Source organism: Sorangium sp. So ce327, assembly GCF_051530205.1.
GTDB lineage: Bacteria > Myxococcota_A > Polyangia > Polyangiales > Polyangiaceae > Sorangium > Sorangium cellulosum_B.
In genome coordinates this window covers 2,016,818-2,132,160 of record NZ_CP150330.1, presented here as the reverse complement: position 1 = coordinate 2,132,160, position 115,343 = coordinate 2,016,818, and the positions used below count along the sequence as shown (strand labels likewise).

Here is a 115,343-nt window from a genome sequence, read left to right as displayed (position 1 = left end):
TGCTGCTCCTTGGCCCTGGTCTCGTTCATCGCGGCAGGCCTCTCCTCATGGCGGCTCCTTCCAGGCCCGGCGGCGGACGCGCGGACCAGAACTCGACCCATGATAGCCACGGCGCGCGCGCGGCGAAACCGAAGACGCTGCGCCGCCTCGCTGTCGCAGCCGGCCGGCGCGGCGCCGTAGCCTGGCCTACCCGCGCAAGCGACAGCGGCGGCGCGCGTCACGCAATGCAGCCTACCGTGCTGAGCAACAGCGGGCTCAGGGGAGCAAGCTGCACTTCGACAGGGGCGTCCGGTAATCCATCGCCTGGGTGTTGCGCTCGAACTCCTCCAGGTTGTTCGGACAGACGACGTACCAGCCAGCGTCGGTGAAGGCGCTCACTTGCCGGTCGGTGGTGGCCAGATCGTACGCGAGCATGACGGTATCGTAGCCCCAGCCGAACAGCTTCTGACCGAGGAGCACGTCCACGTACCCATCGCGCATGCGATCCATGTACTCCGGCAGCGTGTCGAACGCCACCGAGTGAATGGTCTTCTCCTTCGCTCTCGCGGTGAGCAGCGGCGCGTTCGCCTCGAGGTCGGGCTCGCCGAGGAGCTTGCTGTAGGAGAAGAAGAAGCCCGTGATCTCCGGGTCGCTCTTCAGGGCCTCCTCCGCGGTCTGCGCGCAGAAAGGGTTCGCGTAGTCGCAGCACACGCAAGGGAGGCTCACGGCGTTCGTCATGTCCGGGTACTTCTTCAGCGCCTCGGAGAAGCCGGCGAGCCGGTCGATGAAGGTCCCCGCGGGGGTGGGGGTGTAGACCCCGTTACCGTCGTCATCCATCATCGTCTGGAAGGCGATCTTGCCGGTCTTCCCGTTGATGGTCGCGAGCGCATCCATGAGGAAGGCGGCGGCGGCCTTGTTGTCCATGCCGTAGTAGGTGTGGCGCTTGCTGGCCGGAGCGTCGCCGCCGTACGTGACGACCTTGATGCCGGCGTCCACCGCCTTGTTGATGAGGTCGTTCTCGCATTCCCCGCTGAAGACGTCGATGGATATCGCGTCCACCTTCATGTCGATGACCTCCTGCAGCACCTCCATCTGCGGCCGGGAGAGGTAGCAGGCGTCGTCGGGGTCCAGCGGCTTGCCGTCTTCCGTGAGCTCCGGACATTCAGGGTCCAGGATCATCACGTTGACCGGCCGCGCGCTCGTCGTCGACAGCTCGCTCTGCGCCTGCGCGGCGCCCGCGCGACCCAGATCGTGGAACCGATTGCACTTGTTGTGGGTGATGTAAGCGATGGTCAGCGGCGCTTCTGCGGTGCTCTCGCTCGAGCTGCAGGCAAGCGCGCTGGTCGCCAGAAGGATGCCCCCGATGATGGCGCGATCGACCATGAATCCCCTCCTCTTCTCGATATTGCTCGACCCGTTTCACCGTCCCCTGACGGCTCGGCGCGGCTGTGCGCGCGCCGACATCCGGGACCCCCTGCGATGGCGCGCGCTCGGCGCGCCTCGCCCTCATTCACGCCGCAAGTGGCGCGGCTCCTGTCCGCCGCGAGCTTGCCCGACCGGAACCGCATACGCGATGCCGCTCCGCAGCGTCCCCGCCGTGACAAGGCCCCGGAGGTCGACGTCGAGCTCGATGAGCGTCCGCGCGATCGCCGGCTGGATGCCGGTGAGCACCACCTGCGCACCGAGCAGCCCGACCGCGCGCGCGGCGTGCACGAGCATCTCGGCCACCTGGACGTCCACCGCCTTGACCCCGGTGATATCGATGATCGCAATGCGGGCCGCGTGCCTCTCCACCCCCTGCAGCAGCGTCTCGATGATACGGCTCGCCCGCGCGCCGTCGAAGAAGCCGATCAGCGGCATCACGAGCACCCCCTCGGCGATCGGCAGCAGCGGCGTCACGAGCTCACGTATCGTGTCCTGCTGCGCCGCGATCAGCTCGTCCCGCGCAGCCTCCCGCTCGCGCTCCGCCGCCTTGACCCGCGTGATGTCGACAGAGATACCGGCGACCGCGCCCTCCGGGACGCCCTCGCCGCGGAGGGGGAACTTGATCGTGTACAGGGTCCGATCGCCCTGGGCCTGCGGGACGATCTCCTCGGCCTCGAAGGGGGCGCCGGTCCTCCGCACCAGGTCATCGACGTCTTTGTAAATAGACGCAACTTCCGCCGGACAGAAGTCGCTATCGGTCTTTCCGAGCATGTTGCCCGGGGTCGCCCCGACGAGCTCCTCCGTCGAGCGGCTCGCCAGGAGGAAGGCGCCGTCACGGTCTTTCGCGTACATGAAGACAGGGGCGCGGTCGCAGAGCGCCGCGAGCACCGCGTCTCCCCTGCGGCCGCCCTGCTCGCGACGCTTTCGCGCGGTCACGTCCTCGGCGAAGAGGACGACCTCGCGCACGGCGCCGTCGTCCCCCCGCGTGAAGACCTCCGCGCGCACGGCGAAGACGCGCTCGTACCGCCCTCCCTCGATGCTCCGCGCCCGCAGCTCGCCTTCGACGACCCCGCCGTCGCGCGCCGCGGCGAGCTCGGCCGCGCGCGCGGCGAGGCCGGCGAGACCGTCGGGGTGAATGCGCGCCGAGAGCGCCTCGACGCCCCGCGAAAGGAGCTCTTCTTCCGTGCAGCCGAGCGCCCGGACGAGCGCGGCGTTGTGCCCCGTGAGCCGCGGTCCCGCGAGGTCCAGGACACACACGATCGCCGGCAAGGCGTCGAGTATCCGCTGGGCTCGCGAGATCGTCGCGCCCTGCATCCGGCTGGCCTCGGTCTCGTTCATCGCGGGCATCGCGGGGACTTCTCTCGAGAGCTCCCTGCCCGGTCAGGGCAGGAGATCACACTTCGTTTCTCGTGGTACATCGATGACGATGGCGCTCGCCTTCATGTCGATGGCTCCCTGACGCGCGTCGCCAGGAGGAGACCGCCAGAGAAATTACGGTCGTGCACGCTCCCCCTTCACGACAGGGACACGACGGTCCAGCCGAGTTGCATCATTACGACTATGGGAAACAGAATCGACTGTCAACGCCTTTTACGTCCTCGTTCCCTCGTTCGCAACAATGCCGACAATGCGAGTTCCAGCCGGAGAGCATGCCAATCGACAGTAGGGTGCCGTCGGAGATGACTCCACGGTGAACGATTCGGCCCCTCATGGGGCGATAGGTTGACGCAATCCACCGTAATGAGGAGATGGCCAGCGCGATCACAGCCCGGCGCCGCCCACGCCGCCCGCGCCGCCTGAGCCGCCGTGACCGCCCGCGCCGCCCGCGCCGCCTGAGCCGCCGTGACCGCCTGCGCCGCCCCCGTCATCGGCGCTCGCGCCCGCGCCGCCTCCGCCCTCGGCGCTCGCGCCGCCTCCGCCGGCCGCGCCGGCCCCGGTCGTCCCGCTCGCCTGAGAAGAGCTCGCGGAGACGCCCGTGTCGAAGCAGTTCGGGTTGTCGTCCTCGACGAAGCAGCCCACCTCGATGGGGTGGCCCACCTCGACGCAGCCCCCCGCCAGGAGGCCTGTCGTGGCCGACAAGCGGAGGAGGAGCGCGGGAAAACATGTGCTCTTCACGGTGAAGCTCCGTGGCTCGCGCGCCCGACGGTCGCGATGGAGGAGGGCCTGGCCGCCGCGGCCGGGCTGCCCGCGGCGGCGTCGTCATCGAGGTGAAGCTCGATCCCGGCGAAGAGCGTGAGGCGGTTCTTCAACGCGAAATCCGCGGTGGGGCCGCTCTCGACGAGGTAGCGCGGCTGCCCCTGGTTGGGGCCGACGACGTAGGGCTCATGGGCCGAGAACGCGTACTGCCCGCCGAGCAGGTACCCGGCGCCCTTCACCCCGGGTATCGCGCCCGTCACCGCCGCGCGGAGCTCGACCTGCGGCGGCACCTCGGGGCGAGGGGCGATGTTCGACGGATCACCGCCATAGTAGGCCTGGTCGGCGATCCGCCGGCCCATGTAGGCGGCCGCCAGGGACACGGCGCCAGAGCCGACCTCGTACGATACGCGGGCGTTGCCGTACACCTGCGGCGCGACCGTGATGGGGACGTCGTCGCCAGTGCCGAACGGCGCGTTCCGATGGATCTGCTCGGCGGACATGCGGCGTCGCGTCGCGGCGAACGTGGAGTTGACGCCGACGCGCAGCTTCCGCTCGAGGAAGCTCGTCTCGAAGCCGAGGTTCGCGCCGTAGTTCTCGATGCCTGGCACGTTGTTGTACCTCGAGACGCTGGGCGCCTTCGCCCTCAGGATCTGGAGCTCGATGACGTCCTTCCAGTCCGAGTAGAAGCCGCCGGCCGTGAAGGAGTACGCGCCGCTCCGGAACGACGAGACCGCCTCCAGGGAGGAGACCTTTTCCGGCTTGAGGCCATCCGGGTTCGGCAGGAGCCTGCCGCTCACGGTGTAGAGCTCGACGAAGCTGGGCGCGCGGAACGCGCTCGAATAGATGAGCTTGAGCGACACGCGCTCGTCCGGCGTGAGGATCAGCGCGGCGCGCGGCGAGATCGCGTTCGCCACGTACTCGAGGGGGATACGCGAGTCGAGGTCGACCCGGATCCCGGCGTTGAGCGAGAGGGGCCGGAACAGGCGGAGCGTCTGCTGCACATAGGCCCCGAGCGCGGCCTCGTCCTCGAGACGGTGTCCGCCGCCGTGCCAGCGCGTGCGCGCCGGGTCGGAGCCATAACTCTTCCCCGTGAGCTCGTCGAACGCGACGAACTCGTAGGCCGACGTGCGGAGGCGCCCATCGAGGCCCGCCATGGTCGTGAAGGCGCCGTCGCCTGTCCAGTCGTACCGCGCCTGGAGCTCCAGCCCGAACCAGCGGGAGAGGAACAGCGCCTCCTTCCGGCAAGGCCCGGACGGGCCGCGCGGGCACTGCTCCGGATCGAGCACGTCGAGCGGGACGTGCGGCACGAGCGGATCGTGGCCCACCACGTAGCGCGAGCGCTCGATCCGGCTGAACCCGAAGTACCCGCGCGCCACGCCCTCGAGCCGCTCGCTCAGGCGGTCGCGATAACGCACGCTGGTCAGGACGAGCGACTGCGTGTTGTCGTTGCGCGCGTCGTCGAAGGCCCCGACGCGGTTCTCGTGGAGATCCATGAAGGGCGCGGCCCACGACGCGCGCGTCGCCTGCGCGACGGCGCTCAGGTCGCCGACGTCGAGGCGCACGAAGGCGCCTGCCTTGCGGCGAAACCACTGCTCTTCCACCGTGCCGCCCCAGAAGCCGGGCTCGGCGTGCGAGCCGAGATCCATGACGGACACGCCGTCCGCCAGGACCGGGAGCCGCTGCTTCGGGAAGCTCACCTCGGGCCCCTCGAAGCGGTGCATGTCGACCGCCGCCACCACGCCCGCGGGCTGCCCGAGCAGCGTAAAGCGGCGCCCGAAGCCGATCGCCGCCGTGCCCTCGCCCCCGAGGCCCTCGAGGTCCGGCGCCCTGATGTCGCCCGATTCGTCGAGCGGCGGCGACGCCCCGAGCGTCAGGGAGGCGCGGATGCCCTGGTGATCGGCGGCCTTCTTCGTGACGACGTTGATGACCCCCAGCATGGCCTGCGCGCCGTAGAGCACGGAGCCAGGGCCCAGGACCACCTCGATATGGTCGACGATCTCGATCGGGATATCGTGCAGGAAGACGGCGCCGCCGCCCTGCTCGTTCACGACCATGCCGTCGAGCACGATCAGCACGTGGCTGTTCGCGTCCCGGGTCAGGGCGACCCCGCGCGCGCCGACCTCCGGGACCGACATGCGGTCGTGCGCGAAGACGCCGCTCGCGAGGAAGGTGAGCGCGTCGGCGAGGCGCCGTATGCCGAAGAGCTTGAGCTGCGCGCCCGTGATCACCGACGACATGGCGGGCGCGTCGCTCTCGCGCTCCGCGGAGCGCGAGGCGCCGGACACGACGTTCTCTTCGAGGATCTCGAGGAGCGAGCTGACGTCCTCGGCCCGCGCCTCGCGCGGGGCGGCGGTCGACAACGCGAGCGACGCGGCGCAGAGCAGTGCGATACGGGTCGAGCTCACGTCAATAGATCCTTGCCAGTTTGAGGATGGGAGCGGGGAAGTCGATGTGCTGGGCCCGGGCCTGCGCGAGGTTGATGCTCATGCGCGGCTTGCCGTCCGCGACGTCGACGCCGAGCACGGCCCCCTGCGAGACATAGGGCTCCACGGCCGCGAAGCTCAGGATGCCCGTGTCCGTGAGCGCGCCGCGTATCGCGGCGACCTCCCTGCCGAGCCCCGAGGAGATGTACACGACGTTGATGTCGCGCGCGCGGCACGTCGCGGCGAGCTCGGACGCGCTCGAGTACTCGGCGCTCTCCACGCGGATCGGCTTGTCACGCACCTTGCCGATGTCGTTCAAGGCCCTCCTCATCTGGAGCGCGGCGCTCGCCGAGTCCGCGTCGCCGGCCCGGGAGAGCAAAAGGAAAGAGACCTGTCCCTTCACCCGCTCTGGAAAGCCCCTGTCGTACGGCAGGATGCGCGTGACGATCTCCGCTTGCACGGCGAAGGGCGCCGTCGCCGGCTCCGCCATGACATGGAATGGGGCGAGGGCGGCCGCGACGAAGAGGCCGAGCACGAGGGCGCGCCGGCGAGGCGTCATGTCTTGCGTTCCTTGCCGCGCGACAGGCCGGCGAGCTTGCGTATGCGGAGCGCCGCTTGCACCTGCGGGGTGAGGGCGAGCAGATCGCCTTTCCTGCTGAAGACGCCGTCGAAGCCGAGCTCCGCGTACCGCGATCCGGCCTCGGCGTCCGTCGTGTAGAGGTAGAAGAGCGGCGGCCTCTCGCCCTCGGGCACCGCGGCCTTGAGCGAGCGGAGGACGGCGGCGCCGTCGAGGCCCGGCATGAAGAAGTCGACGATGACGAGATCGCAGCCGCGCAGGTGGCGGGCCGTGCCCACGAGCTGCGTCGTCGTGACCACCTCGTAGCCGGCGCTCGACAGCTCGACGCGGATCCGCATCAGCACGATCTCGCTGTCATCGATCACCAGGATGCGTCCGCCGTGTGACATCGAGTCATTCTCCGTTGCTGAGAGGGACAGCCTGAGGGCGGATCACGAACGCCGCGCCGGTCTGGCGCGACGCGTCCACCTCGATGAGCCAGCCGACCGAGAGGAGATCGGCGCGGACCGCGGAGAGGCCGATGCCGCGGCCCGCGAGGTCGCTCACGTCGCCCTTCGTGCTCACGCCGGGGGTGAACAGGAGCTCGCGCGTCCGGCCCAGATCCTTCGGATCGACGCCGGCGCTCGTCGCGAGGGCGTCGAAGTCGATGCCCTGACCGTCGTCCTCGACGAGGAGGGTGGGCAGCGGCCTGTCCTCGACGCAGCTGGCGCGGATCACGCCCACCTCGGGCTTGCCCACCCGGGCGCGCGCGTCGGGGGACTCGATTCCATGGGCGATCGCGTTCCGCACGAGGTGGAGGAACACGCCCGGGAGCAAGCGGGCGAGATCCGAAGGAATGGAGGCCTCGCGGCCGTCGATCTCGAGGCGGGCGCGCTTGCCCTCCCGCTCGGCCCAGCGAGGGACGCGCTCGAGGAGCGGCGCGAGCACCTCGCCGAACGGCCGGGCCGCGAGGCGGCGGACGATCTCGGCGGCCTCGCCGCCCTGCGGGCCGACGAGCTCGCCGAGCCGGGTGACGTCCGTGCGGCGGACCGTGATCTGGTCGAGGATCGCGCTGCCCACGGGCGAGGCGTCGACGAACGTCTCCTGCGCGCGCGTGAGCTCGTCCGCGACTCGGGTGAGCCGCGCGCGCCACGACGCCGCGTGCCCCTCGACCGAGGGCCTGTCCTCCGAGCGCGCGCGCCCCTGGACCCTGGAGAGCTCGTCCTCGAGCGCCATGATCTCGTCCGCGAGGCCCTCCAGGTCGAACGACCGGGCCTCGCCCTTCATGGTGTGCAGCTGCTGCAAGAGCTCGTCGATGTCCGCGGGGCAGAGCTCCCCGCCGGGCATCAGGATCTCGCTGCACCGGGCCACGCGCTCGCGCGAGATCTCGATGAAGCGGACGAAGACCTGGCCGCCGCCGGCGATGAGGCGGCGCATGGCGGCGATCTGGCGCGCGTGCTCCTCGTCCTTGGTCTTGACGCTCTCCGTGAGGCGCCTGAGCTCGGTCTGGTCGGTCGCGAGCAGCATGATGCGCGCGATCTTCTGGCCGGAGACGATGGGGCAGAGCTCGATCCGCAAGAACCTCCGGTCGCCCGGCGCGCGCTCGAACCACACCTCGCGCGGGGCGAGCTCGGCGACCTCCGGGAAGGCGTCGACCTCCGCGTCGAACGCCGCGTCGACCCATTGCCGGAGCGCCTGGCTCTCGACGCAGAGCGGCCCGCCGCGGTAGAGGAGCTCCGCGACGTGGTTGCCCTCCGCGGCGCGGTCGCCGAAGAGCTGCCTGGCTTCTTTCGAGGCCTCGCTGCCCAGCCGGCCGTCGGGGCCGAAGGCCACGATGGCCTCGCGCATGTTGTCGAAGAGCTCGCGGAGGCTCTCGGTGGCCATCTCGAGCTTGCCCTCGCGCTCGATGATGGCGGAGCTCATCGCGTTGAAGACGTCGGCGAGCCGGCCGAGCTCGTCGTTCGTGCGGACGTTCACGCGGACGGCGCGGTCCCCTTCCCCGACGCGCCGCGCGGCGTCGACGAGCCGCGAGAGCGGACGCACGATCTGCCACCTTGCGAACGCGAGGAGCAGGAAGGCCGTCATCGCGCCGACGATGCCCGCGAACTCGAGGATGTTGCGGCGGGCCGCGGCGAACGCGGCGTTCTCGGGCTCGAGGGAGAAGACGAGGACGAGCGTCCCGAGGCGCCGCCCGTCGTCGCGCACGACCGGGCGGGCGACGCGTATCTCGCGCTCCAGGACCTGGTTCTCGGCGCCGCGCGCGGTGAACACCGACAGGCCGCCTTCCGGCTGACCGATCTTGGCGACGGGCTCGGCGTCGCTGCCCCACGCGACCGCGGCGATGAGCGCGCGGTTCGACCGGAGCTGGTCGAGGTCGCCCTGCGCCGTGTCCCGATCGCCGAAATCGAGCGACGCGGTCAGGGAACCCGAGAGCAGATCCGCCATCATCGATGCGGCGTTCGCCTTCGCCGACACGAGGTCATCTCGTGTCTTCTGGATCACCTGATTGGCCACCAGCACGGTGACGCTGGTGAGGACCACCACAGTCGCTGCGGCGAGCTTGACGCCGATGCCGAGGTGAACACCGGAGCGCCGGTGAGCCGCCGGGGGCCGGGAGACAGGGGCCGAGACCAGCATCACGCGCTCGGGGCGGCAGGCCGTATCCGAGCCAAGGAATGGTCGAATCCAAGAGCGTGCGTCATCCGCGCCCCCCCTCCACGGCAGAAGCTTCGCCAGGCGCACCATCGGAAGCACCCGAGGGACGAGGACAGGCGCTTGGCGATGCCCTTCCGACCTCGACGGTACGTAGTTCATTTCATTTCTGCAACAGGATTTTCCTTACGCACCGCCGATGTGACTGTCCGCTCGTCGCGTCATCCGCAACGGCGCCATGACGTCGCGCGTCACTCCGGCGACGGCGACCCTGCGGGATCGTGTAGGCTCGCGGGCATGCCCATCACGCGACTCACGAAGCCTGATTCGAAGTTTCGCCTCGATGACGTCTCGACCGATCCGCCTCGAGACGCGACGAAGCAGGAAGCAGCGGAGCGGCTCAAGGAGCTCGGCGAAGAGCTGCTCGAGCTGCAGGAGCTGATGTGGGGAGCGAGGACACACAGCATCCTCATCGTCCTTCAGGGCCGCGACGCGGCCGGCAAGGACGGGGCGATCAAGAACGTCGTCGGCGCGCTGAACCCGCGCGGCGTCACGGTGAGCTCGTTCGGCGTGCCCACGAAGGAGGAGCGGGAGCACGACTTCTTGTGGCGTATCCACCGGCAGGCGCCGCGCGCGGGGGAGTTCGCCATCTTCAACCGCTCTCACTACGAGGATGTGCTCGTCGTGCGCGTGCACGACCTCGAGCCCAAGTCGCTTTGGGGGGAGCGCTACGGTCACATCAACGACTTCGAGGAGCTGCTCGCCGAGCACGGGACCATCGTGATCAAGTTCTTCCTGCACATCAGCAAGAAGGAGCAGGAGAAGCGGCTCTTGGAGCGCGAGGAGAACCCGTCGACCGCGTGGAAGCTCAACGTGAACGACTGGAAAGAGCGGGAGCACTGGGACGAGTACACCGAGGCTTACGACGAGGTCTTCCGGCGCTGCTCGTCCAAGCACGCGCCCTGGTGCGTCGTGCCGGCCGACGCGAAGTGGTACCGCAACCTCGTCGTCGCCGAGACCGTGGCGGAGACGATGCGGGAATACCGCGACGGCTGGCTGAAGACGCTCGAGCGGAACGGGAAGGCGGGCCGCGAGGAGCTCGACGAATACCGGAGGTCGCGGGGTGGGCGGAACAAGGGGTGAGCGCGCCCGACCGATATCCGCCCTAGCAGGCGCAGAGCGCCAATCGCGCGCCGCGACCTGCGTGGGCGCCTGATGCCATGGCACGGAGTCCACGCGAAGGACTCCGTGGTTGCATGAACCATCGATGTCCCAGCCGGCGGGGCCGAGCGACGACCTTTGTACTCGTCGGCGATCTCGACACGTGACGTCACGCCGTGCAGTCAGGAGGTCGTCCACGGCGGCCGCCGGGGGGACGGCTCTCGGCTCGCCTACGTGCTCGTCTTTCAGGGAAGGCCGTGGCCGGGCGCGCTCCGCGATCCCGCGCGCGCCGTGTGGGGCCGAGCGCCTCGGCCAATTGACGCGCTGTCGCTCGGGTGATGCAATTCCGACGAGGAGGAGGGGGCATGCAGCTCGACGATCCCAGGCACGAGTACAACCCGTACGCTGCGCCGACGACCGGCGACGCGCACTCCCATGGCGAGAACGAGCCGGACGAGCACGTCCTCGCCGAGCGCGGCACGCGGCTCGGCGCGCGGATCCTCGACAACCTGCTGCTCGTCGGCTCCATGATCCCCGCCGTGCTCCTCCTCCTCGCCACCGGGGCGCTCGATTACGCCGCGCACAGCGAGGAGAAGGCCTACCTGGTGCTCGGCGTCGGCGCGCTCCTCGGCCCGCTCCCGCTCGTCATCTACCAGTGGTACCTCATCGCCACGCGCGGGCAGACGCTCGGAAAGAAGTGGACGAAGATCAAGATCATCAAGACGGACGGCTCGCGCGTCGACTTCGCGTCCGGCGTCGTCCTCCGCAACTGGCTCATCGCGCTCCCCGGCCTCGTCCCCGGCGTCGGCCGGCTGCTCCACGCGATCTTCAACGTGATGAACGGCCTCATGATCTTCGACGACGACCGCCGCTGCCTGCACGATCGCATCGCCGGCACCAAGGTCGTCGTCGCCCCGCCCAGGGCGGGCTCCTGATCGCCCTCCTCGCCGCATGATCCACCGCGAGACGCTCCGCGAACCGCTCGACACGAGCGCCGAGATCGAGACGCCGGAGCACGTGCGGTTCCGCCACCAGATCGCGGGCCCGGCGCGGCGCGCGCTCGCGTACCTCATCGATCTGCTGGTGCGCGGCGTCATCGTCTTCGCGATCGGGATGCTCGCCGCGGTCGGCGGCGTCGCCGTGGGGCCAGCGCTGCGCGGGGCGTCGACGGGCTTCGTGCTGCTGGTCCTCTTCGCGATCGAGTGGGGGTATTATGTCTTCTTCGAGACCCTCTGGGGCGGCTGCACGCCCGGCAAGCGCGCCCTCTCGCTGCGCGTCGTCACCGACGGCGGCCAGCCGCTCCGCTTCGGGGACAGCCTGCTGCGCAACCTGCTGCGCGCCGCGGATCTCCTCCCCCCGTTCATCGATCCGCTCTCGTTCCTCGGCACGTACGCGGTCGGCCTCGCCGTCATGGGCCGTGATCCGCGCTTCCGCCGCCTCGGCGATCTCGTGGGCGGCACCCTCGTGATCGTCGAGGCGCGCCACACGGTCGCCGGCCCGCTCGTCCTCCGGCCGCCGCCGAGCCCCGCGGAGCTCTCGAGCCTGCCCGCGCGCCTCCCGCTCTCCGGCGAGGAGCTCGACGCCATCGAGCTCTTCCTCCGCCGCCTCGATCGCCTCTCGCCCGCGCGCGCGAGCGAGCTCGCGGAGATGACCGCGCCCGTGTTCGCGCGGCGCATGGGCGTCCGCTACAAGGACGCCACGCGCTTCCTCGGCGTCCTCCACCACCGCGCGCACGCGCACCGCGGCGGCCAGGAGGAGGCCGCGAGCGCCCCCAGGCCCCGCCGCAAGCGCAAGAAGGAGGTGAGCGCGTGATCGGCGCCCGCTCCCAGGACGAGTTCGTCGCGGCCCGCAGGCCGGACTGGCAGGAGCTCGATGGCCTCCTGCTCCACGACAGCGGCTCGCTCGCGAAGAAGGACGGCGCCGCCATCTCGCGCCTCGCCGCGCTCTACCGCTCGCTCTGCACCGATCTGATGCGCGCGCGCGCGGCGCGCTACACGCCCGATCTCACCGCGTACCTCGACGCGCTCGCCGCGCGCGCGCACGCGGCGCTCTACGGCGCGGAGCCCTTCCGCCTCCCCGACATCGTCTCCTTCTTCACCCGCGATTTCCCGCGCGCATTGCGCGCGAACGGCCGCTTCTTCGCGATCGCCTGCGCGCTCTTCTTCCTCCCCTCGCTCGTCGGCATCGCGGGCGCGCTCGCCTCCGACGAGTTCGCCACCCACGTGCTCCCGAGCCCGGTGCTCCAGGGCATGGCCCAGATGTACAGCGAGGGCCTCAACGGGCGCGACACGGGCACCGACACGGGCATGGCGGGGTTCTACGTCTTCAACAACGTCGGCATCGCCTTCCGCTGCTTCGCCACCGGCGTGCTCTTCGGCGCGGGCAGCATCTTCTTCCTCATCTACAACGGCCTCTTCACCGGCACCGTCGTCGGCCACGTGATGAGCGTGGGCCACGGCGGCAACATCTGGACGTTCATGTGCAGCCACGCGCCCTTCGAGCTCACCGCGATCGTGATCGCCGGCGGCGCGGGGCTCGAGATGGGCTACGCGCTCGTCGAGACGCGCGGCCGCACGCGCGTCGGCTCGCTGCGCCGCGCGGCGCCGTCGATCGTGCGCCAGATCCTCGGCGCGGCGGCGATGCTGCTGATCGCCGCGGGGATCGAGGGCTTCTGGTCCCCCTCGGGGCTCCCCCCGCCGGTGAAGTGGGCGGCCTCGGGCGTCTCCTCGCTGCTCATCGTCCTCTACCTCGCGCTCGCGGGTCGCCCCGCGAAGGAGGCCTCGCGATGAACCTCGGCGCCTCCGCGATCGTGCTGCGCCCGCGCCCGCTCTCCGAGATCCTCGATCTCGCCTGCCGCCTCTCCATGTCGCGCGCGCTCGGCCTCTACGCGCGGCTCTCGGCGATCCTCTTCCTCCCGATGCTCGCCGGCTGCCTCGCGCTGCGGTATGCGGCGGGCTGGTCGTGGCTCGCGGTGTGGGGCGTCGCGATCGCGCTCGGCGGCGTCGCGCAGGGCGTGTTCACGGTCGCGGTGGGGCGCCTGCTCTTCTCGGAGGAGCTCGGCGCGGGCCAGGTGCTCCGCCTGTTCAGGGCGCGCCTCTGGTCGTACCTGTGGATGCTCTTCTTGAGCCGCCTCCTGCTCGCCGCGGCCGCGCTCCCGATGTTCCTCGGCCTCCCCCTCGCCTGGCCGCGCCTCGTCTTCGTGCACGAGGCCAGCTTGCTCGAGGCCGCGGACGCCGGCGACGCCATCCAGCGCAGCAGCCGCTTCGTCAGCGGCCGCGTCGCCGCGGTCCTGGGCGCGCTGATCGCGCTGCTCCTCGCGCAGGCCGGCGTCGCGCTCACGGCGGAGCTGCTCGGCCAGTCGCTCGTCGACGCGATCCTCCAGCTCGGCAAGCCGTTCGGCGCGCTCGTCGACGACGGCGGCTCGCCCTTCGCGCTCGCGGGCTTCTTCGCGGGCATCCCGTACGTCGCGACCGCGCGCTTCCTCCACTACATCGACGCGCGCACGCGCGCCGACGGCTGGGACATCCAGCTCCGCTTCCTCGCGATCGCCGCGCGCGAAGGCGAGAAGAGGGCCGCCGCGTGAGCCGCCGCGCGCGCCTCTTCGCCGCCCTCGTCGCGCTCTCCGCCGGCGCGCCGCTCGCGCGGGACGCCCGGGCGGAGGACGTGGAAGAGAATGTTCACTGGGACGTGCGCGACGTCCTCGAGGACGATCGCTATCGCTTCTGCCACGAGGACGACTACCCGCTCACGCCCGAGGAGCACGCGTGGTGCCCGATCATCGCCGGATCGAGCGACGTGTGCCCGGAGCTCCCCGCCGCGTGCAAGCTGCCCCCGGTCGAGGTCTCGCGATCGGCCGGGTCCGGCCGCGGCGGCCGCGGCGGCCGGGACGCGTCCGGCAAACACCCCGCGGGCGGCGCGCCGACCGATCGCGGCCCGACCGAGGACGAGCGCCGCCGCCCCTGGCCCGACATGCGCGTCGATCTCTCGGGGATGAGCTTCTTCGCGTCGGCGCTCTTCATCGGCCTGCTCGTCGTCTTCTTCGGGGGGGTGATCCACGCGCTGCTGAAGAACCTGCTCCGCGATCGCGGGCCCGCCGACGAGGCCAAGGAGGAGAGGGCGCCCGCGCGCGGCCCCACGCCCGAGGAGACGGCGCGGCGCGAGGTCGAGACCGATGTGCAGCGCCTGCTCGCGCGCGCGCGCAGCCACGCGGCCCGCGGCGACCACGCGCGCGCGATCGACGACGCGTACGCCGCGCTCCTGCGCCGCCTCGACGGGGATGGTCTCATCGAGATCCACCCCTCTCGCACGAACGGCGACTACGTGCGCAGCCTGCGCGAGCGGCCCGATCTCAAGGGCGCGATGCGATCGATCGTGCGCGACGTGGAGGGCGTGCAGTTCGGCGTCACGCCGCCCTCCGAGCCGATCTTCCGCGCGGTGATGGACCGCGTCGTCCCGCTCGTGAGCCGCGCGCTCGCGCTCGCGCTCGCCGCCTTCGGCCTCTCCGCCGCGCTCTCCTGCACGCCGCACGGCGGCGGCGACGAGGGCGGCGGCGATCGGTCGCCCTCGGGCACCCAGGCGGTGCTCGAGGTGCTCAAGGAGCAGGGCTTCAAGGCGCGGCGCCGCGGCGAGGCGCTCACGGCGCCCGATCGCGCGCTCGCGCTGGTGGTGCTGCCGGGCGCGGCGATCGACGACGCGACGTGGAAGGACCTGTTCGCGTGGGTGAGCGGCAAGGGCGGCACGCTCTTCCTCGCCGGGCTCCCGCGCCTGCCCGACGAGGTCGAGCTCGGCCTGCGCGTGGTACAGGACGCCGAGACGTCGACGGCGCTCGCCGCGGACTGGTCGCGCGGGCTCCGCGCCTCGCTCCCGCCCGGCAAGCGCCTCGTCGAGGCGAACGGCGAGGAGCCCGAGGACCTCTACATGATCTTCCGGGGCGAATCGTCCTCGACCGCGGGCGTCGTCCGCCGCCTCGGCGAGGGCAAGGTCGTCGTCGTCGCGGACGATCGCCTCGTGTCGAACGTCTCGCTCGCGGCCCCCGACAACGCGCAGCTCTTCCTCGATCTGCTCCGGTTCGCGCCGTACGCGACCGAGGTCGAGATCGTCGACGAGTGGACCGGCGTCGGCGCCGAGACGCCCTTCGAGGCCGTGCGCGAGGCGAACCTCTGGCCCGTGATCGCGCAGCTCTTCCTGCTCCTCGCGCTGCTCTACCTCTGGAAGGGCAGCGCCTTCGCGCGCCTCCGCGATCCGCCCGCCGCGGGCCGGCGCGCCTTCGCCGATCACGCGCGCGCGCTCGGCCTCGCCTACCGGCGCGCGCGCGCCTCGCGCCACGCCGCGGGCCTCTACGCGAGCTGGGCGCTCGATCGCCTGCGCGAGCGCGTGCACAAGTCCGGCCGGCGGGGCCTCATCCCGCTCGCCGAGGCGATCGCCGCCCGCACCGGCCGCCCCGAGGCCGAGGTGATGCGCGTGCTGGTCGAGGCCTCCGGCGCCCGCGAGGACGCCGCGCCCGCCTCGTCGCTCCGCGGGCCGCAGAGCGCGCGCGGCGCGCGGCCCTCGCCTCGCGCGCGCGACGACGCCGCCGCCGATCTCGAGCTCGTGCGCGAGCTCCAGGGCTTCCTCGACGCGACCGGTCAGCGAACCTCCGATCGAAAGACGACATGAACCCGATTGAATTCCGCGATCGCTTCGATCTCCTCCGCCGCGAGGCCGGCAAGGTGCTCCTCGGCCAGGACGATCTCATCCTGCACACGCTCGTCGCCGTCCTCGCCGGCGGTCACGTGCTCATCGAGGGCGTGCCCGGCCTCGGCAAGACGCTGCTCGTGCGCACCCTCGGGCACGTGCTCGGCGCCACGTTCAAGCGCATCCAGTTCACGCCCGATCTGATGCCGAGCGACGTCACCGGCGGCAACGTCTTCAACCAGAAGGAGGACCGCTTCGTCTTCCACGAGGGGCCGATCTTCACGCAGCTCCTCCTCGCCGACGAGATCAACCGCGCGCCCGCCAAGACGCAGAGCGCGCTGCTCGAGGCGATGCAGGATCTCGCGGTCACCTCCGACGGCATCACGCGCGCGCTGCCGGATCCGTTCTTCGTCATCGCCACGCAGAACCCCATCGAGTCGCAGGGCACCTACCCGCTCCCCGAGGCCCAGCTCGATCGCTTCTTGATCCAGGTCAACGTCAAGCACCCCTCGCAGGCGGTCGAGCGGCTGATCCTCAAGAACCACGTCAACGGCTTCCACGCGGCGCGCCTCGATCGCTTCGAGATCCAGCGCATCGCCACCGCCGCCGAGCTCGTGGAGATGCGCGAGGGGCTCGCGCAGATCCGCGTGGACGACGGCATCATCGAGTACATCGCCGACATCGTCGGCCGGAGCCGCGTGCACCGCTCGGTCTACCTCGGCGCCTCGCCGCGCGCGTCGATCGGCCTGCTCGCGGTCGCGCGCGCCATGGCCGCGAGCGAGGGCCGCGAGTACGTCATCCCCGACGACGTGAAGGCGCTCGCGCCCGCGATCCTGCGCCACCGGCTCATCCTGCACCCCGACGCCGAGATCGAGGGCGTGAGCGCCGACGACTGCGTCGACGACATCCTCCGCGAGGCCAAGGTGCCGAAGACGGCGGCCTGAGCGCGATGATCCCCTCGCGCGCCCTCGTGCTGCTCGCGATCGTGCCCCTCGGGCTCGCGGTGGCGACGCTCGTCGATCGCACGCTGCTCCTGCCCATGCTCGCCGCGGACGCGGGCATCGCGCTCTGGGCCGCGATCGACGCGCTCCTCGCGCGGAGGCCGCTCGTGACGGTGAAGCGCCACGCCCCCGCGGTGCTCTCCATCGGGCGCCCGAACCTGATCACGCTCGAGATCCGCTCGCTCTCGCGCCGCAAGCTGTCGATCGAGGTCGCCGACGATCTCTTCGATCACGCCGAGAGCGACGACCTGCCCGTGAAGCTCGAGCTCCCGCCCAGGGAGCGCGCGACGGCCCGCTACCACGTGCGCCCCACCCGCCGCGGCGCGCACACGATCGGCGATCACCACGTGCGCTACCTCTCGCCGTTCGGCCTCTGGATCCGGCAGGTCACGGTGCCGGCCGAGACGCCGGTCAAGGTGTACCCCGACGTGCAGGCCGTGCGCACCTTCGAGCTCATGGCGCGCCAGGATCGCGATCCGTCGGCGCTGCGCGCCTCGCGCAAGCGCGGCGGCGAGAGCGAGTTCGAGCGCCTGCGCGAGTACCGCCGCGGCGACGAGTTCCGCTCCATCGACTGGAAGGCGACCGCGCGGCAGAAGAAGATCATCAGCCGCGAGTACCAGCTCGAGAGCAACCAGAACCTCCTCTTCCTCCTCGACGCGGGCCGCCTGATGACGGCGCAGACGCAGGGGCTCTCGCTCTTCGATCACGCGCTCAACGCGAGCTTGATGCTCTCGCACGTCGCCGCGCGCGGCGGCGACCGCGTGGGCCTGCTCGCCTTCGCCGACGGCATCAAGAGCTACGCGCCCCCGGTGAGCGGCGCGGGCGCGGCCAAGCACGTGCTCTCCGCGGGCTATGACCTCTACCCCGAGCTCGTCGAGACCAACTACGGCGCGGCGTTCCAGCACGTGGGCCTGCGCGTGCGCAAGCGGAGCCTGATCGTGCTCTTCACGCAGGTCGTCGACGACGTCGCCGCGAGCGAGCTGCTCCGCCTGATGCGCGGGGTGATGCCGCGCCACCTCCCGCTCATGGTGCTGCTGCGGGACGTGGAGATCGACGCGCTGGTCGAGGGCGGCGACGCCGACCCGTACACGCGCGGCGCCGCCGCCGAGCTCTCGAGCTTCCGCGATCGGCTCGTGCGCGACCTCAAGAACCAGGGCGCGCTGGTGCTCGACGTCGCGCCCGGGCAGCTCACCGGGCAGCTCATCAACCGGTATCTCGAGATCAAAGCGCGCCATTTGCTCTGATCTGCGGGGCGGCCCTCGCGCCGATTGCTGCTCCAGCAGCAATCGGCGCTGATCCATTGCTCCTGCACGAGCACACCGGCGCCGGCCCGAGCGACCGATCACGGTTCAGCGCGTCACGCTTCGCGGGGAGATCGCTTTAAGATGAGCACATGCCCAGCGAGCAACCCGAGCAGTCCCCTCCCCTGCCCCGCGCCGAGCTCCGCGGGGCGAGCCGCGTCCTCGACGCGCTGGAGCGCGCCGGCAACAAGCTGCCTGATCCGGCGGTGCTCTTCGTCCTGCTGGCCGCCGTGGTCGTGGTCCTCTCCGCGGCGCTCGCGACGCTCCAGTTCAGCGAGATCGACCCGCGCACGAAGCAGCCGCTCGTGGTCCACAGCCAGCTCTCGGGCAAGGCCATCACCGAGTTCCTCTCGACCATGGTGCAGACGTTCACGGGCTTCCCGCCGCTCGGCGTTGTGCTCGTGGCCCTGCTCGGGGTCGGCATCGCCGAGCGCTCGGGGTTCATCAACGCCGGCCTGAAGAAGGTCCTCGCCGTCACGCCGAGGGTGCTGCTCACGCCGATGCTGATCCTCGTGGCCATCGCGAGCCACACCGCGGCGGACGCGGGGTACGTGCTCGTCATCCCGCTCGGCGGCGTCATCTTCCAGGCCGCCGGCCGGCACCCGCTCGCGGGCATCGCCGCGGCGTTCGCGGGCGTGTCGGGCGGCTTCAGCGCGAACTTCATCCCGTCGAGCCTCGACCCGCTGCTGCAGGGCCTCACGCAGGCCGGCGCGAGCATCCTCGACCCGAAGCGCACCGTGAACCCGCTCTGCAACTGGTTCTTCTGCAGCGCCTCCTGCCTCGTGATCGTCGCGGTCGGCTGGTACATCACCGACCGCGTGATCGAGCCGCGCGTCGCCCGGACGCCCGTGGACACCGCGCCCGAGGCGGAGCAGCGCATGACGGCGGCGCTCACGCCCCGCGAGGCGCGCGCGCTCTGGCTGGCCCTCGCGTCGATGGCGGCCGGGGTCGCGCTGCTGGTCGCGGCGAGCGCGCCCGCCTCGTCGCCGCTGCGCGCGCCGAGCGGGCAGCTCACGGTCAGCGGCGCGCCGCTCATGAGCGCGATCGTGCCGCTCATCTTCCTCTTCTTCCTCGTCCCGGGGCTCGTCTACGGCTATGCGGCCGGCGCGTTCACGAGCCACCGCGACGTCATCGACGGCATGAGCAAGACGATGAGCACGATGGCCTATTACCTGGTCATGGCCTTCTTCGCCGCGCAGTTCATCTACCTCTTCAACCGCTCGAACCTCGGCGCGCTCCTCGCGCTGAAGGGCGCCGCGGGGCTGCAGGCACTGGCGCTCCCGAGCGCGGTGACCATCGTGGGCGTGATCCTGCTCACGGCGCTCACCAACATCCTCATCGGATCCGCGTCGGCGAAATGGGCGCTGCTCGCCCCGATCCTCGTGCCGATGCTCATGTCGCTCGGCATCTCGCCGGAGCTCACGCAGGCGGCGTACCGGATCGGGGACTCGACGACGAACATCATCTCGCCGCTGATGGTGTATTTCCCGCTCGTCGTTGTCTTCTGCCAGAAGTACGTGAAGGGCACGGGGATCGGCACGCTGGTTGCGCTGATGGTCCCTTACTCGGTGAGCTTCCTCGTCGCCTGGACGCTGTTCCTGCTCGCGTACTGGCAGCTCGGGCTCCCGCTCGGGCTGGACGCGCCCTATGTCTACCCCTGATGAATCCGGCGCGTTGAAGCGGCGAGGGAGCGCCCTCACGGGCAACCGCCGCCCGGACAGGTGTTGCAGGTGACGGTGATGCCGCCCGAGGAATCGTCGACGCGGCACGCGGGACAGCCCGGGTCGGCACATTCGCAGGTGACAGGGCCAGCTCCGCAGGGATTGGCGATGCACGTCCCCAAGAAGGCGCCGCCCTGGATCACCGAGCAGATCTCGCCGGGCATGCACTCCTGGCTGCCGGTACAGGCAAACGCGGCGCAGGGTCGCGTCTCGAGCGTCCACCCCGATGCCAGGCAGGTCGCGACCGTACGCTGGCCATCTTCGCAATCGCCATAGAAACAGGAGGGGCCGTTTTGCTGCCGGCACTCCGCCTCGGGCGCCGGAATGGCCTCCGGGCAAAGCGCGGTCGGGGGCGGTCCGCCGGCCCCGCTGGTGGTCGCGCCGCCGGTCGTCGAGCCTCCGGTGGTCGCGCCGCCCGAGCCGCCGCTGCCATCCAAGCTGCCGCCGGATCCGGACGTCGCTCCGGCGCCCGCGCCTCCGCTGCCCCCCGATCCGCTTTCGGCGTTGGAGCTCTCTCCGCCACAGCCATAAAGCGCGGCGAGCACCAGCAAAAAACTACCACGAACGTGAATAAAGGCGGTTCCTGACATGGGCAGAGCGATTAACAAGCCGTGTACCAGGCGGCCAGTTGCACGGGAATCCGAGCAGCTCGTGGCGCTCCTCTGCCGGCCGACCCGATCCGGGCGCCAGAGGATGCCGACGTCGTGGCACACCCGTGCGCCGCTCGTGTGAGCGAGCGCCGCGTCCGCCGGCTCGTCCTGCGCACATGGTTTGATGGAACATCGCAGCAGGGTCGTTCGCCAGGCAGGCGCAGGCTGGCTGGCTGGCTGCACTCGCGCTCCTCGCCTGAACGCTGACGCATCCGTCCCGGCCGCCGATGTGGACACCCGTTCCTATAGAGTGTACACTCGTCCATATGTCGACCCCTCACGATCCCCGGTCCATGCGCGAGCGGATGCTCGCTGGCGACCTCTACATCGCCGACGATCCCGAGATCGCCGAGCAGAGCGCGGCTGCGCTCGATCTCATGGCGGCGTACAACGCGACGTCGGTACGGCAGCGCCCGCTGCGCCGCCGCTTGCTGGAGCAGCTGCTCGGCGCGATCGGCGAGGGCACCGAGATCCGCCCGCCGTTCTACGTGGACTACGGCTCGCGCATCACCTTCGGGGCGCGCTGCTTCGCGAACTTCGGGCTGGTCGCGCTCGACGTCGCGCCGATCACGATCGGCGACGACGTGCAGATGGGCCCGAACGTGCAGCTGCTGACGCCGACGCACCCGGTGGAGCCCGAGCCCCGGCGGCAGAAATGGGAGGCGGCGAAGCCCATCACGATCGGGAACAACGTGTGGATCGGCGGCGGCGCCATCGTGCTTCCGGGGGTGACGATCGGCGACAACACCGTGGTCGGCGCGGGCTCCGTCGTGACGCGCGACCTGCCGGCCAACGTGATCGCGGTCGGGAACCCCGCCCGCGTGATCCGCGCGCTCGACGTCGCGCACGCCGCGGGGGCCGCGCAGGCGCCGGGCGGGGCGCGAGGGTGACGGAGGCCCGATGAGCGCCGCCAGGGCGAGGCGCGCCGCCCCCGCGCGGCGGGCCCGCCGCCACGACCCAGGGCGCCGGGAGCGGCTCCTGGCGACCGCGCTCGACGTGATCGCCGAGCAGGGCGTCGCCGGCGCGTCCCACCGCTCGATCGCCCGGGCCGCCGACGTGCCGCTCGGCTCGACCACGTACCACTTCGCCTCGATCGACGAGCTGCTCGCCGCGGCGTTCACCCGGCACGCGGACGACATGGCCGCCCGCTTCGAGGAGCAGATGCGCGCCGCGTGCGACCGCGGGGCCGCGGTCGAGCTCCTCGTCGAGCACCTCACCACGGCCCTGCTCGGCTCGGAGCGCGACCTGGTGCTCAGCGTCGAGCTCTATGTCGCCGCCGCCCGGAGGCCCGCGCTGCGCGCCGTCACCCAGGCCTGGATGCTGCGGAGCCGGCGCGCGCTGGAGCTCCACTTCGACCCGGTGACCGCGCGGGAGCTCGACGCGCTGATCGAGGGCCTCGTGCTCCACAGCGCCCTGTCGACGGATCCCATGGCGCCCGAGCAGATCCGGCACGCCATCCGCCGCTTCACCCGCTGAGCTCCCGCAGGAGATTGCCCGTCAGGGGCGAGCGCTCGCTCGTCACTTCAGCACGACGCGGACGAGCGCGAACTCCGACCCGAACCAGCCGGTCGTCGGCCGCGAGTAGGTGATGTACTGCACCCGGCCGCCGTCCTCCTCGTACTCCGCGTGGTGAACCGGGTCGTACGGCGCGCGCTCCTCGGGGGCCGTATAGAGGGTGGCCTCGTCCGACCATGGGCCGGTGAGGTCCGGGGCGGTGCGCGCCACGATCCGGTGCTCGAACGGGGGCGAGTAGACCGCGAGCCACGCCCCGAGGTGCTCACAGTACGAGACGGACATGATGGGCGCGCCGTCGAACAGCTCCGCGGCATCCCCGGCGTCGTCGCTCCAGCCATCGCCGTCGAAGTAGCGGAAGGCGCCTCGATCGAGGGGCGTCTCGAGCGGCACGCGCGCGAGGCGGCACGGCTTGGACAGGCTGCCGTCGCACGCGAAGGTGTACAGGTCGTCGCCGTGGGCGACCAGCGCGGCACCCCAGCCGGGCTCGCCCTCCCCGAAGAGAAGGTCGGGGTGCTCCGCGCTCGCGTCCACGATCGGCCGCACCGGCGCCTCGTCGAGGCCCTCCCAGATCGCGAACGACTGGCCCACGCCGCGGAAGTTGAAGTCGCCCGGCTCCGCGTAGATGAGGCCATAGGGGATCAAGGCGCGGTCGCGCGCCGCATCGAACACCGGCGCCCCGGGCCACACCGCCCAGCGGGCGCCGCACGGCGCCTCGGCGCAGTCGTCGCCGGCGTGAGCGTCGTTGAACGCCTGCTCGTCCGCGGTGGGCGCGATGAAATACCCCGGCGCCCCCGCGCCGTCGGCCGGGGACGAGAAGCCACCGATGCCGTCGGACGCGTCGAGATCGTCCGAGATGTCGAACGAGTTATGGTGCCAGTTGGTCCCGGCCTCGTCAGCCTGCGTGAGGACGGTATCGCCGTAGACCCAGACCGACTTGCCCCACGCGACAGCGCTGTCTCCACCGTCGCGCCCTTCGATCCATGAGCTCTTCTCGATGACGCCGATCTCCTCGGCGGACTCGACGCCTGGACCCGGCTCCCCGCCACACGCCGCGACGACCAGGTGCGCGAGGACGATGGGGACAGAACGGGAGAGCGTGAGGGATCGGCGTGTGGAGCGCATCACGCCATCCTCCCACGACAGCGGGCGGCGCATCGAGCCGATCGACCCGCCTGGCGCTCCGCTCGACATCGTCCTCGACGACCGACTTCGTCCGCTTCGGCTCGCGTCGCTCGGCCGGCGACCGCTTCAGCTCCGGCTGGGATCGCGTTGCCTTCAGCGAGCCCACACGTGCTCGATGGGCAGCTCGACGACGAAGGTCGACCCCACGCCGAGCGCGCTCTCGACCCGGATCGAGCCGCCGTGAGCCTCGACGATCTGCCTGGCGATGAAGAGGCCGATGCCCACCCCGGCGTAGTCGCGCGACGAGACAGCGCGCTCGAACCGCTCGAAGATCCGCGCCGCGTTCTCTGGAGCGATGCCGATTCCATGATCGCGCACCGCGATCACGGCCGTGTCCCCACGCCGCTGTGCGCTGAGCTCGACGGGAGCGTTCGCGCCGTACTTCAGCGCGTTGGACACGAGGTTCGTCACCACCTGCTCGATCCGCAGCGCATCCCAGCGACCGAGGATCTCGCGCTCGACGCGCAGAGACAGCGAGCAGCCCGCCTGCGCCAGCACCCCCTGGAGGGGCTCGACGGCCTGACGCACCACCTCGACGAGATTGACCCCCTCGGGCTCGAGCTTGAGACGACCCGCCTTGATGCGCGACAGATCGAGCAGCTGCTCGACGAGCCGCGTCAGCCGCGCGACCTGCCGAAGGCTCCCCTCCACCGCCCGGACGGTGCGGTCGTGCCGGAGGGTCGCTGACTCGTCGCCTCCGAGCCTGCGCTCCAGCGCCTGCAGCGTGAGCTGGAGCGCGGCGATGGGCGTTCTGAGCTCGTGGGACGCGATGGAGAGGAACTCGTCTCTCTCCCGGACGGCAGCCTGCGCGGCCTCCTCACGGAGAGCGAGTCGGCCGCGATCTTCTACGGCCCTCCCCCGATCCCGGTCGATGCATTCCAGCGCGGCAGCGCTCTTCCAGATGTGGCGCACGATGAGGACGATGCAGCCGATGACGAGGAGCGACGACTCGAACGCCGAATCGTAGAGGCCGAGCTTCCGCCCCTCCACGATCACCCAGCCGAGGACGAATGGCGCGCCGAACGCGGCGAGAATCAGGCGGCGCGCCATCGCGCCGCCGGCCCCCGCGCTCGTCAACAGCTCGACGCCGCTCAGCTCGGGCCGCGCACACAGGACGCCGGCAGACAGCACCAGAAAGAGCAGCGCCGTATGCAACGCGACCTCGGTCGTCGCCCCGACGCCATAAAGGTACCCGACCCCGAGCACATATCCGAGCACCACCAGCTGCCCGAACAGCGCGATCAGCACGACGAGCGCCGAAAAAAGCCGGCGCACGCGCCGGGCCTTCGCGTCGAGGAGCCACAGCGCCGAGCCGACGAGGACAAAGCAGATGGCCGTCGTGATAGCCATCCTCCCGAGGTGAGGGGTGCCGACGGCGCCCGGCCCCTCCCGGAAGAGAATTTGATCGATATGGAGCGGCCGGTTCAGCGCGTATTCCAGGAACGTGAGCAACCCGACGACAGCGACCCCGCCGGCGCACGCCCGCGAAAGCCGGCGCGTCCACAGGCGCGATCCCGCGCGGCAGTGGAGCCACAGCGACGCGGCGGCGGCAAGGAACGCCAGCGCCGTGTTCGCCTTCATGGTCACGAAGGTCGGATGAACACTCTTGAGAGTCTGAACATCGAGCCACCAGCCCACCAGGACGGCAGCAGCGGTCACGACGGTGATGGCGCACGCGGCTCGTGGGACGATCCCAATCCAGCCGATCAGAGCTGAAGCAGGGCCTTCGCGCGGGCAGCCAGGCCCAGCCAGTCCGGGGCTTCGCCCGCCCGCTTTCGACATCATTGATCAGGTAGATTGTCTTCGAACACCGCGATGCGCAACGTGCGCTAGAAGGCACACGCTGCTTTCTCGTCACGCCTCCCAGCACCGCGCTCCACGAGTCTTTTTGGCATCTTCGGGTCTGCGATACGTACAGGGGCAGCCCAGGCAAAACGGCGGGGGCCGTCCGGCCGCGCATGGGACGGCAGAGGTCGCGATCTGCTGTGGCGCGCCGAGCACGCAGAGGGCCGTCGCCATCCTCGGCCGAACTTCTACTCTATCCCCAGCACCCGCCGGTTCAGGCCATCCGCCGGACCATCCTCGTGTGCGGGATCCCCGCCTCGTCGAAGATCGGCCCCTCCTCGACGAAGCCGAGCTTGCGGTAGAACGCCGCTGCAGCGACCTGGGCGTTCAGGACCAGCGCGCGCGCGCCCTCGGCCCCGGCGACGCGGATCGCCTCCTCCATCAGCCGCCGCCCGAGGCCCGCGCCGCGAAGGTCTCTCCTGACGGCGACGCGGCCGACCTTGAGCGCGCCCTCGTACGGCACGATCCGCATCGTCGCGACGACCTCGCCGCCGTCGAGGACGACGAAGTGCCGCGCGACGGGGTCGAGCTCGTCCATCTCGATGTCCTCGGGCACGGACTGCTCGACGATGAAGACCTCGCGCCGGAGGCGGAGCGCGCCGGCGTAGAGCGGCGAGTCGCTGCGGATCCGGAGGACGTCGCCGGCCATGCCCGCTTCGTGCGCCGTCTCGGGCGCTGCGTCCACCCGATTCAGCGCGCGCTCTGGCGTCACCGCGCTGCTCCGCGCAGACGCCCCGGCCTCGGAGGAGCTAGCCTGATCGGACCGTGAAGATCATGACCTTCAACATCCTCTTCGGCGGCGAGGATCGGTTCGAGGCGATCCTCGCGATCGTCGCCGCCGCGCGCCCCGATCTGCTCGTCCTCCAGGAGTGCGTGGGCTGGGAGGACGGCGCCCGGCTCCGGGCCGTCGCCGAGGCGATCGGCGCGCCCGCCGGCGAGCGGCACGCCGTCCTGGGCAACGCCAACCCGCGCCCGAACGGGAGGCGCAACCACGTCGCCGTCGTCAGCCGGGCGCCGCTCGCCGGCGCGCGCGTGCACGCGCCCGAGGCGCTGGCGCACTGCCTCGTCGAGGTCGAGCTCTCGCTGGGCGGCGAGCCGCTCGTGGTGCTCGGCACCCACCTCAACGCCGGAAGCGAGGATCGCCGGCTCACCGAGGCCCACTGGCTGCTCTCTCTCGTGCCGCCCGCCCGGTTCGCCTCGGGCCTCTGGGCGCTCGCCGGCGACCTCAACGCGCTGTCGCGCCGCGACCCCTACCCCGCGGACCTCGGCGCGCGCCTCGCGGCGGCCGGCATCGAGAAGTACGGCAGCCCGCCGCGGTTCGACACGATGGATGCGATCGAGGCGTTCGGCTGGGCCGACGCCCTGCTCCTGAGGCCGCGCTCCTCGCGCTGGTTCACCGCGCTGCGCGGGCGCAACGGCGCGCAGGTGGAGACGCGGACCGACTACGTGCTGCTGTCGCCGCGGCTCGCCGGCCGGCTCGCGCTGGCCGACGTCATCGACGTCGGCGCCGCGTCCGACCACCACGCGGTCGTCGCCGAGCTCTCCTGACACCGCGCGCCGCGTGGACGATCCGTCCACGCCTCTGCAACTGCAACAGCGAGGCACCGTTCGCTCAGCAATCCTCACGGCGAGCGCGGTGGCGGCAGCGCGCGAGCCATGGACGGAGCGCCGGTGTGACCGGGTCGGACCGGGACGACGCCACTGGAACAGCACACGATGCGATGTCTTCGGCTCGCCATCGGCCGACAACATGATTGAATCGGCGGTATCGCGCGCGACCCGCGCGGGGCGCTCCGTTACGCATCCGTTACGCAAACGCTTCGGTCCGCGCCATGGATTCACCCTACGGCCTGCAAGCTGGCAGCATCATCGGCGGCGACTTCGAGGTCGTGCGCACGCTCGGCTCGGGCGGCACGGGCAGCGTCTATCTCTGCCGCCAGCACAGCACCGCGCGCCAGCGCGCCGTGAAGGTCATGCACCCGGTGCGCGCCGTCGACCCCGAGGAGCGCCGCCGCTTCGAGCGAGAGGCGCGAGCTCCTGGGCTCATCGGGTCGCCGCACATCGTCGAGGTGCTGATCGCCGGCGTCGACGGCGTGACGGGCCTGCCTTACCTCGCGATGGAGCTCCTCCAGGGCGAGACCCTCTCGGCCTGCGTCGAGCGGGCAGGCCCGCTCCCGATCGCGGAGGCGCGCCGCGTCCTCGGGCAGCTGGGACGCGCGCTCGAGGACGCGCACGGCGCGGGCATCGTTCACCGCGATCTCAAGCCCGAGAACGTCTTTCTGGAGGAAGCCGGCGACGGCGCCGCGCCGCGGGTCAAGCTCCTCGATTTCGGCATCGCCAAGATCATCGCCGACGCGCGCGCCTCGCTGACGGCCGCCGTCGGCACGCCCCTCTGGATGGCCCCCGAGCAAGCGCGCGAGAGCCAGGGGGCGCTCCCCCAGAGCGACGTCTGGGCCTATGGGCTCGTCGCGTTCTTCGCCCTCACGGGCAAGCCCTTCTGGCAGGGCCGAGACCTCCCGGCGCTGCTCCGGGAAATCCTGTTCGCGCCCATCCCCACCGCGAGCCGGCGCGCGGGAGAGCTCGGACTGCCGCCCTTCTTCGCCGGATTCGACGCCTGGTTCTCTCGCTGTGTCGAGCGCGACCCCCTCGCCCGCTTCACCAGCGCGTCCGCGATGTGCCCTGTCCTCGATCGCCTCCTCGACGGCGCCGCGCGCGTGGCGCCGACCGCGCCGGCGTCGACCGCGCCGGCGTCGCGCCGCCGCATTTCGCTCCCGCCGCCGGAGGCGTCGTCCGGCGCCGCGGCGGCGCGTCGCCGCAGCTCGCTCCCTCCGCCCGAGGCCTCCCCGGCCGGCATGGTCACGGCGAGGCCGCCCGCCCCCGTCGCCGCCTGCTTCAACAGCCCGCTCGCGGCCCCGCCGCTCCGGGATCACGACGATCCCGCGCCGCCTGCGAGCTCGCCGCCGCGAAGCGAGGGGGGAAGCAGGGCGACGAGGCCTTTCCTCCACGCGCTGGACGAAGATCACTGCGTCGCCACCTGGAAGGGCCTCCTCTTCCAGATCTGGCGCCGGCACACCACGGCGGCCGCGGTGAGCGAGGTCCGGAGCATCCTGCGCGAGCGCGGCAGCGAGCTGCAGGCGACGCTGGTCATCCTCGAGGAGAACACCGTCCCGGCGGGGCGGGAGGTCCGGAGCTCGCTCGCGGAGCTCTCCAGGGAGCTCGCGGCCCACGGGATGTGCGCCGCGCTCGTGTTCGAGGGCCACGGCTTCAAGGCGTCGCTCGTGCGCAACGTGGCCATCGAGTTCATCCTGCTGAGCCGCTCGCGGCTGCGTTACGAGGTGTTCAGCACCATGGACGACGCCGTCGCCTGGCTGATGCGCAACCGCCCGACGCGGGACTGGCACAGGGAGCTGCCGGGGGTCACGGAGGCCCTCCGCCGCGAGGTGGCGGCGCACGCGGCGCGGGCGTCGCACATGCCCTAGCGAGGAGGCCGGGCGCGAAGGCCCGGGACGAGCGCGGCAGCTCGCCGGGCGCGCTCCGCCGTGCTGCGCGCGCCGCCTTTCGGCTACGCTCGCCGCGCGACCTCCCGCGGGAGGGGGAAGCAGGAGGAGGAGCGAGCGTGGTGGATCTGCCGATCATGGACCGTGCGCCCGGGGACGACGCGGCGGCGCGACGCGACCGCCTGCTCGCCGCGCTGCTCCGCGGGCCGGACGCCCTCGTGCTGCTCCGCTGCGACCCGGTCCTGGCGTTCCTCGCGGGCAGGTCGGCGCCCCTCCAGATCGCGCTCGTCACGGCGCCGGGGGACCCCTCGGCCGACGAGCTCCACGCCCTGCTCGAGCCGCTCGTGAAGGCGGTGAAGCCCGGCGGGCCGCCGACGCACGTCGTGCTGGTGGGCGGCGGCGCTGCCCCGGGCCAGGCCGCGCTCGCCAAGGTCGCGCCGTTCGTGCAGCCCGTGCCGATGGGCTTCCACCACCTCGACGCGGCGGGCGGGCTCGCGCGCGTGAAGGGGCAGGCCCTGCCGGCCCTCGAGCGGGCCCACGAGCGCCTCGCCGAGGCGGGCCCGCTCGATCCTGACGCGCTCGCCGAGGCGCTCGCCGAGGGGCAGGCGCTGGCGCAGCAGGAGCGCGCGATCGTCGACAGGCTGAGGGGCAGCCGCCGCGTCACGGCGACGCTCATGATCGCGTGCGCCGTGCTGCTCGCCGTGAGCTACGCCTTCGGCTCGGGCACCCACGAGGCGGCGCTGTGGCGCATGGGCGCCAACAGCGGCGAGGCGGTGCGTCAAGGGCACCTCTACCGGCTCCTCGCGTCGGCGTTCCTGCACGCCGACCCGATGCACCTCTTCGTCAACATGCTGGCGCTGTGGTCCTTCGGCCCGATGCTCGAGGCGCTCTTCGGCCCGCGGCGCTTCCTCCTGCTCTACGGGGCCTCGGCGCTCGGCGGGTCGCTCGCGAGCGCGATGCTGGAGGAGCGGTGGAGCGTCGGCGCGTCGGGCGCGATCTGGGGCCTCATGACGGCCGGCATCGGCGTCGCGCTCCGGCCGCACGGGCTCCTGCCCCCCGCGATGATCGCGCAGATGCGCAGCCGCGCGTGGCTGCCGCTCGGGCTCAACCTCGTCTACAGCTTTCAGCCCGGCGTCGACCTGCTCGCGCACCTGGGCGGCGGCGTCGTCGGCTTCGCGCTCGTCGTCACCGTCCTCCCCCGGGGCCTCACGCCCGTGGACCGGCGCGAGCGCGCGGCGGACGCCGAGCCGAGGCCGCGCCCCCTCCTCACGGCGGCGGCCGCCCTGACGGCCGCTGCGATGGCGCTGTCCGTGGCGACGGCGTTCACCGCCGGCCGCCCGTGGGAGCTCCGCGCGCCGCCGGCGCTGGCGCGCACCGCGGTCGCGGACACGGGCGTCGCCCTGGACCTGCCGGAGGCGCTCGCGAGCGCCGCGTCGGTCGAGGAGCTGTCCGGCGTCCGCTTCCACACGTACGGGCAGCTGCCCCGGACGCCCGTCGTGTTCCAGGTCGCGGTCTTCCCGCTCGAGGGCGCGGTGCCGCCCGATCAGCTGGACGCCCTCCTCGAGCAGGAGCGCAAGGTGCTCGACGAGCAACGGCCGGCGAACACCGTCACGAAGGGCCCGGCGGCGCGCATCATGCTGGGCGGGCGGCCGGCGGTGAGGGTCAAGAACGGGCTCAAGAACGGCGTGCAGATGGTGAGCTACGTCGTGGTGCTCGGGGACCGCGAGGTGATGCTCCAGGCCTACTCGACGGCGGATCGGCCGGCGACGTGGGAAGGGATCGAGGACAAGGTGGCGGCGACGATCGTGGCGCAGTAACACCCGGCGGGCGGCGCCCGCGGCCGGCGCCGTGAGCAAACCACCTTGCGGAGAGAGCGATCCCGTGGAGCACATGAATTCTCTGATGCAGCCGATCGGCCACCCCCTCCCCGGCTGGACGCCGCGGCCGCTGCCGCCGCGCGAGATCCTGCTCGGGCGCACGTGCCGACTCGAGCCGATCGACCCCGAGAGGCACGCGGCGGACCTCCATGCGGCCAACCTCGCGGACGCGGAGGGGCGGGGCTGGACCTACCTGCCCTATGGGCCCTTCGCGACCCTCTCGGACTACCGCGCCTGGATGGATGCCACGTGCCTGGGCGACGATCCGCTGTTCCATGCGATCATCGACGCGGCGACCGGACGGGCGGTCGGCGTCGCGGCGTACCTGCGGATCGACCCCCAGAGCGGCGTCATCGAGGTCGGACACCTCAGGTATTCACCGCTCCTTCAGAGGACGCCTGCGGCGACGGAGGCGATGTACCTGATGATGCGACGGGCGTTCGACGAGCTCGGCTACCGGCGCTACGAGTGGAAGTGCGACGCGCTCAACGCGCCCTCGCGGGCGGCGGCGGCGAGGCTCGGGTTCCGGTTCGAAGGCGTGTTCCGGCAAGCCATGGTGATCAAGGGGCGCAACCGCGACACCGCGTGGCACGCGATCATCGACAAGGAATGGCCGGCGGCGAAGGCGGCGTTCGAGCGCTGGCTCGATCCATCGAACTTCGACGGCGCGGGCCGCCAGCGGCAGAGCCTCTCCGCGCTGATGGGCGCGGGGGAGCGGCGGTAAGCGGGGGTGACCGGGCGACGGCGAGGCGGCGCCGCGTCGCCCGGTGGTGGGGTACCGAAGGTGGAGTCTTTTGAACCGCGAGGACGCCACAAGACGCCATGAGGCGCCATAAGACGCCAAGATTATTATTTTTCTTGGCGTCTTGTGGCGTCTTGGCGGCTCCATCATTCCGGCTGGATGGGGGAATTCCCCATCACCTGCATTTCATCCCCACACCACGCGGTCGAAGTCCGGATCGATCCCTGGTCGGATCGCGTCGGCCCAGGCGCGACGTTCGTCGATCTCGTACTCGAGCGACTCATCGGCGAAGGCCTCCTGGATCTCCTCCCATCCATGACCCGGGCCCTCCGTCGTCCGCAGAACGTGGGTCTGCGTCCAGTACCTCACCGCCGCGCGCGCCTCGCCCGACCCGATCCACGAGAGCGCGGCCCGCACGGAGGCCGATTCCTCGAACGTGGCCGCGTCGTCCAGCGCGAGCAGGAGCTCTCGAAGGCACCACGCCTGACCGAGCGCCGCGAGCGCCGCGGCGACGTCCGTCCGGACCGCGGGCGTGCTCGATCGCAGCCCCCGGCGGAGCGCGGCGAGCGCGTGCGGAGGTGCGTGCTCGAGGAGCAGCAGGGCAAGCTCGCCGAGGAACGGGTTGCCCAGGTAGCCGGCGACGACCTCGACGCGCGCGAACGCCAGCACCACCTCGACCGCGCGCTCGCGCTCGATCCCGCGGCGCAGCAGGTACCGGGCCGCGGCGTGCACGGCGTAGGGGTGATGCAGCGCCGGATCCGCGCGGGTGAGCAGCCTGGCTACCGCCGGGCAAACGGGGTAGTCCGGGTGTACGTCGAGCCGCTCGATCGCGCGCCCAGAGGTCGTGTTCACCGACGCGTCGATAAGCCCCGAGCACACATCGACGAACTCCGCCGGATCGAGCGCTGCCTCGAGGGGCTCGATGAACGCGCGCGCCGTCGCCTCGCTCGCGATCCCCGCGAGCAAGTACCGCTTGTAGGCGTCGCGCTGCGCGGCGGCTCGCGCCTGGGTGGCCGCCGAGGGCCGCTCGACGGCGAGCATCTCGTGATCGCCGAGGTGCTCCGCCCAGCGAGCGCGGAGGGACGCGTCGGAGAAGTCTATCGCGGCGAACGCCCCGGCGTTCTCCTCGATCTCAGGGACGACGCGGAAGACGTGCCGATGCTCGTTGCGGACGAGCAGACCCTCCCGGGTGAGCTCGCCGATCGCGGCGGCCATGGCGTCAGCGGTCGGAAGGAATGCGAGCAGGCGCCGCTCGGGGAGCGCGGGGTCAGGGAGGCTCAGCATGCGCTGCGTGAAGAACCAAGGATCGATCGTGAGGCCGTCATCGCCGTGATCGTCGACGTCGATCGTCTCGCCGTCGGGTGCGGTCAAGCAGAGGCCGATGCCGTGAAAGTAGAACTTCCAGCCCGGCATGCCCGGTACGTCGCCACGGCGGGAGGCATGAGAGAGGCGCTCACGCTGGACACGTACCAGCCAGCGCTGCCGATCGACCTGCCGCGCGAGCGCCACGAGGAGCCACGCGTGCCACGGGTCAGGAGGCGGAGCCGCGGTGACCGGGCCCGCGCCCAGGGCGGCGCGAGCTGCGACGAGGACGGGATGCACAGGCGTCGTCGTGACGCGGCTGGGCTTGCGCGGCAAGGCTCATTCAGCGGGCGACACATCACCTCCTTTCAACGCTCGCGCGCATCGCTCAGCCAAAGCATGGTTTTCTTGAGCCGCTTGACGCACCTCGACACTGTCCAACCCCGGCTCGATCAGCTGGTTGATCCGCCTGACGATTTCGAGGTTCCCGGCTGAAAAATCGGCCGTTCCGACGCCGAGTTTTCCCGCCGCGTGAAGCTCGACGAGCTGCTCGTATGCGCCCTCGAACGAAGCGAGATCATCAAGAATCTTCTGTCGATTCCCGACCGCATGAGCCCACGCGGCGACGACATCGAGCACGTGGGCACCGTTGTAGAAATCGACCAAGAGCCTCTCAATGTCCATCACGCCTCTCCTCATCCAATTTCCCACTCCCCCCTTACGCCGGACCTCAGATGCCACCGCGGAGGTATCCGCCTCGCACTGGCGAGCAACCACGGGAGGGCTCGGCGCTCCACTCGGCTCTCCCCGGCGAGCTCGGCCCCTCCCCGACCGCCGCGCCGGCGCCCCTCCCGCCCGCGACGCACGCCGCCTGGCCGGAGGCGCCGCGCGGCCCTACCTTGACCGCCATGAAGAAGCTCCGTGTCGATGTCTGGTCCGACATCGCGTGCCCGTGGTGCTACGTCGGCAAGCGCCGGCTCGAGGCCGCGCTCGCCAGGTTCCCTCACCGGGATGCCGTCGAGGTCGTCTGGCGCGCGTTCGAGCTCGACCCCTCGGCGAAGCGCGTGCAGGGCACCGAGGTCTCCTACGCCGGGCGCCTCGCGAAGAAGTACGGCGTGCCCGTCGCCAAGGCCGAGGCGATGATCCGCCAGATGACCGAGGTGGGCGCGGCGGACGGCCTCGATCTCCGCTTCGACAAGGTCCGGCCCGGCAACACCTTCGACGCGCACCGCGTGCTCCACCTCGCGGCCGAGCGCGGCGTGCAGGACGCGGTGAAGGAGCGGCTGCTCCGCGGCTACATGACCGAGGGCGAGGCCATCGGCGAGCCGGAGGTGCTCGCGCGCCTCGCCGGCGAGGCGGGGCTCGACCCGGAGGAGGCCCGCGCGTCGCTCGCGAGCGACGCCCATGCGCGCGAGGTGCGGGCCGACGAGGACGAGGCGCGCGCGATCGGCATCACGGGCGTCCCCTTCTTCGCGTTCGGCGGGCGGTACGGCGTCTCCGGCGCGCAGCCGGCCGAGGCCCTCCTCGGCGTGCTCCAGAAGGCGTGGGACGAGGCGGCCGGCGCGCCCGAGCAGGCGCTCGCCGAGGGGGCGGCCTGCGGCCCGGACGGGTGCGCGTGACCCGCCGGGCGTGATAGAGCTCCGCGGCGGATGTCGATCCAATGGTATCCAGGCCACATGACCAAGGCTCGGCGCTCGATCGCCGAGTCGATGCCGTCGCAGGACGTCGTCATCGAGGTGCTCGACGCCCGGATGCCGCTGGCCAGCGAGAACCCCGTCCTGGCCGAGCTGCGCGGCCAGAAGCCGTGCATCAAGGTCCTGAACAAGAGCGATCTGGCGGACCCGGCCGTCACCACGGCGTGGCTCCGCTACTTCGAGGCGGAGAACGCCGCGCCGCCTGACGAGGCCGAGCGCGGCGCCTCGCCGGGGGGCCAGGTGCTCGCGATCGCGATCTCCGCGAGCCAGTCGTCCGAGGCGCGGCGCCGGATCCCGGAGCTCTGCAAGCGCCTCGCGCCCCCCAAGAACGGCCCCGGCAAGGTGGTGCGGGCCATGATCGTGGGGATCCCCAACGTCGGCAAATCGACGCTCATCAACGCGCTCATGGAGCGCAAGGTGGCCAAGGTCGGCGACGAGCCCGCGGTCACGAAGAGCCAGCAGCTCGTCACCTTGAAGACCGGCATGGCCATCTCCGACAACCCGGGGATCCTCTGGCCCAAGATCGACGACGAGGCGGCCTCGTTCCGCCTGGCCGTGGGCGGGGCGATCCCCGACACGGCCATCGATTACCAGAGCGTCGCCCTGTTCGCGGCGGGGTACTTCCTGCGGCGCTACCCCGAGCTCCTCGCCGCCCGCTACAAGCTGAAGGAGCTGCCGGAGACGGCCGCCGCGCTGATCGAGGAGATCGGCCGCCGCCGCGGCTGCCTGCGCAGCGGCGGCTCGGTGGACCTGCACAAGGCGTCGGACATCCTGGTCCACGACTTCCGCGCCGGCCGGCTCGGGCGCATCAGCCTGGAAGAGCCGCCGGGGCTGGAGTCGCCGTCGGGGATCGAAGAGAGCGCGTGAGCCGAAGCACGGCGCCGGCGGCCAGACCGGCCGATCGACGCGGGCGCCCAGGATCTTCGACCCGAAGGCCGCCGACGCCCGCTACCATGCCCACCGCGACGGCTGCGGTGCGGCGCCGCCCGTGACGTTCGCCACGCTCCCCACGCTCCACCCCCATTCACCCGACGAGGACCTCACTCCATGGCCGGAAGCAGCCTGCTCGCCCTGATCGACGACATCGCCACCGTGCTGGACGACGTTGCCGTGCTGACGAAGGTGGCCGCCAAGAAGACCGCCGGCGTGCTGGGCGACGATCTGGCGCTGAACGCGCAGCAGGTGACGGGCGTCAACGCCGACCGCGAGCTGCCTGTCGTGCTGGCCGTGGCGAAGGGCTCGATGCTCAACAAGGCCATCCTGGTGCCGGCGGCGCTGGCGATCAGCGCCTTCGCGCCCTGGGCCGTCACGCCCCTGCTGATGGTCGGCGGCGCCTTCCTCTGTTACGAGGGCTTCGAGAAGGTCGCCCACAAGGTGCTGCACAGCAAGCACGAGGACGAGGCCCACCACGCCGAGCTCGTGCAGGCGCTCTCCGATCCGAAGATCGACCTCGTCGAGTTCGAGAGGGACAAGATCAAGGGCGCGGTGCGCACCGACTTCATCCTGTCGGCCGAGATCATCGCGATCACGCTGGGCACCGTGGCGGCGTCGCCGTTCGGCACGCAGGTCGCCGTGCTGACCGGCATCGCCCTGCTCATGACCGTGGGCGTCTACGGCCTGGTCGCCGGCATCGTGAAGCTCGACGACGCCGGCCTCTACCTGAGCCGCCAGAGCGGCGGTCTCCAGCAGTCGCTCGGCAGCGGCATCCTGAAGGCGGCGCCGTGGCTGATGAAGGGCCTGTCGGTCGCCGGCACGGCGGCGATGTTCCTCGTCGGCGGCGGCATCCTGACGCACGGCGTGCCGTGGCTGCACCACCACATCGAGGACATGACCCAGGGCGCCGGCGCCGTGCTCGGCGCCGTGGTGCCGTCGCTCGCCAACATGATCGTCGGCGTCGCGGCCGGCGCGGTCGTGCTGGGCGTCGTGACCGCGGTGAAGCAGGCGATGAACCGCGAGAAGGACGGCCACTGACCTGGAGCGCGGGCTCGCGCCGCCTGGAGCGCGGGCTCGCGCCGCGCCGATCAGCCCTGTCCGGAGCGCGCTGGCCTCACCAGCGTCGCGACCAGCCGGTCGAGCGCCGCGGCCGGGTCGGCGCCGAGGCCGGCGTGGACACGCGAGGGCTGGACGACGGTGCTCGCCGGGGACACCACCCAGCCGAAGCGCTCGGCCTGGGGGAGCTCGGCGACGTACCCGCACGCCCGATCGGCGGCGCAGACGCGGCGGATGAAGTCGAGGTGACCGCGGACCGCCTCCAGGTCGAGGTCGGGCCAGAGGGCGAGCAGGCGCCGCTCGTCGGGCTCGAAGCGCGCCTCGAGGAACCCCCGGGCGCGGCAGAAGAGGACCACCCCGACGTTGACGCGCTCGCCGCGCTCCACGCGCGGGACCACGCGCAGCACGGCGTAATCGAACGGGTCGGCGGCGTCGACGTCGCGCGCGCCCGGAGGGCTACCGGCGGGCACGGGCTGCATCGAGCGCCTCCTCGACGAAGCCCCGCGGCGACGCGAGGCGGTGGGTCAGGTAGGCGGCGTACGCCGCGCGCCGCGCCGCGACCGGCGCGGCGTCGGGCTGCGGGGCATCGACCGCGTCGGGCGAGAACGCGGACCACCGCTCGCCCGAGGACCGGGCGCGGGGGTCCTGGTCGGCCAGCCACGCGTCCGGGATCGCGGCGACGATCCCCGCGATGCGCTCGGGCGTGAGCCGGGCGCTCAGCGCGGCGTCGGCCGCGGCGAGATCGCCCGCGAACGGGAGCAGGACATGGCTCTTGACGAGCGGGAAGCGGTCGTCCGCGTCGGCGCGCGGGTCGGTCGCGTCGGTCCAGGCGTGGTGGACATAGAGCGCCGCGCCGTGGTCGATCAGCCAGAGGCGGCGGTGCCAGAGGAGCAGGTTGGGGTTCTTGGGCGTCCGGTCCACGTTGCTCATGAAGGCGTCGAACCAGACGACGGAGGCCGCAAGCCCCGGGTCGATCGCCGGGCCGGCGAGCGGCTGGAAGGCGAGCGATCCGGGCAGGTAGTCGAGGGCGAGGTTCAGGCCGGCGCTCGCCGAGAGCAGGTCCGACAGCTCCGGATCCGGCTCGGCGCGCCCGAAGGCGGGGTCGAGCTCCATGAAGACGATCTCCGGCACCGGGAGCCCGAGCGCGCGCCCGATCTCCCCGGCGACGAGCTCCGCGATGAGCGCCTTCGGCCCCTGGCCGGCGCCGCGGAGCTTCAGGACATAGAGCCCGTCGTCATCGGCCTCGACGAGGGCCGGCAGCGACCCGCCCTCGCGGAGCGGGGTGACGTAGCGGGTCGTGTGGACAGTTCGGAGCATGCTTCAGCAGCGTGGCGGGTGGCGGGGGAATTCCCCGTCCCGCCGGAAGGATGGGGCCGCAAAGACGCCATGATTTTTATGTTTTTCTCGGCGTCTTTGGCGTGATTGGCGATTCAAAAGCGCCACCTTCGGCCAAAGTACGCCGGCGCGCCGCGGTTACGTGAGACGGGGAAGCTGGGTCGGGCTGGAGCGCGCAGGGGAGCGCGCCCTCGATGGTCGATGAGGCGGCCCGGGCGCTCGCTCCACGCAGCAGCGCGAGAGCGAACGCCGCAGGCGCTCGTGGATCACTCGCCGAGGGGACCGAGGTGATCCAGCCTCGAGCCTTGCACGGGCAGGTAATCGCCGAGCAGGAAGTTCTGCAGCCCGTCCGTGAACTCGAACGGACCGACCACATGAATCACCTCGCCGCTCGCGCCGCCGGCGCCGCCCTCGCCGCTCGTGCCGCCGGCGCCGCCCTCACCGGTGGCGCCCGCCGAGCCGCCCTCGCCGCTCGTGCCGCCAGCGCCGCCCGAGCCGGTGGCGCCCGCCGAGCCGCCCTCGCCGCTCGTGCCGCCAGCGCCGCCCGAGCCGCCCTCGCCGCTCGTGCCACCAGCACCGCCGGCGCCACCCGCGCCGCCGGCACCGCCCGCGCCGCCGGCACCGCCCGCGCCGCCCGAACCGCTCGAGCTGGCAGACCTCGTGACGGTGATGGAGTCGACATAGACGATGGTCGGGTTGGCCCAGGGCCCCTCGGCACCTGCGTCGACCTTGATGCCGATGCGCTTTACCGCGGTACTCGCGAATTTCCCGCCAGCAGCGGCATTGGCCGCATCAGCGGCATCGACGTCGATGGTGAGGTCGGTCCACTCTTTCAGGTCGCCGAGGCTCGTCCACGCCCAGGGGACGCCCGCCCAGCTCTCTTCATCTTCGTTGTTCCGTGCAGGTCCGTTCTGTACGTACGTCTGCACGCCACCGCCGGTGGCGGCATGAGCCTTCACACGGAACGTGACGGTAGCGCCGGTCAGGTCGACCAGCTGAGCGAAGTCGAACTGGAACAGCGTCCCCGTGGAAGCCGTGGTGAGCGGCACAGCCAGCCGGGCGCAACCGGAGCAGCTCTCCTCCGGACCGGGACCGATGTAGGGGGCGCTGCCGCCTTCGCCGCCTTCGCCGCCTTCGCCGCCCGCGCCACCGTCGCTGCCGCCCGCGCCGCCTTCGCCGCCTTCGCCGCCCGCGCCACCGTCGCTGCCGCCCGCGCCGCCTTCGCCGCCGCCCGAGCTGGTCGAGCTGCTGCTGGAGCTCGACGTCGTGCTGGAGCTGGCCCCACCGCCCGCGCCGCCCGCACCGCCGCTGCCGGTGGTGTCGTCATCACCGCAACCCGTCATGGCGAATGCGCCGACCAGCATCCCGCACATTGCCAAAGAAAGAACTGATCTCATCCTGACCCTCTCCTGATGTGCACCACGAGGCCACGCAGCCCGGGCCGCCGTTCGCCATGGCGGTTGCCACCGCCCGCTGGCTCCTCCGAGCCAGCCGCGTGGCGCAAGCTACCCTGGGCAGAAATTTTTCTCAACAGGCCGAACGTGTGAGCCTGGCAACCAGATGAGCCCCGTCGAGGCGCTGCGCTCAGCGCCCGCCCGACAAAAGCGCCGCGGCGGGCTCAACGACGGCGTCGCGACGGAATCGTGCGGCACACTCTCGCCGGGGCGGCCCCTCAGGCCGCGCCCCCGCGCTTCACGTCGTACCGGAGGAGCGAGACGCCGTTCGTGTACGACGTCGCGCCGAGCAGCGCCAGCTCGACCTTCCTGGAGCTGCCGCCGAAGAGCCGGACCCCGTGCCCGAAGACGATGGGATTCACCTTGAGGACGAGCTGATCGATGAGGTCGTGATCGAGGAGGAAGCCGGCGAAGGCGCCCCCCCGCAAAGATAGATGCCTCAGAAAAATTGGCGGCGTTGTTCAGCTGCCGCACGCGGGATCTTGGCTGGTTTGCGGAAGCGGACGGCAGGCGGCGCGGCCGGCGCGCGCTGCTAGCGCCTGCGCCGCGCCGGCCGCGTCGTCGGCGGACGGGCTTGCCCGTGGACGGGGCGCCCCAACGACGTCAGGGGGTGTAGATCTCGGCGGTCGGCAGGGGGGAGCCGTCACTGCCGCCTACGATCAGCACCTTTCCGTTCCCGAGCCGGACCGCTGCATGAGCGTACCGCACATCGTTCATCTGCCCGGTCAGGTCCATGTCACCGGTCGCGGGATCGTAGATGTAGACGTTCCGGGTCACGTTCCCTGCGCTGTCGATGCCCCCGGCGAGCAGCACCTTGCCGTTGTTGAGCAGCGTCGCGGTATGCGAGCGATAGGAGAACTGCTCAGTACCGGAGGACCAGAGATCGGACGTCGGGTTATAAACCTCGACGGTCGGAGTCAAGTTCGTGGCGCATCCTCCCACCGCCAGCACCTCGCCGGTGTTCAGCAACGTCAACGTATGATAGGCGCGGCTCTTCACCATGTGATCCACGGCCGTCCATAGATCGGGCTCGTAGAGCGCGGCAACGGCGTGCTGCGCTGCGTACTCGCTCTTACCTCCCGAGAAGAGCACCTTGCCGTTCGAAAGCAGCGTCGCGGCATGATAGGCATGGGCAATCGGCATGTCGTCGGCGGGCGACCAGGCATTGTTCGCCGGATTGAACAGCGCCGAGGAGTACATGTAATCGTCGGGGGTGGCGGAGGGATTGACCCCTCCGTATACCAACACCTTGCCGTTCGGGAGCAGCGTCGCGGTGTGCCCCATGCGGTTGAGGTCTGGGCTTGTCGACGAGCCTACGGACGACCATGTGTTGGTCGCGGGATCGAACAGCTGGGCGTTCGCGGGGGACGAGACGCTCCGAATGCCCACGACCAGCACCTTGCCGTTGCCGAGCAGCGTCGCCGTATGATACTGACGTCCCACACCCATCAATGGCCCCGCCGCCCAGGTGTCGGTCGACGGATTGTACAGCTCGGTCCTCGTTCCCAACGAGTCACCGCCCGTCACGAGCACCCTGCCATCGTTGAGCAGCGTCGCGGTCGGCGCCATGCGGGCGTGAGACATCGACGTGACCGCCCCCCACGTCGTGGCCGCCGGATCGTACAGTTCGGCGCTCGAGTGGTACGTGCTGGATGGAATGCCATAGTTGAACCCGCCCGCGAGAAGCACCTTGCCGTTGCCCAGCAGCGTCGCGGTATGAGCGATGCGGACGGCGCTCATCGACCCGACCGCTGCCCAGAAGTTGGTTCCCGGATCGTAGACCTCGGCGCTCGCACTGCCGACCATGGGGGCGCTCCACCCGCCCGTCAGGAGCACCTTGCCGTTCGGGAGCAGCGTCGCGGTATGTTTGGAGCGCTTGCTGCTCATCGGCGTCGCCGTCGTCCAGACGGGTGGCGACGAGGACGGGTCGTAGATCTCGACGCTCTGCAGCTCGCCGGAATTGTCGTAGCCACCCGCGACGAGCACCTTGCCGCTCACGAGCCGCGTCGCGGTGGCGAAGTAGCGGGGCCCGGTCATCGAGGCCGTCGGCGACCAGAAGCCGGTCGACGGATCGTACAGTTCGGCGGTCGCCAACGCCACACCGGGGCCGTACCCCCCGGCGACCAGCACCTTGCCGTTCCCGAGCAGCGTCGCGGTGTGCCCGGTGCGGCTCCCCCCCATCGTTGAAGCGGGCGACCAGACGCCGGTCGACGGATCGTACAGCTCGGCGGTCGCCAACTTCACACCGGAGCCGTTATCCCCCCCGGCGACCAGCACCTTGCCATTGCCGAGCAGCGTCGCGGTGTGGCCGCCACGGCCCGCGGCCAGCGCGCCGGTCGCCGTCCAGGTGCTGGATGCCGGATTGTACAGCTCGGCGCTCGTATGGGCCACCGAGCCGTTGGCGTACCCGCCCACGACCAGCACCTTGCCGTTGCCGAGCAGCGTCGCCGTATGACCGTAGCGGGCCGTGGCCAACGTTCCGGCCGACCACCAGGTATTGGATACCGTATCGTACAGCTCGGCGCTCCCTAGAAAAGACGCATTGCGCCCGCCCACGACGAGCACTTGGCCATTCCCGAGCGGCGTCGCCGTGTAGTTGGAGCGCGCTGTGCTCATGGATCCTGTCGGCGCCCATATCGGGTCGACCAGCACCTCCTCGCCGCCCGCGTCGACCCAGAGCGCGATCCTCGCGCCGCGCACCTCGAGCCGCGCCTCGACCGGCCGACCGCCGCTCGCATACGCCGCCGGCGCCGTCACCCGCAGCCGCGGCGCGCCCGCGTCGTCGACGACCTCGACCGCGTCGCCCTGCTGTCGCAGCGTCGCGCCGTCGACCTCCCACGCCGCCACCGGCGCGCCGCCGTTCGCCACGCCGGCATCGAGGAGCAGCCACTCCTCGTAACCAGCGTCGACCGCAGACCAGAACGACGTCCCGCCCTGGCGCCGATACGCCACGGCGCGCTCGACGACAGCGCCCTTGCCCTCGGCGCCGATCTCGCGCACGCCGATCTCGAAGCCGCCGGGCAGATGGAAGCGGACCTTCCCCTCTCCGCTCGCAGGCAGCGCGGCATGCAGCCCGCCGCGGCGCTCGAACAGAGCCTCGATCTCGCGGGTCGAGCCGCCTGTCGAGGCGAGCGCGAAGCCTTCGCCGACCGCGACGAACCCCTCGTCCCTCTCGAGCACCTGTGCCGCCTGGCGAGGGAAGCGAAAACGCAGCTCGTCACCCCCCGGCGGCCCGGCGTCGAGCGCGCATCCGAGGCCGCTCAGGAAGATCGCTCCGACGAGAAGCGCGGTGAGCCATATGGATGATGCGAAAGGTAAACCCCGAAGCACGAAACGGACACGCGTCATGGATACTCCCCTGGCAGGAAGAAAAGCCCATCAGGCCCCCATGGTATGGAGCGCGATGAGGCTTGCGATCGAGAGCGGTCGGGGATCGCACGCCGCACACGGAGACGCAGACCTCGGCTTCCCGCCAAATGCGCCATCGCGGCTCGCGTCCCCGGCGCGGATGCCCCCTTCTCGATCAGAAAAATCAGAAGTTGATGTAAATCTGAAAGGCAGCCCACATCATTTGGTCGATTCGCTTCTAGCGGTCAAGTTCAAATTTCCGCCACGTTGAGCGACGCTCCGCGCGCTTCGGGTGCGAACAGACGCAAAGGTCGCCTCTCCAGAGGCTCGCGACCCCATGCACGCCGCCACGCGCACCGCATCCAGACGCGTCCTTCACGCGCTCGACACGCGAGAGCGGCACGAAGGCCAAGCGTGCATGTACACGAGCGCCCCGCCCTTGTCGTCGAACGCGGCGTGCGGCCTGTATCAAACCTGTTGGCATTGTCCGCCCCGGCGACAGGCTCAGCCCCGTCGAGGTGCGGCGCTCAGCGCCCGCCGACCATCGCGCCGCAGTGGAATCGAGCGGCACGCGATCGCCGCGGGCGACCCCTTACGCGGCGCTCCCGCGCTTCACGTCGTACCGGAGGAGCGAGACGCCGTTCGCGTACGACGTCGCGCCGAGGAGCGCCAGCTCGACCTTCCTGGAGCTGCCGCCGAAGAGCCGGACCCCGTGCCCGAAGACGATGGGATTCACCTTGAGGACGAGCTGATCGATGAGGTCGTGATCGAAGAGGAAGCCGGCGAAGGCGCCGCCCCCGCAGAGATAGATATCGGTCCCGTCGCCCTCCTTCAGCCGCTTCAGGGCCGCGATCTCGTCACGGTCCACGACCTCCACCTCGGCGCCCTCGCCGAAGCGGAGGGTCTTCGAGAAGATGTAATGCGCCATGTGCGGGTAGGCTCGCTTCCCCGGGACGAGCCCGAAGGGATAGCCCGCCTCGTACGTCCTTCGCCCCATCACGACGGTGTCGTAGCCCTTCAGGCGCTCGACGTAATCGGCGGCGTGCTCTCCTTGCATCACCAAGCCGTCCACCGAGCCGTCCTCGTGCGAGATGAAGTTGTCGACCGTCACCGCGACGTCATAGACGATCTTTCTCATTCGAATCCTCCTTGAAACGCTGTCCTGAGCTCGCCGTGGGTCGGTCCATCGAGCGCACCAGGTCCTGGCGCGTCGAAGCCATTCTCATCGCGCAGCTCGCGCCGGCGCAACCAGAGAAAGCTCGCCGGGGGGCTGTCGAGCCCCTCTGGCTGGCGTTGTCACGAGTTCAGGCTGTTGTTGGATGCTCTGGTGCGCCTTGCGCGCTTCGCTGCGTCCGGCGCAGCGTGCTCCCCGGCTGGCCGGGGATCACTCGGCGATGTGGGTCAGCAACGAGCCGGCCACCGGCCTGTAGTTGCCGATCTCCATCGGCTCCGCGCCGGTCGTGAACTCGAACGGACCCACCACGTGGATCACCTCTCCACCGGAGCCGCCGCCTTCACCGCCCGCGCCGCCGACACCGGCCGAACCGCCTTCGCCGCCCGCGCCGCCGACGCCGGCCGTGCCGCCTTCGCCGCCCGCGCCGCCGACGCCGGCCGTGCCGCCTTCGCCGCCCGCGCCGCCGACGCCGGCCGTGCCGCCTTCGCCGCCCGCGCCGCCGACACCGGCCGTGCCGCCTTCGCCGCCCGCGCCGCCGACGCCGGCCGTGCCGCCTTCGCCGCCCGCGCCGCCGACGCCGGCCGTGCCGCCTTCGCCGCCCGCGCCGCCGGCGCCGGCCGTGCCGCCTTCGCCGCCCACGCCGCTCTCGCCGCCGGCGCCACCTTCGCCGCTCCACCCGCCTGCGCCACCCGCACCGCCGGCGCCGCCCTCGCCGCGCTCGCCGCTCGGTGCGGCGCCTCGCGCGGCGCTCGGAGTGCCGGGTTTCGTGACGGTGATGGAGTCGACGTAGACGACGGTCGGGTTGGTCCAGGGCCCGGTGCCGCCCGCCGTAAGCTGAAGTCCGATCAACTTCACCTCCTTGCGTTCGAAGGAGGGCTTCGACCCGGCCAACGCGTCGACATCGATCGTGATCTCTTGCCAGTCTGCCAGCCCGGCGATCGGATTCCACGAGTAGCCGATGTTCGCATAGGACCGGTCCACCCCGTTCTGCACGAACGGCTGCACGCCGCCGCTGGTGCCGGCGTGGGTCTTCACACGGAACGTGACCGTGCTCCCCGTCAGATCGACCACCGAGGCGAACTCGATGAAGAACTGCGTCGCGGTATTCGCGGTCGTGAACGGCACGGACAGCCGCGCGCAGCCGGAGCAACGCTCCTCCGGGACCGAGCCGCCGCCGCCTTCGCCCGAGCTGCCGCCGCCGCCAACACCCGGGCTGCTGCCGCCATCGCCCGAACCACCGCCGCCGTCGCTCGAACCGCCGCCGCCGTCGCTCGAACCGCCGCCGCCGTCGCTCGAACCGCCGCCGCCGTCGCTCGAACCGCCGCCGCCATCCGCGTTTGAACCGCCATCACCCGCGCCGCCGCCGCCGTCAGAGCCCGAGCTGGTCGAGCTCGACGACGTGCTGGAGGTGGACGAGCTCCCGCCGCCCGTCCCGCCCGCACCGCCGCTGCCGGTCGACTCGTCGTCACCGCAACCTGTCATGGCGAACGCGCCGACCAGCACCCCGTACGCCGCCAAAGAAAGAACTGATCTCATCGTGACCCCTCCTGGATAGGCCCCGGCGAGGCTGCGCGGCCGAAGCCGCCGTTCGCCGGAGCGGCTCTCACCGCACTCGATCTCTGCCGAGCCAGCCCCGCAAGGAGCGACATTATCCTGGACAGACGACTTTCTCAACAGCCCGGACGTGCGAATACGTCACCAGAACCCAACGCGCTTGGCATCGCCCGGCGCTGGCGCCGCTGCGAGCGCGGCAGCCACATGAGACCACCTGTGGAGTCGAGCAAAGCGGGGCGCGGCAGCCACACGAGACCACCTGTGGAGTCGAGCCCGAGCACAGCGCGGCATCCCGAGAGCGCCAATCAGCGCGCTCTCATGCCAATCGCTTCATCAGCGACCGTCGTCGCCGCGACGACGCCACCGAAAGCGCACCTCGTTCATTCAAGGCACCTCCGGACGCGGCAGCGCGCTCGGCTCGTCGAGCGTGCCGAGCCCCTCGCCGTCGCGCCCGGAACCGTCGTCAGATCGGTGCAGATGGATGCTTCAACACGTCTCGTGGACCTCCCTGACGGGGTACAAGGGCGCCACGGGATAGCCAGGGGTCACGGGGCGACGTGGGTCACCGTCGAGCCTTCCACGGGCTGGTAATTGTTGACCTCCATCGGCTCCTCGCTCGTCGTGAACTCGTACGGACCCATCACATGAATCACATCGACGCTGGGGCCGCCGCCTTCGCCGCCTTCGCCGCCTGCGCCGCCTGCGCCGCCTGCGCCGCCTGCGCCGCCTCCTCCGCTCGCGCTGCTGCTGCTCGCGCTGCTGCTGCTGCTCGCGCTGCTGCTGCTGCTCGCGCTGCTGCTGCTGCTCGCGCTGCTGCTGCTCGCGCTGCCGCCGCCTTCGCCGCCTTCGCCGCCCGCGCCTCCGGCCCCGGCCACCCCACCCGCGCCTCCTGCGCCGCTCATACCCCCGGCGCCGCCATCGCCGCTGGTGCCGCCCGCGCCTCCGGTGCCGCTCATCCCCCCGGCGCCGCCTTCGCCCCCGGCGCCGCCTTCGCCGCGCTCCCCGCTAGGGCCGAAGAAGAAGCGCTCGCTGCTCGGAGCCCCTTCGCCTGTGCCGGGTCTCGTGACCGTGACGTAGTCGACATCGACAACGGTCGGATTGGCCCAGGGCCCCGTGTTGCCCGCCGTGACCTGAACCCCGATCATCTCCACCACGGTGCGGTTGAAGGTGGTATTCGCCGGAGCCAGCGCATCGACATCGATCTTGAGATCCGTCCACTCTCCCAGGTCGACAAGCGCGTTCCACGAGTAGCCGATGTTCGCATAATTGAGATCGGCCCCGTTCTGCACGAACGGCTGCAGACCGCCGCTCGTGCCGGCACGGGTCCTCACGCGGAACGTGACGGTCGCGCCGGTCAGGTCGACCTGCTTGTGAAAGAAGATCATGAACTGCGTCGCCTGCATCGCCCTCGTGAGCGGCACGGAGAGCCGCGCGCAGCCAGGGCAGCCATCGCCCGGATCAACGACGCCTCCACCCGTACCGCCGCCGGCACCACCACCTGCGCCGCTATCACCGGTGGTCGCTCCGCCGCTCGTGCTGCTGTTCGCGCCCGTCAAGCCCGAGGATGTGCTCGGGGGGAAGGGGAAGCCCCCGCCCGTACCGTCCTCGATCGCGGGGTTGTCCGTGCAACCCATGAAGGCGAACGCGAAAACCAACAACCCACACCCCGCCGTAGAACGAACTGTTCTCATCCTAGCCCCTCCTAGATCCATCCCGCGAGGCCCCGCGGCCAATGCCGCCGTTCGCCTTCAGCGGCTCCGACCACGCCCGAGCTCCTCCGAGCCAAACAGCACCGGACGAGACTATCCTGGACAGAGCAACTTCTCAACAACACGGACGTGCGGATCCGTCGTTACAGTTCAGCTCATTTCGCGATCACCGACGCCGGCGCCAATGCGCGTGAAGAGGCCACATCATGCCACCTGCGAAGTCGCGTCCGGAGCGCGGGCGCCCGCCGGCGCCAGCGGCCGAGCTTCCCTGGCTGCTCGGCCGTGGTGCGGTGTCGAGGCGACCGCGGCGCGCGGCACCGAGAGAGAGAGAGCGGCCTCATCGGGGGCGCAGGGCTCAGCGCCCACCCGGCGACGGGGCGGCGGTGGGGTGGAGTAGCATCATGGCAATGGCGATCACATAAAACGAGAGGCCGACGAGCAGGAACGCGATGGCGACACGGTAGATCGTGGTCTTGCGATCGCGGTAGGCGAGCGAGGCGAAGACCCAGCCGCGCAGGTCGTCGCCCGGTTGCTCGGTGAGCCAGCGGATGTGCTGCACACCCCAGACGATCAGGGTCGCGGAGAGCAGGACGATCGCCACGCCGGCGATGATCAGCCCCTGCGCGTGGGGGCTGGTGCCGGCGATGAGGCGGCCGGAGAAGCCGGTCGTGGTGATGACGATGCCGCACAGACCGATGAGCACCTGAGCGCGGTTGTGGAGCACGGCGAACTGCCGCTCCAGGATCCCGTGGATGACGTCCCAGGACCCGGCGCCCACGCGCTCGATGAGCCGGTCCGCCTCCTCCTCTCTCTCGATCTTCTTCATGGCAGGCGCCCTAGCACCGCGGCGCCCGCGCCTCATCACGCCGCGCCGCGCGCGCGACGAACAGGCCGAACGCCGCGCCCGTCAGCGCGACGAGGAGCGCGCCCGAGGCCCACAGCACGGGGCGGTGCCCGTAGCGATCGACGCCCATCCCCACGACGGGCCCGAGCAGCACGAAGGCGAGGCGGAAGAGGAAGCTGCGGAGCGAGACGCAGCTCGCGCGATCCCCGTCGGGCGCGAGGCGCTGCTCCTCGTGGTGGAGCAGCGGCATGTGCAGCCCGCGCACGAGCGTCAGCAGGAAATAGAACGCGACCCCGAGCACGTGGCGCGAGAGCGCGAGGCCGAGGTACCCGATCGCGACCAGGACGACGCACGCGAGCAGCGTCCCCGTCATGCCGAGGCGGCGGCCGGCGCGCTCGCTCAGCATCGAGCCGAGCGCGGTGGTGAAGCTCGCGAGGGCCCACATGGGGCCAATCCACGCGACGGGGGCGCCGGCCTCGGTCGCGTACAGCGCCATGAGCCACGTCGGCAGGTACGACGCGAGCGCGAGCGCGACGCCGAGCAGCAGCACCGCGCGGAAGTCGGCGCGCTCGAACAGCGCGTCGCGCACGATCGCGCGCATGCGGCCCAGGTGGTCCTCGACCTTTGGCTCGGCGCGCCGGGTCTCGCCGAACCGGAGGGCGATCCCCGCCGCGAGCGCCCAGGCCGCGGCCTCCATCGCGAACGGCAGGCGGGACCAGCGCGCGTAAAGGAAGCCCGCGGCGAGCGCGGCGCTCCCCGAGGCGATCTGCGCGATCGACCGCATGCGTCCGTACCAGCGGGCGAACTCGTGCTCTTTGCCCTGCTCTCGCAGCGAGTCGAAGAGGAGCGCGGAGTCCGCCCCCGAGACGAGCGAGAACCCGACGCCGAGCACGAGCTCGGCGAGCAGCACCGACCAGAGCCCGCGCGAGAGCGCGTAGAGGACCCAGCCGGCGAGGATGCAAAAAGAGGCGATCACGAGCGCGCGTCGGTGACCCAGGCGATCGGCGATGTAGCCCGACGGGAACTCGAAGAGCGCGATGCTCAGGCTGAACGCGCCCTGCACGGCCATCATGGTGGCCACGCTCATGCCGATGTCCTGCGTCCAGAACAGCGGGAAGATGGCCGCCGGGAACATCAGCGATTGAACGCCGTGGTAGACGCAGATGCGCCAGGGGTTCTGCTGGACGGACGACATGGCGGGGAGTCGTTGCGCCTGCGCTGCCGCGGGCGCGCCGGACGCCTAGAACTCGGTCCCGATCATGTACCTGAGCTGCCCCGTCTTCAGCGAGAACACGTAGAGCGCCGTCCAGCTGGCGAAGAAGACGTCGTTCGCCGAGATCGAGATCCCGGACGAGACCTGCGACTTCTTGTGGACCTGCACGTCCCACAGCCGCTTGCCGGTGCCGGCCTCGAAGCAGGCGAGGCGCGTGCCGTCCTTGTGATCCTTCATGTCGTAAGGGACGACCAGGAACCCGCCTTCATAGGCCCCCGCATCCACCCCCGTCGGCCTCGTGGTCAGCGGGTCGACGCCGGGCACCACCATCTTCCAGAGGACCTTCTTCTTGTCCACCGCGGCCACCATGCCGACCTGGCTGCCCTTGCTCCGGCCGCCGAGCAGGAACCGCGGCCCGGGCCCGCTCGGGATGATCGCGCCGCTCACCGACATGCCCTCGACTTCATGTGACCCGGGCAGGCCGAGCTCGTCGAACTCGTGCCAGCGGGCGAACCGATAACCGGGCGCCTCTTCCTGGATCGAGCTCGGGACCGTCTTGCAGGCCGCGCCCTTCGCGAGCTCGCGCCGCGTCCCGCTCGCCGGATCGAGCCCGTGCTTCGCGTCGTCGACCGTCTCGACGACGATGACGCCGTCGCCCTGGCACAGCCGCCTCGCCTTCTCACCGAGCAACGCCGACCACGACGGCGTCCCGGTGCGCAGATCATAGGCCTGCGCCTTGCCGAGCGCGTCGATCGAGATCAGACGGCCGGAGACGATCGCGCGCCGCGCCTCGTGGTTGGCCGCGTCCTTGGTGAGCGCCGCCGTCTTCCAGATCGGCTTGCCGTCGCGCCCGTCGTAGGCCGCGATCCACTCCTCGCCGCCGGGGACGCTGCTCTTGCCGATCACGTCCGGCGCGCCGTCGCCGTTCACGTCGGCGAGCATGGGCCGATCGCTGAAGTACGTGTTCGGTCCCAGGCCGAGCAGCGGTGTCGACCGGCCCTTGGACGGCCCCGACGCGCTGAACATGAAGGCGCCGGCGGCCGCGCCGGCCACGACCATGGCCATGACGACCGACATCACGATGACCCCCGCCGCGTTGCTGGACGGCGGGGCGACCCGGACGACGTGCATGCCCTGCGGGATCGGCGCGGTGGTCGGCTTCCTGCCGCGATCGACGAGCGACCGCGCGCCGCAGTACTGGCAGGTGACTGCATCCATCGCCGGCTGAATCGGCAGCGGGGCGCCGCAGCGCGGACACCTGGAATCGACGATCCGAGCCATCGTCCCACTCTACACGAGCTCGCGACTGTCTATCTCTTCTTCTCGCTCTTCTTCTCGCGCTCACCCGGGGCCGCGCGCGACGCCGCGCGGCCCGAGGGCGGGGGCTCCAGCAGCGCCGCGCGGGTGAGCCCCATCCCACCGAAGCGCTCGGCCACCTCCGCCACGACGCCCTCGAGGCGCCGGCGGCGCTCGGAGGCGACAGGGAAGAGGCTCAGCGTCGGGCCGCCGGTCTCGCTCGTCAGGTCGCTCGCGGCGACGCCGACGAGCCGCACCGGCCGCGAGAGATCGAAGCGCGAGAGCAGCCCCTTCGCGCAGGTGTAGATCGAGTCCGTGTCGCTGACCGGCTCGGACAGCGTCGTCTGGCGCGTCCGCAGCGTGAAGTCCGAGTACTTGAGCTTCACCACCACCGCGCGGCAGGACAGGCCCGCCTTGAGCAGGCGCCGCGCCACGCGGCCCGACAGATCGAGCAGCCAGCGCTCGATCGGCTCCCTGCCCCGGAGGTCCTCCTCCACGGTCTCCTCCGCGCCGATCGACTCCGCCGCGCGGCCCGGGACGACCGCGCGCTCGTCGACGCCCGCGGCGAGCAGCCGCACGTGCTCTCCCCACGCGGGGCCGAGCAGCTCGTGGAGGCGCGGCGCGGGGCAACGCGCGAGATCACCGATCGTCGCGAGCCCCGCCGCGCGCAGCCGCTCGGCCGCGCGGGGGCCCACGCCCCACATGCGCTCGAGCGGCAGCGGCGCGAGGAACGCGGCGACGTCGCCGGGGACCACGACGAGGCCGTCGGGCTTCCGCAGGTCGCTCGCGATCTTCGCGGCGAACTTGCAGGGCGCGACGCCGGCGGAGGCCGTGAGCCCGGTCTCGTCGCGGATCGCGCGCTTGATCTGCGCCGCGATCGCCTCGCCGTCGCCGAAGAGCGCGCGGCTCGCGGTCACGTCGAGGAACGCCTCGTCGAGCGACAGCCCCTCCACGAGCGGCGTGAAGCGGCGGAAGATCGCGAAGACCTGCGCGCTCACCTCGGCGTAGCGGGCGTGCCGCACCGGCACGACGATCGCCTGCGGGCAGCGGCGGAGCGCCTCGACCATGGGCATCGCCGAGCGGGCGCCCGAGACGCGCGCCTCGTACGACGCGGCCGCGACGACGCCCCGCCGGGAGGCGCCGCCCACCAGGACGGGGCGGCCTCGCAGCGATGGATCGTCGAGCTGCTCGACCGACGCGAAGAACGCGTCCATGTCGATGTGGAGGATCTGTCGCATCGGTGCTGCTCTTCTGTACCGCCTCGCCGCCCGCGCGCCGCGGTGAATCGGGCCAGCCAGGCCGCGCGCGGGGCGGAATCATCCGTTGGCGCGCCCCGCGAGCCGCCCGGGTCGGGTCAGCCGCCGGGGGGGCCCAGGATCACCGGCCCTGGCGAGAGGACGTGGGTGCCGTTCATCAACCACACCGCAACCTGGCTCGTCCCCAGGCGTTGCCACACGACATCCGACATCAGATCGGCGTTGACGTCGCCGGCGGCGACCGCTGTCCAGCCGTCGCCGATCGGCCCGGGGATCACCGGCCCCGCGTCGAGGAGCTCGACGCCGTTCATCAGCCAGATCGCCACGAGGCCCCTCTCCTCGTTGGTCCAGAGCACGTCCGACATGCCGTCAGCGTTGAAGTCGGCCGCCCAGAGGACGTCCCATCCCTCGCCCATCGGCCCGGGGATCACCGGCCCCCGCCCGATGACCTCCGTGTTGCTCATCAGCCACACCGTCATCAGGTTGTGCACCTCGTCGTTCCAGATCACATCCGCGATGCGATCGAAGTTGAAGTCGGGTATGGGGCCGATCTCCCAGTCGCCGCCCGGCCCCGGGATGAACGGGCCCGGCGCGAGCAGCTGGACGCCATCCATCAGCCACACCGTCATCAGGTTCTGCTCCTCACTGTAAAAGAGCACATCCGAGGCGAGGTTGCGGTTGAAGTCGTTCGGCCGGATCACCCAGCCGTCGCCGCGCGGCCCGGGGAGCATCGGGCCCTGCGCGAACGGCCGGCCTCCGTCCGTCAGCCAGATCGTGATCAGGTCGCGCTCATCGTGACGCCAGATCACGTCCGCCAGGCCATCTTGGTTGAAGTCGTGCCCTATGGCGAACCAGCCTCCGCCGGGCGGCCCGCGAAGGGTCGGGCCCGGCGTGAGCAGCTGGACTCCGTCCATGAACCATACGGCCATGAGGCTGCGCTCGGGGTCGATCCAGAGCAAATCCTGCTTTCCGTCGAAATTATAGTCGATCACCTCGATGACCCGCCACCCGTAGGTGCTGGCCCGCTGCTCTGCGACCCCGAGGGTGGGCGTCGCAGCCGCCGCGGCTCCGCCCTCGTCGGGCAGGTCGACGCCGGCCGCGCAGCCGAGCACGGCGTGAATCGCAGCGGCGGCACACAGATACTTGCTCACGACCACAGGACTCGTCACGCTCGCCTCTCTTGCGCCGCGTGCGCGGCACGGCCGCCGATCCCGGGGGGATGCGCGACCTCGCCCGTGGGCACGCCGCTCACGCGCCTCGTGGGACGGCAAGCGGCGGTCCATCCGCGACCGGCGTTCGAGGGCGGCGCTCTCCGCCGCATTTCAATCCTATCGCAGCGAGCGCTCGGGCCCCCATGCGAGAGCGGTGGTCGCGGCCCTCGCTGGCTCCGTAGTACATTCTTTTCGAGCTCTCGAAGAATCGGAAAGAACGGTACAGAACCGGCTGCGCCTCAGAGCCGGAATTTGCGGCGTTCGCGACATAGCAAACCGTCCACGCAAGCCCGAGTGAGGATCCTGGGTGCCCCGGGGCATCCCGTCGCTCGGCAGCAGCCGTTGCAGCCTGGCGAGCCGGGCGCCCGCGCCGGAGCGGGGGGAGTGTGCCTCCAGTGCTCGAGCTCTGCCACGGGTGCAAGCAGTACGTGCTGCCAGGCACGACGAGTTGCCCTCATTGCGGCGGTGACGTCGCCGTGCTGGACTCACGCTACGCAGCCAACCTCGCCGACGCCGGAGCCGCAGCCGAGCGACTGCGACGGCTCCTCGAGTCGGCCCACCGCACGCCCGCTCCCAAGCGCGAGTAGATCATGCATTTCGTCCTCATTGGCGGGACTCGATTCCTTGGCCCAGCGGTGCTGCGGCGCGCCATGGAGCAACAGCATAGAGTGACCGTGGCGCATCGTGGGACACACGAGATCCCCGACCTGCCCCAGGTGGAGCATCTGCACGGCACGCGGGCGGAGCTGCTCGCGCCCGGAGCAGCGATCGAGCGCGCGCGCCCGGATGTCCTCGTCGATACGTTCGCCGGCGGTGCTACGGCCGAAAAGGCGACCTCACTCGCGGACTGCGCGCGACGCGCAGGAGTGCGGAAGGTCGTCGCGGTGAGCTCGATCGACGTCTACCGCTACCTCGTCCAGGCGGGCATCGGGGACGGTTCAGGACAATCCCTGCTCCCAGATACGCCGCTCCCGCTCACCGAAGACGCGCCCAAGCGAACGTCGCCGTATCCGGGAGCGCCGCCGAACCATGATAACGCGGCGATGGAGATGGCTCTCCGTGACAGCGCCGGCGATGTTACCGTGCTGCGGCCCGGGGCTATCTACGGGCCCAACGATCCTCGATCGCGGGCGTGGCCTTTGATCCGGAAGATCCGTTCGGGCACGCGCCGCCTGGAGCTGCCTGACCGCGGCGTCCAGGTAGTTCATCAGGTCGCGCTCGATCGCGTGGCCCGGTCCGTCATTGCAGCCGTCGAGCGTGCGCCGCGAGGCTTCTGGGCCTGCAATGTCGTCGACCCTTATACGTGGACATACGCTGGCCTCGCGGCCGTCATCGGACGTATGTTCGACTGGGAATGGGAGCCGGCGGTGGTTCCCTTCGCGGCGGTCGACCACCCCTACAAGGTGTCGAGCCCGGTCCTGATCAGCGATTGCCGGCTACGCGAAGTGCTCGGCGTGAATGAGCCCGATCCGCTGCAGGCGCTCGAAGAAGCGGTGCGCTGGCTGTGGGAGCACGGCCCCCCCGCAGACGCGACCTTTGCGGACGACTGACACGAGGCATCTCGAGGAACGGAACATTCCTCGACCTCCGATCCCTCCGTGCGCAGCTGCTTGCCTGGCACACGCCCGAGGAGCCGCTGGATGACCCAGCGATCGATCAGCTGCTCGATCTTCGCATAGAGAGCGTGGAAGCAGGCATTGTTCCGCTCAAACGAATCATTCAGTTCCCCGACGAATGCTCGACTTACGAGGGGGCGTCGTACGCCTCGATTCGACGCTTCTACCGGTAGGCCGCACCGCGACCAGGTGACGTCGTCTACGACCTTGGTGCGGGCTATGGCCGCGTCCTCCTTGATGGCGGATTCATCTGCCAGGCCACGCTCCGGGGCGTTGAACTCATCGCCGCGCGCGTGGAGGAGGCGAACCGCGTGTCGCCGTCCGCCTGGTCGAGGAAGCTCCTGACGCGCATGCAGTGCTCAGGCTGGGGCGAGGCGACCCGATCCAGAATTGCGCAAGCGTCGCCGCCTGGAGAGCTCCGCCCCTCCTTTGCAGCGTGATGCCGGTGCGAGCGCTATGCCTGGCAGCAGAAGGTCGACGGCTCTGCCGGCAGCAGCTCGCCGGTGGGCTCACCGCCGCTCGGGGCGCAGCCGCCGGGATCCACGGCCACGACCTCCGCCGACTTGCTGCCGAGGGCGACGCCGGGCGGCGTGACCCCGCAGAATGGCGTCGTCGAGCTCACGACGGCCGACACGAGCAACGCCCCGCATGCGCCGTCGCTGTAGGCCGACGCCATGACGGTGCACGACGCGCCCTCCAGCTCCCCGCAGCCGCACTCGGAGCAGCCGCGCGTGTCGTCGGCGCCGCCGTAGAAGACGTGCCTGTCCACGTACGGCGCCTCGCACGTCACGTCGCCCTCGTGGAAGACGCACGTCAGGAAGCCGCCGGGCGGCGGGACCCCGGGCTGGTCCGGCGAGGGCATGCAGGTGCTCCGGTCGCCCAGGCACTCCGTGTAGGCGCCGGGCACGCAGGCGAGCGCCCGGGTCTGCCACGGATCGAGGAGCGCCGGAGGCGGGGGCTCGTCGACCCTCGGCGTGCAGGCGGCGGTGACCAGCACGGCGGGCGCGTCGATCGAGATCGACTTCACACACGGCTGCCCGCCGCAGTCCTGGCCCGCGGGGATGGCGTTCTCGGCGGTGCAGGCGCCGTCCCAGCCGCCGGGCGCCGCGAAGGTGGTCTCGACGCTGCCGGGGTCGCCGGAACACGTCGTCGAGGTCGAGGTGTGCGCCGACCAGCCCAGCGGAAGCTGGCACGAGGCTGTAGCCGCCTCCGGGGGATCGCACAGGCAGGACGCGCAGGCGAGCGGCGCGGGCACCAGGTCGGCGAACCCCTCGTAGCCGACGTTCGGCGCGGCGGCGGGGCATGCGGGTACCTGGTCCCGCGGGCCGAACCAGAGGAGCGCCGGTCCGAACCAGCCGAGCGGCGCCGGTGGGACGCAATCGCCGGCGCAGGCAGTCTCGTCGCCGCCGCCTGCACCGCCGCCCCCGCCTGCGCCCCCATCCCCGCCGTCGCCTGCATCGCCCGTGCCTGCCTCGGGATAGGGGCACGCCGAATGCTGGCCCAATTCCCTTGGCTGACACGGGCCTTCGATGGTCGGAGTTTCGCCGCAGCCCGATAGCAACAGAAGACCGACCATCGAGGAGGAGCAGATGCGCATGCCGCGCAGACTACCCGAAGCCAATGCAAGCGCACAATTGGCTTCTTTCTTCGTGCTTCCACCGCGCTCGTCATTCCCATCTCCTTTTCGAGATTCTCACCCGATGTTCTCGGCCGGATGTTCTTTTTTCCGAGCGCCAGTCAGTTCGTGGCCGTAATGCCTAGCCCGAAGACGCCACCGAGCGGCGGTGACATCCAAAAGACGGCGGCTGGCGTAGCTCTGTCGTACGGTCTACGCCTGAGCCCCGCATCGTCCACAATCCAGGTCGCCTCGGCATACCCGAGCACGGACCACCTGCCGGAGAGGGGCCACTCGGCACCGAGCCGCGCCCCGAAGCCGAAGAGAACATCGCTGCGCGAGCGCATGGTCCACGGGTCCCGAGGGGTAAAGCGAACTGCACCGAGGGTGGCGAGCCCGCATCCGAACAGCAGGCGGCCGCGATGGCAGGCCACAGTAGCGGCTGTGAACGCCCTGGTGCCGACGGGCACCGCTTCCACCTCCTGCGCCAGGGCTACGAACCCCCTCCCCTCCACTGCGACCGACCACTCAGACCAGCGAGCGCCCGCGGACAGCGTCATCCCGGCCGCCACCCCCGGCGTGATCCCCAGGCCCAGCGTCGCCCCGAGCCCCGCTTCGAGCCGCAACCGCTCCGGCGGAGCCGGCGCCGCCTCCGGCCGGAAGGACCCCAGTGGCAGCTCGGCCGGCCGAGGTGGCTCCGGCGAGGCACGCTGCGCTTGCGGGGGCGATGCCGCGGGCGGCGAGGAGGGCTCCGGCGACGAGGGCTCGGGCGGCGGGGATGCCGGCTCCGGCGCGCTCAGCACGCGCGCCACGATCGCCAGGACCACGCCGGAGAGCAGCTCCTCGCAGCCGCTCCGGGTGCCGAACCCATCAGCCCACCGGGTATCGCCCGCGCCGTCGCGCAGCGCCAGCAAGGCGGTGAGCTCCGGCCCCTCCTGCGCGATGCGGACCGTGAGCACCTGCGGCGCGTCGTCCTGGAACGGGTCGGCGCCGAGCCGGCGCGCCACCTCCGCGCGCAGGAACGCGTCGCCAGGGCAGCTTTCGGTGCCCGGGCCTCGCACGACCTCGATCCGCATCGCCGCGCGCGGCGCGTCCGGCGCGGCGCGGGCATCCCCGGCGCCGAGAAGGACGGTGGCCGCCACCACGGCAGAGCGCGCCGAGCGCCCCGAGCGCCCCGAGCGCGCCGCGCTCCGGAGCGGTCCGGTGGCGCAGAGGCCGCGGGCCGTTCGCGCGCCGAGCCCCGGTCTCGCTCTCGCCCTGGACCGGCTCATCGCGCCGGCTCTCTTCCTGACGCGCCCGGCTCCGGATGGGCGAGGCGCGCCTGGGCCGCCGTGCGAAGCTGCTCTCGTACGGACTTCAGCCGGCCTGCGGGGAACCGCGCCTCGTGCGCGGCGAGCTGCCGGAGCGCCCCGGCGGGATCGCCCGTGGAGAGGCGCTCTTGCGCCGCCGCGAGCAGCCGGCGCTCCTCCACGAAGGCGTCCTCCCGCGCGCCCGCCGGCGGCGCCGCCCGCGGCGGGGCCGGGCACGGGCGCGCGGGCGCGTCGACCGCCGGCGCCGCCGGCCGCGGTTCCGGGGTTTGCTGCGATGGCTGCAGCGGGGGTGCTGCAAGGCCGGCGCCGGTCGCGGGGAGCTCATAGGCCATCGCCGCCTCGAAGCGGCGAGCCCAGAGGGGCCGCGGCGGGGCGAGGGCGAGCAGCACGGCCGCGGTCCCGGCGCCGCCCGCCGCAGCGGCGCCGAGGGTGCGGCCGAGCCGGGCGAGCCACGATCGCAGGCCCGGGCCGGCAGGCGCGTGCGGCACGCCGGCCGGCGGTGAGGCGGCGCTCGCGCCGTCGTCGCGCACAAGGAAGTCGGACGCCAGGGGAAACACGAGCCAGCAGGCGCGCAGCGCCTGTCGCCGCTCCGGGCGCAGCCGCTTGACGGCGGCACGGTAGTCCTCGCGGGCAAGGCGCAGCCGGTTGCTGGCGGTGTTGTAGTTGAGGCCGAGCTCGCGCGCGATGTCGACGAGCGGCACCTCGTAGGCCTCGTGAAGGACCAGGAGGACTCGCCGCTCGGGCGCGATCGTCAAGAGCACCTCCCTCGCGACCTCCAGCCGCTCTTGCTCCGCGATGCGCTCCTCGCTGAGCGGCGCGGGATCGATGGCCTGGTAGCGCGACCCCGGACGGAGGCCGTCCGGCACCTCGCGGCGGCGGTAGGCGCGGTCCAGGTGGTGGCTGACCTTTCGCCACGCGATCCCGAACACCCAGCGGGCCTCGGGGCTGCTGTGCTGGCGCCGGCCGTCCCGGCGCGGCGGATGGCTGGCGATCCACGCCTCGCGCTCCGGCGGGGACCAGGCGGGGTCGAACCGATCCAGGCTCTCGTACGCCGCGAGCAGGACCTCTTGCAACACGTCGTCGATGTCGGCCTCGACGACCCCCAGGAGCCGAAGCGCGCGGGGGAGAATTTCCGCCGCGGCAGCGTGAACGGAATTCCATGTGTGATCGCGGGAGGAGCCTTCAGAGGGGAAAAGAAGTGCGCTCATATTCTGAAATTGCGGGGAGGTTTCCGGGTCGTTTGTAAAATGCGCCGCCCGGTGCGCGGGGTTGGAGGCGCGCCGCCCGCGGTGGGAGGCGCCCCGGTCCGCCGCGGTCGTCCCTGGCTAGCTCCGCTGCCCTCGGCGCACCGGACACGGTCGCCCCTGCCTGGCTCGGCTGCCTCCGGCGCACGGACACGGTCGTCCCAGGCTAGCTCCGCTGCCCCCGGCGCACCGGACACGGTATTCCTGGGGCAGCCCCGCTGCCCGAGGCCGCAGACAGGCGAGCGCGCGCGTTCGCGCTGCTCGTGCGCGCCGATGACCAGACCCGGCGCGCCGTCGCCTACCTGCGGTGGGACGAGGGGGATGCCGACACGATCGCGCCGTCGCTCTACAAGGGCCGTGGCCGCGCGGCGTCGTCCAGCGACACCGCTGCTGCGCCGGACGACGCCGCGCCGCCCGGCGCTGCACCGGCGGGCACGCCGGCGCCAGCGGCGCCCAGCGCAGCGCCCAACGGCGCACCGCCGCTCAACTAACACTATTGCGGGAAGTCGCCCCGGATCAGCAGAAAAACCGCCAAGGCCGCCAAGGTCGCCAAGGGGGGAGAGGGAAGGGGCATAGGCGTTAACCAAGATCGTTCGGTCACGTTACGCCTATGCCCCTTCATGCCAGGATCGACTCAAGGGCCCTTGAGCCGGTAGCCCACGCCTGGCTCCGTGATCAGGACCGACGGGCGCGCCGGATCGCGCTCCAGCTTGTGCCGGAGCTGCGCCATGTAGACGCGCAGGTAGTGCGCCTGCCCCGCGTAGGCAGGCCCCCACACCTCGCCGAGGAGCTGGCGATGGGTGAGGACCTTGCCCGCGTGCCGTATCAGCGTCGTGAGCAGCTTGTACTCGATGGGGGTCAGGTGGATCTCCTCGCCCGCCCGCAGCACGACCCGGCGCGCGAGATCGACCTCGATGTCCTGGATCGAGAAGCAATGGCCCTCCGCCGTCGCACCGCGCGCCGCGCTGGCGGCGTGGCGCAGCGCCACGCGCAGCCGCGCCAGGAGCTCGCCGGCGCTGAAGGGCTTGGTCAGGTAATCGTCGGCGCCGCCGTCCAGCGCGTCGATCTTGTCCTGCTCCTGACCGCGGGCCGACAGCACGATGATGGGGACGGCGCTCCACTCTCGGAGTCGCCGGGTCACCTCCAGGCCGTCCATGTCCGGGAGCCCCAGATCGAGGAGCACGAGATCCGGATTGCGCGTCGTCGCCTGGGCGATCCCGTCGCTGCCCGTCTCCGCCTCCACGAGCCGGTAGCCACGGGCCGCCAGCATCGCGCGGAGGAACCGGCGCATCTGCGGCTCATCCTCGATCAGCAGCACGAGAGGAGACGCTTCCGCCATCGCCCACCCACGATATCAAGCGCCCGCGGCCGCCGGCAGCTCCGGGGCGGCGAGGTGCGGCGGGCAGCCCTCGATGGGCAGCGTCACGCGGAAGGTCGCGCCCCCGTGAGGCCGGTTCTCCGCCGCGATCCGCCCGCCGTGCGCGGTCACGATGCCACGGCAGATCGTGAGGCCGAGGCCGATGCCCCGCTGCGTGTGGCCGCGCCCCCGGTAGAACTTCTCGAAGAGGCTCTCCTCCTCGCCGGGCGGTATGCCCGGACCGCGGTCCTTGATCTCGAGCGTGGCCACGTTCCCCTCGGTGAACCCCCGGATCCCGATCGGGCTGCCGGCGGGCGAGTACTTGAGCGCATTCTCGAGCAGGTTGATGAGCACCTGCTCGATCAGCACACCATCCATCGGGACGAGCTCCGTCGCCCGGTCGAGCTCGATCGAGACCTCCCGGCCTTGAAGGTGCTCCTCGACCCGGTTCAGCGCAGCCCCGACGACCTCCTCCAGCGGCAGCCACTCCTTCCTGACCGCGAGCGCCCCGGACTCGAGCCGCGTCATGTCCAGCAGGTTGCGCACGAGGCGCTCGAGCCGCTGCGCCTCCTCCAGCACCGTCTGCGTCAGATCGCGGCGAGCGGCCGGGTCGAGCGCCGCCCCGTCGTTGCCGTCATCGAGCAGCGCCCCCGCCGCGCCGGTGATGGTGGCGAGCGGCGTGCGCAGATCGTGCGAGACGGAGCTCAGGAGGGCGTTGCGGAGCTCCTCCGCCTGCGCCTTCAGCCGGGCGCGCTGGGCCTGCCTCGCGAGCAGGGCGCGCTCCAGCGCGAGCGCCGTCTGCGTGGCGAAGGCGCCGAGCAGCTCGCGCCGGCTCAGGTCGAGGAACGGCCACGGTCGGCTCGGGCGGACGCTGAGGACGCCGATCGGCCCGGAGGAGCCCTGGAGCGGCAGGTGCATCGCGCTCGCGCTCGGGAGCGTATCGGTGCCGGCGCCCGCGGCCTTGCCGCGCGCATACGCCCACTCCGCGACCGCCCGCTCCTGCTCCCCCGGGACCAGATCCTCGGCCGTGCCCGCCCGGACGGCGAGGCGCCCGTCGGGGCCGGGCAGGAGGACGACGGCGTCAGCCTCGAAGACCTCGCGCACATGGCGCGCGGCAGCCAGGCTGAGCTTGTCGAGGCCGCGCAGGGCGGCCAGCTCCCGGCTCATCGCGTAGAGCGCCGCGGTGCGCTGCTCGCGCTCGCCGGCGCTCTCGGCCTGGCCGCGGATGCGCGCGGTGAGGCTGGCGATGACGAGGCCCACGCACAGCATGATGGCGAACGTGAGGAGGTAGCGGAGGTCGCCGACCGCGAAGGTCAGGTACGGCTTGACGAAGAAGAAATCGAAGGCGGCGACGCCGAGCACCGACGCGAGCACCGAGGGCCCGGCGCCGAAGCGGCTCGCGACGAAGACGACCCCGAGCAGGTACACCATGATCAGGTTCGCCAGGTCGGAGAACGGGTGCATGAGCCACGAGACCAGCGTGCAGATCACGGCCGCGCACGCGCCCGAGGCGTAGGCCAGCGGACGGAGCCCGCGCCGCTCCGGCGGCCCGGGCTCCGGCTTCGCCGCCTCCGCCACCCCCTGGATGACGTGGACGTCGATGTCGCCGCTCTGCCGCACGAGATCGTCGAGCAGCGAGCCGTAGACGAAGTCCTTCCAGCGGGGGTGGGTCGGCTTGCCGACGACGATCTTGCTGACGTTGTGCTGCCTGGCGTACCGCAGGACCTCCCCGGCGACCTCCCCGCCGTGGAGCTGGACCGTGGTGGCGCCGAGGCGCTCGGCGAGCGCGAGGTTCCGGTCGACCCGCGCGCGATCGGCCTCGGACAGCCGCGCCTGGGCGGGCGTCTGCACGTAGACCGCGTGCCACTCTGCCTTCAGGCCGCCGGCCATCCGCCGCGTCGCCCGGATGAGCCGCGCCGACATGGGGCTCGGGCCGACGCAGACGACGATCCGCTCGGCGACGGCCCACGTCTTCTGGATCCCGTGGGCGCGCATGTAGCCGCGCATCTGGTCGTCGACGCGCTCGGCGGTGCGCCGCAGGGCGAGCTCGCGCAGGGCGATGAGGTTGCCCTTGCGGAAAAAGTTGCTCGCCGCGCGCTCGATCTGCTCCGAGAGGTAGACCTTGCCCTCGCGCAGCCGCTCGAGGAGGTCGTCCGGGGGAAGGTCGATGAGCTCGATCTCGTCGGCGCGCTCGATCATCGAGTCGGGTACCGTCTCCCGGACCACGACGCCGGTCACCTGGGCCACCACATCGTTCAGGCTCTCGATGTGTTGGACGTTGACGGTGGTATGGACGTCGATCCCGGCGTCGAGCAGGTCCATGACGTCCTGCCAGCGCTTCGGGTGCCTGAGCCCCGGCGCGTTCGTGTGCGCGAGCTCGTCGACGACGAGGAGCTGCGGCCGGCGCTTCAGCGCGGCCTCGAGGTCGAAATCGCGCAGCGTCGTGCCGCGGTGCTCGACCTCGATCGCCGGCAGGCGCGGCAGCGGCGGGGGCTCGTCGAGGAGCGCCTCCGTCTCGGCGCGACCGTGCGTCTCGACCCACCCGACGACGACGTCGACCGCTTCCTCGCGGAGCGACCGCGCCGCCTCCAGCATCGCGTACGTCTTGCCGACGCCGGGCGCGGCGCCGAAGAAGATCTTGAGCTTGCCCTTCTTCCCGCGCTCCTCCTCCTCGCGGGCCGCGGCGAGCAGCGCCTCGGGATCCGGCCGATCGTCGCTTGCGTCCACCACCTCGCGCTCTCCTCAGCGGGCGCCGTCGAGGGCGAGGTTCAGGAGGAGCACGTCCACGTGGGGCTCGCCGAGGAGGCCGAGCAGGCGCCCCTCGGTGTGCCGCGCGACGAGCCGGCGCACCTCGGCCTCGGAGAGGCCGCGCGCTCGCGCCACGCGCCGCACCTGGTACTCCGCCGCCGCGGGGCTGATGTGGGGGTCGAGGCCGCTGCAGGAGGCCGTCACGAGGTCGACCGGCACCGGCGCGGCGCCCTCGGGATCCGCGGCGCGGAGCGCGTCGACCCGGGCCTTGACCGCCTCGGCCAGGGCAGGGTTCGTGGGCCCGAGGTTGCTCCCGGCGGAGGCCTGCCCCGCGTAGGGGACAGGGCTCGTCGCCGAGGGGCGGCCCCAGAAGTAGCGCACGTCGTCGAACGGCTGGCCGAGCAGGCTCGATCCGACCACGCGGCCGCCTTGGAGCACGAGGCTGCCGTTCGCCTGATGGGGGAACGCGGCCTGCGCGATGGCGGTCGAGAGCAGCGGATAGGCGAACCCCGTGAGGCCGGTGAGGACGAGGAGGAGGACGAGGGCGGGTCGCAGGTGCGCGAGCATGGTGTTCTTTCCTTGGGACCTCAGGTGAGGCCGAGGGCGGACAGGAGCAGATCGATCCCTTTGATCCCCACGAACGGCACGACGAGCCCGCCGAGGCCGTAGACGAGCAGGTTCCTGCGGAGCATCCGCTCCGCGCCGACGGACCGGTAGCGGATGCCCCGGAGCGCGAGCGGGATGAGCGCGACGATGACGAGCGCGTTGAAGATCACCGCGGAGAGCACCGCGCTCCGCGGCGTGGCGAGCCCCATCACGTTGAGCCGCCCGAGCGCAGGGTACGTCGAGACGAAGGCCGCCGGGATGATGGCGAAGTACTTGGCGACGTCGTTCGCCAGGCTGAAGGTCGTGAGCGCGCCCCGCGTCATCAGGAGCTGCTTGCCGATCTCGACGATCTCGATGAGCTTGGTCGGGTTCGAGTCGAGGTCCACCATGTTCCCGGCCTCCTTCGCGGCCTGGGTGCCGGTGTTCATGGCGACCGCGACGTCCGCCTGCGCCAGCGCGGGGGCGTCGTTCGTCCCGTCGCCGGTCATGGCGACGAGCCGGCCGCCCGCCTGGTAATCGCGGATCATCTTCAGCTTGGCTTCGGGCGTGGCCTGCGCCAGGAAGTCGTCGACGCCGGCCTCGGCGGCGATGGCGGCGGCGGTGAGCGGGTTGTCGCCCGTGATCATCACCGTCTTGATGCCCATGCGCCGGAGGTCGCCGAAGCGCTCCTTGATGCCGCCCTTCACGATGTCCTTGAGGTGGATGACGCCCAGCATCTCACCCCCCTCGGCGACCACGAGCGGCGTGCCGCCCTTCCGGGCAATGGCCTCGGTCACCGCGCGCACCGCGGCCGGGACCGCTCCGCCCTTCTCCTTGACGTAGGCCTCGATCGCGTCGAAGGCGCCCTTCCGGATCTCGCGCGCGCCGCTGTCGACGCCGCTCATCCGGGTCTGCGCGGTGAAGGGGACGAAGCGGGCGCCCAGGGTCGAGAGATCGCGCTCGCGCAGGCCGTACTTCTCCTTCGCGAGCACGACGACGCTGCGCCCTTCGGGGGTCTCGTCGGCGAGCGACGCGAGCTGCGCGGCGTCGGCGAGCGCCCTGGCCTCGACCCCGTCCGTCGGGATGAGCTCCGTCGCCTGCCGGTTGCCGAGCGTGATCGTGCCGGTCTTGTCGAGCAGCAGCACGTCCACGTCGCCGGCGGCCTCGACCGCGCGGCCCGACATGGCGATGACGTTCGCCTGGATCATGCGGTCCATCCCGGCGATGCCGATGGCCGAGAGCAGCCCGCCGATCGTCGTCGGGATCAGGCACACGAGCAGCGCCGTGAGCACGGTGATGCTGATCGGGGTGCCCTGCCCTGCCGCCCGCACGCTGAAGACCGAGTACGGCAGCAGCGTCACGGTCGCGAGGAGGAAGACGATGGTGAGCGCGGCGAGCAGGATGTCGAGCGCGATCTCGTTCGGCGTCTTCTTCCGCTTCGCCCCTTCGACCATCGAGATCATCCGGTCGAGGAACGCCTCGCCGGGGTTCGCGGAGATGCGGAGGATGAGCCAGTCGGACAGGACGCGCGTCCCGCCTGTGACGGCGCTCCGGTCGCCGCCGCTCTCCCGCACCACCGGGGCGCTCTCGCCGGTGACGGCGCTCTCGTCGACCGACGCGACGCCGACGACGATGTCGCCGTCACCGGGGATGATCGCGCCTGCCTCCACGAGCACGAGGTCTCCCTTCCGGAGGCTCGACGCGGACACGGCGACCCGCTCCGCGTCGCGCTCCGGGCGGGCGAGCTTCACGGCCTCGACGTCGCGCCGCGCCTTGCGGAGCGTGTCGGCCTGCGCCTTGCCGCGCCCCTCGGCCACGGCCTCCGCGAAGTTCGCGAAGAGCACGGTGAACCAGAGCCAGAGGGAGACGACGAGGATGAACCCGGCCGGCTCCTCGCCCTCCCGCTCGTTCAAGAGCGCGTGCACGAACAGGGCCGTGGTGAGCGCGCTCCCGGCGAGGACCACGAGCATCACCGGGTTGCGCACCTGGTGGCGCGGGTCGAGCTTGCGGAACGCCGCGACGATCGCCGGCTTGACGATCGCCGGGTCGAAGAGCGGCCTCGCCGCGGTCTTCTTCCCCTCCACGTCGCGGGATGGGTGGCGCGGCCTCGGCGGCGGCGACAGCTCGGGGGGCGGGGGCGCGGGGGCGCCGGGCTTGGCCCTGGCGACCGCCTGGCCGGTGGTGTGAAGGTTCATGGTCATCGCGTCATCTCCAGGTGCTCGACGACCGGGCCCAGCGCGAGCGCGGGGACGAACGTGAGCGCTCCGACGAGCAGCACGGTGCCCGTCAGGAGCCCGACGAACAGCGGCGTGTGCGTGGGCAGCGTGCCCGGGCCGGCCGGCACGAGCTTCTTCCTCGCGAGCGAGCCCGCCAGCGCGAGCACGGGGACGATCACCGCGTAGCGGCCGACGAGCATCGCGACGCCGATGGCGGTGTTGTAGAAGGGGCTGTTCGCGCCGAGGCCGCCGAAGGCGCTGCCGTTGTTGTTCGCGCCGGACGAGAACGCATAGAGCACCTCGCTGAACCCGTGCGGCCCCGGGTTGAAGACGCCCTTCTGCCCTCCCTCGGTCATCACGGCGATCGCGGTGCCGACGAGGACCGTGATCGCCGGAAAGAGCACGACAAGGGACGCCATCTTCATCTCGAACGCCTCGATCTTCTTGCCCAGGTACTCCGGCGTGCGCCCCACCATCAGGCCGGCCACGAAGACGGCGATGACGACGAACATCAGCATGCCGTAGAGGCCGGAGCCCACCCCGCCGAAGACGACCTCGCCGAGCTGCATGAGCCAGAGGGGCACGAGCCCGCCGAGGGGCGTGAAGGAGTCGTGCATCGCGTTGACGGAGCCGTTCGAGGCCGCCGTGGTGGCTGTCGCCCAGAGGGCGGAGCTCGTGATGCCGAAGCGCGCCTCCTTCCCTTCCATGTTGCCGCCGGCCTGGAGCGCGCTCGCCGCCTGATCGACGCCCAGGGCGGAGAGCGCAGGGTTGCCCGCCTGCTCCGAGGCGACGCATGCGACGAGGAGGACAGCGAAGATGGCCGTCATCGCGGCGAGGACGGCCCAGCCCTGGCGCCTGTCGCCCACCATCCGGCCGAACGTGTGGCACAGCGCCGCGGGGATGAGCAGGATCGCGAGCATCTCGAGGAAGTTCGAGAGGGCCGTGGGGTTCTCGAACGGGTGCGCCGAGTTCACGTTGAAGACCCCACCGCCGTTGGTCCCGAGCTGCTTGATCGCGATCTGCGACGCCGCGGGCCCCATCGGGATCACCTGATGAACGACCGCGTTACCGCCCTGGTCCTTGACGGCCTGGAGCAGCGACGCGCTCTGGTACTCGCCGAAGCCCTGCACGACCCCCTGGGACACGAGGAGGACAGCGAGCAGGAGCGAGAGCGGCAGGAGGATGTAAAGGGTGCTCCGGACGAGATCGACCCAGAAGCTCCCGACGGTATCCGCCGTCTTCCGCGTGATCCCGCGGATCAGCGCGACGAGCACGGCCATTCCGGTCGCGGCGGACACGAAGTTTTGCACGGTGAGCCCGGCCATCTGCGTCAGGTAGCTGAGCGTCGACTCGCCGCCGTACGCCTGCCAGTTCGTGTTGGAGGCGAAGCTCGCTGCGGTGTTGAACGCGAGATCGGGCCGGACGCCGGCCATGCCTTCGGGGTTCAGCGGCAGGACGCCCTGGAGCCGCTGGAGGGCATAGAGGACGAGGAGCCCGGCCAGGTTGAACGCGAGCACCGCGAAGGCGTAGTCCTTCCAGCGCATCTCCTGATCGGGACGCACGCCCGCGGCGCGGTAGACGAGCCGCTCGAGCGGCCCGAGGACGCTGGCCATGAGGCCGCGCTCGCCCTGGTAGACCCGCGCCATGTACGTGCCGAGCGGGACGGAGAGGCCGATGAGGACGGCGAGGTAGAGCGCCAGTTGAAGCGCGCCGATGGCGGTCATGACAGGCGCTCCGGCTTGAGGAGGGCGAAGATCAGGTAAAACAGGAGACCCAGGGCGAGGATGCCCGAGATCCAGGTGAACGCGATCATGGCGCTCAGACCCTTTCACAGAGCTGGATGAGCCCTGCAAACAGCAAAAAACAGGAGACTGTCAGTCCCAGGTAGACCATGTCCATGGCGACCTCATCAGGGGCCATCGGACGCCGCAGGCGCCGCGGCGCCCGCGCCGACCGAGCGGGACAGAACGTAGTCCCGCGCGGATCAAGGGACCGTCAAACCGAGGGGGCCCCTCGTCAAGAAAGTATCAAGACGGCGGGATCCGGCCGCTCGGCCTTCCCCCCGCGCCTGCGAGCGGGTTGACGATCTCTTGACGGTGCCCGACCGCCTCTTGACGGCTTCTTGACGCCGGCGGGCCTGGCTTTGCGCGCGTCATGCAGAACAGGCCACCACTCTTCGTCATCCCCACGTACCGGCTGCGCGACGTGGGCGAGACCATCCAGGACCATGAAAAAGCGTGGCTCTTCGCGATGGTGCCTGCGTAGCGCAACGAGGTTCGGGTGGCGTCGTCGACGGCGCTTCACCATATTCGATGATGTCGTCGTAGCGCACCACCCGGCACGAGTGGTCGCAGGTGAGAGATGCTTGCGTGGCCGCCGCGGCGCGCAGCGTGCGGCTGGAGCAACGGCACAATCTCCGCGCCTCGGCCATTCTGGCAAGCATCGACGGCCTGGAGCCTGCGCACGAACGCAAAAAGAAGGCAGGGGCATGCGACTCGTCACGTTGGCCAATCTCATGAGCACAATTCCTGCAATATGCGCCATGTTTTCCTGCGCGGATGGCGCCGAGCGCAAAGCCAATGGCCTGCGTTCCGAAGACCAGAGTCCATCGCCCGGCGTGGCAGCGCAGCGGCTGGACGGCAACAGGTGGAAGACCATCTACCCGGCCGATTTCAACCGCGACGGCATGGCGGACGCGCTCTGGAACAACGCCGGACAGAACCTGATGGCCGTGTGGCTGATGAACGACAGCCAGCTCCTGGCGCCGGGTCCGAACATCCCCGGACCGATCGGCGACGGGTGGGAGGCGATTTCGGCTGGTGATTTCGACTACGACGGCATGGCGGACGTGTTCTGGTACAACAGCCCACAGAACCTGCTGGCTATCTGGCTGATGAACGGCAGCCAGCTCCTTGCACCGGGGCCGGTCATCCCCGGACCGCTCGGCGACGGGTGGGTGGCCGTGACGAGCGCTGCCGACTTCAACTTCGACGGGATGAGTGACGTGGTCTTGAACAACCCCCGGCAGAACCTGGCGACCGTGTGGCTGATGAACGGCCCCCAGCTTCTCGCGCCGGGTCCGAACATCCCCGGACCGTTCGGAGACGGATGGCTCGCCTCGACAACGGCCGACTTCAACTCCGACGGCATGGCGGACATACTCTGGAACAATGCTGAACAGAACCTGATGGCTGTGTGGCTGATGAACGGCACCGAGCCGCTCGCGCTGGGTCCGAACATCCCCGGACCGTTCGGAGACGGATGGGTCACCATCACGGCGCTCGACGTCAACTTCGACGGCATGGCGGACGTGCTGTGGCATAACGCCGCACAGAACCTGATGGCCGTGTGGCTGATGAACGACAGCCAGCTCCTGGCGCCGGGTCCGAACATCCCTGGACCGATCGGCGACGGGTGGGTGCCCGCGTCGGGCGTCGCCGATTTCAACTTCGATGGCATGGCGGACGTGTTGTGGGGCAATGCCGAACAGGACCTGATGGCCGTGTGGCAGATGAACGGCAGCCAGCTCCTCGCGCCGGGTCGGAACATCCCCGGACCGCTCGAAGGCAACTAGCGCTACCGCGGGAGGTCGGGCCGGGAGGCGAACCGCCATGACGCCAAGGAACCAGGGGAATAGGAGGGAAATGCAGGGACGGCCCTTCCCTCGCCTCCTGGCGGCCTTGGCGCCATGGCGGTTTTTCTGCTGAGCCGGGGCAACTTCCCGCGGTCGTGCCAGGTGCTCTGCGAGGTCACACGAGCAACCGAGCATGTTCCGGTATGGTCCTCGGGATCAGGCAGTCCGGGCGGTGAACGCATCCACCGTGCTTTGCGCCGGACCTGGGCGCGGCGCCACCTGCGCGTCCACGCGGACAATCCCCGCTTCTTGCATCCATGGTCGTTGGAGATGCATTCGATGCACATCGAGCTGGTCGCGCCCCGGATCCAGGGTGCTTGCCGCGTTTGCGCGATGATTTCGGGAGGCCGAGGGAGACCATCGGCCCCTCGGCGCTCTACACGCCGGCTCGGCTCCGTCTCTTCGCTGCTTCGATCACAACCCAGGGGAGTGCACATGTTCGTTCCCGACGTGAAGCTCGTGCTCTGCACCGCGATGCTGCTCGTTCCATCCATCACGTGCGTGAGCCCGCGCGAGGCGTCCGAGGTGCCCGAGCGCGCGGACAGCGCCGTACCAGCCGAGGTCGGCCAGGCCCGGCAGGCTCTGTGTTTCGGTATGACGATCACGAACGTCCTCGTTCTACCGGAGACGTTCCACTGGGAGGATGCCGCGCACCTGCTCCGCGTGGCGGAGGGGTTCGGCCCGAGGACCCTCAGCGTGTCCGTGTCGGCGAGCGTCACGCCGGCGGTGCGCATGGGGATCACCACCACGCCCGCGCCCAGGGTGCCCCCCCCGCCCGCGACGCGCACACGGGCCAGTCGCGCGCCCAACAACCTCTGGCCCTTCCCGGCGCTCGCGGAGGAGGACCCGTTCGGGGTCTTCCAGCCTTTCCCGGGCGCGCCGGGCGGCTTTGGCGCGTTGAGCCCTCAGCCCTCGACGGGAATGCCGGGCAGCGGCGGCGGCTGGAGCTATCAGCCCGCGCCGGGCATGCCGGGCGGCGGCACCTGGGGTCCTCAGCCTTCCTCGGCCACGTCGGGCACGCCGGGCGGCGACACGTCCGCGGGCGCCCAGCCCACACCGGGACCGCTGGACGATTGCGTGCCGTCGGACGACCAGATCACCAGGGCGGTCGGCTTCGACGTGAGCGCGACCGTCGCGCTCGACGCGACCTCGGTCCTGTTCGTGCCCACGGCCGCGCTCGCGCGGGTCTCGGCCTATCCGGTGTACCAGCAATACACCTGGGATATCGTCAGCACCGTCGGCTGGAACTGGGAGACCCATGCAGCAGAGACCGTCGTCGTGGGCTCTGGCATCGCCTACAGGCCGATCGGCATCTATTTCGATACCGACCTCATCTATGATCTGGCCGCGATCGGCGGCGGTCTGATCGACCCGGGCCCGTACGTGGACCCTGGCGGCGGCGCCGGCGGTGCGGGCAACGGCACGACCCCCCCCGGTGACGACGAGGCCAGCGGCGCCGGGACCACCGGCGTCGCGGCCACCGCCGCGGCCGCCGGCGGCACGGGAGCCGGCGCTGGCGGCCCCGGCGATTCGGGAACCGGCTCCGGTGGCCGCGGCGGCGCGGGCGGCGACGGCGCGGGCGGCGCTGGCGCCAACGACGGCGCGGGCGGCGCGGGTGGTCCTTGGATCATCGATCCGTAGACAGCTGGCGGCGCCGGCGCTTCACGTAGGGCGGCCGGCACCGGCGGAGGCTCGCAAAGCAGCCGACCTGGACGATGCGGCGCGCCGCCCAGCGCGCCGCCCCTACCGCGCCGCCCGCGCGATCTCGTCGGCCGCCCGCGCCCTCTCCTCCGCCGCCTTCGCGAGCGGCCCCGTGAGGAGCGCCTGCGCCTCGCGGAAGCGCGCCGCCACGTCGGACCAGTAGCTCGCCTCGGCGCTCTGCGGGGCGGCGATCTGCTTGATGACGGCCGCGTCGTACGCCGCGATGCCCGCGTACGCCGAGGCGGGCTTCGCGCGGGCCACCCAGTCGAGCGCGGCGAGCTCGCCCAGGCCGAGCCCCGCGAGCGGCGCCCGCCGCATCATGAGCGCCGCGTCCTCGGGGCCGTTGCGCAGGCCGAGCGCGACCGCGAGCAGCGCCGTCGCCTCGGCGGGGCGCGGGGTGTCCTTGGGCCACGCCGCGAGCAGCGCGGTCGCCTGATCGAAGTCCACGGCCCGCCAGTAAAGCCGGCCGAGCTCGATCCGCGCCCTCGCGTAGAGGAGCCTCGACTCGGGCGAGAGCTGCGCGGTGCGCAGCGCCGCGCGGTGCTGGAGCGGGACGCCCCGGCCGAGCAGGACGCGCAGGAGCTCGGGCCGCGCCGCCGCCTCGGGCGCGATCAGGCGGCCCGCGTAGTACGTCGGCAGCCGGGCCGCCAGCCGCTCGACGGCCGACGAAGGGGCGGCGCCCGCCGCGAGCGGCGGCAGCTCCAGCGCGTCCAGCGCGTCGACGCGCCGGCCGCCGTAGAGGCGCGAGAGCATCTCGCGCGCGCCGTCGACGCGGGCGTCGCGGAGGACGCCGACCGACGAGAGCTCGCGCAGGCCGACGAGCGCGGCGTCACGGCCGCGCGCCTTCCAGGGATCGAGCAGCTGATCGAGCTCGCCGTAATAGACGTTCGCGAGCTCCGCGTCCTTCCGCATGGCGTCCGGCAGCGGCGCGGACCGGACCGCCTCGACGAGCCGCATGTCGGCCCGCCCGGACTCCACGGCGACGATGCCCTTCGCGTAGAACGGAAGCTCGACGCCGCGCCGCCCGAGATCCTCGATCGCCCGGGCCTGCTCCGTCACCCACGCGAAGAGCGGCCCCTTGGTGAACGCGAGGACGCGCTGGACATCGTAGGGCGGCCGCAGCGTGGGCGGCTCGGTCGCGGTGCGCGCGAGCCGGGCGGAGAGCGTCAGGCCGAGCAGCACCTGGTAGAGGTCGCCCCGGAGCGCGGCGGGCGGCGCTTCGAGGAGCGGCGCGGCGATGGCGTCGCCGCAGGTGATGGGCGCGAGCTCGGCCCGGAGCGCGCGCGCGAGGCCCGCCTCGAGGCCCGCGCACGCCTCGACGCCCGCGAGCCGCGCGTCGCGCTTCGCGGCGTCGTCCTCGGCGAGCGCGGCGTCGACCGCCTCGAGCGCGCCCTGCGCGTCGCCGCAGGGCTGCGCCGGCGCGACAGCGGCGCGCCGCACGAACGCCTCGCAGGCGCGCGGCGCGGCGGGCACGCCGGCCGGCGCCGGGGGGACCAGCGCGGTCTTCGGGTCGAAGGGCGCCGGCTTCAGGATCGGGAGCCACTCGTCCTTGAGCGTACCGTGGACGGCGAAGGCCTCTTCCTCCGGGAGCGGCGCCGGCGGCGGGGTCGCCGGGCGGCCGTCGCCCGGCGAAACCGGCGCGTTCGGCGCGGGCGGAGGCGCCCCGGCGCAGGCCGCGAGGGAGAGCCCGAGCGCGGCGGCGAGGGCGTTGAAGGCGAAGTGCGAGCGAAGGTGGGAGGGCATCACGTCTCCTTGGACACGGGCGGTCCGCAAAGGTTTCGCGGAGCAGCGGCGGGCGTCCATCACAATCCGAGCGGGGGCATCCGTGGAGCGCACCGAGGAGGCGGGCGGGGGGCACAAGGTCACGGTCCGCGGAAGCGGAAGCGCGGGCTCAAGGCGAGGCGGGTCGCGCCGGGGCACGATGGATGCGGGCGAGAACGCCTGCAGCGCCCGAACCACGGTAAGCTCGACGCCCGATGACGAACGCCGGACCTACGATCCCGATCCAGCAGCTGCACGTCGAGAATTTCGGCTGCGTGCGAGACGCCACGGTCGAGCTCGAGCCGCTGACGGTGCTGGTGGGGCCCAACGACTCCGGAAAATCGATGCTGCTCAGGTCGCTCTTGACCTGGGCGGCGGCGAGCCGCTCAACGGATGGCTGGGGAGCCGTCTTCCCCACGCCCGAGGCCATGAACGCACATTCGTTCAACGGAAAAGGGGGGCCGATCCGGATCGGCTCGCGTGGCCTGAGCGGCAATGTCGAGTACAGCTATGATGTCGCGGTCGATGTAGGGCGCTTCGGCGTGCAGGTCCAGGCCGAGCATCTGCGCCTCGGTTCGGCCTGCGCGGAGAGGACCGGGCAAGAACTGACGTTCCGCGCTTCGGCCGACGACCGACCCGATGGACCGCACGGTTGGATGGATCTGGGCGCCCCCCTCCTCAACCGGCGATGGTTCCCTGCTCCGGACGGGGCAATCAAAGAATGGCAGCGATTCTCCGAGATGTTCCAGGCTGCGGAGCCGCTGCTCGCGGTGCTAAGCGCCACTGGCATCTATTCCTTGCGCCCGGAAGCGCTGCATCGCGGTGTACCCCATGCGATCGCGTCCTCGCGCGAGGAGCGGGTTGCGCGCCTGGGAGTCCACGGAGACGGGCTCGCCAACGTGATCGCCGACCTTCTGCTCCGCGGCCGAGACATCCTGGAGCGTATCGAGGATGCGCTCACGAGAGCGATGCCCCAGGTCAAGCGCATCGACATCAAGCAAAGGCGTGCGGACCACGGCGCGGCGCCGGTGAACGAGATCGAGCTCGTTATCCGGTCCGGCACACGGATCCCGAGCCGCTCGGTCTCCCATGGGGTGCTCCTCTATCTCGGATATCTCTATCTGGTGCTCGGCCCGGATCCCGCCCCGTTGCTCCTGGTCGAAGAGCCAGAGACGGGGCTGCACCCCGGCATGCTGCGCAAGCTGGTAGGGCTCTTCCGCGACATGAGCACGGGGGCCCACGGCGGCGCAGCCACGCAGGTCATCCTCACCACGCACTCGCCGATGCTGCTCAACCTGATCGAGCCGCAGGGGATCCGCGTCGTCCAGCGAGGCGACGACGGCGCGACCACGGTCACGCCTTTCATGAAGCCTTCCGGGATCGAGGCGCTGCTCGACTACCAGGGCCCCGGGGAGATCTGGGTCAACGAGGGGGAGGAGTACATCGTCGGGAGCGACGCTCGGCCGTGACCCTGCGGATGGAGCTGTGGGTAGAGGGACCCACCGATGCACGGACAGCGCGCCGCGATGGCCGCCCGGAAGAACGAGAGCCGGCCGAGGGCGGCGCGCTCGTGCCGCTCGTACGCAAGGCGCTGGCACGCGCGCCAGGCATGACCGAAGCTGCGCTCGACGAGGCCCTCCCTGTAGAGAGGATCGTCGCGCACCGCTTGCAAAGCCGTATCCGCGACGAGGTCAAGCTCGATGACGGCGAGCGGCGCCGCAAGCTGAGCATCAAGGGATGGAAGGTGCTCTCGGCGATCCAGAAGTCGCGACGACGGAGCCCCGAGACGCTCATCGTCGCGGTATGGGATCGGGACCGGGAGGACGCGCCGCTGCGCGATCGTGAGACGATCCTCGATGCGCTCCGCGTCCACGGCACGAGCGGGGCTGCCGTCGGGATCTGTGTCGAGGAGCTCGAAGCTTGGCTGCTCGCCGATTCCGGTGCTTTCCGCCGCGCCTTCGGCCGAGGTCCCGCGAGTGGGCTCTCGAGAAGCCCCGAGTCCGAACACGACCCCAAGACGATGCTCGAAGCTGTGCTCTCCAGTTACCCTGGTGTCGAGGACCGAGCCCGTGCATACGGACAGATCGCGAAATCCGTGGATATCGAGGTCCTCATCCGGTGCTGCCCGCGCGGCTTCGGCGCGTTCGTGGATGCGCTCGGAGAGTTCATCGCCCCCGATCTGCGCGCGCGTCGCTGAGCGAGGCGCAACAACGGCGCGCGACGCCCGTGGGTCGCGAAGCCCACGGCGCCGCGACCCTGCTCCCTATCGTGGGCGATGCCTACGACCTCGGCACCGCCTCCCAAACGACGCCGCGGCCAGGTCGCGACTTCCGCGTCACCTCAAACGACGCCGCGACCGAAGCGCAACCCAGCGTGCCAGCGCGTGCCGGCGCGTACCAGCCGCCGTGCGCTCACCTTGACACCGTCTCGGCTCCTCCGGATGCTATGACCCTACAGCACGACGCGCTCCCGAGATCCGTTGAGCGGATCCGCGCGACACGCGATCGAGGAGGCTCGCTCTACGGCACGGGTGCTGTGCGGTGGGCAGCGCCGCGCGACGCTGCAGCGCGGGACGCATCGGCCAAGGAAGTCGCGCAGGAGCGCGGGCCGTCGACGCGGGCGTGGCGGAGCAGGCCGACTGCCGACAGCCCGCGCAGGCCGACGAGCGCGGCGCCACGGCCGCTGGTCCACCAGGGCTCTGGCAGCCGGCCGAGCTCGCCGTGGTAGACGTTGCAGAGCGGCACCTTGGCGAACGCGAGAAGGTGCTGCCCGTCGTTGGGTGGCTCGGTCGCCCGGTGAGCGCGAGCCGGGTGGTGAGCGTGAGGCCGAGCAGCACCCAGCACATGTCGCACCGCAGCGCCGCGAGCGCCGCCTCCGGCAGCGGCGCGGCGATGGCGCCACCGCAGGCGATGGGCGCGAGTTCGGCCCGGAACACGCGCGAGGCCCGCCTCGACGCCCACGCATACATCGACGCCCGCGAGCCGCGCGTCGCGCTTCGCAGCGTCGCCCCCGGCGAGCGCGCCCTCCGCGTCGCGTCGCCGCAGGGTTGTGCGGGCGCGGCGCCAGCGCGTCACGAGAAAGCCTCGCACTCGCTCAGCGCGGCGGGCGCGCCGGCCAGCGCCGGGAGGACCTGCGCGGTCTTCGGGTCGGAAGGTGCCTGCTTCGACAGCCGCGTTCGACGGGCATCGATCGCAGAACGCAAACAGCAAACCTTGTGGTGCGCATCGCACCCACGGCCCTTGACAGCTCCGTCCTCAATGCGATGTCATCGTCTCGAAGGACAACCATGTACACTGCGATGCCTACCGTTCGGGACTGCCTCCATCGAGCCGGCGCGTGGCTGGGCGCTCGCAGGCGACGCATGCGCTGTATGGAGACCGGGCTGATTGTGGGACTCGCGTCCCTGCTCTCGACGTCCTGCTCGTCGACGGCGCCCGATGAGCCCGATGAGCCCGAGAACGCCATCAGAATCGGAGCCCTCCTCCCCTTCTCCGGGGGCGAGTCGGCCATCGGCCGCAACCTCGAGCAAGCCATGTTGCTCGCGGTCCAAGACCTGAACGCCGCGGGCGGGCTCGAAGGGAGGCCGTTCGACATCGTGAGCCGAGACAGCCACTCGACCCAGGACCGCGGGCTCGACCAGCTGCTCTCGCTGATCTACACGGATGATGTCCGTTACCTGGTAGGGCCCGAAGAGAACGAGCTCGCCCGCGACATCGCGATCGAGGTGAAGAAGGAGGACATCCTCCACATGCTGACGGGTTATGCCGCGCCCTCCATCGCGCGCCGTGAGGACGTGGGCGGCAGGATGAGGCTCGCCCCTTCCCCGTTCGGCATCGGCTGCGCGCTCGCGAAACACATCGTCAGCGAGGGTGTCCGCACCGCCAATAGCCTCTCCGCGCGGGACGACTACAACACAGCCGTCAGCACCGAGTTCACGACCCATTTCGCGGCGCTCCAGGGCAGGATCCTCCCCTCGGTGACGTTCAAGCCGGGCGAGACGTACAAGGACAAGATCAGAGCCGCCTTCTACCTGGACGACGAGACGGAGCGGGCGCCGGCCGGCCGCACGCTGCTGGCCGCCTATCCCGCCGCCGCCTCGACCATCGTGACCGAATGGACCGTCCACGGGCGTCCGGGCAGGTGGCTCCTCGGGCCTGCGTTGCACACCGAGGTGTTCCTCGCCAACATCCCTCAAGGCGCGCTCGATGACTCCTACGGGATCTCGCCCTCCCTCAGCCTGCGGAGCGAGTGCACCCCCAAGGACGAAACCGGGGAGAAGCTCGATTGCACGAACTGGAACACCACGGCCTTCACCTATCACTTCTCCCGCCGGTGGAACCGCGAGGTGCCGTTCCCCGCAGCGCACTTCTATTACGACGGCGTCGTCCTCATCGCGATGGGCCTCGTGTACGGCTACGCGACCACCGGGCAGATCATCACGTCCGGACATGAGCTGCGGCAGAAGATCCTCGAGCTCAACGACCCCAAGAACGACGTCGCCTTGTGGTGGGATCTGAACACCGCGATGGCCAGGCTCCGCGCGGGGACCCCGCTCCGCTACATCGGCGCAGCCGCCGAATACGAGTTCGACTCCTACGGGGCGAGCCAGAATCACATCATGCAAACGTGGACCATCGAAGGCGACAAATTCCGCGATCTCGACCCCTTCGACGCCAAGTGTGTGGTCCAGCAATGATCTAGAGCGCTGCAGCTTGTTAGAGCGGTTTTCAGCTGAGCCTAGTACGAGCGTCGCAGAGCGGCGGTCACCCGCACAGGAGACGGGTCCAGATCGGCGTTTTCGGCGCGGAAGCGCACTCCTGTGCGCTGAGCACCGAAAACGTCGAGATGGGCCCGTATCCGAAGCGGGTGACCGCCGCTCAATAGCGGTGTCGTAGCTCGAAGAAGATCTCGCGCGGCGCGAGCGGGTACTCGAAGCCCGAGAAGCCGGGATCCGGGCCGAAGGTGCCGAGGATGTTCTTGGCGCGCACGGCCAGGGTCGTCTCGTGCCCCGGGATGATCCACAGGTTGCGCGCGACCAGGCTGGCGTTCCACCTGAGGTACGTGGGCAGCTCGAACGCGCCGCCGGCCTCCAGGGTGCTCGCCTCCGCGGACTGCCGGGGCCCGACGAGGATCCCTTGCGTCGAGAGCTCCAGCGGCACGGAGCTCGGCGACGGCAGCTTCACATAGGCGCCGGCGCGGGCGATCCAGCGCGGGTACGCGACCATCGACGAGCCGACCAGATCCGCCTGGTACCCCACCTGGCCGGAGTCCCGGGTGGAATGCACGGTCTCGAACGACCCGTAGCCCCCAAAGGCGTCGCCGTGCCGCAGCTCGGCGCGGGTCGCCCAGATCAAGGACTTCTGGCTGGCGATGTTCAGCGCCGTCTTGTTGATGCCCCGCGGAACGAACTCTGCCTTGTCGTTCAAGAGGCTGTACGACACCCCCGTGCTCGCCGAGGCCCAGACAGCAGGCCTCCACGTCAGCTCCGCGTCCACGGTGTGGATGAGCTGAGGCGACAGGCGCTCGTTCCCGATCACGTCGCCCGGCACGAGGGGCTCGGCGAAGAGCAGATACGGGGACGGCGCCTTGAAGGCGCTGCCGTACAGCAGCTTGGCCACGACCGTCTTTCCCAGGTGCGAGGTCGCCCCGAACCGACCGGTCAGCTGATTGCCATACTTGCTGTGGTGATCGTAGCGGAGCCCGCCCGTGACCTTCAGCCACGGATCGAGCACCTTGAGGTTGGCGCTAAGGAGCGCTCCGATGTCGACAAGCTCGGCCGATTGCTGCTCCCGCTCCGGGGAGCCGAAGGACTGCCCCGTTTCCTTGGTGACCCGGCGGAAGGACGGCAGGTCCTCCTTGTCGTAGACGGACTCCAGATTCAATATCAGGTTGAATCGGTCCCACGGCATCCACCGGGCCTCGACGCTCGCGTCCACGCCGCGATACGCCATGCGCCGCTCGATGTAGTACCAGCCGCCGGCGAGGTCGACGCGGTCGTCCGGCAGGACGCCGCCCTGGAAGTACATCCCTTGCACCGCGAACGCGAGCTCCCGGTTCAGCTGGTAAAGCCCGTCGATCGCCACGCGACGCTGCTGGAGGCTGATCACCGTGCCGACACGGTTCCCCTCGTCGTCCGTCCCGCCGGTGAGCTGGGCCCATTGCGCAAAATCCCCGCCGCGCCGGAGGCCTGACCAGTACGCGCTGAGCCTGAGGTGGTGCCCACGCTCGGGATGGCGATACCCGATGCGCGCCCCGACGACCCCCGACAAACGCTCGAGGTTCTGGGCGTCCAGGCGCCCCGCGTTGTAGGGCGGGATGCGGGGAAGCGGGGACTGGGTAGGCATCTCCAGGCCGCTTCGATCGTCGAGCTCCCCCGCGGCCGTCAGCATCATCTCGAAGCGGTCGGTGAACATGCCGCCCACGAGGTCGAAGCGGCCGCGCGGGTGGTCCCTCGTCACGCCGGCTTGCACCGTGCCGTCGACGAAGGGAATGTCCTCCGGATCGAGGGTGATGATGTTGACGACCCCGAGGAACGCATCGGCGCCATAGAGCGCCGACGCCGGACCGCGGACGATCTCGATCTGCTTGATGGCCGACAGCGGGATCAGCTCCGTGCCCAGCCAGTTGCCGCTGGTGGTCCGGAACGCCGCCGATCGACCGTTGATCATCACCTTGATCCCGCCGCTCTCGGCCCCCAGCCCGCCTGTCATCCCCTGCACGCCGGCGTTCGGCAGGATGTGGTCGTCGATGAGATAGAACCCGACGACGTGCTCCAGCACCTCGCCGACGCTCGTGTATCCCCAGCGCTGGATCTCTTCGGCGGTGATCGCCGTCATGATGGCGGGCGCGTCGTCGAGGGTCTCCAGCGTCTTGGTGGCGGTGGACACCTCGACGTCGAGCAGCCTCAAGAGGTCGACGTCCTCGAGCGCGTCGTTCCGGCGCTCACCCCCCACCGCCTTCGGCGCTCCCGGCGCCGTCGCGGTCGTCGGCTGGGCCCATGCGAGACCGGGGATCGAAGCGATCACCAGCGCAACCATCCACCGGGTTTCGAGTGAGGCAAGCATCATGCGGGTTCAGTGGGCTCCAGACATTCGTCCATCGTCGATTCGGCGCGATCGTCACGTCGCCTTGGCGGTCGCGGCGAGCTCCTCCTTCAGGGCAGCGCTCACGGAGTCGAACTCGTCACGTAGCCGCGTGATATCGCCCGCCTGCGGCAGCTCGCCTTGACCTGCGGCGAGCTGCATCTTCTCCGCCAGCTCCGCGACGCGCGCCGCGCCGATCGAGAGCATGCTGCCCTTCAGCTTGTGAGCGTTCGCCTTGATCTCTGCAGCCACGGCGCTCCGGATGACCGCCTCCAGGCCATCGAGCTGCGCCGGCACGTTCTTGAGGACGAGCTCGATCAGCTTCCGCGAGCGCGGGACCTCCGGGTCGAGCACCGGCGCGCGCGCCGCCTCCAGCTCGGGGGCGGAGGGAGACCGCGACGACGGGGGCTCGTCCCGGCTCAGGACCACGTGCCGCCACAGGGTCTTCTGCAAAGATTGAGGGCGTACCGGCTTGGCCAGATAATCGTCCATCCCCGCCGCGAGCACCCGGTCCCGCTCGCCGACGAGCGCGTGCGCCGTCAGCGCGATGATCACCGTGTGTCGATTCCTCGAGCGCTCCCAGGCGCGGATCTCCTGGGTGGCGGTGTACCCGTCCATCACGGGCATCTGGCAATCCATGAGCACGGCGACGTACCGCTTTCGCTTGACGCACTCGAGAGCCTCCTGGCCGTTGCACGCGGTCTCCACGCGCAGACCCAGCTGCTCGACCTGCTCCATCGCCACGTAGCGGTTGATCTCGTTGTCATCGACGACCAGCACGGGGAGCTTGCTCGCGATCTTACCCGGCTCCGCGCCGGGCTTGCTAGGCGGCGGGGTCGAGGCGCCCGTGAGCGCGCTCTGCAGCGTGTTGTACAGCTCGGAGACGCGGAGCGGCTTGGGGAGCTGCGTGACCATGCTGGAGTCCATCCCGCTCAACGTCACGCTCGATCCCATGTGATAGAGCGCCACCACGGGCAACGTCTGCAGCGCCGGGACCGACTGGATCGTCCTGAGGAACTCCTCGAGGCCGAGGTCGTCCATCTGGACACCGACGACGGCGGCGCTGAACGGCCGCTTCTCCAGCACCGCGAGCTCGAGCCGGTTGATCGCGTCCCTGCCGGAGGTCGCGGACTCGGCGTCGAAGCCCCACGCCACCAGGTGCTCCACCACGACGTCGCGCCAGCTCCTGCTGATCTCCACCACGAGCGCGCGGCGCCCGCTCGCCCACTCGGCGGAGCGGATCTGCTCGCCGCCGGCCGTGACGCCGACCCGGATCGTGAACCAGAACCGGCTGCCCTGCCCCGGCGTGCTGTCGAGGCCGACCTCGCCGCCCATGACCTCGACGAGGCGCTTGCTGATCGCGAGCCCGAGGCCCGTGCCGCCGTGCTTGCGGACCAGCGAGCCGTCCACCTGCGAGAAGGCCGCGAAGAGCTTCTTCTGATCGTCGGGCGCGATGCCGGGGCCGGTGTCCACCACGGCGAGCTTGATGAGCGCCGTGGCCTTGTCCTGCTGAGAGATCGAGGCGTCGATCAGCACCTCTCCGCGCTCGGTGAACTTGATCGCGTTGCCGACCAGGTTGGTGAGCACCTGGCGGAACCGGTCGGGATCGCCCACGATGCCCGTGGGGACGCGGCGCTCGACGCGGTACACGAGCTCGAGGCCCTTCTCGTGCGCCTGGCTCGCCATCAGCTCCGCGACCTCCTGGATGACGAGGCGCAGATCGTAGGAGACGTGCTGCGCCACGTACTTGCCGGCCTCGAGCTTCGAGAAGTCGAGCACGTCGTTGATGATCGACATCAACGTGTTGGCGGAGGCGTCGACGGTCTCCACGTAACGCCGCATCTTGCCGTCGAGCGACTGGTTCTGCATGAGCCGGATGACCCCGAGGATCCCGTTCATCGGCGTCCGGATCTCGTGGCTCATGTTGGCGAGGAACTCGCTCTTCATCCGCGACGCCTCGAGCGCCTGCTCGGTCTTCACGCGCAGCTCCTCGAACGCCTGCTCGTTCGCCTCGACCATGCTGTTGAAGGCCGATCCGAGCAGCTCGAGCTCATCGCCGCTCGTGATCTGCACGCGCTCCCACTTCTTCCGATCCACGATGGGCGATTCGGTCGGCGGTGCGCTCGAGCGGAGCCCGGTGGCGATGGCCCCCGCCGCCGTGCGCAGCGCGAGCAGCGGCTCGGTGATGTGGACGGCGACCCGCTTGACGAGGAAATAGCTGGCCGCCCCGCTGCCGAGGATCAGCGCCACGATCAGGCCGAGCGTGGTCACGAGCCGGTTCGCGGCGAGGTCCCGGGCCTGGACCATGCGCTCGGCGACGCTCCTCGTGCTGACGCCGTAGATCACGCTCCCGGCGTGGGCCCCCTCCGAGATGACCGGGGCCGCGACCTCGAGGACGTCCTCTCCGCCCAGGGGGTTCTGCCGCCGCCGCAGCACGAGCCGGGACTGGTGCGCGGTGCTGATCCCGAGCGACTCCAGGTCCGCCGCTGTGTAGTTCGGCGCCGCCGGGCCGGGCGCGTCCTTCGAGGCGGGCGCCCGGGCCAGGCCGCTCGCCGCCCAGACCCGGTTCTCCGCGTCGAAGAACACCCCGTAGGCGATGTCGTTGTTCTCCGAGACGGTCTGGTGAATGAGCGCCTTGACATCCCCGAAGAGGTTGTCAGCCACCAGGCTGCGCAGGGCCAGCGCCTGGTTGAAGCCGAGCAGGCGCGCCTTCTCTTCCAGGCCGCTCAGGAGCTCCTGCTCACGCTTGGCCTGGACCGCGCGATCCGTCGAATAGATGAGCGCGCCGCTCGCGAGCAGCGTGGTGCCCCCGAGCAGCAGCAGCGCGCCCAGGATCAGGCGAAGCAGCTTGATGCGGAGCGAGCCGTGGGTGTTCGGGGTTGCCATGCACTCTACTTTGGACGCCTCATCGAGGGCGGCGGGTTAGAGGAGGACGACGCCGCAGAAGACCCCGCAGACGAAGGCGGCGGCGGGCTGGTCTTCCCGGCGCGCGCGGCCACCGCGCGCTCGACCGCCGGCGCCAGCGCCACGTGCAGCTTCGCCTTCGAGACGATGCCGTCGGCGCCGACCTTCTCGCCGATCGCGCTCAGCTTGTCGATATCACAGCTGGAGACGAGGACGATACCCAGGTTCGAGAGCTGCGCGTTGTCCCGGAGCAGCTTCGCCAGCTTGTCGCCGTTGATGGTCGGCATGTTGATGTCGAGCGCGACCACGGAGATCTTGTCTCGCTTGATGACCGCCGTCGCGCCGATGGGCGTGGCGAGCTCGACCACATCGAAGCCGGCCCTGACCAGGACGGCGCGCATCGCCTCGCGAGCGATCTCGTCGTCATCGATCACGAGCACCCGGATCATGACGGCGCGCTCCAGGGGCGGCAGCACCGCGCGCGACGCTCTCCACGCGACGAGCAGATGGCGGGCGAGCCCGGGATCTCGATGGTTCGAGCTGGCCCGTCGCATCGTGACCATGTGCCCGGTTGGAAAGGTAATCGCACGGCGCCTCCATTCCCCCCGATACGCGCTCACCTACCGATGAGAAAGTCAACCTGGCCGAACTCACTGGAATTCAGCCCGAAGCGCCGTGCGAGCCTGACGTCGACCAGGCGTTTCACCGAGATGGGCAGGCGGACGCCCGACGACCGGAGCTTCCAGTCGGCGTCCGCGAGCTCGTAAAGCACATCCGCCGCTTGCACCGCGAGCGCCTGGGTGTCGGGGATGGCAGCGAACGTCCCGAACTCCGCGTGCTCGTTCACGAGCGAACGGACGGCCACGACCACCGGCGCGCCGAGCCGGTCCACGTAGGGCAGCCAGACGTTGGTCAAGAACCTCGGGCTCAGGAGGCCATTGTCGTTCGGCAGCCAGATCGCGTCGACCTTCGCCCGCTGGAGGTTCACCAGCGCGGCGCGGAGGTCCTGCACCCGTGGCTTGTTCGAGAGCTCTTCCTTGACGAAGGTCAGCTTCTCGACGTGCATGAGCGATTCTTGTCGCGCGATGTGATCCGCGAAGCCCTGGCGGTAGACGACGCCGACCCGATGAGCGTCGAGGCCCAGCGTGCGCAGGCCCACCATGGCCGTGACCGCCGGCACCTCGTAGGAGATGGCGACCGAGTTGGGGACGGTGCGCTGGAGCTCCTCGGCGAAGGACGCCATCAGGATCAGCGCGACCGGCGGGGTCGGGACGGTGCGCGCCCACTCGCGATACAGGAGCACGGTCGAGTTGTTGACAAGCACCACTGCCTGCGGGCGATCGCGGGCGACGATCTGCGCCACGAGATCGGGGCTCGACGCCTCGCCGCGCAGCAGCGAGATGATGACGCGGTGTTCCCCGGACAGCTCGACGCGGAGCGATTTCAGCATGTCGTCGAGCTGCGGATCCGAGGGGGCGATGACGGAGATGACCGGCCTCGCGTCCGGAGGCGGCGGCGTGAGCGTCGGCGCCGGGTCGCTGGCCACGGGTGTGGCTGGGCCCGACGAGCAGCTCAGGGACAGCACGAGCCCCGCGAGGGCGGAGGCCCGCAGCAGCGAGCGCCGAGAGAGGGGACGCGTCGACCTTACTTCCATTCGTCAACCCCCAGATCGGCCAGCACGTGTTTCGGAAGCCTCCGGATCGCGCCCTCCAGCGTCTGGCGCTCGCCCAGGAACGTGACCGCCACCAGCCCGACCTTCGCCGTCGAGAGGCTAAGGATCGTGAACGTCATCTTGCTCCTCGACTCGAAGTCAGAACGAAATCGCTCGGGGAGGAGGACCGCATCAGCCGTCTGGAACTGGAGCAGCTGCAAAAGATCTTCGATCTTCGTGACGCGCTGGACCTCAGGCGCGGTGCTCACACCCAGCAGCCCGGCCACGAACTTAGGGAGCGATTTCCGTTCGACCAGATCGACGATCCCGTATCTGAGACCGGAGAGCATCTCCTTGGTCAACGCCCTCGTCGAGACCAGGAGGTACTGCTCCGCGTCGCTCCCCGCCTTCATGCCCTGGATGTCGGCGGTCCGATTGAGCGAAGCCAGGACCGGCTTTGGCGAGAGGGCCGCGTCGGGCGGCGTCGACTCGAGCGCGGCTTTGAAATCGCTCAACTTTCCGAACACGGTGACATCGACGCCGGGCATCGACTCCTCGATCTTCTGCTCGAGGGCCCGAGCGCGGAGCGGTGTCACCGCATACACATAGAGCGTGGCCACGGGCCCAGCCGTGATAGGCGGGCTGAGCAGCAGAAGACAGCACCCGATGAGCAGAGCCGCCGCGAGCAGGGCCGCCGGCGCGCGCGTCGATCGGAGCCCCCGGCGAAGCGGAACTCCGGTCCTGTCGGGCCAAGCGCGCTCGGCGAGGGTCCTGAGGAGTGAGCGAAATCCCCCGTGCCGAACCGGAGGAGCCGCGCGGTTATTTCGTGGCCCCCACGATGATGCCCAGCGGGTTGCGATTCGCGCCCGACACGCGAGGTGCCCCACGGCCCGCTCGACCGCTGACCGCCGTGCCCCCGTGGAGCGCCTGCAGCTCGTTTCCACCAGGCTCATGCCCTCCCGGTCATCATGGGTAGGGAGCGTAGCCGATGGTTAACCCTCTTTGTCAAGCGCCCCCGCGGAGGCGCCCCCGCGGTCCCACGGAGCTTGGCGAAATGGGGACGCCGGAGAGGGTGACGACACCCGACGGCCGCTCCCCCAGCAGCCGGCCAGCACGACCACGCCGGCGCTGCCGAGCACGCCAAACACGAAGGCGAGCGCTTGACATGCTCCTCACGCACCTCGGTCTCAGGGCTCGATCTCGAGTCCCAGGAGCGGCATGCCCCCCGCACAGCGTAAGCAAGAGATGGCGCCTCCGAGAGACCAGCAGATGGCGTCCCGGATTCGCGCGACACATCCTGCCTTGTCGACCTACATGGTGAGCGATGGTGCATCGTGATACTCGGTAATTTTACCTTGTCATGCACAACAGCGGATCCATGGGTGCGCGTTCGCTCCCTGCCACCGAGCTCGAAAGCTCGCGCATCGCGCTCGATCTACGTACCGCCTGCTTACCGCTGGCGCTCTATCGCTGGCGCTCTACTTGGTGGCGCTCTGCCGCTGGCGCTCTCCTGCTGTCGCTTGCCGCTGCCGCAGGACGATCGTGGCGCCCAGCTCTCCGGTGCGGCGTCCCGCCAACAATCGCCCCGACAATGGGATTGTAGTCCATCGGGTCGCCACACAGCAACCCTCGCGAACCGCGAACGCAGGGTCGGGGTATCGCGGCTCACGGCGGGTGGCGCGCCACAGAGGCGCTGGCGCCGACCGCCGCGCAGTCGTGAGGCAGGGCCCCCTTGCGACCCGGCGTATTTGCGAGGAACTCTCTTGACCTGGGGAACGAAGGTTCCACTCGAAGGGCGCTCAGCCAGCGGACGGGCACACCGCTGCCCGCCGCTGCCCGGAGCGCCGGGCGAGCGGAGCGGCTCGCCCGGCGAGGCGGCGCGCCGCGCTCCGGCGCGCCGTTCGTCTCAGTACCACTCGCTGCCGAGGCCCAGCGTGAAGGTGAATGTCGTCCCCTCTGGCAGGAACACCGGGTGGAGATCCGCGCTGATGGCGAAGCCGCTCCGGCGCGCGCCGCTCCCGGCGAGGCCGCCGAGGATCAGCGCGCCCCGCGCGTGAGCGCCAGGGTACCAGGCCGCCGTGCTCTCACAGCCGGCGCTCGGGAGCGGGATGCCGCCCTCCGGGACCTCCGCGCCGCAGGTCGCGACGGCCACGTAATCCATGGACGGTCCCGCGCCGAGATCGAGGAAGTGGAACAGCGTGAAGCCCGCGAGCACCGAGTTGTAGTCGATGAACCCCGCCTCGAATCCAGCGCTGTTCTCGGTGCTCTCGGGGGTGAGCGTCACCATCGGTGTGTTCTGGTAGTATATCCCGAAATAGTGGTTGACCTGGACACCGAGCCGGCCCGAGAGCGCGAAGACGGCCCCCGCGCCCGTGGGTGACTCGATGATCCCGCCGCCGAGCGTCGTACCGAAACGAAAGCGCATCCCGTCCTTCTCGTCGTCCTCGGGCTCCTTCGGTTGCTCCTCGGGAGCGGGCGGAACCGGCGCGGGCGGCTCCGGAGCGGGCGTGGCCGCGGCCGGCGCGGCCCGCGGCGCGGGCGGCGGTGCAGGCGCTGGCGCGGACCGCGGCGCGGGCGCGGGCGGCGGTGCAGGCGCTGGCGCGGACCGCGGCGCGGGCGCAGGCCGCGGCGCAGGCGGCACCGGCGTGGGAGATGGCGGCGGGAACGGCATGGGAGCGGGCGCAGGCGCAGGCGCGGGCTGCACCGGAATCGGCGCTGGCGCGGGTGCGGGCGCAGGTGCGGGCTGCACCGGTGTCGGCGCGGGCGCCGGCTGCACGGGTGTCGGCGCGGGCGCCGGCTGCACGGGTGTCGGCGCGGGCGCCGGCTGCACGGGTGTCGGCGCGGGCGCCGGCTGCGCCGGTGTCGGCGCGGGTGCCGGCTGCGCCGGTGTCGGCGCGGGTGCCGGCTGCACCGGTGTCGGCGCGGGCGCGGGCGCGGGCGCGGGCGCGGGCGCAGGCTGCACCGGTGTCGGCGCAGGAGATGGCGGGGGTGCTGGCTGCGCGGAGGCAGACGGGAGCGGCTCTGGAGGAGGAGGCGGCGGGAGGGGAGCGTCGCCCTGGGTCAAGGCCGTCGCCGAGACCGCCAGTGGAACGGTGAGCGCCGCGAGCGCGGCAAGCCAGCGAGGGGGTGTCATCCGGTCTTCCTCGATGCGCTCCTCGCGGCCGTCAAGCGCGCGGAGGTGCGCGCTGTCGGTCGCGGTGCGCCGCAGCGGATGATCCGCCCGCGAGCCGTAAAGCGCCAGCCCATCGACGACCGCCCGATGAACGTCGCCCCCCGTCCCTCCACTTTTCTTCACGGAACGCGGCGGCTCCGGTCACCAGCCCCTCGATCCATGCGCCGAGCTCGCCAAGCCCTCCGCTGCGGTATCAGCCCCCTGCTCGGGATCCGCTTCTCCGTGGCATGTGTGGAGGAAACGCTCCCCCCAGACGCGACCGGGGGCGGCGGCACTGGAAATATCCAGGAGACGAGCGACGATCGGTCGCTCGAAGCGCAGGCGGCGACCATGCGAGAAGCGGTTCCACTCCTCGAATCGGACCCCGACGTCTTCAGGCGCGCCTGGTTCTCCGGGAGGACCGACGCGATCCCCGACGTGAACCTGCTCGGCGCGAGCGGTGAGCTCACCGCGCTCGGCGAGCTCACCGTCTCGCTGCCCTGCGAGGAGGAGCGCAGCCCGTGACGGCCCGCGCGGCGGTCGCTCCCTCGACGCCTCCGCCCGCCGGCGCGGTGGCCGCCGTCCCCGCGGCCGGCGTGCAGGCCGCGCCGCTCGACTTCGCCGAGGTGTACGAGGAGATGTTCCCCTTCGTCTGGCGGAGCGTGCGCCGGCTCGGCGTGGGCGCCTCGGCGCACGAGGACGTGTGCCAGGAGGTGTTCGTCGTCGTGCACCGGCGGCTCCCGGAGTTCCTGGGCCGCTCGTCGCTGAAGACGTGGGTCTTCGGGATCGTCGTGAACGTCGTGCAGACGCACCGGAGATCGCTGCGCCGCAAGAGCCCCGCCCACCGCGGGACAGGAGAGACCGTGGATCCCGAGCTGCTCGCGGGGCCGAGCAACCTCAGCCCCTACGAGGCCATGACGAGGGCCGAGGCCGCGCGCGTCGCGCACGAGCTGCTCTCGTCGCTCGACGAGGAGAAGCGCGTGGTGCTCCTCCTCGCCGAGCTGGAAGAGATGCCGGCGGCGGAGATCGCGCGGGGCATCGGGGTGAACGTCAACACCGTGTATGCGCGGCTGAGGGCCGCTCGACAGGCGTTTTCCGACGCGGTGCACCGCCACCACGCCAGGATCCGAGGAGGCCGCAATGGATGAGCTGGGGACCGGGGAGCGAGCGCTCCTGAACGCCCTTCGTGACGAGGACGAGCCGACCGACGACGACAGACGTCGCACGCGCGCGGCCGTGTGGGCGAGGCTCGGCCTCGCAGGGACGGCGGCCACGGCCGTGGCCGCGGGCGCCGAGAGCGCCGGAGCCGCCGGCTCCGCGAGCGCCGGCGCGGCCGCGCACGCGGTCGGCCCCGCCGCCGCGAGCATGGCCGCGGGCGCGAGCACCGCGGTCGCGAAAGGCGCGGCCATCACGCTGCTCGGCGCCCCGATGAAGATCGGGCTGGCGGCGCTGGTCGTGAGCCTCGCGACGGGGGCCGCGCTCTACTTCCCGACACCGGGCGAGGCGCCCGGTGCGCAACGCGCGCAGGAGGCGGCGGAGAGCGCTGCCGAGGCGCCCCGAGCGGCGCGCGCCGCCGCGCCCTCCAGCGCCCCGAGCGACGGGACGCCTGCGTCCGCCGAGGCGAGCGCCTCCAGCAAGGCCGACGCTCCCGAGGCGTCCGGCGCGCCCGCCGAGCCGAGCGCCGCGCCCCCGGCGGCCGCCGCGGCGCGCACGACGGCGTCGCGCGCGCCCCGGGCGGCGGCCGCCGCGAGGCAGGGCTCCGAGGGGCTCGACGCGGAGATCGCGCTGCTCCGCGACGCGCAGCAGGCGCTGCAGGCGGGCCAGTTCGCGCAGGCGCTCTCGAAGCTCGACGAGCACGCCAGCCGGTACCCGCGGGGCGTGCTGTCGACCGAGCGCGAGGCGTCGCGCGCGATCGCGCTCTGCCGCTCCGGCCGCGCGCCGTCCGGCAGGGCGATCGCGGCGAGGCTGCTCGCGAAGAGCCCGGGCTCGCCGCTCGCGACGCGCGTGCGCGCCGCGTGCGGACAGGAGGAACAGGAGGAGTAGAGTGCGCGGGTGCACGTCTCGAGGTGGGCGCATGCGCCGTCGATCGTTCCGGCGCTGATCGCCGCGGCAGGGCTCCTGCCCGCGCGCGCGCTCGCGGCGCCCGCCGAGCCGCGCACCATCGATCTCCGCTGGGAAGCGCCGGCGGGGTGCCCGCCGGTCGACGAGGTCCGGAGCGAGATCGCCCGGCTGCTGGGGACGTCGGAGCAGCGCCAGCCGATCGAGGTCGAGATCGCGATCGCTCGCGAGCGCCACGAGCGCTACAGGCTCGACCTGCGCATCCGCGCGCCGGCGCCGGGCGAGCGGGTGATCCGTGGCGACGACTGCGCGTCCATGTCGCGGGCAGCGGCGCTGATCGTCGCGATGTCGATCGATCCCGACGCGGTCGCGCGGAGCGCCGCCGCGCAGCCCGCGCCGCCCCAGGCGATCGCCGCCCCCGCCGCCAGCGCGCCGCGCCCGCCGCCTCCCGCGCCGCGCCGCCCACCTCCCGCGGCGGCGCGGCCGTCCGCCGCGAACGAGCGCGACGTGGAGGGAGCGCTCTGGGTGAGCGCGCAGATCGAGCAGGCGCTCGTCCCGACGATCGGCGTCGGGCTCGCCGCGGGCGGCGGGATCCGCAGCGGCTGGTTCCGCGTGGACGGCGCGGCCGGCGTGGTGCCGTCGAGCTCGAGCCACATCGCGGGGCAGGCTGCAGGCGCCGAATTCCGGCTCTGGTTCCTCGAGGTCGACGCGTGCGCGCTCCCGCTCGAGCGCCCCATCCGCGTCTACGCCTGCGCGCTCGGCCGCCAGCACTGGCTCCGCTCCAGGGGGCGGGACGTCGACGAGCCCTTCACCCTCACGACGCCGATCTTCGCGGCCGGGCTCGGGACGCTGCTCGAATGGCGCATCGCCGCTCCCGTGAGCGTCGAGGGCGCGCTGCACGCCGTCGTCCCGCTGAGGCGGCCGCGCTTCGTCGTCGAGAACCTCGACGGCATCGTCTACCGCCCCCCGGCCGTGGGCCTCAGCGCGCGCCTCGGTCTCGCTCTCGCCTTCTGAGCCTCAGGGCAACTCCGGGCCGGCGCGCCACGCGGCCTCGATCGCGCAGCCGGCCAGCGCCCCGCGGTAGAGGCGCAGCTCGTCGTAACGCCCTCCGAAATACGGATCCTGATCGAACTGGGACCGCCCGAGCCAGTTGTTCGCGTCCTTTATCGCCGAGAGCGGAAAGCCGACCGGCGTGCTGCCGAGCAGCGCACCGTCGAGGTAGAGCGAAAGGGTCCCTGCCGCGCCGTCGAAGACCGCGGCGAGCTGATGGATCTCGGCGTCATCGAGCGTGGGCGCGGTGGTGACCTGCACCTGACCCGCGGCGCCGCTGTCGCTCGCGAGCGCGGCGATGCCCGGCGGGTCGAAGCCCGTCGAGGGGGTGATGACGAGGTAGGACCGCCCCACGCTCGAGTCGCCTTCAACGGGATTCTCACCTGTGCTGCCGATGCCGAAGTCGACGACGCGCAGGTACGCCCCTCCGCCGTTGCGGGCGACCCAGACCATGACGGTGACGTCGCGGAGCCCCGAGAGGAGACCCGCGGGCAGATCGACGTAGTCGTCCTCTCCGTCGAGGGTGAGCCCCCCTCCGCCGTCGAGGCTCGCGCCGCCGAAGATCTCGCCGTCGGCGCCGCCGACCGTATCGGCGACGACCGCCCCCACCCCGTCGAACGTGTACCGATGAGCCAGCGACGGCAGCGCATCGCAGGGGGCCGCGCCGCTGCCCCCCTCCCCGCCACCGCCCGCCTCGCCGCTGCCCCCCTCCCCGCCGCTTCCCGCCTCACCGCCGCTCAGCGCCCCACCACCACGCCCCCCTTCCCCGCTGCCACGACCACCTTCCCCGCCGCCGCCCACAACCGACGTCGGAGTCATACGGCCCACCGCAATATCCATATCTGCCCCACATCCGGACAGGCCGAGGAGCAGCACCATCATCGTAGTCTTCCGCGCGCACGACACAGGCTGATCGTAGCGCGGGTGTGCGGTCGATTCGATCACGAAAGGCGCGCGCTCCGGCGACGAGGGGGAGAGTGCTGATTCCACACGCGGGAGCCGACCATGATGTGCCGACTTGACCGAGTGTTCGCGAGTCCCTGGCTCGTCGCCGGGGGATGTCTCTTGAGCGTCTCGTGCACTGGCATCCTCGGAGGTGATGACGCTCCGGGGCAGGAACCGGGAGACGACGCCGCCGTCGCGCCAGGCGGGATGCCTTTGCACCACATGACAGCATCGGAGTACAACAACACCGTCGCCCACCTCCTGGGCACGCGCCTGCGGCCGGCGGACGGGTTCCCGGCCTCCGGCGCGAAGGGCTTCGACGCGAACGCCAGCGCGCTCTCGAGCCTCTCGCAGGTCCTCGTCCAGGGGTATTACGACGCCGCCAAGAACCTGGCGGCCGACGCGTTCTCGAACGAGGCGCAGCGCGCCCAGATCCTCGTGTGCGACCCGGCGGAGGGCGCGGGCGCGGACGACGCGTGCGCGCGCGAGATCATCGAGCGCTTCGGGCTGCGCGCCTTCCGGCGCCCGCTCGAGGCGGCGGAGGTCGACCGGTACGCGGCGCAGTACGACGACGCGGTCACCACCCTCGAGATGTCCCCCGTCGAGGCGGTGCAGCACGTCGTCCGGAGCCTGCTGACGTCCCCGAATTTCTTCCTGCGGATCGAGGTCGGCCCCGACTCGAAGCGATCGCCGGGCGCCCTCGGCGGCCATGAGATCGCGTCGCGCCTCTCGTACCTCCTCTGGAGCTCGCTCCCGGACGAGGAGCTCTTCGACGCCGCAGAGGGCGATGCGCTGGCCACCGAGGACGAGCTCCGGGAGCAGGTGGACCGCATGCTGGCCGACCCGAAGAGCGCCGCGTTCTTCCAGAACTTCTTCGGGCAGTGGCTCGGGACCCGCACGCTCCCGAGCCACAGCGTCGACACAGCGATGTTCCCGGGCTGGAACGACGAGATGAAGGGCGCGATGATCGACCAGGCCAACGCCTATTTCACCGGCTTCACGACCGGCGAGCGGCCGTGGTCCGAGTTCCTCACGGCGCCCCACCCGGAGAGCCCGCTGCTCGCGCCGCTCTACGCGAACGACCCCGAGGCCGAGCGCGCCGGGTTCCTCACGCTCCCCGCGTTCCTCACGCTGTCTTCCCGCGCCGATCGGACCTCCCCCACGTCCCGCGCGAAGACGATCCTGGCGCAGCTCTACTGCGCCGAGCTGGCCCCTCCCGCCGGCGTGGATATCCCGGAGCTCGAGGCCGCGGGAGGCGACACGGGCGCCGTCGACAACGTCCGCGAGAAGCTCGAGAAGCACCGCGAGTCGCCCGACTGCGCGGGCTGCCACGATGTCCTCGATCCCATCGGGCTGAGCCTCGAGAACTTCGACGCGATAGGCGCCTACCGGACCGCGTACCCGAACGGCGACGCCGTCGACGCGACTGGCGAGTACGGGGGCGCGAAGTTCCAGGACATCTCGGGCCTCATCCCGGAGCTCCAGAAGGACCCCCAGCTGGGGATCTGCCCCTCCGAGCAGCTCTTCACCTATGCGTTGCGCCGGCGCCCGAGCGGCGGCGACAGGGGCGCCCTCGAGGCGATCGCCGCGCGCTGGGAGAAGGGGACGATCGCGGATCTGGTGAAGCAGGTGGTGACCAGCGAGTCGTTCCGCCTCCGCGCGGCGAAGGTCGGGACGAAGTGAAGCCGCAGGCGTTGTTTCCTCACGGAACCAGGGACGAAGGAGCGATGCGCACATGAAACGCGGAATGACACGCAGGAACCTGTTGCGCGGCGCGGGCGTCTGCCTGGCGCTGCCGTTTCTCGAGAGCCTCGCGCCGCGCACCGCGCGCGGCGGGGAGCCCGGCACGCCGAAGCGCTTCTTGCTCTGCACCTTCCCGAACGGGGCGCCCCACCACTGGTGGGAGACGGCGCCCGCGTTCGGCAAGACGCTGAGGGGCGCCGATTTCAAGCTGCCGAGGGTGCTCGAGCACTTCGCGCCGGTGAAGTCGAAGATGCTCATGATAAGCCGCCTCGGCAACCACACGTGGAGCAAGCAGCAGAACGCGTTCCTCGAGCCGTCCCACTCGCGCTGCATGGCCGCGCTGTCGACCTGCGTGGACGCCGATGAGCTCGGGAGGGCCGCCGGGCAGGACCTCGGCGAGTGGGTGGGCAACGGCGTCTCGGTCGACCAGCTCATCGTGCAGAAGGCAGGCCCGGAGCAGGCGACCCGCATCCCGTCGCTGCAGACGGGGCTCGGGGTGAAGCCCGGTTTCTTCGACGGGCGCAGCTACGCCTACAATCAGGCCGTCTCCTGGAAGAGCCCGAGCGAGCCGCTGAAGCGCTCGGTCAACCCGAAGGCGGTGTTCGACGCGCTCATCAACGCGGGCGCCGCGAGCGCGCCCTCCGTGCCAGGGCAGACCGACGAGCAGGCCAGGATCGAGGCGGAGCGCCGCGCCGCGACCGAGAAGAGCGTCATCGACGCGGTGCTCGCGGACGCGAACTCGCTCATGGGCCGGGTCGGCTCGGACGATCGCAAGATCGTCCAGCAGTACCTGGACGCCCTGCGAGAGACCGAGAAGAACGTGACCCGCGTCCAGTCGACGATGACCCCATCGAGCCTGGGCTGCAGCCCGATCAGCCAGCCCGGCGTGGTCCCCGAGCCGCCGGGGCAGCAGGAGGGGCTCAACGAGAACGACAGCACGGAAGCCGGCGAGTACAAACACGAGGATCACGCGAACGTCATGATCGATCTCATCGTCATGGCCATTCAATGCGACGTGACGCGCGTGATCACCCACATGCTCGACGACGCGCGCTCCGAGTTCGAGTACCGGTGCATCCCGGCCGACGTCCGCGCGAAGGTGGGACTCGAGTACAGGGAGGGCAGCAGCCTCCATTATCACTCCTGCCAGCACGGCCCCGGCAACCTGGGCGCCACGGACGAGGGCGGGCGCTACGCGGTCGTCGAGGAGAGCAACCTCGATTTCGCGGCGATCAACTGCTGGCTCGGCCAGAAGACAGCGCAGCTCGCGCAGCGGCTCGACGCGATCCCCGAGGGGGATGGAACCGTGCTCGATCACTCGGTGATGGTCTACATGAGCGAGATGCGTACGCACGACCACGACGCGTACGATCTGCCCATCGTCCTCCTGGGCGGCGACGGCGTCTTCCTGAACGACGCGCACGTCGCGTATGGCCCCCTCGGCCAGGATCGCCAGCTCCGCGATCTGTGGTTCACCATCATGAACCAGTACTACAACCTCGGCGTCGCGTCGTTCGGCGAAGATCGCCGCGGCGTGCCGAACGCGCTCCTCGAGGAGATCCTGCGGTAGCTCTGCGGTTCACGGTCTCGATGGATGGGCTCACACCGGAGGTCGAAACGCGATGTTCGAAAGCCGCTCACGTCGGTTGGTGTCCGGGGGTCTCCATGTCGCGCTCGGGCTGCTCGTGACCTGCGCAGCAGAGCTCGGGTGCTCGAGCGACCCTTCGCCCGCGTCTCCCTCGCACGGGTCGCCTTCGCCGGAGTCGCCCTCGCCGGGCGACGGGGGCGGTCCGGGAGGCGCGCCGCCCTGCGAGGAGACGAGCGACGGGCCAGCGCTGCCGCAGGCGTTCGCGCTGAATTGCGGCGGGTGCCATAGCGCCCACGGCAAGCCGGCCGGCGGGTTTCCCGATCTGTTCGCCTTCGAGGGCACCCTGGAAGAATTCACGGCGCAGGTGCGCACGGGGCGCACGGAGGACGCGCGCATGCCGGCCTTCGGCGAGCAGCAGATCGCGACGGCCGACATCGAGGCGATCTTCGCTTATTTCTCCGCGGGAGCGCCGCCCGCGCCGGCCTGCGACGGCGGCGCGGTCGATCCCGGCGAGTGCTCCGGCGTGGACGGCGAGATCTCCCCGCTGTTCCCCTCGGCGACGGCGGGCAAGCCGATCACCACGACGGCCGCCGATGGGACGATCACGCTCGAGGCCGCAGGGCGCGTGCGCGGGCGCCACGAGAAAGAGGAAGAGTTCAGCCCGTACCAGCCGCGCTATTTCGAGAACCGGAGCTACAAGTTCATCGTCGAGGACACGATCCCGGCGGGCGGCAGCACCGTCAAGTTCACCTGGCTCCCCAAAGCCAGCGCATCGCTCAACCAGACCATCAACTTCCGCTGCTGGTATTCGGGCGAGGGCAACGTGTTCGACTCGAACAACGGCATGGAGCGCATCACGAGCACCCACTGGGAGTTCGTCGTGGATCGCAACGCCAGGGACAGCAGGGAGATCCGCGCGGGAGATCTGCTGGAGTTCGAGTTCGGCGTGTTCCTTGACGCGGGCACCGTCGAGGGGAGGACGAGCTATTACAGCGACACGTTCCGCTACCGCGTCAGCAGCGGCGAGCTGACGCCGTTCAACGAGCCGAACGAGGCGGCCCTGTCGGGCGGCGACGGGACGATACCGTACATCTACGAGGAGCCTCATCTCTATTACGAGCAGATGGCGCTCAACATCCAGGAGAGCTCTATCCAGCCCTTCCTCGAGGGGCGCCGCCTGTTCCATACGGATTTTGCCACCGGCGAGCACAGCGAAAGCGGTAACCCCGTCTTCGACGAGCACGCGGGCAAGGCGGGGCCGCTCTCGAACCAGGCGGCGTGCGTGGGCTGCCATATCAACAACGGTCGCGGCGCCCCGCCCGAGCCCGGCGAGGCGATGGAGACCGCCGTCGTGAAGCTGTTCGGCGCAGGCGCGAACGCGGACGGCGGGCCCGCCGCCGACCCGAGCTATGGCCGGCAGCTGCAGGACAAGGCGCAGGGCGGGGTCGAAAGCGAGGGTACGGCCACCGTGGCCTATAACGAGGAGCCCGGGCAGTTCCCCGATGGCACGCCGTACGTCCTGCGAAAGCCCACGTTCCGCCTCGACGGGCTCTCCGCAGGGCCGATCGCGAGCTACTCGGTCCGCGTCGCGCGCCCGCTCGTGGGCATGGGCCTCCTCGAGGCGATCGCAGAGGACGCGTTGCTCGAGCGCGCAGACGGGATGGACTGCAATCAGGACGGTATCTCGGGCCGTCCGAACCTGATCCCGGACCCGGTCTCGGGGGTGACGCGGATGGGGCGCTTCGGCTGGAAGGCGGGCAAGGTGAGCGTGCCCCACCAGGTCGCCGACGCGCTGGTGGCGGACATGGGCGTGACGACGAGCCTGTTCCCTGTCGAGGAGTGCGGCGAGGCGCAGACGGGTTGTCAGGCCGGCACGCGCGGAGATCCCGAGCTCTCCGACGAGGATCTCGACAGGCTCTCCGTCTACATGCGCATGCTGGGCGTGCCGCCGCGCCGTGACACGGCGGACCCGGCCGTCCAGCGCGGCGAGGCGCTGTTCAGCCAGGCAGGGTGCGCGAGCTGCCATGTCCCCTCGATGAAGACCGGGAGCCGCCACCCGCTCGTCGAGCTGCGGGATCAGCTCATCCAGCCCTTCAGCGATCTGCTCCTGCACGACATGGGAGAGGAGCTCGCGGACACGTCGACCAGCGACCACCTCGCGGGGCCGCGCGAGTGGCGGACGCCGCCGCTGTGGGGCATCGGGCTGCTCGAGGCCGTGAACGGCCACACCCAGCTGCTGCACGACGGTCGCGCGCGGAACGTCGTCGAGGCGATCCTGTGGCACGGCGGCGAGGCAGACGCCGCGAAGCAGCGCTTCATGGCGCTCCCCGCGGCAGATCGCGACGCGGTGGTCGCCTTCCTGCGCTCGCTCTGAGCCCCCGCCCTGCTGCGCTCGCTCCGGGCGCCCCTTCCCCGCCCCACCTCCCTTCGGCTGGCTCGGGTGCTCGGCCCGCTCGGCGTTCCGGCGCGGGAGGGGCGCGCTCGGCTCAGAACCCCGACCGGCGCGCCATCCGCTTCGAGAGCCAGCGCATGGGGCCAGGCGCCACGCGGGCGGCGAGGCTCGCGGTCTTCACGAACAGGCTCGTCTCCAGGACGTCGCGGCCCGCATCGACGGCGCGCACGATCATCTCGGCGACCTCGTCCGGGCTCTGCTTCTTGTGGCCGGGCGGGCGGTAGCCGACGTTGTCGTCGGTCACGACGGCGTTCGCGTGGAACGGGGTCTCGACCGGGCCCGGCCGCACCACGAGCACGCGCACCCCGCGCGACGAGAGCTCCGCGCGGAGCGACATCGCGAGCGCCTCCAGCGCGAACTTCGACGAGGCGTACGGGCCCATCCGCGGCGCCGCGACGAGCCCCGCGATCGAGGAGACCATGACGAGGGTGCCTTTCGTGGCCGCGAGGGGCTCGATCGCCAGCTGCGCGAGGCGCACGGGGGCGACGACGTTCAGCCGGTAGAGCGCCTCGAGCTCGGCGGGATCGATCTCGATCGACGGCGTGTAATAGCCGCGCCCGGCGTTGTTCACCAGCACGTCCAGCCGGCCGTACGCGCCGAGCGCCCGCTCGCAGAGCGCCTTGCGGTCCTCCTCGACGGTCACGTCGCCGGCCACCGCGAGGGCGTCGCCGCCCGCCGCGCGCACCTCCGAGGCGACGCCCTCGAGCGCGTCCCTCCCGCGCGCGCTCAGCACCACGCGCGCGCCGCGCTTCGCCCAGGAGAACGCGAGCGATCGACCGATTCCGCTGGATGCACCGGTGATGACGACGACGGGAGCCATGTCGGCGAGAGTACACGCTCCGCCGGTGAACCGAGCGAAATACGCTGTTCGCGCCCGACCCGGGCGCGCCAGGCACCGAGAGATCCCGCAAAGGGACGGTCGGAATGTTGCGTGGCCGCGCGCTCGAGCTGCTTTCGACCGCCCGCGCGCCTACGATGCGGGCCTTGCTTCGCTGTGCGCAGCGGCGACGCGACACCGCCCGATCCACGCCGCTCCTCAATCGTCCTCGCCCGGTGACCATGAAGAAGCCTGTCAGAACGCTGTTGGTGGGAACCCTCCTGGCGGCCGCCGCCTGCGGCGATGGCGGGCCGCCCTCAAGCGGGGCAGGAGGCGGCAGCGCGGGAGAAGGCGGTTCCGGCAACGGCGGTGAGTCCGGGAGCGTCCGTTGCCCCGGCTCGGACATCGTGTGTCCCGGGGGCGCGCGGTGTCAGATCGACGCCGAGGGCAAGCCGTCGGGCTGCGCCGCCGCGTGCGACGAGGCGCGCGCGTGCGGCGACGCGGTGTGCTGCAGCCCCGGCGCCACGTGCGTGCGCGGCGGCTGCGAGGCGGCGGACCTCGTGCTCGGGCCCCCGGAGCGAGGAGAGCCGGTCACGTTCGCCACGGTCCGCGTGGACGAGGACGCGTGCGAGCTGCTGCATGGGTGCTTCGGCGCGAGCGGCCGGCGGGCGCTCATGCGCTTCCACGTCTCGCTCGAGAACGCCGGCGACGTTCCGCTCGACCTCGGCGTGCCCTCGGAGAGCGACGTCTTCGAGCCGAACTTCTGCGAGGACAGCTACGTCGTCCCCCGCTTCTTCCGCGCGCGCCTCAGCCAGGGCGGCGCGGTTGTCGCCGAGGCCGAGCTCGACGCGCGCTGCGTCGCGATGCCAGGCGGCCAGTACGGCTGCGGCGCGCAGGGCCTCGGCCCGGGAGAGCACGTCGAGCAGCCCGGCACCGTGGCGTGCAACGCCCTCGACGTGACCGGCGTCCCGGCCGGGCTCTACGAGCTCGAGATCACCGTGAACCCGAACAGGACCGTCGCCGAGGCGCGCTTCGACAACAACACGATCGTCCTCCCGGTCGATTACCCCGCCTGCGACGGCGCGATCTGCGGCGGCGCGTGCTGTCCCAGCGGCCACGCGTGCGAGGCCGGCGTCTGCATCGTGCCCGACCTGCGCCCGGACAGGCAGCGCATCGTCGACACGATCCGGTTCTCGTACCAGACGTTCCCCAGAGACGCCTGCGAGCTCATGGAAAGGTGCATCGGCGGCCCGGGCCGGCGGCATCTCCTCGAGTTCGAGGGGCGCGTCGAGAACGCAGGGCCCGGCCACCTCGACCCCGGCCCCGAGTTCAACAGCCCGCTCTTCGAGTATGCGCAGTGCCACCAGCACTTTCATTTCCTGGACTTCACCGATTACAGGCTGGTGGACGCGGAGGGCGAGGTCGTCTCCCTGGGGCACAAGCAGGCGTTTTGCCTCGTCGACATGGAGCCCCTCGATCCTTCGTCCCCCGCGCCGCGCGGCTACCCGACCTCGGGAGGCATGGGGTGCAACTTCCTGAGCGCGGGCTGGGCCGACACCTACGACGTCGGCACGCCGTGCCAGTGGGTCGACGTGACGGACGTGCCCGAGGGGGACTACACCCTCCGCGTCACCGTCAACCCGGTCGGCGCGATCGCCGAGCAGGCGATCGAGAACAACGTGGTCGAGGTGCCCGTCCACGTCCCGGCGTTCGCGCCCTGCGAGCCCGAGCCGGAGATCTGCGGGGACGCGGTGGACCAGGACTGCGATGGGCTCCCCGATGACGGCTGCGAGGGCGAGGGGTGCGCCTCCCCGGTGCCCGAGGTGTGCGGCAACGCGGTCGACGAAAACTGCAACGGCGTCCCGGACGACGGCTGCGCGCCGATCCCGGGCGCCGACCGCTGCGAGACGCCGGGGGAGCTGGCGGGCTCGATGGATTACGCGGCGGAGATCACGGCCGGGAACACCTCCGACGTCGCGCTGCCGTGCGGCGGCAGCGGCGGCGAGGTGTTCTTCCGGTTCACGCTCCCGTCCGACGAGGTCGTGTACCTCGGCACCCTGGCGTCGGACGTCGACACGGCGCTCGCGGTGCTCGAGGGCGACGGGTGCGGCGGCCCCCCCGTCGGCTGCGCGGCCAGAAGCTGCGGCGACGCCGCGCCGGGCGCGCACTTCGCGGCCAGGCTCCCGGCCGGGACGTACACGGTCGTGGTCAAGGCAGCGCACCCCGAGGCGCTCGGCACGGTCCGCCTCAGGTTCCAGCGCGCGTCGTGCCTCGGCGAGAGGGCCGGGGTCATCCCGGGCAGCGGCCTCGTCAGCGGCGACACCACCGGGGCGCCGATCCCTCCCAGCTCCCTGTGCGGCGCGAGCAGCCCTGAGCAGACGTTCTATGTCCCCGTCTGCCCGGGGATGTCCACCGTGGTGTCCTCGTGCGGCCTGACCGACTTCCCGATGACGATCAAGACCGCGGACGACGCATGCAATCCCATCAATATCGAGTGCTTCGGCCCGCTCAGCGCATGCGCGGGCGAGAGGGAGGGCGTGAACTCCCGGATTTACGGGGCACGACCGGGAGGGAGCCTCGGCGCCATCACCGTGAAGGGGCGTACTCCGGTGGATTTCGGGCCGTACCAGATCTTCGTCACGCCATTCCAGTGACAGGGGCGCGCCGCGGGGCGTGAACACACAGCGCCGCGCCCCCATTCCACGAGCGAAGTTTGCGCTCGACCTCGGGCAATCTGCGCTAAAACCGCGCCCATGCGAGCCCACCACCGGTCCGAACGGACGCGCCTCCGGGCGCTCTCGTCCCTGTCCAGCGCGCTCGTCGCCGCGCTCGGCCTGACGTTGCCCGCCTATGCCGCGCCCCCGGCCGCAGCGCCGGCGCAGCCTGCGGCGGCTCAAGCTGCGGCCAAGCCCACGCCCGCGGCGGCGGCGCCGATCGCGACGAAGGCGCAGCCCGCGGCGGCGGCGACCAGCGTGAGCGTCGCGATCCCGGTCGAGAAGTACACGCTGGAGAACGGGCTCGAGGTGGTCCTGCACGAGGATCACCGCACGCCCGTCGTGGCCGTCAACGTCTGGTACCACGTCGGCTCCAAGGACGAGCCGCGGGGGAAGAACGGCTTCGCGCACCTGTTCGAGCACGTCATGTTCCAGGGCTCGAAGCACGTGGGCGAGGACATGTTCTTCAAGTACCTGGAGCGGGCCGGCGCGAGCGAGCGCAACGGGACGACGAACAGCGACCGCACCAACTACTTCGAGACCGTCCCCGCCAACGAGCTCGCGCTGGTGCTCTGGCTGGAGAGCGATCGGATGGGGTGGCTGCTCGACCACGCGAACGACGCGACCTTCACGAGCCAGCGCAACGTCGTGAAGAACGAGCGCCGCCAGAACTACGAGAACGCGCCCTACGGCCTCGTGCCGCAGTTCCTCCGCGCGGCCCTGTTCCCGGAGAGCCACCCCTACCACCTGCTGACCATCGGCACGCCCGAGGATCTCGACGCGGCGCAGATGGACGACGTGAAGGCCTTCTTCCGGACGTTCTACGTGCCCAACAACGCGACCCTGGTCGTGGCGGGCGACATCGACCGGAACAAGGCGAAGGAGCTCATCCAGAAGTACTTCGGCCCCATCGCGAAGGGCGCCCCGCCGCCCGTGGCGACGAAGCCCGACCCCGGGGACCTCGCGACCGAGAAGCGCCTCGACATCGAGGCGGACGTCGAGCTGCCCCGCGTGACGATCAGCTGGGTGACGCCGCCGAGCTTCGCGCCCGGCGACGCCGAGCTCGACCTCGTCGCCAACGTCCTCGCCTCGGGCAAGACGAGCCGCCTCTACAAGAAGCTCGTGTACGATCTCCAGATCGCGCAGGACGTCTTCGCGTTCCAGCAATCGAGCCAGCTCGCCAGCACCTTCCAGATCACGGCGACGCTGAAGAAGGGCAAGTCGCCCGAGCAGGCCCTGAAGCTCATCGACGCCGAGCTCGAGCGGCTGCGCAAGGCGCCGCCGACGCAGGACGAGCACGACCGGGCCCAGGCCAAGGTGCTCTCGGAGCTGGTCTTCAGCATGGAGCAGGTGACGGCCCGCGCGAACGCCATCAACAACTACAACCAGCTCACCGGCGATCCGGGGTACTTCCCGAGGGACGTGGCCAGGTACGAGAAGGCCACCGCCGCCGACCTGCAGAAGGCGACAGCGGATCTCCTGCCCCAGGGCAGGCGCGTGATCGCCCTCGTCACGCCGAAGCCGGGCGCTCCGAAGGCCGGGCGCCTCGTGAAGCAGAGCGGGGCGGCGACGCCCGCGGCGGCCGCGAAGCCCACCACCGCGGCGCCGTCGGCAGCGGCGAGCGTGCAGCCCGCGGTCGCGGCGCCCGCGGCCCCGCCGGCGGGCGCGAAGCCCGCGGCCGCGCCGGCGACCGACAAGCCGGCGGCAGCGCCGGCCCTCATGAAGCCCGCTGGCGACAAGCCCGCGGTCGACAAGCCTGCGGCCGGGCCGGCCGCGCCGAAGGGGGGTTGAGCCCATGCGCATGAAACGAACCGTCTCCGCCTCGCTCGCAGCCGTGGCGCTCGCCGCCTGCGCTCCGGTCACGTCGACGCCGCCCCCCGCGCCCCCCGGCGCGCAGCCCCCCGCGGCGGCGCCGCCCGCCGCCGCGGCGGCAGACGATTTCCGCAAATCGCCGCCTTCCCCGGGGCCGGACGTGGTCTTCCGGCCGCCGCAGATCGAGGAGGCGAAGCTCGCGAACGGGATCCGCGTCCTCGTCGTGGAGCGGCACGAGCTGCCGATCGTGGCCGTGGACGTGACGACCGTCCGCGGCGCCGATCAGGCCGAGCCGGGCGTCGGCGCGTTCGCGGGCGCGATGCTCATGCAGGGCACCAAGACCCGCAGCGCGCTCGCGCTCAGCGACGCGCTCGGCAAGCTCGGCGCGAGCTTCTCGTCCGCGGTCGGCTTCGACGGCGGCGGCGTGCAGGGCCAGAGCGTGACGCCGCGGTTCGGCGAGATGCTCACGCTGCTCGGCGACGCGTACATGAACCCGGCCTTCGCGCCGGCGGAGATCGAGCGCGAGCGGTCGCGCCGCATCACCCAGCTCGCCGAGATGAACGATCGCCCCGCGTCGCTCCTCTCCATCGCCCAGGCCCGGGTCCTCTACCCCGAGGGCCACCCGTACAACGCACCGCTGATCGGCACCGAGGCGGCGCTGAAGAAGATCACGGCGGGCGCCCTGGCGAAGTTCCACGCCGCGCAGTTCCGGCCGGAGCTGACGACCGTCGCCATCGCCGGGGACATCACGAAGGCCGACGCGGTGAAGGAGGTGGAGCGGGTCTTCGGCGCCTGGAAGGGCCCGGCCTCCGCGCCGCCCGCCCCCGCCAAGGCGGCGATCCCCGCCGATCCGCCGGCGCTCGCCGCAGGCGCGCCGCGCGTCGTCATCGTCGACAGGCCGGGGCTCACGCAGTCGACCGTGACGGTGGCGCTGCCGGGCGTGCCGCGCGCGACGGCGGACTACGACGCGCTGCTCGTGATGAACACGCTCCTCGGCGGGCAGTTCTCGAGCCGGCTCAACCTGAACCTGCGCGAGAAGCACGCCTACACCTACGGCGCGCGCTCCGGCTTCGACATGCGCCACGGAGCGGGCCCGTTCTCCGCGGGCGGCGCCATCGTGCGGGAGAACACGGGCCCCGCCGTGAGGGAGATCTTCGCGGAGATCGACCGGATGCGGAGGGAGCCCGTCACGAACGAGGAGCTCGCGGACGCCAAGGCGAACCTCATCCGCCAGCTGCCCGCGCGCTTCGAGACGGCGGACGCGACCGCGTCGACGATCGCGGGCCTCGCGGTCTACGATCTGCCGCTCGACGAGTACGCGACGCGACCGGCGAGGCTCCAGCGCATCACGCCCGCGGACGTGCAGCGGGTCGCGCAGAAGTACCTCGTGCCCGAGCAGCTCCGGGTCGTCCTGGTGGGCGACGCCGGCGCTGTCGGAGAGCAGCTCTCGGCGTTGCAGCTCGGTGAGGTCATCGTGCAGAAGGCGCCAGGCGTGGCGGCCGGACCGGCGGCGGCGGCCAGCAAGCCGGAGGCGCCCGGCAAGCCGTCGGCGCCCGCCGTGCCCCAGGCTGCGAAGCCCGCGGCGCCCGCGCAGCCTGCCGCGCCCCAGGCTGCAAAGCCCGCGGCGCCCGCGCAGCCCGCCGCGCCTCCCGCAGCGAAGAAGCCGTGAGGTACGCCGCGCCGCTCGCCTGCGTGTGCGCGCTGGCGTGGAGCGCGCCCGCCGCCGCGCAGGCGGGGCCGGCGGCCCCGGACTGGGCGTTCGGGGCGCCGGCGGGCGAGGTGGCGGTCGTCGCGGCCTGCACCGCCTCGCTGGCGACGTACTTGCTGCCTCAGCGCCGCTCGGCGTGGGGCGCAGCCTCCAGCGAGGAGCGCAACGAGACACTCGGCCTCGCCAGCGACATCACCGGCGCCGCCGCGGGCACGCTGCTTCAGCTCGGCAGCGGGTACGCCCTCGAGGGCAGCTACCTCGCGGGCGCCGGCGTCCCCCACCCCTTCTCCCGGGCGCTCAGGACGTCGCTGATCGAGCTCGAGGCGGCGGCGCTGTCGACAGGCCTCTCCAGCATGATCAAGCGGGTGTCGGGCCGGTGCCGGCCGCGCTCGTGGCGGACGGACCGATGCGGGGACACCGATCTCGACTTCGACGCCTTCCCGTCGGGCCACACGACCCCGGTCGCGGCCATCGCGGGCGTGCGCCTCAACCTCGCGCTGCGCACGACCGGCGACGCCGCGCCGCGCCTGGGCGCGCTCGCCCTCGCCGAGGCGGCGACGGTGGTGACGATGGCGCTGCGGATCGGCGCCGGCGCGCACTCGTGGCAGGACGTCGGCGCCGGCATGATCCTGGGCCACGTGACGGGCTTCGCGCTCGCAGCGATTCACCCGATCCAGCCGACCAGGACGCGGTTTGCGGCGGGCGCGCTGCCGCAGGAGCCGGGGGCGGAGCCGGCGATCGTTACTTGGTCGTGGGCGTTCTGATCGTGCGCCCGCGAGCGCGCCCCGCGCGGGCGGCGGGTGAGCTCCAGCGGAGAGGCGCCCAGGCACGCGTCAGCGGTGCGCCACGGCGAAGCCGAACTCTCTGTCCCCCGGCGGCTGTGAGATCGAGGTGTCCTCGACCTTGGGATCTGCGATGACCGAACCACCGAGGTACAAATAGACGATGTTCTCCTCCGTGATCGCGATCGTGAGATCCGAGTACCCGTCGCCGTTGATATCACCGGGAGAGCCAAGGCGCTGTCCTGTCCTGTCTTCGATGGCGTCTCTGTATATGGCCGTATCCGGTTCGTCCAGCTCCGACTCATTGCCACCGAGGTAGACAAGCACCTTCGGGGAGCGGTCCGCGACGGCGAAATCGTCGAACCCGTCGTTGTTGAGATCGCCCACCCCAGCAACGGTGATGCCGAACGCGTCGTCGCCTGCGAGCGTGACGTCCGGCGCGGAGCTCAACCCCTGAGGTCCGCCGAGGTAGAGGTACGCGTGGCTCGTCTCGTACGACCCGAGGATGACGTCGCCGAAGCCGTCGCCATTGACGTCGCCAGCGGCGTCGAGCGACCTTGCGAACCTTGAGCCACCGGACGGATCGACCAGCTCTACTTTGGGTGTGGTATCGAACCCTTTGCCGGGGTTCCCATGGTAAATGCGCACGACGTCGCCGTCGGACGAGTAGAACAACACCATGACATCCGAGAATCCGTCGCCATTGACGTCGCCGGCCGACGACACCATCGTACCAACGCTGCCCGCGCTCTCCACGCTCTGACCAAACTCTAGCGCAATGGGCCCGTCGAGCGCTGCCGAGCCTCCCAGGTACACGTAAGCGGTCGGCTCAGAAAAGCCGGTTCCCGAGACGAGCACATCGCCGAACCCATCTCCGTTGACATCACCGGCAGAAGCGACGTAGGGACCTAGCTCACCCAGCGCCGAGATCCCTTCGAGTGTCTCGTAGTCTGCCCTGAACCGATCGCCGCCACCACCGCGGTAAATGTATGCCTTATCGTGATAGGTTGCTCCCGTCAGCGCATCGGCATAGCCGTCGCCGTCCACGTCGCCCGCGCACGACAGGGACATCCCGAAACCATCGTTCCGGCCGTTCGGGCTGAACACCAGGCCATCGTCGTCCATGCCGAGCTGCTCAAGAGGCGCCCCATAGTAGAAGTAGATCGCATTCTCGGCCACGAAGCTGTATGCACTTATAGCGATATCGTCATAGCCATCGGCGTTGTAATCGCACCTGGCTCGGCCGACGTTGATCCATCGCGCCCGCGAGAACTCCGAGCAGGAGTCTCGCGAGCAGGCGCGCACGCGCCAGTAATAGCGCCGCCCGACGGGCGGCAGGAGCGCTATCGGCAGATCCTCCTCCGGCTGGAACTCGGTGTGTTCCGTGGTGGCCGAGATCGCGTCCGTCATATCTGGATCGGCGCTGTACTGTAGCTCGTACTCGATGGGCGCGTCGGTGGGCGACACGGAGGCCTCCCACACGAACCGGGGTCGCTTCGAGCCGCTCTTGCGCAGGGCGCCGAGATAGGCATCGTTCTTCGGGAGCCGCAGGACGGGCACCGACGGCGGCTCTCCGGAGCCGCCGTCACCCCCGACGGACGACGTCGATCCGCTGCCGCCCGCTCCCGCGTCGCCGCCGCGGCCGGCGATATCGACGAACTCATCGAGGCCCAGAATCTGGCCGCAGCCGGTGACCAGGCCGATGGCGACCATCGCCACCGCACCGGCTCGATGAACTCCACCTTTCGCACCAGCTCGCATGAGATGCCATGAAATCATGGGGGTTCATGAAGGTCAAGCGACTCGCTCGCACTGGCTCTCGGTCTGGGAGCGGTGGAGATCGCTCTCTTCCGGGATGCAGGCACGAGCCCATGACGAGCGCTGCACGCCGCGCGGGCGCGACTGCGCGCCGCGATCCATCCTCGCGCCATGCCCATCTTCGAGAAGCGCACGCGCATCGCCGCGCCCCCCGAGCGGGTCTTCGCCTTCCACGAGCAGCCCGACGCCCTCGAGCGCCTCACGCCCCCCTGGGAGCACGCGCGCGTGCTGGAGAAGACCGGCGGCATCCTCGTCGGCGCGCGCGTGGTCGTGGAGACGCGCGTCGGCCCCGTCCCGCTGCGCTGGGTCGCGGAGCACACGCAGTACGAGCGGGGGCGGATGTTCCAGGACACGCAGCGCAGCGGGCCGTTCAAGCGCTGGGTGCACACGCACCGCATGGACCCCGACGGCTCGGGCGGCTGCTACCTCACGGACCGCGTGGAGTACGAGCTCCCGCTCGGCGCGCTCGGCCAGCTCGGCGGCGGCCTCTTCGTCCGGCGCAAGCTGGAGCGGATGTTCGATTACCGCCACGAGGTGACGCGACGGGCCTGCGAAGCCCCGCCGCGGTAGCCCGCTCGCCGACCGCCGCGTCCGCCGCACGGCCCGCACGTCCCCCGGTTGCCAAGGCGTACGCCGGACCCAAGTTGCTCCCAGTGCCGCGGCTCGCGGCGACGGCAAGGAGAAGGAGCATGGCTATCTACCGTTGCGGCCGTTGCGGCTCGATCAACCGGGTTGCGGACCAGCGGATCAAGGATCGGCCCGTCTGTGGCCGCTGCAAGGCTCACCTCGACACGACGGGGGCTCCGCAGCCGGTGGACGGGGCCGCGCTCGAACAGGCGATTGCGAGCTCTCCTGTCCCCGTCCTTGTCGACTACTGGGCCACCTGGTGCGGCCCGTGCCGCGTCGTCGCGCCGGCCCTCGACGAGCTCGGCCGCAGGAATGCGGGCAAGGTGCTCGTCCTCAAGCTCGACACTGACGCCGATCCGGCGGAAGCCGGGCGCCGGCGCATCCAGGGGGTGCCCACCTTCGTGCTCTTCAGCGGAGGGCGAGAGCTCGATCGCCGCAGCGGCGTGACGTCGCGCGCCGATCTGGAGCGCTGGATCGAGACCAGGGCCGGGCAGCCCTCCACGCGCGCGAGCCACGTTTGAGCCCGCGCCGCGGGCCGCGGAGGGAGCGGAGCTGGGGAGCTGGGAGCCGAGAAGAGCGGGTGACGCGACGCGCCTGGTCGACGTCATCAGGGCGTCTTCAATCGAGCGTTGCGCGTCCGGCGACGCAAGCGTGGCGTTGAAGAATTGGTTCATTCCGGGTCGGTTGACGCAGCCATTTGGATTTCTGCGTGCCCCCGATGTGCTGGTGTGAGGTGGGCGCGGGAGGCAAGCAGAACTTGGCCGCTCACCACCCTTTCGGCGTAGTCACGCGCCGTGCCGAGCACACCGCACGAGGTTTTGATCGTCGCATTGCGTGAGCAGCCGGGGCTGCTCGGCGCGCTCGTCTCCAAGCTCACCGGCGTGCGGCTGCCGCGGCGCCTCAAGCCCGCCGACGCCACGCTCCGCTTCGTGAAGCCGGCGGAGCTGCGGCTCGATCTCGTCCTTCATGGCGGCCGGCGCCGCTGGGTCCTGGTCGAGCTGCAACGCAGCGTCGACCCGGCCAAGCGCCGCCGGTGGCCGCTCGCGGCCAGCCTGCTCTTCAGTCAGACCGGCGCGCTCGGCGACGTGATCGTCATCACCGCGCGCCGCGCCGTCGCCCGCTGGGCCGAGCGCGTGGCGTGCGTGCGGACGCGCCTCGGGACCTTGCTCCAGCTCAAGCCGGTCGTGCTCCACCTCGGCCACGCCGAGGGCAAGGCGCTGCTCGACGAGCGCCACCCGGAGCTCGCGCTCTTCGCGGCCTGGGCCATGCAGCACCGCCATGGGCCTGCGGCGCGCGCCGTCGTCGAGCGCGCGTTCGAGCTGACCGAGAGGCTGCCGCGCGCGTTGCGACGGGCCCAGCAGCGTGCGATCCTCTCCGTGCTCAGCGAGCGAATGCTGGAGTTCCTCAGAGAGGCCTCGATGAATCCCGACAAGATCCCGGAGACACCCGCTGCCCGGAAGCTTCGCCTCTTCCTCGAAGCACAGGGACGGAAGAAGGGCCGGGCCGAGGGCGAGGCCAAGGGCCGGGCCGAGGGCGAGGCCAAGGGCCGGGTCGAGGGCGAGGCCAAGGGCCGTCAAGACGCGCTGCTCACGCTGCTGCGGGCGCGCGGGCTCTCCCCCTCGGAGAACGACGAGGCGCGCATCCGGGCCTGCGCCGACGCGGCGAAGCTCGATCGGTGGATCGCGCAGGCGGCCACGGCCACGACGGTGCGAGAGGCCCTCGGAATGAAGGCCTCGGGCGCGAGGGCTCGCCCCCGCACGCCGGGTCGTCCCCGGCCGGCCTCCCCGTCGCGCTCCTGAGGCGCCCCCCGCCGGCCTCGCTCGCCTCAGCGCACCCGCCGGGCCAGCACAGCCGAGCCGACGCGCTGGCTCGGCGTTCGCTCAGGTCGTCCCCGGGGCGCGCGGCGCGGAGCTCGCCTCCCCTCGCCCGAACGCGGCGGCCGCCGTCCCGCCGCGCGACGCCCGGTAGCGCGCCAGCTCCCCGAACTGCGCGAGCCGCGCGCGCACGATGTTCCTGCTGATGCCGAGCAGCCTGGCCGTCTGGAGCTGGTTGCGATCGCAGTAGCGGTACGCCGTCCGGATGATCGTCTCCTCGATCTGCTCGTGCAGGTTCGGCAGGTTCTGCTCGAACAGCGCGAGCAGCGCGCCCTCCAGCGCCGTCGGCCTGACCTGGGACACGGCGTCCGTCGCCCCCTGCTCCGGCGGAGGAATGCTGGCCCCGGCCTTCGGCTGGAGCGCCGTCAGGCGCAGATCCGCCGGGGTGACCTCCTGGCCTTTGCAGACCAGGAGCGCGTGGTGCATCGCGTTCTCGATCTCCCGGATGTTCCCGGGCCACGGGTGCCCGAGGAGCCGCGCCGTCGCCTCCGCCGTGAGCACGGCCGGCCCCGAGCCGAGCCGGTGGGCGTAGAGCTCGAGGAAGTAGCGCGCCAGCGGGAGGATGTCGCCCGGCCGCTCGCGCAGCGGCGGGAGCGCCAGCGTCGCCACGTTGAGCCGGTAGAAGAGATCCTCGCGGAACTTCCGCGCGATCACCGCCTCCTCCAGGTTCACGTTGGTCGCCGCGATGAGCCGCACGTCGATCGCGATCGGCTGGCGCGAGCCGAGCCGCACCACCTCGCGCTCCTGCAGCACGCGGAGCAGCTTGACCTGGAGCGGCAGCGACAGATCCCCGATCTCGTCGAGGAACAGCGTCCCGCCTTCCGCGGCCTCGAACCACCCGGCCTTCGAGGTCGTCGCCCCCGTGAAGGCGCCCTTCTCGTGGCCGAACAGCTCGCTCTCGACGAGCGACTCCGACCAGGCGCCGCAATTGACCGCCACGAAGGGCCGCCCCCGCCGGTGGCTCAGCGTGTGGATGTGACGGGCCACGATCTCCTTGCCCGTGCCGGTCTCCCCCGTCACGAGCAACGTCGCGTCGCTCGGCGAGAGCTGCCGGATCCGATCGAGGATCGCCTGCGAGCGCGGATCCTCGAAGACAAGCGCCTTGGCGCGCACAGAAAGGGCCAACGAGCTCGTGTTGGGAAGCGTGAGCAAGGGCATCGTCATCGGGCTCAACTCACCATGATAGCGGATGGTTCGTCCATTATAACGGATGGCCCTGCCATACGCCAGAGATCTTTCTCTGGCGCGGCCCCACCGGTTGTCCCAGAGGACTTCGGGCCTTCCGTCACGCTGCGCCTCGATCCGTCGCGCTAGGCCTCGAGGAGGTAGCCGCGCACCTCGTCGACGAGGGCCTTGATCTCGTGATCGGTGCGGGACCTCGGGCGCGGCGCGCTGACGGGGACGACCTGCTTGATCCTCCCGGGCCGGGGCTCGAGCACGACGACGCGATCGCCGAGGAACACCGCCTCCTCGACGTCGTGCGTGACGAGGATCATGGTGATCTTCTCCTCCTGCCAGATGCGCTGGAGCTCCTGCTGCAGCTTCGCGCGGGTCAGCGCGTCGAGCGCGCCGAACGGCTCGTCGAGCAGCAGGATGCCTGGCCGGTTGACCAGCCCTCGCGCGATCGCCGCCCGCTGGGCCATCCCGCCGGACAGCTGGTGCGGGTACGCCCGCTTGAACCCGGACAGGCCCACGAGCTCGAGGTGCTCGTCGACCGCGCGGGCCTTCTCGGCGTGCGTCCACGCCGAGCTCTCGAGCCCGAGCGCGACGTTCTGCTCGATGGTGAGCCAGGGGAAGAGCCGGTGCTCCTGGAAGACGATGCCCCGATCGAGGCTCGTCCCCTCGACGCGCGCGCCGCCGACGAGGATGTCGCCTTCGTAGTCGCCGTCCAGCCCGACGAGGAGCCGCAGGAGCGTCGATTTGCCGCAACCGCTCGTGCCCACGACGCTGATGAACTCGCCGGGGTGAATGGTCAGGCCGATCCCCCGGAGGACCTCGAGGGGCTTGTCCTTGACCACGTACTTCTTGCTGACATCGCGAATGTTGATGACTCCAGGCGAGCCCATGAGTTCCTCCTCGAAGCAGATGAAGCAGACGGAATCAGACGTTGACGACGTTGACGACGTTGACGACGTTGGCGACGTTCACACGCCGCGGACGCGCCATCGCAACAGGCGGTCTTCCGCGGCCTTGGCCAGCGCGTTCAGGCCGAAGCCCACGAGGCCGGACACGATCAGCCCGACCAGCACGACATCCATGGCGAAGCGCTCGCGCCCGTCCACCATCAGGCTGCCGATCCCGGGGGCGGGCTCGAGCAGGTACTCGGCCCCGAGCGTGCCGAGCCACGCGTAGATGAGCCCCTGGTGCACGCCCGCGAAGAGCGACGGCGCGGCGGACGGCAGGATGACCTTGCGGAGGGTCTGCCACCGCGAGAAGCGGAGCACCCGCGCCACCTCGATGTGCTCGACACCGACGCTGCGCACGCCTTCATAGGTGTTCACGACGACCGGGTAGAAGGCGGAGAGCGCGATGAAGGCGATCTTCGCCTGCTCGCCCACGCCGAGCCACACCGACATGAGCGGGATCCACGCGAACAGCGCGACCTGCTTCGCCGCGTGGAAGCTCGGTGAGAACAGCTTGTCGGCGGTGCGCGAGACGGCGAGCAGACCGCCGACGGCGCCGCCCGCGACGATCCCGAGCGCGAGCCCAAGGAGATCCCGGACGAGGCTGGCGCGCAGGTGTGCCCAGAGATCGCCGCTCTCGTGCAGCGCGCTCGCGGCCTTCCAGACCGCGAGCGGCGGGACCAGGATGCGGGTGTTGGCGAGCTCGTAGCGGCAGACCACGAGCCACGCGACGAACAGCAGGACGGGCAGGACCAGGCCGCGCCGCAGCCGCGGCTGGATCAGAGCATGGGTGATGGCGCTCATCGTGTGGGTTCTTCGGTGAGGTGTTAGAGGGCGGCGCGCCGCCAGCGGAGGAGGCGGGCCTCGATCGCCTCGAGCCCCTTGTCGAGCGCGAGCCCGACGATCCCCACGACGAGGATCGCCGCCAGCACCACGTCGAGCTGGAACAGCTGGCGGCCCCAGACGATCAGGAACCCGACGCCCTCGGACGAGGCCAGGAGCTCGACCGTGACGAGCGACAGCCACGCCTGCGTCAGGCCGTAACGGACGCCGACGGCGATGGACGGCACCGCGGCGGGGAGCACGACCTTCCGGAGCAGCTGAGCATGGCTGAAGCGGAAGACCCGGGCCACCTCGATGTACGATCTCGGCACGTTCTTGATGCCCTCGAACGTGTTGATCGCCACCGGGATGAGGCTCGCCTGCGCGATGAGGATCAGCTTGAGCGACTCGCCGATCCCCGCCACCATCATGACCAGCGGCAGCCACGCGAGCGCGGGGACCTGCGCGAGCGCCTTGAAGAGCGGGTGGACGTGCTCCTCGATCCGCCGCGAGAGCCCCATGGCGATACCGAGCGCCAGGCCCGCCGCGCCGCCCGCGGCGAAGCCGCCGAGGACGCGACCGAGGCTGATGGCGATGTTCGTGTGCAGATCGCCCGAGCTCGCGAGCTCGGTCAGCGTCTGCACGACGAGCCCTGGCGCGGGCAGGATCTGCGCCGGTATCAGCTCGCGCTGCGAGGCGTAGCTCCACGCGAGGAGGAGCGCCGCCGGGAAGACGAGCCCCACGGCGACGTTGCCCACCTTCCGCGACAGGAGCCGGGAGGCGCCGCCCGCGGGCAGCGCCACGTCGGGCGCCGCGAGCTTGTAGCCGGCCTGGGTCTGGCTTTCTTGAATTCCCTGCTGCGTCATCTTGGTTGCCTTTCTCTCGTGGCGTTCCGCCCCTGCGCTAGGCCCCTTCGCCGCGCGCTCCTCTCATGACCTCCCGGGGTGCTTGACCTTCCCGTTCACGTCGAACTCGGGCCAGTAGCCCTCGAGGTTCAGCTCCTTCAGCGCCGCGTTCAGGAACCGCAGATCGATCCAGGAGTCGACGTCGAAGGTGTTCCTGATCAGCCCGAACCGCTTCGCGTCGGCGACGGCCGCCTTGTAGCGGGAGATCAGGTATTCATCGAACAGCGGGCTCGCGCGCACCTTGAGCGAGTCGCCCGTCTGATCTGCCTTGAAGTTCGAGTACGGCACCCCCGACTTGGACCAGAGCTGGTAGATCGGCGCCGGGTTGGCCTCGTTCTGCGCGATCCAGTGGGCGGCCTGCACGACGACCTTGACGACGCGCCTCGTGATGTCGGGATACTTGTTCGCGAAGTCCTCGGTGACGATCAGGTGGGCGTGCCGCAGGTAGGCCGGCGAGTCGTTCTTCGTCGAGTAGACGATCTTGGCGACCCCCTGATCCTGGAGCGTGAGCAGGTCGTACCCGCCGAAGGCGGCGTCGATGTCTCTCGTCGCCAGCGCCGCCTTCGCGGTCGCGCTGTCCATGTTGAGGATCCGGAGATCGCGCTCCGACAGCCCGCTGCCCGCGAGGATCTTGTTGACGGCGAGCTGCAGGTTCGTGCCCTTGAAGAGGGCGACCTTCTTCCCCTTGAGGTCCGCGAGCGACGCGATCGACGAGTCCGCCGGGACGGCGAGGTACGTATGCTGCCTCGTCGACACCCCCGCGAGGAGCTTGGTCTTGAGCCCCCCTGCCCTGCCGATGCTCGACGGCAGGTCTCCCTGGAGCGCGAAATCGAGCAGCCGGTTCGCGTACGCCTCGTTGACCGCGGGCCCGGCCCCCTTGAAGAAGGACCACTCGATCTTGATATTGTCCTTCTTGAACTCCTCCTCCAGGAGCCCCCGCGCGTGCACCACGCTCAAGCTGCTACCGCCCACAAAAGGCCGGTTCCCGATCCCCACCCCCGCAAACGCCACCCGGATAACGCCAGGCGCCTCCGCCCGCGCCACATGCGCCGACAACGTCAAAATCACCGCGACCAACATCTGCACAAAAATCAAAGCTCGTCTCATAATTCTCCTCTCTGCTTTCCTTGCCACGCACCGCCGCCAGAGGGGGGCTCGCCCGCACAGGAGACGGGCCCAGATCGGCGTTTTCGGCGCGCAGGCGTACTCACGTACGCCGAGCACCGAAAACGCCGAGGTGGGCCCGTATCCGAAGCGGGCGAGCCCCCCTCTAGAAGGCGCCTTGGAGTTGGGTTAGTACCTCGTGTTTGGCCCCCTCGGTGCTCGTGCGGTCGTCTCGGCGGTTGACGTTGAGCTGGAACTTCGTCGTCTCCGCGAAGAAGACGTTGAAGCCGAGCGTGTAGACGTCGACCCGGTTCTCTTGCACCTCGGTGCTGGGGTCGAAGAGGTCGACGCGGAGGAACGGCTGGTAGGTCTTCGGCCACCAGTCGTCGTAGCGGCCCTGGTTGCGGTAGCCCCTCAGGAACTGCTCGCCCCAGTTGTAGAAGAAGGTCGCCACGTGCGACAGGCTGGTTTGCCTCGTCTTCCGGGGGTCCTCCGCCGTCGTCCCGAGCGTCACGTCGTCCTGGCCGTAGATGAACTCGTAGGTGACGCCGATCGGATAGTGGTTGTAGTAGATGTCGCCGCCGAAGCGGCGCTTGACGCCCTTGCCGGACAGCGTCTTCTTCTCGTCCTTGAGGAACGTGTTCTGCCAGCCGATGTACGCGCTCCCGCCGAGCGTGATCTGGCGGAGGAGGGAGTTGTAGTCGGACGGCACGGTGAACGCGAGGCGGCCGATGATGTCCTTCTCGCTGTTGTCGTCGGGCGTGTTCGGCCCGCTCCCGTTGATGATGCCGATCGCGTAGGCGAGGAGGGCCGCCCGGTAGTTGTAGCCGTAGTCCACCTGCGGCAGCACGTCGCCGCGGACGATGAGCCCGAGGTCGCGCCGGTTCAGCCCGAGCTTCGTCGTGAACTGCGCGTTGGTGATCACCGGCTTCAGCTCCTCGCTCGCGGGGACCTCCAGCCCGAAGGGCAGGAGCTGCTGGCCCAGGGTGACCTGCAGGACCCAGTCCTCGGGGGCGAGGGTGGGGAGCACGGAGTACGCCAGCTGGGCGTCCAGCAGGTTGAGGAAGCTGTTGTTGCTCGCCTGCTGGGGCGAGGCGCCGAAGCGCACCGA

92 protein-coding genes and 1 pseudogene (2 of these 93 running past the window's edge) are annotated in these 115,343 nt (G+C 71.0%); 41 read left to right on the top strand and 52 right to left on the bottom strand.

All coding sequences use genetic code 11. The annotated features are described in order from the left end of the window. From WME95_RS08030 to WME95_RS07995, 8 genes are all read right to left on the bottom strand, one after another. On the bottom strand, window positions 1-29 hold the beginning of the coding sequence (locus WME95_RS08030) for a PAS domain S-box protein (protein ID WP_437907824.1). It extends 1,180 nt beyond the left edge of the window; the window shows 29 of its 1,209 coding nt (coding positions 1-29); the start codon lies at window positions 27-29; the stop codon falls past the left edge of the window. Window positions 30-255: 226 nt separating this feature from the next. Then, on the bottom strand, window positions 256-1,362 hold the full coding sequence (locus WME95_RS08025) for a substrate-binding domain-containing protein (protein ID WP_437907823.1): 1,107 nt from the start codon (window positions 1,360-1,362) through the stop codon (window positions 256-258). Between the two features lie 123 nt (window positions 1,363-1,485). After that, window positions 1,486-2,751, bottom strand: coding sequence for a PAS domain-containing protein (locus WME95_RS08020; RefSeq protein WP_437907822.1), 1,266 nt, complete (start codon window positions 2,749-2,751; stop codon window positions 1,486-1,488). A 414-nt stretch (window positions 2,752-3,165) separates the two neighbouring features. Further along, window positions 3,166-3,519 (bottom strand): hypothetical protein, encoded by a 354-nt coding sequence (locus WME95_RS08015; protein WP_437907821.1) that lies wholly within the window; start codon window positions 3,517-3,519, stop codon window positions 3,166-3,168. Beyond that, window positions 3,516-5,945 carry a TonB-dependent receptor plug domain-containing protein gene (locus WME95_RS08010; RefSeq protein WP_437907820.1) on the bottom strand — a complete coding sequence of 810 codons (2,430 nt, stop codon included), beginning with the start codon at window positions 5,943-5,945 and terminating at the stop codon, window positions 3,516-3,518. The genes WME95_RS08015 and WME95_RS08010 overlap by 4 nt, the downstream gene beginning before the upstream one ends. A 1-nt stretch (window position 5,946) precedes the next feature. Continuing rightward, on the bottom strand, window positions 5,947-6,522 hold the full coding sequence (locus tag WME95_RS08005; RefSeq protein WP_437550623.1) for a YfiR family protein: 576 nt from the start codon (window positions 6,520-6,522) through the stop codon (window positions 5,947-5,949). Next, window positions 6,519-6,929 (bottom strand): response regulator, encoded by a 411-nt coding sequence (locus tag WME95_RS08000; protein WP_012234032.1) that lies wholly within the window; start codon window positions 6,927-6,929, stop codon window positions 6,519-6,521. The genes WME95_RS08005 and WME95_RS08000 overlap by 4 nt, the downstream gene beginning before the upstream one ends. Window positions 6,930-6,933: 4 nt before the next feature. After that, window positions 6,934-9,156: a HAMP domain-containing protein gene (locus WME95_RS07995; protein ID WP_437907819.1), complete on the bottom strand. Its 2,223-nt coding sequence runs from the start codon at window positions 9,154-9,156 to the stop codon at window positions 6,934-6,936. Window positions 9,157-9,468: 312 nt separating this feature from the next. Between WME95_RS07995 and WME95_RS07990 the strand changes: the two genes are divergently transcribed. From WME95_RS07990 to WME95_RS07950, 9 genes are all read left to right on the top strand, one after another. Then, a complete protein-coding gene (locus tag WME95_RS07990) occupies window positions 9,469-10,314 on the top strand; it encodes a PPK2 family polyphosphate kinase (RefSeq protein WP_437907818.1) in 846 nt (281 codons plus the stop codon). Between the two features lie 383 nt (window positions 10,315-10,697). After that, complete coding sequence (locus WME95_RS07985; RefSeq protein ID WP_437907817.1) at window positions 10,698-11,267, top strand: RDD family protein; 570 nt, start codon at window positions 10,698-10,700, stop codon at window positions 11,265-11,267. Window positions 11,268-11,283: 16 nt separating this feature from the next. Further along, a complete protein-coding gene (locus WME95_RS07980) occupies window positions 11,284-12,144 on the top strand; it encodes an RDD family protein (protein ID WP_437907816.1) in 861 nt (286 codons plus the stop codon). Further along, the gene (locus tag WME95_RS07975) at window positions 12,141-13,121 is read left to right on the top strand and encodes a stage II sporulation protein M (RefSeq protein ID WP_437907815.1); all 981 of its coding nucleotides are present in this window, start codon (window positions 12,141-12,143) and stop codon (window positions 13,119-13,121) included. Before WME95_RS07980 ends, WME95_RS07975 begins: the two co-directional genes overlap by 4 nt. After that, window positions 13,118-13,915 (top strand): hypothetical protein, encoded by a 798-nt coding sequence (locus WME95_RS07970; protein WP_437907814.1) that lies wholly within the window; start codon window positions 13,118-13,120, stop codon window positions 13,913-13,915. Before WME95_RS07975 ends, WME95_RS07970 begins: the two co-directional genes overlap by 4 nt. Next, the gene (locus tag WME95_RS07965) at window positions 13,912-15,987 is read left to right on the top strand and encodes a DUF4350 domain-containing protein (RefSeq protein ID WP_437907813.1); all 2,076 of its coding nucleotides are present in this window, start codon (window positions 13,912-13,914) and stop codon (window positions 15,985-15,987) included. The genes WME95_RS07970 and WME95_RS07965 overlap by 4 nt, the downstream gene beginning before the upstream one ends. Then, the gene (locus WME95_RS07960) at window positions 15,984-16,949 is read left to right on the top strand and encodes an AAA family ATPase (RefSeq protein ID WP_437550606.1); all 966 of its coding nucleotides are present in this window, start codon (window positions 15,984-15,986) and stop codon (window positions 16,947-16,949) included. Before WME95_RS07965 ends, WME95_RS07960 begins: the two co-directional genes overlap by 4 nt. Window positions 16,950-16,954: 5 nt before the next feature. Continuing rightward, complete coding sequence (locus WME95_RS07955) at window positions 16,955-18,250, top strand: DUF58 domain-containing protein (RefSeq protein ID WP_437907811.1); 1,296 nt, start codon at window positions 16,955-16,957, stop codon at window positions 18,248-18,250. A gap of 149 nt (window positions 18,251-18,399) precedes the next feature. Next, window positions 18,400-19,968: an AbgT family transporter gene (locus tag WME95_RS07950; RefSeq protein ID WP_437907810.1), complete on the top strand. Its 1,569-nt coding sequence runs from the start codon at window positions 18,400-18,402 to the stop codon at window positions 19,966-19,968. Between the two features lie 35 nt (window positions 19,969-20,003). Here the strand turns inward: WME95_RS07950 and WME95_RS07945 are convergent, their stop codons facing one another. Beyond that, a complete protein-coding gene (locus WME95_RS07945; protein WP_437907809.1) occupies window positions 20,004-20,618 on the bottom strand; it encodes a hypothetical protein in 615 nt (204 codons plus the stop codon). Between the two features lie 326 nt (window positions 20,619-20,944). On the opposite strand from WME95_RS07945, the gene WME95_RS07940 reads away from it, so the two are divergent. Further along, the gene (locus tag WME95_RS07940; protein WP_437907808.1) at window positions 20,945-21,568 is read left to right on the top strand and encodes a sugar O-acetyltransferase; all 624 of its coding nucleotides are present in this window, start codon (window positions 20,945-20,947) and stop codon (window positions 21,566-21,568) included. Between the two features lie 10 nt (window positions 21,569-21,578). Beyond that, window positions 21,579-22,154, top strand: coding sequence for a TetR/AcrR family transcriptional regulator (locus tag WME95_RS07935; RefSeq protein WP_437550599.1), 576 nt, complete (start codon window positions 21,579-21,581; stop codon window positions 22,152-22,154). Between the two features lie 42 nt (window positions 22,155-22,196). Here WME95_RS07935 and WME95_RS07930 read toward each other — a convergent pair whose 3' ends face one another. The 3 genes from WME95_RS07930 to WME95_RS07920 all read right to left on the bottom strand — a co-directional run bounded on the left by WME95_RS07930 (window position 22,197) and on the right by WME95_RS07920 (window position 25,932). Beyond that, on the bottom strand, window positions 22,197-23,315 hold the full coding sequence (locus WME95_RS07930) for a DUF4185 domain-containing protein (RefSeq protein ID WP_437907807.1): 1,119 nt from the start codon (window positions 23,313-23,315) through the stop codon (window positions 22,197-22,199). A 153-nt stretch (window positions 23,316-23,468) separates the two neighbouring features. After that, the gene (locus WME95_RS07925) at window positions 23,469-24,956 is read right to left on the bottom strand and encodes an ATP-binding protein (RefSeq protein WP_437907806.1); all 1,488 of its coding nucleotides are present in this window, start codon (window positions 24,954-24,956) and stop codon (window positions 23,469-23,471) included. Window positions 24,957-25,434: 478 nt separating this feature from the next. Next, window positions 25,435-25,932, bottom strand: a complete 498-nt coding sequence (locus WME95_RS07920) for a GNAT family N-acetyltransferase (RefSeq protein ID WP_437907805.1) — start codon at window positions 25,930-25,932, stop codon at window positions 25,435-25,437. Between the two features lie 62 nt (window positions 25,933-25,994). Here WME95_RS07920 and WME95_RS07915 point away from each other — a divergent pair, with 62 nt between their 5' ends. The 4 genes from WME95_RS07915 (at window position 25,995) to WME95_RS07900 (ending at window position 31,318) form a co-directional block, all read left to right on the top strand. Continuing rightward, window positions 25,995-26,768: an endonuclease/exonuclease/phosphatase family protein gene (locus tag WME95_RS07915; RefSeq protein WP_437910964.1), complete on the top strand. Its 774-nt coding sequence runs from the start codon at window positions 25,995-25,997 to the stop codon at window positions 26,766-26,768. 284 nt (window positions 26,769-27,052) lie between these two features. Further along, window positions 27,053-28,699 carry a serine/threonine-protein kinase gene (locus WME95_RS07910; RefSeq protein WP_437907804.1) on the top strand — a complete coding sequence of 549 codons (1,647 nt, stop codon included), beginning with the start codon at window positions 27,053-27,055 and terminating at the stop codon, window positions 28,697-28,699. A gap of 140 nt (window positions 28,700-28,839) precedes the next feature. After that, window positions 28,840-30,534 (top strand): rhomboid family intramembrane serine protease, encoded by a 1,695-nt coding sequence (locus tag WME95_RS07905; RefSeq protein ID WP_437907803.1) that lies wholly within the window; start codon window positions 28,840-28,842, stop codon window positions 30,532-30,534. A gap of 73 nt (window positions 30,535-30,607) precedes the next feature. Further along, complete coding sequence (locus WME95_RS07900) at window positions 30,608-31,318, top strand: GNAT family N-acetyltransferase (RefSeq protein WP_437907802.1); 711 nt, start codon at window positions 30,608-30,610, stop codon at window positions 31,316-31,318. A gap of 204 nt (window positions 31,319-31,522) precedes the next feature. Here WME95_RS07900 and WME95_RS07895 read toward each other — a convergent pair whose 3' ends face one another. Together WME95_RS07895 and WME95_RS07890 are read right to left on the bottom strand one after the other, a co-directional pair. Further along, window positions 31,523-32,845: a DUF6896 domain-containing protein gene (locus WME95_RS07895; protein ID WP_437910963.1), complete on the bottom strand. Its 1,323-nt coding sequence runs from the start codon at window positions 32,843-32,845 to the stop codon at window positions 31,523-31,525. Between the two features lie 132 nt (window positions 32,846-32,977). Beyond that, window positions 32,978-33,322 carry a hypothetical protein gene (locus WME95_RS07890; protein WP_437907801.1) on the bottom strand — a complete coding sequence of 115 codons (345 nt, stop codon included), beginning with the start codon at window positions 33,320-33,322 and terminating at the stop codon, window positions 32,978-32,980. A 224-nt stretch (window positions 33,323-33,546) separates the two neighbouring features. On the opposite strand from WME95_RS07890, the gene WME95_RS07885 reads away from it, so the two are divergent. The 3 genes from WME95_RS07885 to WME95_RS07875 all read left to right on the top strand — a co-directional run bounded on the left by WME95_RS07885 (window position 33,547) and on the right by WME95_RS07875 (window position 36,303). After that, window positions 33,547-34,257: a DsbA family oxidoreductase gene (locus tag WME95_RS07885; protein ID WP_437907799.1), complete on the top strand. Its 711-nt coding sequence runs from the start codon at window positions 33,547-33,549 to the stop codon at window positions 34,255-34,257. Between the two features lie 30 nt (window positions 34,258-34,287). Next, window positions 34,288-35,199 carry a ribosome biogenesis GTPase YlqF gene (gene ylqF, locus WME95_RS07880; RefSeq protein ID WP_437907798.1) on the top strand — a complete coding sequence of 304 codons (912 nt, stop codon included), beginning with the start codon at window positions 34,288-34,290 and terminating at the stop codon, window positions 35,197-35,199. Between the two features lie 180 nt (window positions 35,200-35,379). After that, window positions 35,380-36,303: a DUF808 domain-containing protein gene (locus tag WME95_RS07875; RefSeq protein WP_437907797.1), complete on the top strand. Its 924-nt coding sequence runs from the start codon at window positions 35,380-35,382 to the stop codon at window positions 36,301-36,303. Window positions 36,304-36,353: 50 nt separating this feature from the next. Here WME95_RS07875 and WME95_RS07870 read toward each other — a convergent pair whose 3' ends face one another. The 5 genes from WME95_RS07870 to WME95_RS07850 form a co-directional block, all read right to left on the bottom strand. Next, window positions 36,354-36,800, bottom strand: coding sequence for a DUF3037 domain-containing protein (locus tag WME95_RS07870; RefSeq protein WP_437907796.1), 447 nt, complete (start codon window positions 36,798-36,800; stop codon window positions 36,354-36,356). After that, a complete protein-coding gene (locus tag WME95_RS07865; protein ID WP_437907795.1) occupies window positions 36,778-37,638 on the bottom strand; it encodes a HipA family kinase in 861 nt (286 codons plus the stop codon). Before WME95_RS07865 ends, WME95_RS07870 begins: the two co-directional genes overlap by 23 nt. A gap of 284 nt (window positions 37,639-37,922) precedes the next feature. Then, a complete protein-coding gene (locus WME95_RS07860; RefSeq protein WP_437907794.1) occupies window positions 37,923-39,020 on the bottom strand; it encodes a hypothetical protein in 1,098 nt (365 codons plus the stop codon). A 308-nt stretch (window positions 39,021-39,328) separates the two neighbouring features. After that, window positions 39,329-39,538 carry a dihydrofolate reductase family protein gene (locus tag WME95_RS07855; RefSeq protein WP_437907793.1) on the bottom strand — a complete coding sequence of 70 codons (210 nt, stop codon included), beginning with the start codon at window positions 39,536-39,538 and terminating at the stop codon, window positions 39,329-39,331. A gap of 175 nt (window positions 39,539-39,713) precedes the next feature. Further along, window positions 39,714-42,110 carry a kelch repeat-containing protein gene (locus tag WME95_RS07850; RefSeq protein ID WP_437907792.1) on the bottom strand — a complete coding sequence of 799 codons (2,397 nt, stop codon included), beginning with the start codon at window positions 42,108-42,110 and terminating at the stop codon, window positions 39,714-39,716. Between the two features lie 66 nt (window positions 42,111-42,176). Between WME95_RS07850 and WME95_RS07845 the strand changes: the two genes are divergently transcribed. Continuing rightward, complete coding sequence (locus WME95_RS07845) at window positions 42,177-42,416, top strand: hypothetical protein (RefSeq protein ID WP_437907791.1); 240 nt, start codon at window positions 42,177-42,179, stop codon at window positions 42,414-42,416. Between the two features lie 634 nt (window positions 42,417-43,050). Here the strand turns inward: WME95_RS07845 and WME95_RS07840 are convergent. The 8 genes from WME95_RS07840 to WME95_RS07805 all read right to left on the bottom strand — a co-directional run bounded on the left by WME95_RS07840 (window position 43,051) and on the right by WME95_RS07805 (window position 52,655). Next, window positions 43,051-43,596: a dihydrofolate reductase family protein gene (locus WME95_RS07840; RefSeq protein ID WP_437907790.1), complete on the bottom strand. Its 546-nt coding sequence runs from the start codon at window positions 43,594-43,596 to the stop codon at window positions 43,051-43,053. Window positions 43,597-43,842: 246 nt separating this feature from the next. Beyond that, entirely contained in the window at window positions 43,843-45,168 is a 1,326-nt protein-coding gene (locus WME95_RS07835; protein ID WP_437907789.1) for a hypothetical protein, read from the bottom strand. A 563-nt stretch (window positions 45,169-45,731) separates the two neighbouring features. Continuing rightward, window positions 45,732-46,841 carry a hypothetical protein gene (locus WME95_RS07830; RefSeq protein WP_437907788.1) on the bottom strand — a complete coding sequence of 370 codons (1,110 nt, stop codon included), beginning with the start codon at window positions 46,839-46,841 and terminating at the stop codon, window positions 45,732-45,734. A gap of 409 nt (window positions 46,842-47,250) precedes the next feature. Further along, on the bottom strand, window positions 47,251-47,721 hold the full coding sequence (locus WME95_RS07825; RefSeq protein ID WP_437907787.1) for a hypothetical protein: 471 nt from the start codon (window positions 47,719-47,721) through the stop codon (window positions 47,251-47,253). Window positions 47,722-47,731: 10 nt separating this feature from the next. Next, a complete protein-coding gene (locus WME95_RS07820; protein ID WP_437907786.1) occupies window positions 47,732-48,934 on the bottom strand; it encodes an MFS transporter in 1,203 nt (400 codons plus the stop codon). Window positions 48,935-48,979: 45 nt separating this feature from the next. Further along, window positions 48,980-50,170 carry an outer membrane protein assembly factor BamB family protein gene (locus WME95_RS07815; protein ID WP_437907785.1) on the bottom strand — a complete coding sequence of 397 codons (1,191 nt, stop codon included), beginning with the start codon at window positions 50,168-50,170 and terminating at the stop codon, window positions 48,980-48,982. Window positions 50,171-50,262: 92 nt separating this feature from the next. Beyond that, window positions 50,263-51,486, bottom strand: coding sequence for a DNA polymerase IV (locus WME95_RS07810; protein WP_437907784.1), 1,224 nt, complete (start codon window positions 51,484-51,486; stop codon window positions 50,263-50,265). Window positions 51,487-51,602: 116 nt separating this feature from the next. Then, window positions 51,603-52,655, bottom strand: coding sequence for an FG-GAP repeat domain-containing protein (locus tag WME95_RS07805; RefSeq protein ID WP_437907783.1), 1,053 nt, complete (start codon window positions 52,653-52,655; stop codon window positions 51,603-51,605). 650 nt (window positions 52,656-53,305) lie between these two features. Between WME95_RS07805 and WME95_RS07800 the strand changes: the two genes are divergently transcribed. Next, a complete protein-coding gene (locus WME95_RS07800; protein ID WP_437907782.1) occupies window positions 53,306-54,265 on the top strand; it encodes an NAD-dependent epimerase/dehydratase family protein in 960 nt (319 codons plus the stop codon). Between the two features lie 520 nt (window positions 54,266-54,785). Here WME95_RS07800 and WME95_RS07795 read toward each other — a convergent pair. The 3 genes from WME95_RS07795 to WME95_RS07785 all read right to left on the bottom strand — a co-directional run bounded on the left by WME95_RS07795 (window position 54,786) and on the right by WME95_RS07785 (window position 58,332). Then, a complete protein-coding gene (locus WME95_RS07795) occupies window positions 54,786-55,835 on the bottom strand; it encodes a hypothetical protein (protein ID WP_437907781.1) in 1,050 nt (349 codons plus the stop codon). Between the two features lie 233 nt (window positions 55,836-56,068). Continuing rightward, a complete protein-coding gene (locus tag WME95_RS07790; RefSeq protein ID WP_437907780.1) occupies window positions 56,069-57,091 on the bottom strand; it encodes a hypothetical protein in 1,023 nt (340 codons plus the stop codon). A 122-nt stretch (window positions 57,092-57,213) separates the two neighbouring features. Continuing rightward, complete coding sequence (locus WME95_RS07785) at window positions 57,214-58,332, bottom strand: RNA polymerase sigma factor (RefSeq protein WP_437907779.1); 1,119 nt, start codon at window positions 58,330-58,332, stop codon at window positions 57,214-57,216. 431 nt (window positions 58,333-58,763) lie between these two features. On the opposite strand from WME95_RS07785, the gene WME95_RS07780 reads away from it, so the two are divergent. Continuing rightward, entirely contained in the window at window positions 58,764-58,991 is a 228-nt protein-coding gene (locus WME95_RS07780; RefSeq protein WP_437907778.1) for a hypothetical protein, read from the top strand. A gap of 143 nt (window positions 58,992-59,134) precedes the next feature. Here the strand turns inward: WME95_RS07780 and WME95_RS07775 are convergent, their stop codons facing one another. Genes WME95_RS07775 through kdpF form a run of 6 tightly spaced genes read right to left on the bottom strand, consistent with a single transcriptional unit; the run spans window position 59,135 to window position 67,219 of the window. Then, window positions 59,135-59,839, bottom strand: coding sequence for a response regulator (locus WME95_RS07775; RefSeq protein WP_437907777.1), 705 nt, complete (start codon window positions 59,837-59,839; stop codon window positions 59,135-59,137). Window positions 59,840-59,854: 15 nt separating this feature from the next. Next, window positions 59,855-62,587 carry a DUF4118 domain-containing protein gene (locus WME95_RS07770; RefSeq protein WP_437907776.1) on the bottom strand — a complete coding sequence of 911 codons (2,733 nt, stop codon included), beginning with the start codon at window positions 62,585-62,587 and terminating at the stop codon, window positions 59,855-59,857. Window positions 62,588-62,599: 12 nt separating this feature from the next. Beyond that, a complete protein-coding gene (gene kdpC, locus WME95_RS07765) occupies window positions 62,600-63,172 on the bottom strand; it encodes a potassium-transporting ATPase subunit KdpC (RefSeq protein WP_437907775.1) in 573 nt (190 codons plus the stop codon). A 20-nt stretch (window positions 63,173-63,192) separates the two neighbouring features. Continuing rightward, window positions 63,193-65,391 (bottom strand): potassium-transporting ATPase subunit KdpB, encoded by a 2,199-nt coding sequence (gene kdpB, locus WME95_RS07760; RefSeq protein WP_437907774.1) that lies wholly within the window; start codon window positions 65,389-65,391, stop codon window positions 63,193-63,195. After that, window positions 65,388-67,130, bottom strand: a complete 1,743-nt coding sequence (gene kdpA, locus WME95_RS07755; RefSeq protein ID WP_437907773.1) for a potassium-transporting ATPase subunit KdpA — start codon at window positions 67,128-67,130, stop codon at window positions 65,388-65,390. Before kdpA ends, kdpB begins: the two co-directional genes overlap by 4 nt. Further along, window positions 67,127-67,219: a K(+)-transporting ATPase subunit F gene (gene kdpF, locus WME95_RS07750; RefSeq protein ID WP_437907772.1), complete on the bottom strand. Its 93-nt coding sequence runs from the start codon at window positions 67,217-67,219 to the stop codon at window positions 67,127-67,129. Before kdpF ends, kdpA begins: the two co-directional genes overlap by 4 nt. 675 nt (window positions 67,220-67,894) lie before the next feature. Here kdpF and WME95_RS07745 point away from each other — a divergent pair. Beyond that, a complete protein-coding gene (locus tag WME95_RS07745) occupies window positions 67,895-68,980 on the top strand; it encodes an FG-GAP repeat domain-containing protein (RefSeq protein WP_437907771.1) in 1,086 nt (361 codons plus the stop codon). A gap of 495 nt (window positions 68,981-69,475) precedes the next feature. Further along, window positions 69,476-70,681: a hypothetical protein gene (locus tag WME95_RS07740; RefSeq protein WP_437907770.1), complete on the top strand. Its 1,206-nt coding sequence runs from the start codon at window positions 69,476-69,478 to the stop codon at window positions 70,679-70,681. Window positions 70,682-70,783: 102 nt separating this feature from the next. Here WME95_RS07740 and WME95_RS07735 read toward each other — a convergent pair whose 3' ends face one another. After that, entirely contained in the window at window positions 70,784-72,484 is a 1,701-nt protein-coding gene (locus WME95_RS07735) for a hypothetical protein (protein WP_437907769.1), read from the bottom strand. 233 nt (window positions 72,485-72,717) lie between these two features. Here WME95_RS07735 and WME95_RS07730 point away from each other — a divergent pair. The 4 genes and pseudogenes from WME95_RS07730 to WME95_RS07715 all read left to right on the top strand — a co-directional run. Continuing rightward, window positions 72,718-72,855, top strand: a pseudogene (locus WME95_RS07730) (AAA family ATPase); the annotation flags it as partial. A gap of 9 nt (window positions 72,856-72,864) precedes the next feature. Continuing rightward, the gene (locus WME95_RS07725) at window positions 72,865-73,971 is read left to right on the top strand and encodes an AAA family ATPase (protein WP_437910962.1); all 1,107 of its coding nucleotides are present in this window, start codon (window positions 72,865-72,867) and stop codon (window positions 73,969-73,971) included. Further along, a complete protein-coding gene (locus tag WME95_RS07720) occupies window positions 73,968-74,699 on the top strand; it encodes a DUF4276 family protein (protein ID WP_437907768.1) in 732 nt (243 codons plus the stop codon). Before WME95_RS07725 ends, WME95_RS07720 begins: the two co-directional genes overlap by 4 nt. A 1,191-nt stretch (window positions 74,700-75,890) precedes the next feature. Beyond that, on the top strand, window positions 75,891-77,198 hold the full coding sequence (locus tag WME95_RS07715) for an ABC transporter substrate-binding protein (RefSeq protein WP_437907767.1): 1,308 nt from the start codon (window positions 75,891-75,893) through the stop codon (window positions 77,196-77,198). 181 nt (window positions 77,199-77,379) lie between these two features. Here the strand turns inward: WME95_RS07715 and WME95_RS07710 are convergent, their stop codons facing one another. The 6 genes from WME95_RS07710 to WME95_RS07685 form a co-directional block, all read right to left on the bottom strand. Next, entirely contained in the window at window positions 77,380-79,527 is a 2,148-nt protein-coding gene (locus WME95_RS07710; protein WP_437907766.1) for a TonB-dependent receptor plug domain-containing protein, read from the bottom strand. 93 nt (window positions 79,528-79,620) lie between these two features. Continuing rightward, a complete protein-coding gene (locus WME95_RS07705) occupies window positions 79,621-82,470 on the bottom strand; it encodes a response regulator (protein WP_437907765.1) in 2,850 nt (949 codons plus the stop codon). 5 nt (window positions 82,471-82,475) lie between these two features. Next, complete coding sequence (locus WME95_RS07700; protein ID WP_437907764.1) at window positions 82,476-83,042, bottom strand: response regulator; 567 nt, start codon at window positions 83,040-83,042, stop codon at window positions 82,476-82,478. A gap of 62 nt (window positions 83,043-83,104) precedes the next feature. Next, the gene (locus WME95_RS07695; RefSeq protein WP_437907763.1) at window positions 83,105-84,034 is read right to left on the bottom strand and encodes a hypothetical protein; all 930 of its coding nucleotides are present in this window, start codon (window positions 84,032-84,034) and stop codon (window positions 83,105-83,107) included. 98 nt (window positions 84,035-84,132) lie between these two features. Next, window positions 84,133-84,759: a hypothetical protein gene (locus tag WME95_RS07690; protein WP_437550540.1), complete on the bottom strand. Its 627-nt coding sequence runs from the start codon at window positions 84,757-84,759 to the stop codon at window positions 84,133-84,135. 1,286 nt (window positions 84,760-86,045) lie between these two features. Then, window positions 86,046-86,564: a hypothetical protein gene (locus WME95_RS07685; protein WP_437907762.1), complete on the bottom strand. Its 519-nt coding sequence runs from the start codon at window positions 86,562-86,564 to the stop codon at window positions 86,046-86,048. Between the two features lie 1,077 nt (window positions 86,565-87,641). Between WME95_RS07685 and WME95_RS07680 the strand changes: the two genes are divergently transcribed. From WME95_RS07680 to WME95_RS07665, 4 genes are read left to right on the top strand one after another with little or no spacing between them, the layout of a single operon-like run. Continuing rightward, window positions 87,642-87,815: a hypothetical protein gene (locus WME95_RS07680; RefSeq protein WP_437907761.1), complete on the top strand. Its 174-nt coding sequence runs from the start codon at window positions 87,642-87,644 to the stop codon at window positions 87,813-87,815. Further along, window positions 87,812-88,438: an RNA polymerase sigma factor gene (locus WME95_RS07675; RefSeq protein ID WP_437907760.1), complete on the top strand. Its 627-nt coding sequence runs from the start codon at window positions 87,812-87,814 to the stop codon at window positions 88,436-88,438. Before WME95_RS07680 ends, WME95_RS07675 begins: the two co-directional genes overlap by 4 nt. Continuing rightward, on the top strand, window positions 88,431-89,333 hold the full coding sequence (locus tag WME95_RS07670) for a hypothetical protein (protein WP_437907759.1): 903 nt from the start codon (window positions 88,431-88,433) through the stop codon (window positions 89,331-89,333). The genes WME95_RS07675 and WME95_RS07670 overlap by 8 nt, the downstream gene beginning before the upstream one ends. Before the next feature lie 9 nt (window positions 89,334-89,342). Further along, the gene (locus tag WME95_RS07665) at window positions 89,343-90,362 is read left to right on the top strand and encodes a hypothetical protein (protein WP_437907758.1); all 1,020 of its coding nucleotides are present in this window, start codon (window positions 89,343-89,345) and stop codon (window positions 90,360-90,362) included. A 3-nt stretch (window positions 90,363-90,365) separates the two neighbouring features. Here WME95_RS07665 and WME95_RS07660 read toward each other — a convergent pair whose 3' ends face one another. After that, window positions 90,366-91,217: a LamG domain-containing protein gene (locus WME95_RS07660; protein ID WP_437907757.1), complete on the bottom strand. Its 852-nt coding sequence runs from the start codon at window positions 91,215-91,217 to the stop codon at window positions 90,366-90,368. 348 nt (window positions 91,218-91,565) lie between these two features. Here WME95_RS07660 and WME95_RS07655 point away from each other — a divergent pair, with 348 nt between their 5' ends. From WME95_RS07655 to WME95_RS07645, 3 genes are all read left to right on the top strand, one after another. Then, window positions 91,566-93,026: a DUF1592 domain-containing protein gene (locus WME95_RS07655; protein ID WP_437907756.1), complete on the top strand. Its 1,461-nt coding sequence runs from the start codon at window positions 91,566-91,568 to the stop codon at window positions 93,024-93,026. A gap of 52 nt (window positions 93,027-93,078) precedes the next feature. After that, window positions 93,079-94,656 carry a DUF1552 domain-containing protein gene (locus WME95_RS07650; protein WP_437907755.1) on the top strand — a complete coding sequence of 526 codons (1,578 nt, stop codon included), beginning with the start codon at window positions 93,079-93,081 and terminating at the stop codon, window positions 94,654-94,656. Window positions 94,657-94,735: 79 nt separating this feature from the next. Beyond that, window positions 94,736-97,048, top strand: a complete 2,313-nt coding sequence (locus WME95_RS07645) for a di-heme oxidoredictase family protein (protein WP_437907754.1) — start codon at window positions 94,736-94,738, stop codon at window positions 97,046-97,048. Between the two features lie 112 nt (window positions 97,049-97,160). Here WME95_RS07645 and WME95_RS07640 read toward each other — a convergent pair whose 3' ends face one another. Continuing rightward, window positions 97,161-97,946 (bottom strand): SDR family NAD(P)-dependent oxidoreductase, encoded by a 786-nt coding sequence (locus WME95_RS07640; RefSeq protein WP_437550521.1) that lies wholly within the window; start codon window positions 97,944-97,946, stop codon window positions 97,161-97,163. Between the two features lie 266 nt (window positions 97,947-98,212). On the opposite strand from WME95_RS07640, the gene WME95_RS07635 reads away from it, so the two are divergent. From WME95_RS07635 to WME95_RS07620, 4 genes are all read left to right on the top strand, one after another. Then, window positions 98,213-100,597 (top strand): lysyl oxidase family protein, encoded by a 2,385-nt coding sequence (locus tag WME95_RS07635; protein WP_437907753.1) that lies wholly within the window; start codon window positions 98,213-98,215, stop codon window positions 100,595-100,597. A 99-nt stretch (window positions 100,598-100,696) separates the two neighbouring features. Continuing rightward, the gene (locus WME95_RS07630) at window positions 100,697-102,448 is read left to right on the top strand and encodes a M16 family metallopeptidase (RefSeq protein WP_437907752.1); all 1,752 of its coding nucleotides are present in this window, start codon (window positions 100,697-100,699) and stop codon (window positions 102,446-102,448) included. A gap of 10 nt (window positions 102,449-102,458) precedes the next feature. Continuing rightward, complete coding sequence (locus tag WME95_RS07625; protein WP_437907751.1) at window positions 102,459-104,138, top strand: M16 family metallopeptidase; 1,680 nt, start codon at window positions 102,459-102,461, stop codon at window positions 104,136-104,138. Beyond that, a complete protein-coding gene (locus tag WME95_RS07620) occupies window positions 104,135-104,941 on the top strand; it encodes a phosphatase PAP2 family protein (RefSeq protein WP_437907750.1) in 807 nt (268 codons plus the stop codon). Before WME95_RS07625 ends, WME95_RS07620 begins: the two co-directional genes overlap by 4 nt. Window positions 104,942-105,010: 69 nt before the next feature. On the opposite strand, the gene WME95_RS07615 is transcribed toward WME95_RS07620, so the two are convergent. After that, window positions 105,011-106,672: an FG-GAP repeat domain-containing protein gene (locus WME95_RS07615; protein ID WP_437910961.1), complete on the bottom strand. Its 1,662-nt coding sequence runs from the start codon at window positions 106,670-106,672 to the stop codon at window positions 105,011-105,013. Between the two features lie 216 nt (window positions 106,673-106,888). On the opposite strand from WME95_RS07615, the gene WME95_RS07610 reads away from it, so the two are divergent. From WME95_RS07610 to WME95_RS07600, 3 genes are all read left to right on the top strand, one after another. Then, the gene (locus WME95_RS07610) at window positions 106,889-107,347 is read left to right on the top strand and encodes an SRPBCC family protein (protein WP_437550511.1); all 459 of its coding nucleotides are present in this window, start codon (window positions 106,889-106,891) and stop codon (window positions 107,345-107,347) included. A gap of 119 nt (window positions 107,348-107,466) precedes the next feature. Then, entirely contained in the window at window positions 107,467-107,925 is a 459-nt protein-coding gene (locus WME95_RS07605) for a thioredoxin family protein (RefSeq protein ID WP_437907749.1), read from the top strand. A gap of 309 nt (window positions 107,926-108,234) precedes the next feature. After that, entirely contained in the window at window positions 108,235-109,203 is a 969-nt protein-coding gene (locus WME95_RS07600; protein ID WP_437907748.1) for a hypothetical protein, read from the top strand. Window positions 109,204-109,284: 81 nt separating this feature from the next. Here WME95_RS07600 and WME95_RS07595 read toward each other — a convergent pair whose 3' ends face one another. The 6 genes from WME95_RS07595 to WME95_RS07570 form a co-directional block, all read right to left on the bottom strand. After that, window positions 109,285-110,436 (bottom strand): sigma-54 interaction domain-containing protein, encoded by a 1,152-nt coding sequence (locus tag WME95_RS07595; protein ID WP_437910960.1) that lies wholly within the window; start codon window positions 110,434-110,436, stop codon window positions 109,285-109,287. Window positions 110,437-110,588: 152 nt separating this feature from the next. After that, window positions 110,589-111,344, bottom strand: coding sequence for an ABC transporter ATP-binding protein (locus WME95_RS07590; protein WP_437907747.1), 756 nt, complete (start codon window positions 111,342-111,344; stop codon window positions 110,589-110,591). A gap of 78 nt (window positions 111,345-111,422) precedes the next feature. Continuing rightward, window positions 111,423-112,205, bottom strand: coding sequence for an ABC transporter permease (locus tag WME95_RS07585; RefSeq protein WP_012233958.1), 783 nt, complete (start codon window positions 112,203-112,205; stop codon window positions 111,423-111,425). A gap of 23 nt (window positions 112,206-112,228) precedes the next feature. Beyond that, window positions 112,229-113,089: an ABC transporter permease gene (locus tag WME95_RS07580; RefSeq protein ID WP_437550503.1), complete on the bottom strand. Its 861-nt coding sequence runs from the start codon at window positions 113,087-113,089 to the stop codon at window positions 112,229-112,231. 63 nt (window positions 113,090-113,152) lie between these two features. Further along, window positions 113,153-114,235, bottom strand: coding sequence for an ABC transporter substrate-binding protein (locus WME95_RS07575; RefSeq protein WP_437907746.1), 1,083 nt, complete (start codon window positions 114,233-114,235; stop codon window positions 113,153-113,155). 163 nt (window positions 114,236-114,398) lie between these two features. Beyond that, a protein-coding gene (locus WME95_RS07570) for a hypothetical protein (protein ID WP_437907745.1) crosses the window boundary here: on the bottom strand, window positions 114,399-115,343 show its 3' portion. The gene runs 675 nt beyond the window's last position; only the last 945 of its 1,620 coding nucleotides appear in the window; its start codon lies off the right edge, out of view — the gene reads right to left on this strand; the stop codon is at window positions 114,399-114,401.

Coding starts and splice junctions, on each gene's coding strand:
- WME95_RS08025 (WP_437907823.1), bottom strand. CDS start 1,362: ATGGTCGATCGCGCCATCATCGGGGGCATCCTTCTGGCGACCAGCGCG.
- WME95_RS08020 (WP_437907822.1), bottom strand. CDS start 2,751: ATGCCCGCGATGAACGAGACCGAGGCCAGCCGGATGCAGGGCGCGACG.
- WME95_RS08005 (WP_437550623.1), bottom strand. CDS start 6,522: ATGACGCCTCGCCGGCGCGCCCTCGTGCTCGGCCTCTTCGTCGCGGCC.
- WME95_RS08000 (WP_012234032.1), bottom strand. CDS start 6,929: ATGTCACACGGCGGACGCATCCTGGTGATCGATGACAGCGAGATCGTG.
- WME95_RS07995 (WP_437907819.1), bottom strand. CDS start 9,156: ATGCTGGTCTCGGCCCCTGTCTCCCGGCCCCCGGCGGCTCACCGGCGC.
- WME95_RS07990 (WP_437907818.1), top strand. CDS start 9,469: ATGCCCATCACGCGACTCACGAAGCCTGATTCGAAGTTTCGCCTCGAT.
- WME95_RS07985 (WP_437907817.1), top strand. CDS start 10,698: ATGCAGCTCGACGATCCCAGGCACGAGTACAACCCGTACGCTGCGCCG.
- WME95_RS07980 (WP_437907816.1), top strand. CDS start 11,284: ATGATCCACCGCGAGACGCTCCGCGAACCGCTCGACACGAGCGCCGAG.
- WME95_RS07970 (WP_437907814.1), top strand. CDS start 13,118: ATGAACCTCGGCGCCTCCGCGATCGTGCTGCGCCCGCGCCCGCTCTCC.
- WME95_RS07960 (WP_437550606.1), top strand. CDS start 15,984: ATGAACCCGATTGAATTCCGCGATCGCTTCGATCTCCTCCGCCGCGAG.
- WME95_RS07955 (WP_437907811.1), top strand. CDS start 16,955: ATGATCCCCTCGCGCGCCCTCGTGCTGCTCGCGATCGTGCCCCTCGGG.
- WME95_RS07950 (WP_437907810.1), top strand. CDS start 18,400: ATGCCCAGCGAGCAACCCGAGCAGTCCCCTCCCCTGCCCCGCGCCGAG.
- WME95_RS07945 (WP_437907809.1), bottom strand. CDS start 20,618: ATGTCAGGAACCGCCTTTATTCACGTTCGTGGTAGTTTTTTGCTGGTG.
- WME95_RS07940 (WP_437907808.1), top strand. CDS start 20,945: ATGTCGACCCCTCACGATCCCCGGTCCATGCGCGAGCGGATGCTCGCT.
- WME95_RS07935 (WP_437550599.1), top strand. CDS start 21,579: ATGAGCGCCGCCAGGGCGAGGCGCGCCGCCCCCGCGCGGCGGGCCCGC.
- WME95_RS07930 (WP_437907807.1), bottom strand. CDS start 23,315: ATGCGCTCCACACGCCGATCCCTCACGCTCTCCCGTTCTGTCCCCATC.
- WME95_RS07925 (WP_437907806.1), bottom strand. CDS start 24,956: ATGAAGGCGAACACGGCGCTGGCGTTCCTTGCCGCCGCCGCGTCGCTG.
- WME95_RS07915 (WP_437910964.1), top strand. CDS start 25,995: ATGACCTTCAACATCCTCTTCGGCGGCGAGGATCGGTTCGAGGCGATC.
- WME95_RS07910 (WP_437907804.1), top strand. CDS start 27,053: ATGGATTCACCCTACGGCCTGCAAGCTGGCAGCATCATCGGCGGCGAC.
- WME95_RS07900 (WP_437907802.1), top strand. CDS start 30,608: ATGAATTCTCTGATGCAGCCGATCGGCCACCCCCTCCCCGGCTGGACG.
- WME95_RS07890 (WP_437907801.1), bottom strand. CDS start 33,322: ATGGACATTGAGAGGCTCTTGGTCGATTTCTACAACGGTGCCCACGTG.
- WME95_RS07885 (WP_437907799.1), top strand. CDS start 33,547: ATGAAGAAGCTCCGTGTCGATGTCTGGTCCGACATCGCGTGCCCGTGG.
- ylqF (WP_437907798.1), top strand. CDS start 34,288: ATGTCGATCCAATGGTATCCAGGCCACATGACCAAGGCTCGGCGCTCG.
- WME95_RS07875 (WP_437907797.1), top strand. CDS start 35,380: ATGGCCGGAAGCAGCCTGCTCGCCCTGATCGACGACATCGCCACCGTG.
- WME95_RS07870 (WP_437907796.1), bottom strand. CDS start 36,800: ATGCAGCCCGTGCCCGCCGGTAGCCCTCCGGGCGCGCGCGACGTCGAC.
- WME95_RS07865 (WP_437907795.1), bottom strand. CDS start 37,638: ATGCTCCGAACTGTCCACACGACCCGCTACGTCACCCCGCTCCGCGAG.
- WME95_RS07860 (WP_437907794.1), bottom strand. CDS start 39,020: ATGCTGGTCGGCGCATTCGCCATGACGGGTTGCGGTGATGACGACACC.
- WME95_RS07845 (WP_437907791.1), top strand. CDS start 42,177: ATGCAGCCCGCCGCGGCGCTCGAACAGAGCCTCGATCTCGCGGGTCGA.
- WME95_RS07840 (WP_437907790.1), bottom strand. CDS start 43,596: ATGAGAAAGATCGTCTATGACGTCGCGGTGACGGTCGACAACTTCATC.
- WME95_RS07835 (WP_437907789.1), bottom strand. CDS start 45,168: ATGAGATCAGTTCTTTCTTTGGCGGCGTACGGGGTGCTGGTCGGCGCG.
- WME95_RS07825 (WP_437907787.1), bottom strand. CDS start 47,721: ATGAAGAAGATCGAGAGAGAGGAGGAGGCGGACCGGCTCATCGAGCGC.
- WME95_RS07820 (WP_437907786.1), bottom strand. CDS start 48,934: ATGTCGTCCGTCCAGCAGAACCCCTGGCGCATCTGCGTCTACCACGGC.
- WME95_RS07815 (WP_437907785.1), bottom strand. CDS start 50,170: ATGGATGCAGTCACCTGCCAGTACTGCGGCGCGCGGTCGCTCGTCGAT.
- WME95_RS07810 (WP_437907784.1), bottom strand. CDS start 51,486: ATGCGACAGATCCTCCACATCGACATGGACGCGTTCTTCGCGTCGGTC.
- WME95_RS07800 (WP_437907782.1), top strand. CDS start 53,306: ATGCATTTCGTCCTCATTGGCGGGACTCGATTCCTTGGCCCAGCGGTG.
- WME95_RS07775 (WP_437907777.1), bottom strand. CDS start 59,839: ATGGCGGAAGCGTCTCCTCTCGTGCTGCTGATCGAGGATGAGCCGCAG.
- kdpC (WP_437907775.1), bottom strand. CDS start 63,172: ATGCTCGCGCACCTGCGACCCGCCCTCGTCCTCCTCCTCGTCCTCACC.
- kdpB (WP_437907774.1), bottom strand. CDS start 65,391: ATGACCATGAACCTTCACACCACCGGCCAGGCGGTCGCCAGGGCCAAG.
- kdpA (WP_437907773.1), bottom strand. CDS start 67,130: ATGACCGCCATCGGCGCGCTTCAACTGGCGCTCTACCTCGCCGTCCTC.
- kdpF (WP_437907772.1), bottom strand. CDS start 67,219: ATGATCGCGTTCACCTGGATCTCGGGCATCCTCGCCCTGGGTCTCCTG.
- WME95_RS07745 (WP_437907771.1), top strand. CDS start 67,895: ATGCGACTCGTCACGTTGGCCAATCTCATGAGCACAATTCCTGCAATA.
- WME95_RS07740 (WP_437907770.1), top strand. CDS start 69,476: ATGTTCGTTCCCGACGTGAAGCTCGTGCTCTGCACCGCGATGCTGCTC.
- WME95_RS07735 (WP_437907769.1), bottom strand. CDS start 72,484: ATGCCCTCCCACCTTCGCTCGCACTTCGCCTTCAACGCCCTCGCCGCC.
- WME95_RS07705 (WP_437907765.1), bottom strand. CDS start 82,470: ATGGCAACCCCGAACACCCACGGCTCGCTCCGCATCAAGCTGCTTCGC.
- WME95_RS07700 (WP_437907764.1), bottom strand. CDS start 83,042: ATGCGACGGGCCAGCTCGAACCATCGAGATCCCGGGCTCGCCCGCCAT.
- WME95_RS07685 (WP_437907762.1), bottom strand. CDS start 86,564: ATGCGCTTTCGTTTCGGTACGACGCTCGGCGGCGGGATCATCGAGTCA.
- WME95_RS07680 (WP_437907761.1), top strand. CDS start 87,642: ATGCGAGAAGCGGTTCCACTCCTCGAATCGGACCCCGACGTCTTCAGG.
- WME95_RS07670 (WP_437907759.1), top strand. CDS start 88,431: ATGGATGAGCTGGGGACCGGGGAGCGAGCGCTCCTGAACGCCCTTCGT.
- WME95_RS07660 (WP_437907757.1), bottom strand. CDS start 91,217: ATGACTCCGACGTCGGTTGTGGGCGGCGGCGGGGAAGGTGGTCGTGGC.
- WME95_RS07655 (WP_437907756.1), top strand. CDS start 91,566: ATGACAGCATCGGAGTACAACAACACCGTCGCCCACCTCCTGGGCACG.
- WME95_RS07650 (WP_437907755.1), top strand. CDS start 93,079: ATGAAACGCGGAATGACACGCAGGAACCTGTTGCGCGGCGCGGGCGTC.
- WME95_RS07640 (WP_437550521.1), bottom strand. CDS start 97,946: ATGGCTCCCGTCGTCGTCATCACCGGTGCATCCAGCGGAATCGGTCGA.
- WME95_RS07630 (WP_437907752.1), top strand. CDS start 100,697: ATGCGAGCCCACCACCGGTCCGAACGGACGCGCCTCCGGGCGCTCTCG.
- WME95_RS07625 (WP_437907751.1), top strand. CDS start 102,459: ATGAAACGAACCGTCTCCGCCTCGCTCGCAGCCGTGGCGCTCGCCGCC.
- WME95_RS07615 (WP_437910961.1), bottom strand. CDS start 106,672: ATGGTCGCCATCGGCCTGGTCACCGGCTGCGGCCAGATTCTGGGCCTC.
- WME95_RS07610 (WP_437550511.1), top strand. CDS start 106,889: ATGCCCATCTTCGAGAAGCGCACGCGCATCGCCGCGCCCCCCGAGCGG.
- WME95_RS07605 (WP_437907749.1), top strand. CDS start 107,467: ATGGCTATCTACCGTTGCGGCCGTTGCGGCTCGATCAACCGGGTTGCG.
- WME95_RS07595 (WP_437910960.1), bottom strand. CDS start 110,436: ATGCCCTTGCTCACGCTTCCCAACACGAGCTCGTTGGCCCTTTCTGTG.
- WME95_RS07590 (WP_437907747.1), bottom strand. CDS start 111,344: ATGGGCTCGCCTGGAGTCATCAACATTCGCGATGTCAGCAAGAAGTAC.
- WME95_RS07585 (WP_012233958.1), bottom strand. CDS start 112,205: ATGAGCGCCATCACCCATGCTCTGATCCAGCCGCGGCTGCGGCGCGGC.
- WME95_RS07580 (WP_437550503.1), bottom strand. CDS start 113,089: ATGACGCAGCAGGGAATTCAAGAAAGCCAGACCCAGGCCGGCTACAAG.
- WME95_RS07575 (WP_437907746.1), bottom strand. CDS start 114,235: ATGAGACGAGCTTTGATTTTTGTGCAGATGTTGGTCGCGGTGATTTTG.